Source organism: Pseudoduganella lutea (assembly GCF_004209755.1).
GTDB lineage: Bacteria > Pseudomonadota > Gammaproteobacteria > Burkholderiales > Burkholderiaceae_D > Rugamonas > Rugamonas lutea.
On sequence record NZ_CP035913.1, the window covers coordinates 5679566 to 5794908 of the forward strand.

A 115343-nucleotide genomic window follows, 5' to 3' on the forward strand; every position below is an offset into this window, starting at 1 on the left:
GTTCGCCAACCTGGCGCCCTACAACTACAGTTCCGGGCAGGAGGTCGTGCAGTTCCCGTGCCAGCAGAACTTCCTGATCCTCACCACGGACGGCTACTGGAACGGCAGCTCCACCGGCAACGTGGTCAACAACGACAACGGCGAAAACCCGTCGCGTTTCTGTACCTGGGGGCGCGGCTGCGTGGACACGCGCAGCCAGTCGCAGCCCTCGATTTCCGACGTGGCGCTGCACTGGTACAACGGCGGCTCGTCCACCACCACCGTCTCGCTGCGCCCCGACCTCGAGCCGGACATGACGCGGCCCGGCCAGGTGCCGGCCGCCGAGGGCGAGAACACGCACCTGCACATGAACACCTACACGCTGGGCCTGGGCATGGATGGCGTGATGACCTATGAACCGAACTACGACACCGCGCCCAAGGCCGGTGGCGATTTCTACAACCTGATCACGCGCGTGCAGACCGGCTGCCCGTGGAACGGCGGCGGCGCCTACGTGTGGCCGAACCCGGACGTGACGAATGCCGGCAACACCGTGCAGGAGCGCGTGGACGACCTGTGGCACGCGGCCATCAACGGCCATGGCAAGTACTTCAGCGCCAACGAGCCGCGCGAAGTCGTCGAAGGCCTGTCGTCCGCGCTGGCGAACATGCAGATTACGCTGGGCGCCGCGTCGGCCGCCGCCACGTCCACGCCGAACATTTCGCTGCAGGACAACGACATCTTCTCCGACACGTTCACCACCGTGAAGTGGCATGGCGAGCTGTCGGACCGCAAGATCGACCCCACCACCGGCATCGTCAGCGCCAACACGGTATGGACCACCAACGATACCGTCGGCGAAAAGGTGGCCGCGGCCACCGATACGCGCACCATCTACATGCCGGGTGCAGGCGCGCTCAAGCCGTTCCGCTACGACGGCATGACGGCGCAGGAAAAGGCGTGGTTCAACGGGCAGTGCCCGAACCTGCCGCAGTGCACGCTGCTGTCGCTGCCCGACCGTGCGATCGTCAACAGCGGCGACAACATGGTGAACTGGCTGCGTGGCCAGCAGCAGCATGGCAACGACCGCATCTTCCGCGCCTATTCGATGAGCGGCGATACGCCATCGATCCCGATCGTGCTGGGCGACATCGCGTCGTCGAAACCGGCCTACGTGCGCGACCCGCGCAAGGCCTATACCGCCAGCGGCTATTCCGCCTTCCGCGATGCGCAGACGGCGGCGCGGCAGGTGGCCACAGTGTTCACGGCGGCGAACGACGGCATGCTGCACGCATTCAGTGCCGCCGACGGCGAGGAACTGTGGGCCTACGTGCCCCGCATCACGATGAAGAAGCTGCCGGCGCTGTCATCCACCACCTATGCGACGAATCACCAGTTCACCACCGACGGATCGCCCGAAGTGGCCGACGTGGTCATCAACGGCGCATGGCGCACCGTGCTGGTGGCCGGCCTGAACGCGGGCGGGCGCGGCTACTATGCGCTGGACATTACCGATCCGCGCCAGCCCAGGCAGCTGTGGGAGCTGTGCGCCGATGCGGACGTGTGCGCGAACGCCGTGCCGAACATGGGCCTGTCGTTCGGCAACCCGCAGTTCGGCACGTGGAAGGATGGCTCGGGCGCCGATCGGTGGGTGGTGTTCCTCACGTCCGGCTACAACAATGTGCCGGGCGTGGATGGCATCGATACGGGCGACGGCAAGGGCTACCTGTTCATCGTCGACATCGCCACCGGCGCCGTGCTGAAGACGGTGAGCACGAACAGCGGCGACATCGCCACGCCATCGGGCCTGGCCAAGATCACGGCCATCACCGCCGATCCGAACGGCGACCCGCTCGTCACCTACATCTATGGCGGCGACAACGATGGCCGCATGTGGCGCTTCGACCTCACCGCCACGGACGGCAGCGTGGGCGTGCTGAAGCTGGGCGACGCCGGCGCGGGCCAGCCCATCACGACGCGGCCCGACGTGACGCTGTGCGCCATCGAGAACAGCACGGACCCGCAGCGCGTGGTGCTCTTCGGCACCGGCCGCCTGCTCGACGTGCCGGATACCACGAACGCGGACGTGCAGAGCCTGTATGCCGTGAAGGACACCGGGGTCGCCGTCAACGTGCGCGGCAACGCCATGGAGCAGCAGACGCTGGTCACGGCGGGCACCGGCACCAACACCGGCTCCTACCAGATCACCGAGACCGCGGCCGACCTGCAACAGAAGAGCGGCTGGTTCTTCGACTGGCGGCTCAACGCGGGCGAGCGCATGAACATCGATCCGAAGATCGTCAGCGGCGTGGCCAACGTGGTGACGAACCTGCCCACGTCGTCGTCCTCGTGTTCCGTTGGCGGCACCAGCAATGCCTATGCGGTGGACGTCTGCCGCGGCGTCGGCGTCAACGGGCTCATCGTTGGCGGCACGCTGTCGAACACGTCGGCCGCCGTCGGTTTCATCATCGTGCGGCTGCCGAGCGGCCAGCTGAAGATGATCGCCACCACCGCCAAGGGCGAAACGCTGACCCGGCCGATCGTCGAGCTCGACGGCGAAGGCGCCCACCCGGTCGGCTGGCGCCGCGTGAAAGGGGAATAACCCCCGGCAAAACTGGGGACGTACCCTGGTTTAGAGGAAATTTCCTGGAAACAGGGGTACGTCCCCGGTTTGTGTGTGTGGCAAATGCCCGGAGGGGGACAAAAAACGGTAAAATCCACGGTTTTCCGTCGAGCCGAACCGTTGGTCGCCACCATGTCCGAAGAATCCCAAGTCAACAATCCCGCCATCGAGGCCACCACCGAACAGGAAGCCGCCAGCGCCAAGCCTGCGGCACTGATCGCGCGCGAAGTGCAGCGCCGCCGCACGTTCGGCATCATCTCCCACCCCGATGCGGGTAAAACCACGCTGACCGAGAAGCTGCTGCTGTTCTCGGGCGCGATCCAGATGGCCGGTACCGTCAAGGCCCGCAAGAGCGCGCGCCACGCCACGTCGGACTGGATGGAGATCGAAAAGCAGCGCGGCATTTCCGTAGCCTCGTCGGTGATGCAGTTCGAATTCCGCGACCACATCATCAACCTGCTCGACACCCCGGGCCACCAGGACTTTTCGGAAGACACGTACCGCGTGCTGACGGCGGTCGACTCGGCGCTGATGGTGATCGACGCGGCCAAGGGCGTGGAGGCGCAGACCATCAAGCTGCTCGACGTCTGCCGCATGCGCAATACGCCGATCGTCACGTTCATGAACAAGATGGACCGCGAAACGCGCGATCCGCTCGAACTGCTCGATGAACTGGAATCGGTGCTGAAGATCCAGTGCGCGCCGGTGACATGGCCGATCGGCATGGGCAAGAACTTCCGCGGCGTGTACCACCTGCTGCGCGATGAAGTGCTGCTGTTCCGCGCCGGTTCGGAAAGCGCCAACCAGACCGTCGAAGTCATCAAGGGCATCGACAATCCGAAGCTGCAGGAAATGTTCCCGCTCGAGATGGACCAGCTGAGGATGGAAGTGGAACTCGTGCACGGCGCCTCGCATCCGTTCGACCTGGAGCAGTTCCTGGCCGGTATCCAGACGCCCGTGTTCTTCGGTTCCGCGATCAACAACTTCGGCGTGCGCGAGATCCTGTCGGCGCTGGTCGACTGGGCGCCGCCGCCGCGCGAGCGCGATGCCACCGTGCGTTCCGTCGAACCGACCGAGCAGCCGTTCTCCGGCTTCGTGTTCAAGATCCAGGCCAATATGGACCCGGCGCACCGCGACCGCATCGCCTTCCTGCGCGTGTGCTCCGGCCGCTTCGAGCGGGGCATGAAAGTCAAGCACCTGCGCCTCGGGCGCGAAGTAAAAGTGTCGTCGGTGGTGACGTTCATGGCCTCGTCGCGCGAGCAGGTCGAGGAAGCATATGCCGGCGACATCATCGGCCTGCCGAACCACGGCAACATGCAGATCGGCGACAGTTTCTCGGAAGGCGAGATGCTTCAGTTCACCGGCATCCCGTACTTCGCGCCGGACTTCTTCCGCCAGGTGCGCATCCGCAATCCGCTGAAGATCAAGCAGCTGCACAAGGGCCTGCAGCAGCTGGGCGAAGAGGGCGCCGTGCAGGTGTTCAAGCCCGTGCAGGGCGGCGAGCTGGTGCTGGGCGCCGTCGGCGTGCTGCAGTTCGAAGTCGTTGCCAGCCGCCTGATGAACGAATACGGCGTCGACGCCGTGTTCGAGGGCACCAGCATCAGCAGCGCGCGCTGGGTCTCATCGGACGACAAGAAGGCGCTGGCCGACTTCGAAGCGGCCCTGGGCCACAACGTGGCCTACGATGCCGCCGGCAACCTGGCCTACCTGGCCACCTCCGGCGTCAACCTGCGCCTCACGCAGGAGCGCTGGCCGAAGCTGACGTTCCACGCCACCCGCGAGCACGCGACCAAGCTGTAACGCTCCGCTCCCCCAACGAAAAAACCGCGCCTCGTGCGCGGTTTTTCATTGGGTGCGAGAACGCGCGTAGTTCCCCAACATGCTTTCAGCCCGCGGTGCCCTGCCGCTTCACACCGTCGAGCACCCGTTCGATCATGCCGACCGCTGTGGCCACGCCATCTTCCCGCCGCATCATGGTAGCCGCAGCTACCGCGGCCACCGTCATGGCCGGGGTGGCGCGCGCCTGCCGGATCAGCCCCGCCAGTTTTTCGGGCGTGGCCTTGCGGCGGTGGACGGGCTTGCCCGCAATGCCCAGGCGCCGCAGTTCGCTGCCCCAATGCTGCTGCTCGCTGATGTGCGGCACCACAACGGAGGGCTTGCCGGCCAGCGTGGCCGACTGCGTGGTCCCGGCGCCGCCGTGGTGCAGCACCGCGAAGCAGCGGGGAAAGATCGCATGGTGCGGCGCCGCCTGCACATACAGCACCTCATTCGTCGACGCGAAGCCGCAGCCGCGCGCATCGGCGCTCTGGATGATCGCCCGGCATTCCGCCAGACGGGCCGCCTCCGTCAGCAGTTGCAGGGTCCGGGCCTGCCAGTCGACATCGGCCGGCATCCAGCTGCCCAATGTCATGTAGATGGGCGCTTCGCCGGCGGCGAGGAACGCGTCCAGGCCGGCCGGCAGCGCGCCTTCCACGGCGATGTTGGGCATGTCCAGGAAACCGCTCACCTGCACGGCCGCTGGCCAGTCGGGCTGGTGCTCGGCGATGACCGGGCTGACCGCCACCAGCGTCAGCAGGGGCGACAGCCACATCTCGTCGACCACGTCGTGCACCGGCGGCAAGCCCGCCCGGGCGCGCAGTGTGTTGATGTCCGGCTTCAGTGCGCGATTGATGGCCAGGCGCGTCAACCACCACAGCAGGCGGTTGCCCGTCTTGCCCATGCGCGGCACCGGCACCGGATGGCTCCAGGCACTGGGCACGCCGCCATGCGACAGCATCACGGCCACATAAGGCACGCCCGCGGCCTCTGCCGCCACCCGCAGCGGCGACACGAAGAAATGCCCGATCACCGCGTCGCACTCGGCGCACAGCCGCTGCGCGGCCGCGAACATCTGGTCTTCGACTGGGGCGAAGGCAACGCGCATGATCTTCGCCATCTGCCGCATCGGGTCGTTCGTCTCGAACACGGTGGCACCGACCGCCTCCGCAGCCTCCGGCCCGAGCACCGGCGATGCCACGACCCGGATGGTCAGGCCCGAGGGCGAGTCCAGGCGGCCATACGCGTCGCTGTCCACGCAGGTGATGACGAGCGTGACGTCATGCCCGGCGCGCTGCAGGCCTTCCGCCAGCGCCAGGAAAGGGCGCACGTCGCCATGGCTGCCCCAGGTTTGCAAGCCGATCCTCATCGATTTCCCTTCCGTCGAGACGCACTGCTTCCATGCTTTGCCGCCATTATGGCCGGGTTCGGGCCGCGCTGCACGTGGCGCTTGACATCGCCACGTGTGCTGTATACTGTATCAATCAACTAATACAGCTATACAGCTGTCGAGCTTCGACAGCCATCCAGCCATGACCGAACATACCGCACAGCTATTTGCCATCACCACCGGGTCGCCGGAGCCGATCTATCGCCAGCTCATCGAGCAGGTGAAACGCCTGGCCGCCGCCGGGGTGCTGGCGCCGGGCGACACGCTGCCATCGGTGCGCGACGTGGCCGGCGCGCTGGCCGTCAACCCCATGACGGTGTCCAAGGCCTACAACCTGCTGGAAATGGATGGCGCGCTGGAGCGCATCCGCGGGCAGGGCATGCAGGTGGCGCAGCGCAAGGCCGGTGGGCGCAGGGAGCGCGAGGCGCTGCTGCGGCCGGCACTGGAGCGCGCGGCGCGCGAAGCACGTCAGCTGGAGCTGGACGATCACACGATTCTCGAACTGTTCAAACAAGTCCTGAAGGAAGCGAAATGAACACATCCGTGGTGGCATTGAAGGGAGTAACGCGATCGTTCGGCGGCCGTTCCGTGCTGCGCGGCGTCGACTGGCGGATCGGTCGCGGCGAGGTGGTCGGCCTGCTGGGCCGCAATGGCGCCGGCAAGTCGACGCTGATCGAATGCATGCTGGGGCTGCGCGAAACGGATGCCGGCATCGGCGGTGGCAACGGCGAAAACAGCATCACGCTGTTCGGCGAACCGGCCGGCGACCTGTCGGCGGCGGCGCGGGCGCGCATCGGCTACGTGCCGCAAAGGTCCGACCTGTTCGAGTGGCTCACGCCCGACCAGCTGTTGGCCTACTTCCGCACGCTGTACCCGCGCTGGAACGACTACAAGGTGGAAAACCTGCTGGCGCGCTGGGGCTTCGACCCGGCCACGCGCGGGCAGCGCATCGGCAGGCTGTCCGCAGGCCAGCAGCAGCGCCTGTCGATCATTCGCGCCCTGGCGCCGGAGCCCGACCTGCTGGTGCTCGATGAACCCGTCGCCAGCCTCGACCCCGTCGGCCGCCGCGACTTCCTGCGCGAACTGGTCGACGACGTGATCGAGCGCGGCACCACGGTACTGTTCTCGACACACATCCTGTCCGACCTGGAGCGGATCGCCGTGGACGTGGCGTTCCTGAAGGACGGGCGCATCGCGCTGCAGGCGCCGCTCGACGAGCTGCTCGAGGGGACCCGCCGCGTCAGTGGCGATGCGCGCGCGCTGGCCACCTTGCAGCTCGACCAGGAACTGGGCCGCGTGCGGCATGACAACGGCGCGTTCAGCATCGTGGCGCGGCTGTCCGCGCAGGAATCCGTACGGCTGCTGGCGTCGCCCGGCGTGCGGCTGGATCCGGTATCGCTGGAAGACCTGTTCGAAGAGGTGACGCGATGAATGCCTGGCGCCAGCTGTTGCTGCAAGTCGTGCTGCGCTACCGCGCGCAGGGCAGCCTGTGGATCACGTGGAGCCTGCTGGGGGCGTCGGTGCTGCCGCTGGTGGCCGTGCTGGCCGGCTGGGCGCCGCGGGTCGTTGGCGCGACGGCCGCCGGTGCGGCACTGTCGATCGCCGTCGTGATGTGGTGGGCCATGTACCTGCAGACGGCGATGCGGATGAACACGCCCGCGGCCGCATGCCTGGTGCCGGGCATGCGCCGCCACCTGCTGGCCCTGACCGCGGTGCTGTGGCTGGCCGCCAGCCTGGCGCCGGCCCTGCTGTTCGGCATCGCCACCGGCTATCCCGGCTACATGCTGCTGGCCTGCGCCGCCGCGCTGCAGTACATCGCGCTGTGCTGCCGTTATCCATGGCTGGGATTCCTGTCGTCGTTTGCCTGGCTGGCGACGCGGTTGCCGTGGCCTTCCGCCGGCACGGTGGAAACGGTGCTGTCGGTGAACGAGGCCGCTATCACGGTGACTGGCCTGCTGGCGCTTGCCGCACCAGGCTTCCTGGTGCTGCGCCTGCTGTTTCCCAGGGGTGGCGATGCGCATTTCCGGATCGCAGCATGCCTGGCGTGCGTGACCGGCAAGCGCAAGGCCGGCCAGCCCGGAGGGGTGGTCGGCGGCCTGTTCCGCGTGCTGGACAGTTTTTATCATGCGCGGCTGCGCTCACCGGGCCGGCCCGCCACGCGGCTGCTCGATGCCTTGGGCGGCCGTGCCCACTGGAGCCGCCCCGTGGTGATCATCGCAGTGCTCACCGCCGGAACGCTGGCCTGGCGTGTCCTGGCGGGTGGCGGCTCGATGCGCCCGTTCATCCCATTGCTGCTCGTGGCAATGCTGCTGACGGTCATGAGCCACGTCGACGGCTTGCTGGGCGCCCTCAGGAAAACGCAGGGTGAACAGGGTGTCCTGCGCCTTGCACCGGCCGCGCCGCCCACGCGCGACCTGAACCGGCAACTGGCGCTGGCACTGCTGCGCCGCTTCGGTGTCGTCTGCGCCTTCTACATTGCCTGCAGCGGCGCCGTGGTGCTGTCGACGGATGCTTCCTGGCCCGCGTGGCTGTGCTGCACGGTCGTGGCCCTGGCCTTCACGCCGCTGCTGCTGCGCGACCATGCGCGCCGGCCCGGCTGGAAGTGGGCGCAATTCGCGGCGGGGCTGCTGATGCTGCTGATGGCGCCGTTGAGCGGCATGGCGGAATACGGGGCCATCCCGCCGGCACTGGTGGTCGCCGGCAGCGCCGCACTGCTGGCCGGCACCGCCATCGCGCTGGTGCTGCGCTGGCGTGGCGCGCTGGCCGCGGCGCCGGCCTTCCCGGCCGGGCGCCTGGCCGATTGATCACTTGGCGGGTGTCGCCAATGGCTGCCCCTTCTCGACGACGTACACGCCGACCAGCTTCGTCGTGGTGCTGCCGGGGTTGCGCGCATCGTGCACCGTGCCGGCGGGGATGATGATGGCTTCGCCGGCCTTGACGCGCCGTGGCGGCGCGCCATCGATCAGCAGCTCGCCTTCGCCATTGAGGAAGTAGGTGATTTCATCGCCGGGATGCGTGTGCCGGCCGGCGGTGGCACCCGGCGCCAGCTCCACATGCGCAACCACCGCCTCGCGGTTCGGCACCGATACATCGCCGCGGGCGATTACGGTGCGCTTGATGCCCGTCGGCTGGGCCAGGGCGGCGGTGCAGGGCAGGGCAAGCAATACAGCAGAAGCAGCGGCCATCATGGCCGCGACATGGCATCTCATCGTTTCCTCCGTCGTGGTGTCGGCGCACGGGTGTGCAGCACGATGGTACGCCCGGCCGCGCCGCCACTCAACCGGCGCGGGCGATGACTGTGGCGGGACGGAAAAAAAGCCGGGCCACGCCCGGCTTTCGTCCTGCCCTCAGCCCTTGGCCCCGGGGCCGTTGGGCTCTTCCGGGGTCAGCATGGCGGTCGGCACGGCAGGCGTGGCCGCCACGGGGTCGGCCGGCGGCGCGAGGTCGGTTTCCTTGTCGTTGCTGGTAATTTTCTTGGCCGGTTCCGTCTTGTCCCGTACCTGCCTGTTCTTTTCAGTCATGCTGTTGCTCCTGTCTTGGTGGATAAAGTGAAAGGTGACGGAGGTAGCCAGGGTCGCGGAACCCCATGTTCGACAACCGCTGCCGTTCCGCGCGCACCGCGTCGCCGTCGCCCATGCAGTCATGCGCCTGCACCAGCGCGGCGAGGACGAAGTACTCCATGTCCGCCTGGCGCATCGGCGCCAGGGTCGAAGCGGCTTCCCGGCAGGCCGCCGCCGATGCCTCGCTTTGCCGGTGGTGCTTCAGGATATCGCCATGCACCAGCAATGCGTCGGCAAGATGAAGGCGCAGCGACATGTCCTTGCCGCCGGGCGCGGCGCCGGAACGCAGCCTGGCGAGTGCGGGCTCGAGCACCCGTGCCGCCCTGTCGATGTGCCGCATGCGCACCAGGATATCGGCGAGCTGGATGTCCAGTTGCACGCTCAGGCGCCTGAGTTCAGCATGTGCCGGATCGGCCGTGGCGAGACGGTGCACCACCTCGCTCGATTGCTCGAGCTGCGCAAGTGCCATGACCGGCGTGGTGAACGATGCCAGGTAAGCGGATTTGGCACTGATCACCTGCAGGAAGCGCTGCCATTCCAGGTTGCTGGGATCGGTCGCTGCGAACGCCGCCATCATCCGGTGCGCTTCGCGCCACCGCTCCTGGGCGGTCCGGCGTCCCAGCGCCTGCTCCATCTCGGCAATGTGGGACACGGCGGAAGCGAGTCGCACGCCCCATGCCGCATGGGTTCGATGGCGTTCCAGCACGGGCTGGATCAGCTGGCGTTCCGCTTCGTACAGCGCGAGCGCTTCCGCCAGCGCGCCGCGGGCCGCGCTGGCATTGGCCAGCCAGGAGTACGTGCCGGCAAGGCTCATCACCACGTCATCGTCGCCCGGCTGCATGCCGATGACGGCGCGTTTCAGCCGGATCGATTCCCTGAACGCCGCGCTGGCGGCCGTGAAGTCGCGCATGCCGATCCTGACACTGCCGATATTGTGGTGCGCATAGGACAGCTCGAGCAGGCTCTCCGCATCGTCCGGTGCCAGCGCCACCATCTTCCGGCTCAGTGCCAGGTAGTGCTGCATATGCTCCAGGGCGGCAGGCCATTCGTCCCGGTTGCGATGGATCTTGCCGAGCCAGAACGCCACGGCCCCCTGGGCCTTCAGGGCCGCCCTGTCGTGCGGCGCACGCCGGATCTGTTCCGCCAGCGTGGCCTGCGCGGTCAGCAAGGCGGCGCGTGCGGTATCGGGCCTGCCCCGGGCAATATCGATTTCGGCGATGACCTGGAGCGCCTTGGCACGCTGCAATGCCGCCTGCGGATTGCCATCGTCGGCTGCGTCGGCAAGGTAGGCCATGGCGCGCTTGCTGACATCGTCCAGCAATTCCAGGCGCCCCAGCGGGCGCAGCTTGTCGGCGAAATCGCCGAGCATGAAGCCCAGCAGCGCTTCGGCGTCCGCGCGCCGGCGTTCGGCATCGTGCTGCGCGGCGCGGGCGGCCAGCCCGAGCAGGGCTGCCAGCAGCGCCAGCATCGCTATCACGGCCACGACGGCGATGCGCATGCGTTCCGCCAGCTTTACACGGCGCTGCGATGCCCTGACAAATGCCGTTACCGGGACCGACAGCGCCATGGCGGTCGAGTCCAGCAAGGCGCTCGCCTGGTTGACCTGCAGGCCGGCCGGCAGCAGCAGGTCGCGGGGCCGGCCGGCCGCGTCCCAGCGCGCCGCCTGCGTCGCGACCCGGGTATGCACTTGCAGCGCTTGCCGGTGCGTGTCGATCCATTCCACGATGCGCGGCCAGCGACGCAACAGCGCCTCATGGGTAACGCCGAACCCGGGCACGCCGCCCACCAGTTCGCTGACGAACAGCCGGGCTTCGACCAGGGCGCGCACCAGTTCCCGTGCCGTCCCGGCTTGCAGGGCGGACCAGGGCGCGCGCCGTGCGGTGACTGACTGCTGCTCCTCGCCCACGCACACAAGCAGCGACAGCACCTGGGGCAGCGCAGCCTGCTGCGCCGGCGGCAAGGCCGCCACCAGCTGTTCGGCGCGCACGCCCAACGCGCCTTCGATGCCGCCCAGCTGGCGGAACACGTCGAAGCGGAGCAGCCCATCCTCGCCGCGCTGGCGATAGAGTTCGTCGAGGCAGTACTCCAGCAGTGGCAGCGCGTCGGGGCTGGCGCGGGCGGCGTCGCACAGCACGTCATCGAGGCTGGCGCCGCTGCCGGCATCGCGCTCGAACACGAGCCTGGCCGCGCGCGCCGGTTCGCGGATCATCTGCGCAATCGCTGCGCCGTCCGGGGGATCCACGTCGAAATGGCCGCCGCGCTTCTTCAACGACAGCATTTCCGGCACGGCCATCACGTCGGGGTAGAAATCGTTGCGGCAGGCCAGCACCACCAGCACTTTGGCGCGCGCCAGCCTGTCCAGCACATGAAAGAACGCGGCGCGCTCGGCATCGGTGGCGCCCGACCGGAACACCGCTTCGAGCCGGTCGACGAACACGGCAAGGCTTGCCGCACCGTTCGCGCCGGGTGGCGCGGCCAGGTGCGCGACGATTGCCGCGGGCTCGTCGCGCAAGCGCCGGCCCAGCGAAACGGCGTCGTGCCCCTCCAGCAGCGGGCAGTCATCCCGCTCCGCATCGAGCAGCACGGCGGCCAGTGCGCCCAGCAGGCCGCTGCCGCCCAGGTCCGCGCAATCCATGTGCAGCGTGCAGTCGAGGGCTACCAGTCCGCCGCCGGCCACCGCCAGTTGCGGCAGCAGGCCGGCCCGCACCAGTGACGTCTTGCCGGAACCGGAAGCCCCCAGCACCAGCGTCATCGCGCAGCCGCCGCTGACCTGGTCGAGGACCGTCTGGCGCAACCGCGTGGCTGTCTGCACGCGGCCGAAGAAGATCGCGGCATGCTGTTCCTCGAAAGCGGCCAGGCCCCGGAAGGGCGACCCCTGGTCCCAGCCACCGGTGGTTTCTTCTTCTTCCTCCACCTCGGCGATGGCCCGGTAGCCGCGCTTGCGCACCGTTTCGATATAGCGCGGGTCCGTGCTGGAGTCGCCCAGCGCCTTGCGCAACTGGGCGATTGCCTTGTGCACCGGGTTGTCGCCCAGCTCAGCCGTGCCCCAGCATTTTTCCAGCAGTTCCTCGGCCGGGATCACCGCGTGCGGATGGCGGCAAAGGTAGCGCAACACGTCCATCGCGCGCGGTTCCAGCGCCACCCGCGTGTCGCCCCTGCGCAGCGCATTGCCTGCCACTTCCACCTGCCAGCCGCCGAAGCGGAAGCCGCAGCGATCTGTCCGTTCGCCAGCCATAAAATTTTTTTTCTTTATGAATCAGTGACTTGACTGTTCCGGAAGGTTTCCGGAAGGCCCCGGAAGGGGCGCCTGCGTAAAGTTCGGTTAACTGATCAGCGTCAATCTTAACATTTCGGCAAATCAAACAGATGTCGCATCTTTATAACTTCACCGATCGCGACGCGTTCTCGCGGCATTACCTCAAACCGTTGCTGGTCGATGCCCTCGAGGTCCGGCTGGCGGCCAGGCCCGCGCCATTGCCGCTGCCGGCCGCGGCCATCGTGGAGGCGTCGGACAGCGAAACCGGGCACGTTGGCGAACCCCGGTTCGTTCGTACGAGCCAGGGCTGGACCTGGCGCGAGCATGCATTGCTGGCATGGCGGACGGCCGGCCCGATGGCGCACCGGCGGATCTCCGAGCAGGAACACCGGTACGACGTGATCGTGTCCCAGCAGCCGGACATGGCCGGCCGGCTTCGCCTGACCGTCGACCTGCACGCGCTGCGCAACCGTTATGAACGCGACACGGTGAGCCACGCGCTGGCGAGCGGCGCCACCCACGACCTGGGCACGGGCTGGGCGAGGCTGACGCTGCGCTGGTCGCTGCGCCTGCAACTGGTGCTGACCGCCGCCGGCCGGGCCAATGTCGTTACCCACGCCCGCCGGGTGGCGCCGCGCGCCGATGCGGGCCGCACCGGCCCCTACGTTTCGGGCGATCCGTTTTCCCGCCTGCTGGACGCACGCCGGATCGAGCGTGACTGGGAGCAGGGGAGCACGAGTCTCGGCGTGGTGAAGGATCAACTGGTGAGCCGCCTTGCCGCGGCCATCGAACCGCCTCTCTGGCACCGCGCGCCGTGCCATGTCCACGGGTAAGCGGCGATGGCGCATTTGACCATGCATCCCGGGGCGGGGCGGCGGCCCCTGCTCATCGTTCGCGATGGCAACCTGCCCCTGATCATCGGCGTGGATGGCGCCGGCCGCCCGCGCATGGCGCGGCACATGGGTGCCGGCGCCTGGTCCGATACCGATCTCTCGGCCGCGCTGCCCATCGCGCTGCCGGTGCGCTGCGCGGACGTGCGCCAGGCACCCGATGGCACGATCTGCATCGCGCTGGCGGTGCAGGAGGCGACCGGCGCCTGCACGCTGCTTGTCGCCACCTGGCTGCCGGCCGCGCAGGACGACCACGGCTGGCTGCATGCGATGCGGCGGCTGTCGGTCGTGGCGGGGCTGCCGACGGGCACGTGTATCACGCGGCTGTCGTTCGGGCCGCTGCAAGCGGGCGCGCCGCCGCTGCTGCTCGTGCATGCGGGGCAGTCCACATGGTATTGCAACGCCGCGGCACCACAGCCCGCGCTGCGCGCCCTTCACCTGCCGGAAGCGCACGCCCACGCGATCGGAAATTACCGGCAACCCGGCATCTGGGCGCTGCACCCCTATGGCAAGGGCAGCGCGCTCCGTTTCGCGCCGCTGTGCGATCCCTTCGGCTGGTACGTGGCGCTCGACTATCCGGACCTGCCGGCGCACACGAGCAGCGTGCTGCTGGCGCCGGGCGCGATGCCGAACGTGCCGGACCTGTACGCGGCGGGCGAGCGCATCGTCGTCTACCGCGGTGGCAATTCGCTGCCGCAGACCGTGGCCCGCGTGGCCGGCGCCCGCCTGGTCTCGAGCCACGTGCATGACGGCGCCGACTATCTCGCCTATGCGGATGCCGATGAAAACCTGTGGATGGTGCTGCGGCCGCATCGCGGCGCATGGGGCCCGCCGTTCCTGCTGACGCGCCGGCGTGCCGTGCTGGCCATTGCCGGCCAGTTCATCCATGCGGCGACGATCGAGGAGGGCAGGCTGGAAGTGCAGCGGTTCACGATGGATGGTTTGCTGTACAGCAGCGAGATCGCGACGGTGGACTGGCTGGCCCCATGAAAAAAACGCCGCCCGCCTTGCGGCGGACGGCGTTTTTGATGCGACCCGAAACGCTTATTCGTAGGCGCTGATCGGCGCGCACCCGCAGAACAGGTTGCGGTCGCCGTACACGTTGTCGGCGCGGCCGACCGGCGGCCAGTACTTCTGCTTGCGCAGCGATGGCAGCGGGTAGGCGGCCGCTTCGCGGCTGTACTGGCGGTCCCAGTTGTCGGCGATGAGCACCCCGGCCGTGTGCGGTGCGAACTTGAGCGGGTTGTTCGCCTTGTCGAATTCGCCGCTTTCCACCTTGGCGATCTCGCCGCGGATGGCGATCATCGCTTCGATGAAGCGGTCCAGTTCGGCCTTCGCTTCCGACTCGGTCGGCTCGATCATCAGCGTGCCCGGCACCGGGAAGCTCATCGTCGGCGCATGGAAGCCGAAGTCCATCAGGCGCTTGGCCACGTCCTCGTTGCTGATGCCGGTGGCATCCGTCAGCGGGCGCAGGTCGATGATGCATTCGTGCGCCACCAGGCCGTCATGGCCCGAATACAGCACCGGGTAGTGCGGCGCCAGGCGGCGCGCGATGTAGTTCGCGTTCAGGATTGCCGTTTCCGTTGCCGCCGTGAGGCCTTCGGCGCCCATCATCGCGATGTACATCCACGAGATCGGCAGGATCGATGCGGAACCGTAGGCGGCTGCCGACACGGCGCCGATGCCTTTTTCGTTGCGCTGGTAGCCGGTGGAACGCTGGTTCGGCAGGAATTCCGCCAGGTGCGCGCCCACGCCGATCGGGCCCACGCCCGGCCCGCCGCCGCCGTGCGGAATGCAGAAGGTCTTGTGCAGGTTCAGGTGCGACACGTCGCCACCGAACGCGCCCGGCGCGGCCACGCCGACCAGCGCATTCATGTTGGCGCCATCGATGTACACCTGGCCGCCGTGCGAGTGCACGATCTCGCACAGCTCCTTGATGCCTTCCTCGAACACGCCGTGCGTGGACGGGTAGGTCACCATCACGCAGGCCAGGTTCTTACTGTGCTGCTCGGCCTTGGCCTTCAGGTCGGCCAGGTCGACGTTGCCGTTCTCGTCACAGGCGGTGACGACCACGCGCATGTCGACCATGCTGGCCGATGCCGGGTTGGTGCCGTGTGCCGACGAGGGGATCAGGCAGATGTTGCGATGGCCTTCGCCGCGCGACTGGTGGTATTTCTGGATCACCAGCAGGCCGGCATACTCGCCCTGCGAACCGGCGTTCGGCTGCAGCGACACGGCGGCATAGCCAGTCACGGCGCACAGCATCTCTTCCAGCTGGCCGATCATTTCACGGTAGCCCACGGTCTGGTCTTCCGGCGCGAACGGGTGGATGTTCGAGAACTCGGGCCAGGTGACCGGGATCATCTCGCTCGTGGCGTTCAGCTTCATCGTGCACGAACCCAGCGGGATCATCGTGCGGTCGAGAGCGAGATCCTTGTCAGCCAGCGAGCGCAGGTAGCGCAGCATCTCGGTTTCGCTGTGGTAGCGGTTGAAGACCGGGTGCGTGAGGTAATCGCTCGAACGTGCCAGTTCGGCGGGGAACGCATCTTCGCTGTCGCCTTCGATGGTGGCGAAATCCGGTGCCGCCGGCGAATCCTGTACCCCACTGGCGAACACGGACCACAGCGCGGCCAGCGTGCCGCGGTCGGCCGTTTCATCCAGCGATACGCCCACATGGTGCGCATCGATGCGGCGCAGGTTGATGCCATTGGCGACGGCCGCTTCGTGCAGCGCTTCGGCGCGGTCGGTGGCGATCGTCAGCGTGTCGAAGAACGTGCGGTTCGTGACCTTGTAGCCCAGCGTGCGCAGGCTGTCGGCCAGGATGCCGGTGTAGCGGTGCACGCGGGTGGCGATCTGCGCCAGGCCTTGCGGGCCATGGTAGACGGCATACATCGAGGCGATCACGGCCAGCAGCACCTGTGCGGTGCAGATGTTCGACGTGGCCTTTTCTCGGCGGATGTGCTGCTCGCGGGTCTGCAGCGCCAGGCGGTATGCCATATTGCCTTGCTGGTCGACGGTGACGCCCACCAGGCGGCCCGGCATGGAGCGCTTGTATTCGTCGCGCGTGGCCATGTAGCCGGCGTGCGGGCCGCCGAAGCCCAGCGGCACGCCGAAGCGCTGGCTGTTGCCGACGACGACATCCGCGCCCCATTCGCCCGGCGGCGTGAGCAGCGTGAGCGCCAGCAGGTCGGCCGCCACGACGATCATCGCGCCGGTAGCTTTCACTTTCTCGACGTCGGCGCGGTAGTCGCGCACGGAACCGTCGACACCCGGGTATTGCAGCAGCACGCCGAACGCGTCCGTCACGCCGGCCAGTTCGGCCGGGTCGAACGTGCGCACCTCGATGCCCAGCGGCTCGGCGCGCGTGGCGATCACTTCGAGCGTTTGCGGTAGCACGTCATTGGCCACGTAGAACGCTTTCGATTTCGATTTGCCGACTCGCTGGAGCAGCGTCATCGCCTCGGCGGCCGACGTGCCTTCGTCCAGCATCGATGCGTTGGCGATGCCCATGCCGGTCAGGTCGGTGATCGCTTGCTGGAAGTTCAGGATCGCTTCCAGGCGGCCCTGCGAGATCTCCGGCTGGTACGGGGTGTAGGCCGTGTACCACGCCGGGTTTTCAAAGATGTTGCGCAGTACCACGCCCGGCGTGAACGTGCCGTAGTAGCCCTGGCCGATCAGCGATTTCACGACCTTGTTCTTGCCGGCGATGGCCTTCAGCTTCGCCAGCGCGGCCTGTTCCGGCAGCGGCTCGGCGAACTGGCCGAGGGGCAGGGGCGCGCGGTTGCGGATATTTTCCGGAACGATCGCATCGATCAGCGCGGCGCGGGTTGCATAGCCGAGCGTGTCGAGCATCTGCTGCTGTTCGGTGGCGTCCGGGCCGATGTGGCGGGCGATGAAGGCGTCGCGGGCTTCGAGTGTGGTCAGGCTGGTACGGGTCATGAAGGATCTCTTGGGCCAGGTAAAAGGGGGCCAGTGCGGGGCCGGCATGCCGGCCCCGGGTCGTGCGCGATTTAGGAGGCGGTGTTCTTGCCGTAGGTGTCGGCGTCCAGCAGGGCGTCGATGGCGCTGGCGTCGGCCGGTTTCATCTTGAACAGCCATGCGTCATACGCGTTGGCATTGATCGATTCCGGCGAGCCCGCAACCGCGTCGTTGACGGCGGTGATTTCGCCCGACACTGGAGCATAGATGTCGGAGGCGGCTTTCACGGATTCCACCACGGCGGCGTCGTCGCCTGCCGTGTAGCTGTTGCCGACCTTCGGCAGCTCGACGAACACGATGTCGCCCAGCGCGTCCTGCGCGAATTCCGTGATGCCGACGGTGATGGTGCCGTCGTCTTCCTTGCGGATCCACTCGTGGGACTCGGTGTACTTCAGCTCTGCGGGGATGTTGCTCATGTGTGCTCCAGATTGGTTGTGTTGTTGGGGTCAGGCGGCGAGGATTTTACCGTTCCGGACGAAAGGCAGCTTGACGACGGAAGCGGCGAGCTTCTTGTCGCGGATTTCCACGTGCACGGTATCTCCCACCTGCACGCCCATCGGCACGCGCGCCAGCGCGATCGCCTGCTGCATTGTGGGGCTGAAGGTGCCGGACGTGATCTCGCCGGTGGCGCCGTCCGCGGCGATGACTTTCTGGTGGGCGCGCAGCACGCCGCCCTTTTCGCGCAGGATCAGGCCCACGAACTGGGCGTTCTGCCCCTTGGCCTGGAGGGCGGCCTTGCCGACGAAATCGCGTTCGGACACCAGGTCGATCGTCCATGCCAGGCCCGCATCCAGCGGGTTCACGGTATCGTCCATGTCCTGGCCATACAGGTTCATGCCGGCTTCCAGGCGCAGCGTGTCGCGCGCACCGAGGCCGGCCGGCTTCACGCCGGCGGCGGCCAGCGCATTCCACAGCGCCCTGGCCTGCGTGGCGGCCACGCCGATTTCAAAGCCGTCTTCGCCCGTGTAACCGGTGCGCGCCACCATGGCTTCGCCGAACGCGGTGTCCTTGACGATGGCCACGTTGAACGGTTTCATGTCGGCCGTGGCGTCCTTCGCTTGCGGGATCAGTTCCCACACCTTGGCGCGGGCGTTCGGGCCCTGCACGGCGATCAGAGCCATCGCATTCTCACCGCCATCCCTGCGCTGGGTAATGGTGACGCCGGCATTCCACTCGTCGCTCTTCGCCTGCATCCACGCCACGTCCTTTTCGGCGGTGCCGGCGTTCACGACGAGGCGGAACCAGTTTTCGGTGAAGAAGTAGACGATCAGGTCGTCGATCACGCCGCCTTTGGGGTTCAGCATGCACGAGTACAGTGCCTTGCCGGACACCTGCAGCTTGTCGACGTTGTTCGCCAGCAGCCGGCGCAGGAAGCCGCGTACGTCGCTGCCTTCGATGTCGACGACGCACATGTGCGCCACGTCGAACATGCCGGCGTCGCTGCGCACGGCATGGTGTTCCTCGATCTGCGAACCGTAGTTGACGGGCATGTCCCAGCCGCCGAAATCGACCATGCGGGCGCCAAGGGCGCGGTGGGCTGCGTTGAGTGGAGTGGCTTTGAGCGTCATGGGGCCTCGGACTTCGGTTGGGGTTAACAGCACAACAGCCACGCATTACTGCACGCATAGGCACGGAAGAAGCGGACAGCACTTTTCCACTGTTGTTCGTTACCCCTCTGTCCTCGGTACCTGAGAGATAGCGGTTCGATGGTTCGACTCCGCACGCCCCTTCGGTGGGCAAGCTTACCGGTTACCGTATAAGCGTGCCGCTCTCCAGAGTTTTGGCCGCCGTTGGCGGCCCCTGACCGGTCCTTGTTGCCTGAGAGTTTTTGGGTGATGCCCCTTCGGCGGCAGCGTTGCGCTGCGCTCTCCCGGTCGAGGATCGGGACTATAAGTTAAGTACAAGGGGGTGTCAATGTGGCGGGGGGAGGGGCGCGGCATTTGCCGGCGGGCAAAGCGTTTTCCGCTGCCGCTTTCCATGTCGTCATCGTGGCAGGCCGGCGCGATGCATGGCACTCTTGATCCAATGCAATCTTGAGCGGCACGACGGCCATCCGACTCACACCGCGAAATTGCCCGCCTCGATCGGCGCCGCCTGCGGCATGTCGAACCGGATGCGGATGTCCTCGATGGCCTCGTCCAGCGCGACCAGGAACACGGCCATCGCGGCGCTGCTGCTGTAGCCGGTGCGCTGGTACAGGCAGGAATGCAGCAGGGCGCCGGCGTCCAGCAGCGGTATCCAGGCCAGCGTGTTCGCGGCGACGGCTTGCGCCACGTTATCGGGGATCAGGAAGGAAACCGCCTGGCCCCGTTCCACCAGCGTGCGCGCCATCGCCACCGAGCTTGTTTCCACCACCGGCCGGGCCGCGCCATGCAGGCGCGGCTCGATCTGGCGGGCCATGCTGGAGAGTTCCATGTCCTGCGCCATCAGCACTAACGGGTATTCCAGGCAGTCGCGCAGCCGCACACTCCGGCCCGATCGCGCCAGCGGGTGGTCCGGCGCTGTCACGGCGCCCAGTCGCTGTGGCCAGGCCCGCACTTCCTCGATGCCCGGCGGCGGCAGGCTGCGGCGCAGGCAATACGCCACATCCACTTCGCCATTCGCCACCCAGTGCAACAGCGTGGCGCCATTGCCCGAGCGGACGTTGTAGGTGACGCCGGGATGGCTGTCCATCAGGCGGCCGATTACTTGCGGGAGCAGGTGCTCCGCGGAAGAGTGCGAGACCCCCAGGTTGACGTGCCCGCGGCGCAGGTCGCGCAGTTCTTCGACCTGCGCGAGCGCGTTGTCGAAATCGCGCTGGCCGCGGCGCACGGCACCGAGCATGAGTTCACCGGCGATCGTCAACTGCATGCCGCGCGGCAGGCGGTCGAACAGCGGCGTGCCCACCGTCTTTTCCAGATTCAGGATCTGCTGGTTCACCGCCGCCGCGGTCAGGTGCAGCGTTTCCGCTGCCTTGCGCACCGAGCCGCGGCGGGCAACTTCGTCGAAACAGCGGAATGCTTGGGAGATCGCCGGCATGAGTGTAAAGAAATAGTTGACGGTCCATCTCGAATTATCAGCTATTCCGTACGTATTGTCATCTCTACAATCCTTTCATTCGCCGGGACAACCGGGTCCGACAGGGAGGGAATGTGAGCGTATTGCATAAGGGAGTCGCCGCGGCATGGGCCTTGATGGCCTTGCCGGCCGTGGCACAGTCGCAGGTCAGCGTGTTCGGCCTGGTCGATGCGGGCGTGGCCGTGAACAAGCTGGCGGGCAGCGGCGCCCGCAAGCTGTATGTGACGAGCGGTTCGATGACCACGTCGCAATTCGGCGTGCGCGGCACCGAGGACCTGGGTGGCGGCGCGAAAGCCTATTTCGAGATCAGCTCGTTCTTCAGCATGAAGAATGGCTCGATCATCGGCGGCACGAACCAGCAGAACCTGTTCGGCCGCAGCGCCTTCGTGGGCATTTCCTCGCCCGGGCTGGGCGCCATCGATATCGGCCGGGGTAACAATCCATCCTTCCTGCCCACGCTGCAGTTCAACGCGTTCGGCAATTCCGGTGGCTGGGGCCCGCTGTGGCACGCCACGTATTTCAACTTCACGCAGTACCCGTCGTTTGCCGGCGTCGATGGCCTGATCCACGACACCGCGTGGGATGGCCAGGTGCACTACACGTCGCCGAAACTGGCCGGCGCCACCGTCAACCTGCACTACGCACCGGGCGAAATCGCCGGCCGGCGCGGCGTCGCCAACTGGGGCGCGAACGTGCTGTTCCACCGCGGCCCGCTGGGGCTGGCCGCGTATTACCAGAACACCGAGGTGCAAAGTTCCGGTGGCGCCACGGCGGACTGGTACAGCAAGCCCTTCGAGGCGAACGGCGTGCTGGTACCGGCCAACGCTTCCACAAAAAGTTACTTTGCCGGCGCCAGCTATGACTTCGGCGTGCTGAAGGCATTCGCCACGTGGCAGCGCAGCCGGCAGGAAATCTCGCGGATTCATGCCCGTACGGCGCAGGCCAGCGTGGCGATCCCCGCCGGCGGTGGCCGGATCCTGGCTGAGTATGCGCGCACCCGTTATGCCGGCCCCTCGTCACCGGTTTCATCCACTTCACCCGCTTCACGCACTGAAACGCTGCTGCAGGAAGCGGTGATCGGCTACGACTACCACCTGTCGCGCCGTACCGACGTCTATGCGAACTATCTTCGCAGCAGGAATTCCCAAGCCCGCCCGGACGGCTACACGGCCGGCGTCGGCATCCGCCATCAATTCTGAACTGGAGCACCACAATGAAAACAACCGTCGATCAAATCACCCAGCGCCGCCGCGGCGTCGGCCTCATCGCCCACGATCCCGCGCTCAGCGCCGGCGGCTACACGCTGATCGCGCCGCAGACGGCGGACGGCAACGTCTACCTGGTCGATATCGAGGGCAACGTCGCGCACCAGTGGAAGCTGCCCGTGCGACCGGGCCGCGCCGCGGTGATCCTGCCGAACGGCAACCTGGGCTACAACGGCAACCACGCGCATTCGCCGGACCGCTACGGTCCCTGGTCGCTGTGGCATGGCGGCGATTTCTATGAAGTGACGCCGGCCGGCGACGTGGTCTGGCGCTACGAGGACGACAGCCACCACCACGATGCGCGCTGGCTGGCCAATGGCCACCTGCTGTATGCGGGCTGCGCGCCGCTGCCGCCGGCGTTCGCGAAACGCATCCCGGGCGGCACCGCCAAGCATGCGGACGAAGTCACGTATGGCGACGTGATCCGCGAAGTGAACCGCGCCGGCGACATCGTGTGGGAATGGAAGGCCTGGGAACACCTGGAACCGGAAGCGTTCCCGATCGCCGCGGGCTTCGGGCGCAACCACTGGCCGTTGGTGAATGGCCTGGACGTGACGGCGGAGGGCCTCGTGCTCATGAGCCTGCGCACGACCAGCGGCATCATCGGCGTGGACCGGGCCAGCGGCAATGTGAAACTGCATATACCGCCGGGCGTGGTATCGCACCAGCACGCGCCGGTGGCACTGGACAACGGCAATATCCTCACGTTCGACAACGGCAACTTCCGCGAGGGCCAGCACGTGGTGTTTTCACGCGTGCTGGAAATCGATCCGCACACGAATGCCGTCGCCTGGTCGTACCAGGATGAACTGGTGAACGCGTTCTACACGGCCTACATGGGCAGCGCCCAGCGCCTGCCGAACGGGAACACGCACGTGACGGAATCGGCTACGGGGAGGCTGTTCGAAGTCACGCCGGAAGGCGAAGTGGTGTGGGAGTACATCATTCCGTGGTTCGCGGAATATCCGGACGAAGCGGCGCGCAGCTACGTGCCGGGCCGCCAGAACAGCGTGTTCCAGACATTCCGCTACAGCCGCGAACAGCTGCCGTGGCTGGAGGATTGAACATGCATGGCGCCCTGAAGAGTTGCCTTGCCAGCGCCTTGCTCGCGCTTGGCACCGCGGGCCATGCGGCCGGCGCGGAACCCGCGCCGGTACGTATCCTGATGAACTGGTTTGCCCAGCCCGACCAGGCGGGCTATTGGCAGGCGCAGCAGGACAAGCTGGGCCGCGATGCGGGCATCGCGATCGCCGTCCAGCAGGGTGGCCCGCGCGTCCAGACGATCCCGCAGGTCGCATCGGGCCAGGCCGAATTCGGCATCGCCAATGCGGACGATTTATTGCTGGCCCGCGCCAAGGGTGCGCCAGTGCGCGCCGTGCTGGCCCACCTCGATTACGTGCCCTACACGCTGGTGTATCACCGCAACCCGGCGGTGAAGTCGATCGGTGACCTGCGCGACCGCACCTTTGCCGTCAACCTGGGCAGTGCGTACTGGGAATGGGTGCGCCACCACTACCGGCTCGATGGTGCGCGCACGATTCCCGTCAGCGGCGACCTGGGGCTGTTCCGCAACGATCCGGCGATGGTGCAGCAAGGGTATTCGCTGTACCTGCCGGCCCGCATGCAAGGGGCCGGCCTGGCCGTCGGTCAGTTCACGCTGGCGTCGCTGGGCTACCGTTCCTACGGCGTGCTGTTCACGACGGACGAGATGATCCGCACCAGGCCCGCACTCGTGCGCGCCACGGTGGCCGCGTTGCGGCAAGGCTGGCGCAACTACGCGGCCAACCCGGCCGCGCTGCGCCCGCTGCTGACCGCCATGAATGGGCAGATTTCGCCTGCGCTGTACGACTCGTCCAGCCGCGAACTGATCGACACGCAACTGGCCCGCGACCCGGCCCGCTTCGGCTGCATGAGCGCGGCGCGCTGGCGCGAGCTGGCGGCACAGCTGCGGTCCGTGAAATTCCTGCCGGCCGCCTTCGACGAAAAAACCGCGTTCGACGGCACGCTCGTCCCGGGTTGCGGCACATGAGTGGGCAACTGACTAGGCCAATGAGCGACGGGGCGGGCATCACGCTCGATGGCGTGACGAAGCGCTACGACAATGGCTTGCTGGCGCTGGAAGCCGTCGACCTGGCACTGCCGGCCGGCTCGTTCACGTCGATCGTCGGCCCCTCCGGCTGCGGCAAGTCCACGCTGCTGCGCATCATCGCCGGCATGGTCGAGCCCAGTGAAGGGCAGTGCCGGCGCGGCACCGGCATGCCGGCGTTCGTGTTCCAGGAACCGGCGCTGCTGCCGTGGCGCACGGTCGACGGCAATGTGCGCCTGCTGATGGAGCTCGAGCGCTGGAAGCCGCCAGAGCAGGATGCACGCGCCACCGAAGTGTTGCGGCAGGTCGGCCTGGCCGACTTCGGCCATGCGTATCCGCACGAACTGTCCGGCGGCATGCGCATGCGGCTCTCGCTGGCCCGTGCGCTGGCCTTGCGCCCCGACCTGCTGCTGCTGGACGAGCCACTGGCCGCCGTCGACGAGCTGACGCGCGACCTGCTGCAGGAGCAGTTGTCGCAGCTGTGGCGGCAGGCCGGCTGTACCGGCGTGCTGGTCACGCACAACGTGCAGGAAGCACTGTTCCTGTCGCAGCGTGTCGTCGTGATGGCGCCGCGGCCGGGCCGCGTCGTGCAGGTGTTCGACGTGCCGTTCCCGTTCCCGCGCGCGCCCGAGTTGCGCGCCAGCCCGGCATTCGCCGCGCTGTCAGGACAGGTCAGCGCGACACTGCGCGCCTCCACCACTATTTGAAGCACAGGAAATCATGGCTGAACGTTCTCTCTCGCTGCAACGGATGGCGGCGCAGGCACTGCCCGCGCCGGCGCTGGCACTGGTGGTGCTGGCCGCCTGGCAGGCACTGTGCATGACCGTCTACCAGGGCAAGGGCTACCTGCTGCCATCGCCGCTGGAGGTGGCGTCGGCCGCGTCGGACCATGCCGGCCTGCTGGCCGCTGCGGCGCTCACCACGCTGCGCGAAGCGGTGCTCGGCTATGCGCTGGCCGCGCTCTTCGGCATCGCGCTGGCCGCGGCGATGAGCCAGGCGCGCCTGCTGGAACGGTGCCTGTATCCCTACGCCGTACTGCTGCAGACCGTGCCCGTGGTGGCGGTGGCGCCGCTGATCGTGCTGTGGAGCGGCTACAACGAGCGCTCCGTGGTGCTGATCGCGCTGATCATGGCGCTGTTCCCGATCGTGAACAACACGCTGCTCGGCCTGCGGTCGACGCCCCGCCAGCTGCTCGAACTGTTCGCGCTGCACCGAGTGGGGCGCTGGCGCACGTTCATCCGCCTGCGCCTGCCAGCAGCGCTGCCCCACGTGATGGCCGGGCTGCGCATCTCAGCGGGCTTGTCCGTGATCGGCGCCATCGTCGGCGAATTCATCATCGGGGCCGGGAACTCGGCCGGCGGCCTCGGCGTGCAGATCGTCTTTGCGCAGGGGCGGATGGACACGGCCTTGCTGTTTGCCGAGGTGATCGCGGCAACGGTGCTGGGGTTTGGATTATTTGCCGCCGCGAGCGGGGCAGGGCGGGTGCTGTTGCGCAGGTGGCATGAGTCTGCGCATTGATTGCCCCTCCCAGGCCTTGCGCTATCGCAGAGCTATGTGACTAGCGGAAACATCCAGCCACACCGCCCGCGCCCGGTCGTGCGGCCCCAAAACGGTGCCCGCGCTAGAATGGCGAACACCGTTCTTTGAGGGTAAAAAAACATGAGCGAGGATAAGCAAAAACTCGATGGCGCCGCCTGGTTTACGTTGTCGGGCGATGTCAACAGCGATATGGTGCACCGTGTGTTCGAAGCGGTGGCGGACATGACGGAAGATGGCGTGGAGACGGCCCATATCCTGCTGCAGTCGAATGGCGGCTATGTCAGCGATGGCCTGTGTCTTTACAACTACCTGTCGAACCTGCCGATCAGGATCGTGATGTACAACGGTGGCGCAGTGGCGTCGATCGCGGTGATCCTGTTCCTGTCGGGCCAGGAGCGCTACGCCAGCGAAACAGGGCGGTTCATGGTGCACAAGTCGCATGCCAGCGCGCCTTCCGGCGCCCGGCCGGATGCGCTGCGCATCATCGTCGAGGGCCTGCAGGCCGACGATGCGCGCACTGAATCGATTCTGCGCCAGCACGTGCAGCTGAGCGACGAGCACTGGCTCGTGCATGCCCATGCCGACCTGCACCTGACTGCACACGACGCGGCGAAGGTGGGGCTCGTCAATGAAGTGCGTAACTTCCGGCCGCCCAAAGGCAAGCGCGTGACCAACATCTAGCGTCCTGACTCAGCCCATCGGGCCGCCAGCCATCGCATAGCCGGGAACTGATAAGAAAAAAGCTTGGAACGGCGCTACCTTTCCAAGCTTTTCTCATGGTGAGGCATCCTGTTGGCGATGCCCGGTGCCCGCCTTGCGGCAGGGATTACTTCTTCGAGCCGGACTTCTTGTTGTCGTTCTTGTGGCTTTGACGGCCGGCCTCGGCGTGCTGCTCCGGCGTGCCGCCCTGGGTGCCGCCCGACTTGGAACCCTGGTTGCCGGACTGCTTGGAGCCGCTGGACGAAGAACCCTGCTTGTTGCCACCACTTTTCTGATTCGAAGCCATTTTGCTTTCCTTTCAATGGAGAGGGGAACACGGGCCGGAGCGGTCATCGCAAAACCTTTTGCATTGCGTGCACCTTGGTTTCCAATGCGTTTCCGGTTGTGAAATGATGCGTTTTTGATCAGCCCCCGGATATCGGAGTTTACCGTTAGCCCCTGTAGGACAAGCGCTTGCAGCGCGAGCATAAAGCTCATCAATACAAGGACTTGCGAGCTCTGCCGTAAGCCGCGATGCGCAAATCCGACGGTCTGTCCTGGATGTCATTGCCGCGTGGAAAGTTTGTGGCACAATGGCGGCTTCGATCCCATTGCCTCGTTATGCTTACTCCCGACCATTCCACGATGCCACCGCGGGCCGTCAGCCCGCGGCACGCCGTGCTGGAGGAGCTGGTCGCAATCGCGCTTCGGCAGGTGGGCGCCGGGTTCGCGGCGTTCAAGACAGAACTGGCGGCGCGCCTGATGGCATCGGCCGCCCGGCCAGGGTCGGGATCGGGTGACTGCATGCGTGCCGCCAGCCTGCTGATCGAGCGTCACCAGGCGCTGCTGCCCCTCGTGACGGGGTCGCTCGAACGGGCGCTGCGCGAAGAACTCGCCAGCCTGGCGCCGCGGCCGCATGGCGCTGGCCAGCCGCTGGCGCTCGTTCCCTATGACGAGATGGACCAGCGTGTCACGCTTGGCGCCATTGCCCGGCCTTTCGATACCGCGCATGCCGATGCGCTCGCGATACTCGCTGCACGCCTGGCGTGCCTGTTCGACCGCCGTGCCTTGCGCGCCAATCCGTTCCGGCCGGCGGTGTTTGTCGCGGCGCTGGGTCAGGCGTGGACCGGATTCGATGGCGAGGCGGGCAGCGCCGCCGTGCTGGCGCTTGTGCAGGCGGGCTGCTTCCATGACCTGGCCGGCATCTACGCCGCCCTCAACGCCGCGCTGGAGCGCCATGGCGTAGTGCCTGCGCAGGGCGGCCGGGAGCGGGCGCACGATGGCCGGCGCGAAGCATTGCTGGCCAGCCGCTTACGGGAAGTCCTTGCGCTGCCTGACGAGGGCGCGGTGGCTGGCGGCCTTGCGGATGCGCACACGGGCACGGTCAGCCCGCGTGTGCTGGAGTGGCTGGCGGGCCTGCCCGGGGCCGATGGCGCGCCCCGCGTGGCGCTTCCATCGCTCAAGCATGCTGCGCCGCGCGGCATGCTGTCGCGTGCCGACGAGGGGGCGATCGACCTGCTGGGCGCCGTATTCGACGGTGTCTCGGCCGATGCCGCCATCGCCACGGACAGCCGCGAGCTGATGCAGTTGCTGCAGCTGCCCATGCTGAAGGCGGCCCTGGCCGACAAGGCATTCTTCTTCCATGCCGACCATCCCGCGCGCAGGTTGCTGGAGATGCTGTCGCGGATGGGGTGGGAGCGCACGCTGCGCGGCGAAGACCGGCGCGACGACCGCCGGTTCCAGGCCATGCGCAGCAGCGTCGACCGCGCCACGCACGGAGACGATGAAACCACGGCGGCATTCGCCCAGGCCGTGCGCGAACTGGAGGCGGCGCTGAAGGTGGAGGAAGCCGAAGCCGCCGCCGCGATTGCCGGGCCGGTGGCCGCGGCGCTGAAGCAGGAGCGGGCGGCCGCGGCCCGCCGCGCGGCGCGCGATGCGGTGGCGCTGCGGGTCGGCACCGGCGAAGTCGTGGCCGTGGTCGAAACCTTCCTGGAAAACAAATGGGCCGATGTGCTGACGGTGGCCTATGGCGTGGAAGACGACAAGCCGGGCGCCGTGCGCCACGCCACGCAGGCGATGGACGACCTGCTGTGGAGCGTGCTGCCGAAACAGGGCGCGGACGAACGCAAGGCGCTGATCGCCAGGCTCCCGGGCCTGCTGTCCACGCTGAACCGGTGGCTGGACGTCGTCCGGTGGCAGGGTGACGACCGGCTGCGCTTCTTTGCCGAACTGGCCGACTGCCATGCGTCGATCGTGCGCGCGCCGCTGGACATGGCGCCCGAGCGGCGCATCGAGCTCGCGGTGCAGGCCACGCAGTTGGCCGCCGAGCGCCGCGTTGCCCGGGAGACGGAGGCGGCGCGCCCGGCGCAGCCTGCACAGTCGGCACCGGAAGACGAACTCGCCAGCCTGGCGCGCGGCACGTGGTTCGACTTTACGCAGGAAGGCGGCTCGCGCAAGGTGAAGCTGGCCTGGATCAGCCCCTGCGCACGCTGTACATCTTCTCCAATGGTGCGCGTGAAGAAGCGTTCTCGCTGCCGGCGCAGGCGCTGGTCGAACAACTGCGCGCGGGCACCGCAACCATGTTGCAGGCCGAGGGGGTTGTCGTGCGCGCACTGACGCGGGCGCTCGTCGTCAACGATCCTGCCCAGGAACAGGTCGCCTGAGCGGTACCCGCTGTCCATCGATGCGCCCGTCTCTTAAGAGGACGTTAATTAACTGTCATTACCGTATCGAGTCTGGTGCAGGACGGCGCTTTGCCGTTATAATTGCCACAAGGAAATTTTGACACTCCAGCCCGGCGGCATGGGCCACATAAGGATACGAACGGATGATGATGTTGTTCTGGATGGCGCTGTCGGCGCTGGGTGGCATGAGTGTGACGGGTCCGCTGGGCATCGCCGTGGCCGTGTGGCTGCTGGCCGGGCGCACGTGGCGCCTGTCGCTGTCATGGTGCCTGCTGTTCGGCATCGGCATGCTGCTCGTCGTCGCCACCAAGGTCGCATGGTATGGCTGGGGTATTGGTATCCCCGAGTGGAAATTCGCCGGGCTGTCCGGCCACGCGATGCGCGCCTGCGCCGTCTATCCGGTGGTGTTCTACCTGATGTTCCTGAAGGCGCGGCCGACCGTCCGGCATGCAGCCATGGGCGCTGGCACGCTGCTGGCCGTGCTGGTCAGCGTTTCCCGGTTGCCGGTGCAGGCCCACTCGCTGTCAGAAGTCGTGCTGGGCGGCGCGGTGGGGCTGGCCGTGGCTGCGGCCTTCGTCATGGTGGCGCGCAGCGAGCGGCCGGTGATCGTCGGCCGCGTGCTGGTGGCGCTGTGCGTGCCGCTGGTGCTCGTGATGCCGTTCACGAAACAGGTGCCGGCCGAGCAGTGGGTGCGGCAGGTGGCCATGCACCTGTCCGGCAAGGAGCCGGCCAAGCGCACGTGGAAACTGGCCCCGGAGCACAAGCAGGTGCACAAGGCGGCCCTGGCGATCTGACGTCGGCCCGGCCCCGGCCGCGAGCGCAATAGTGCGATTTTGTCCAGACCCGTTGCGCGCGATGGTATGATAACCATCTTTGCAACCAGCCTGCCGGGCCAAGAACAGTCGGGCAAAATCATTTTCCTACGTGCGTCTATCATCCATAAAATTGTCGGGATTTAAGTCGTTCGTCGATCCCACCAATTTCCAGGTGCCGGGGCAGCTGGTAGGCGTGGTGGGGCCGAACGGCTGCGGCAAGTCGAACATCATCGATGCGGTGCGCTGGGTGCTCGGCGAGTCCAAGGCGTCCGAGCTGCGCGGCGAGTCGATGCAGGATGTTATCTTCAACGGCTCCACGCACCGCAAGCCAGCCGGGCGCGCCTCGGTCGAGCTGGTGTTCGACAACCACGAAGGCAAGGCATCCGGCCAATGGGGCCAGTATGCCGAAATCGCCGTCAAGCGCACGCTGACCCGCGACGGCACTTCCACCTATTACATCAACGGCCAGCCGGTGCGCCGGCGCGACATCCAGGATATCTTCCTCGGCACCGGCCTCGGGCCGCGCGCCTACGCGATCATCGGCCAGGGCATGATCGCCCGCATCATCGAATCGCGGCCGGAAGAACTGCGCGTGTTCCTCGAGGAAGCCGCCGGCGTGTCGAAGTACAAGGAGCGCCGGCGCGAAACGGAAAACCGGCTGCACGACACGCGCGACAACCTGCTGCGCGTGGAAGACATCCTGCGCGAGCTGACGGGCAACCTGGAAAAGCTCGAAGGCCAGGCGGCCATCGCCACGCGTTTCCACCAGTTGCAGGCGGAGCAGGACGAGAAGCAGAAGCTGCTCTGGCTGCTGCGCCGCAACGAGGCGCAGGCCGAGCAGGCACGCTGGTTTGCCGAGATGCTGCAGGCACAGACCGACCTGGAACGCGATACGGCGCAGTTGCGCAACGTGGAGCTGACCCTGGAGCAGATGCGGCAGGCCCACTTCGCCGTGGGCGACCGCCTGCACACTGCCCAGGGCGCCCTGTACCAGACCAATACCGAGATCGGCAGCCTGGAAGCGCAGATCAAGTTCGTCGTCGAATCGCGCACGCGGCTGCAGCAGCAGATCGCCACGCTGACGGCGCAGCGCGACGGGTGGCAGCAGCAGGCCGAGGAATACCGCGGCCAGGTCGAGGAAGCCGAATTCAACGTCGAGGAACTGGCGGCAAAGGTCGAGGAATCGCGCATGCTGGCCGAGCAGAAGGCCGACATGCTGCCGCTGCTGGAAGCCGAGTGGCGCGCAGGGCAGGAAAAAGCCACCGAATCGCGCGCCGGCATCATGCAGTTGCAGCAGCGGCTGGAGCTGGAATCGGCGCAGCAGAGGAACGCCTCGAATATCCTCCTTGGGCTGGCCACGCGGCGCGAGCGCCTGCAGCAGGAAAAGAACGCCCTGGCAATCCCTGATGCGTCGCACCTGGAAAACCTGCGCTGGCAGCTCGAGGAAAAACAGCAGGTGCTGGAAGAAACGGCCATGCAGCTCGAGGAAGCGCAGGCGCAGCAGCCGCGCCTCGAAGAAGAACGCCGCGCCGCGCAGGCCGCCGTGCAGACCGAAACCGCCACCAGCGCGCAGCTGGAAGCGCGCCTGAACGCGCTGCGCCAGTTGCAGGAGCGCGTGCAAACCCAGGGCAAGGTCACGCCCTGGCTGCAAAAGCACGGGCTCGACGAGCTGCCGCGCCTGTGGCAGCAGCTGTCCATCGAAACGGGCTGGGAAGCGGCCGTGGAATCGGTGCTGCGCGAGCGCGCCGGCGCGCTGCAGGTCTCGAACCTGGACTGGGCGAAGCATTTCATCGGCGATGCGCCGCCGGCCAAGCTGGCCCTGTTCGCACCCATGACCACGGCACCGGCCGCACCGGTCCCGGTGGGCTTCAAGCCGCTGCTCGACCTGCTGAAACTGAACGACCCGGGCCTGCGTGGCGTGCTGCAGGACTGGCTGCACAATGTGTTCGTGGCCGAGGATACGGCGCAGGCGTTTTCCAACCGCGCCCACCTGCCTGCCGGCGCGTGCTTCGTCACGCGCCAGGGCCACATGGTCACGCAGTCGAGCGTGCGCTTCCACGCCGCCGATTCCGAGCAGGAGGGCATGCTGGGGCGCCAGCAGGAAATCGACAACATCGGCAAGCAGCTGCGCGCGCAGGCCATGCTGGCCGACGAGGCGCGCGCCCGGTCCGTGCGCGCCGAGGCGGCCGTCTCGCAACATGCGCGCCTGATGGCCGAGCTGCGCCAGAAAAACGCCGCGCTGACCACGTCCGTCCATGCCTTGCAGCTGGAGGTGCTGAAACTGTCGGAAACCGAGGCGCGCTTTGCCCAGCGCAGCACGCAGATCGGTGCCGACCTCGCCGAGATTGCCGCGCAGGAAGCGGAGCAGATGGGCGCGAAGCTCGAGTCGGAAGAGAAGTTCGAGCAGCTCGACATGGAACTGGCCGAACTGCAGGGCGCGCACGAGGAAGGGCAGGAAGGCTTCCAGCGCATCGAGGCGCGGCTGGCCGATGCCCGCGAGGCGCTGCGCGACCTGGAGCGGCGTGCGCAGGAAACGGCATTTGCCGAAAAATCCGCGTGCCACCGCATCGAGGAGCTGCGGCGCAACATCGCCACCGCGGCCACGCAGGCCGCGCAGGTGGCCGAGAGCCTGCGCGCCGGCGAACTCGAACTGGCCAGCCTGGAAGCGGGCACCGCGCACGAAGGCTTGCAGGAATTGCTGGACCGCCGCACGGTCCAGGAGCGCGCGCTGTCCGATGCGCGCCATGAACTGGACCAGGTCGCCCAGCAGTTGCGCCATGCCGAGGAAGCGCGCATGACCGGCGAGCGGAGCCTGCAGCCGCAACGCGACCGCATCACGGAAATGCAGCTGAAGGAACAGGCTGCGCGCCTGAACCAGGAACAGTTTGCCCAGCAGCTGGCCGAAGTGCAGGCCGATGAAACCATGCTGGCCGCGAAGCTGCAGCCGGACATGAAGGCGCAATACCTGCAGGCCGAAGTGACACGGCTGACCAATGCGATCGCCGCGCTGGGCGCCGTCAACCTGGCCGCGCTCGACGAACTGGCGCAGGCTGCCGAACGAAAGAATTACCTGGATGCGCAGAACCGCGACCTGGTCGAAGCGATCGGCACGCTGGAAGACGCCATCCAGAAGATCGACAAGGAAACGCGTGACCTGTTGCAGGAAACGTTCGATCGCGTCAACGGGCACTTTTCGGAACTGTTCCCGATCCTGTTTGGCGGCGGACAGGCTAAACTGACCATGACGGGCGACGAGATCCTCGACTCCGGCGTGCAGGTGATGGCGCAACCGCCGGGCAAGAAGAACGCGACGATCCACCTGTTGTCGGGCGGCGAAAAGGCGCTGACGGCAACGGCCCTCGTGTTTTCCATGTTCCGGCTGAACCCGGCGCCGTTCTGCCTGCTCGACGAAGTCGATGCACCGCTGGACGACGCCAACACGGAACGTTTCTGCAGGATGGTGAAACGGATGTCCGAACAGACCCAATTCCTCTTCATCTCGCACAACAAGATTGCGATGGAGATGGCCACTCAACTGATCGGTGTGACGATGCAGGAGCAGGGCGTATCGCGCATCGTGGCGGTGGATATGGAAGCCGCCGCCAACTTCGCTACCGAGGCACAAGCAGCATGACAGATTTTCAGACCAGTTTGATCGCAGCTGCCGGCGTGTTCGTCGCCGGCGTATTCGTCTACAACAAGTGGCAGGAGCACAAGGCCAAGAAGAGCGTGGAACGCGCCTTCGCGTCCGAGCACGATGATGTGCTGATGCGTGCCGAGGAGCCGGGCTTCGACGCGACGCTCGACGAACCCGCCATCCACGTGCCCACCGACACTGCCACCGCACGCGCGGAACCGAGCTTCACGCTGGGCGACCTGCCGATGGTCGATGCCGGCTCCGGCGCCTATGGCAGGCCGCCCCACGAAGACACGGTGGCACCGAGCCTGGTGGCGGACGACGTGCAACACGCCGCACCAGCGCCCGCACCGGCCCCAGTGCCCCCGGCATCCACCGCCTCGGCTGACGAGCCGGTAACGCCGGCGGCGCCGGCAGCAGCGGCACCTGCCGTCGAGCCGGTGGCCGCACCTGCCGCCGCTGCGGCTTCCTCCGCGGCCGGCGTCGCCACCGCAGCGGCCGTCCCGGCTGCGAATCCCGCACCGGTTTCCGCTCCCGCTCCGGCTCCCGCGCCGGCCGTCCAGGCGCCGACGCCGATCCCGGCTGCGGCCGCGATGGCACCGTCCGAACAGGCCACGGCGCTCGTCGATCCACTGATCGACTGCCTGCTGCCGCTGGAAATGGCGGCGCCGATGCGTGGCGAGAAGCTGTTGCCGGCGCTGCAGAAGCTGCGCCTGGTGGGCAACAAGCCGGTGCACTACGTGGGCCTGGCGGTATCCGGCGAGTGGGAACCGATCCGGCACGGCATCGTCTACACGAAGCTGCAGGGCGGCGTGCAGCTGGCCAGTCGCACCACGGCATTGAACGAGCTTGAATACTCCGAGCTGGTGACGCGCCTGCGCACGGTGGCCGACGAGATCGGTGCCGAGCCGCAGATTCCGGACATGATGGAAGTGATGGCCGAAGCGCGCAACCTGCACCGCTTCGTGGCCGCGCACGATGCCCAGCTGGGCGTGAACCTGGCCGCCAACGGCGCGCCCTGGGATGTCACCACGCTGGTCGGCGCGCTGGAAAAGCAGGGCTTCGACCTGCGCCCCGATGGCCGCTTCGTGAAGGGTGACGGCGAGGGTGGCCAACTGTTCACGCTGTCCACCAACGTCACGCCGGCCGAGGAAACCACCGCGCGCCTGACACTGCTGCTGGACGTGCCATGCGTGGCCCCGGCCCGCGACGGCTTCGGCGCCATGATCGCCTGCGCCCGCTCCCTCGTGCAGCGCCTTGATGCGATCATCGTCGACGACTACAACCAGCCGCTCTCCGATGCGTCGATCGCCGAGATCGCCGGGCAGGTGAAGGAGTTCTATGCCGACATGGAGGTGTCCGACATCCCGGCCGGTTCCACGCGCGCGCTGCGCCTGTTCAACTGACTTGTACTGACATGAGCCAAGACTTGACCAGCCCCGCCGAGCGGGCCGCATGGCTGACGGCGGAGCTGAACCGGCACCTGCACGCCTATCACGTGCTCGACGCGCCCACGATTCCCGACGCCGAATACGACAAGCTGTTCGCCGAGCTGCAGCGGATCGAGCAGGATCACCCGGCGCTGGCGCTGCCCGATTCGCCCACGCAGCGCGTCGGCGCCCCGCCAGGCGAACAGTTCGCGGCCGTGACGCACGCGGTGCCGATGCTGTCGCTGAACAATGGCTTCACCGATGACGACATCGAGAACTTCGATCGCCGCGTGCGCGAAGGCCTCGATGCCCCGCGGGTGGACTATGCGGCCGAGCTGAAATTCGATGGCCTGGCCATCAATCTGCGCTACGAGAACGGCGTGTTCGTGCAGGCTGCCACGCGCGGCGACGGCTATACCGGCGAAGACGTGTCGGCGAACATCCGCACGATCAAGTCGATTCCCCTGCGCCTGCAAGGCAAGGACTTGCCCGAAGTGCTCGATGTGCGCGGCGAGGTGCTGATGTTCAAGGCCGACTTCGCGGCCATGAACGAGCGCCAGCGCGCGGCCGGGCAGAAGGAATTCGTCAATCCGCGCAATGCCGCCGCGGGGGCGCTGCGCCAGCTCGATTCACGCATCACGGCGCAGCGCAAGCTGCGCTTCTTCGCCTACGGCATCGGTGAGCTGGTGGGTGCGGACATGCCGGAAACCCATGCCGGCCTGCTGGACTGGTATGCGCAACTGGGCCTGCCGGTGAACCAGGAACGCGCCGTCGTGCAGGGCAAGGATGGCTTGCTGGCGTTCTATGAGCGCGTCGGCAAGGCCAGGCCCGCGATGGCCTACGAGATCGACGGCGTTGTCTACAAGGTGAACCGCGTGGAAGACCAGCGCGCGCTGGGCTTCCGTTCGCGCGCGCCGCGCTTCGCCCTGGCCCATAAATTCGCGGCCGAGGAAGCGCTGACCACCGTGCAGGCCATCGAGGTGCAGGTGGGCCGCACTGGCGCCATCACGCCGGTGGCCCGCCTGGTCCCCGTGTTCGTTGGCGGCGTCACCGTCACCAACGCCACGCTGCACAACGAGGATGAGGTGCGCCGCAAGGATGTGCGCGTGGGCGACACCGTCATCGTGCGGCGCGCCGGCGACGTGATCCCCGAGGTGCTGGCGGTGGTGCTGGACAAGCGCCCCATGCCCGAGCCGGCGGTGTACGTGCTGCCGAATACGTGCCCCGTGTGCGGCTCGCACGTGGTGCGCGAAGAAGGCGAGGCGGTCGCCCGCTGTTCCGGCGGCCTTACGTGCGCGGCGCAGCGCAAGGAAGCGATCCGCCACTTTGCCGGCCGCCGCATGATGGACATCGAAGGCCTGGGAGACCGCTACATCGACAGCCTCGTCGAGTGCAACCTGGTGCACGGGGTGGCCGACCTGTACCGGCTCACGCTGGACGACCTGCTGCGCATGAAGCTGGCCGCCGACGAGCGCGATGGCACCACCCCGGAAACCGTCAAGCAGGGCAAGGTCGCCACCAAGTGGGCGGACAACCTGCTGGCCGCGATCGAGGCCAGCAAGAAGCCGCCACTGGACCGGCTGCTGTTTGCGCTGGGCATCCGCCATGTGGGTGAATCCACCGGCAAGATCCTGGCCGACTGGCTCGGCAAGTTCGAACTCGTGCGCCGGGCGCCGGCCGCGCTGCTGCGCGTGCTGCCGGACATCGGCGGCACCGTGGCCGAATCCATCGCCGATTTCTTTGCCGAGGATAAGAACCAGCAAGCCATCGATGCCTTGCTGGCCGCCGGCGTCGCGCCGCGGGGCGAGCATGCGCCAAAAGCGCAGCTGCGCGAAAAGCTCGACGAGGTCACATTGCTCGCCGCGCTCGACATTCCGAAGCTCACCGAGCCGCGCGCCAGGCAGTTGCTGGCCGATGGCATGACGCTGGAAGGGCTGGCCTTCCTGAAGGTGTTCAACGTGTTCGGCCTGCCGGCCAACGTGGCATCGTCGCTGGAAGAGTGGATGGCCGTGCAGGCCAACCGCGACCGGCTGATGGCGTTGTCCGCGCTGCGCACCGAACTTCTCGCGCAGCTGCCGGAAACGGCCACCGCCGAGGAAGGCCCGATGAGCGGCAAGACGTTCGTGCTGACCGGCACGCTGCCCACGCTGTCGCGCGATGCCGCCGGCGCGCTGATCGAAGCGGCCGGCGGCAAGGTTTCCGGCTCCGTATCGAAGAAGACGTCATACGTGGTGGCCGGTGCCGATGCCGGCAGCAAGCTCGCGAAAGCCGAGGAACTCGGCGTCACGATCCTGGACGAGGCAGCCCTGCTGTCGCTGCTGGGCAAATAATTACTCCAAAACCGGTGACAGACACCGGTTTTTTGGGAATGTTTTGTTGCCCAAAACCGGGGTCAGACCCCGATTCTGGGCAACAGTTTCCACGGATCGGGGTCTGACCCCGGTTTCCGGAAATATTTGAACGAAAGAAGAACATGAACCAGATCCGCAAAGCCGTTTTCCCCGTCGCAGGCCTCGGCAGCCGCTTCCTTCCTGCCACCAAGGCGCAGCCGAAGGAGATGCTGCCGATCGTCGACAAGCCGCTGATCCAGTATGCGGTCGAGGAGGCGGTGGCGGCCGGCATCACGGATCTCGTGTTCATCACGGGGCGCAACAAGCGGGCGATCGAGGATCACTTCGACACGGCCTACGAGCTGGAAGCGGAACTGGAAGCGGCGCAGAAGCAGCATCTGCTGGACATGGTGCAGAACGTGATCCCGAAGAACGTCAACTGCATCTACATCCGCCAGTCGGCGCCGCTGGGACTGGGCCACGCGGTGCTGTGCGCGCGCCCGGTCGTCGGCAACGACCCGTTCGCCGTGCTGCTGGCCGACGACTTCATGGATACCCCGGAGGGCGTGCGTCCCGTGCTTGCACAGATGACCGAGCGCTACGAATTCGAGCGTGCCAGCCTGCTGGCCGTGCAGGAAGTGCCGCGAGAAAACACTCGCCAGTACGGCATCGTCAGCGCTTCGCCGTATCGCGAGCGCCTCGAACTGGTGTCGGGCATCGTCGAGAAGCCCGTACCGGAAAAGGCGCCGTCCACGCTGGCCGTGGTCGGCCGCTACGTGCTGTCGGCGCGCATCTTCGACTTCCTCGAGCAGGTGGGCAAGGGCGCCGGCGGCGAGATCCAGCTGACCGACGGCATCGCCGCGCTGCTGGAACACGAGCGCGTGCTGGCCTACCGCTACGAAGGCCAGCGCTACGACTGCGGCTCCAAGCTCGGTTACCTGAAAGCTACCGTGGCGATGGGCCTGAAGCACCCGGAAACGGGCGCCGCGTTCGCCGAATACGTGGCGCAGACGAAGGAAACGCTGTGACCGTGCGCGAGATCCTCCGGATGGGCGACCCGCGCCTGCTGCGGCAGGCCGACCCGGTGCGCGATTTCGATACCCCGGCGCTGCACGCGCTGATCGCCGACATGTTCGACACCATGCATGCCGCGAATGGCGCCGGCCTCGCCGCGCCGCAGATCGGCGTCAACCTGCAGGTGGTGATCTTCGGCTTCAAGTCGAACGTGCGCTACCCGAACGCGCCGCAGGTGCCGGAAACGGTGCTGATCAACCCGGTGCTTTCGCCGCTGTCGGAAGACAAGGAAGAAGGCTTCGAGGGCTGCCTTTCCGTGCCGGGCCTGCGCGGCAGCGTGCCACGCTATACGCGCCTGCATTACGAAGGCTTCGACCAGCACGGCAACCCGATCGTGCGCGACGCCGAAGGTTTCCATGCCCGCGTGGTGCAGCACGAGGTGGACCACCTGCACGGCATCCTGTATCCCGCGCGGATCGTCGATTTCTCGAAGTTCGGGTTTACCAGCGTGATGTTCCCGGAACTGGATCCGGATGACGACGATTGAGCAGGGGAGACTGGTGTAGCGAGGGAAAACCGGTGTCTGACACTATTTTCCGGGGAGGCTTCGGAAAATAGTGTCAGACACCTGATGCATCCGGCGCCAGGTGAGTGCCTGGTGTCGGACACTTTTTCCGGGCGCATCGTCCGGAAAAGGTGTCGGACACCGGTGTTCGCCAGCACGCAATCCGTGCCGGTAAGCACTGCATTTCGATATGCGCCAACGATCATTGGCGCGACAGTAAATCTGGCGTAATATCCCGGCCAGCATTCAATGCCCAGTCACGCACCCAACAACAATCCCGGATTACAAATCCGGGCCATCGGGAGAAACCAGGATGAGCCAACCCTCTTCGTCCAATCCACTTGAATTTTCGGCGCGGGGGATCATCCTCGGCATCCTCATCACGCTGGTCTTCACGGCCGCGCAAGTCTACCTCGGCCTCAAGGTGGGCCTCACGTTCGCCACGTCGATCCCCGCGGCCGTCATCTCGATGGCGCTGCTGTCCGCCTTCAAGGATGCGACGATCCAGGAAAACAATATCGTGCAGACGATCGCCTCGGCGGCCGGCACGCTGGCGTCGGTGATCTTCGTGCTGCCCGGCCTGCTCATGATCGGCTGGTGGGCGCAGATCCCGTTCTGGCCCGTGTTCGGCGCCTGCGCGATCGGCGGCATCCTGGGCGTGATGTACACGATTCCGCTGCGCCGCGCGCTGGTGTCGCAGTCGAAGTTGCCTTACCCGGAAGGCGTGGCCGCGGCCGAGGTGCTGAAGGTGGGCACGCAGTCGCGCGCCGGCGCGCAGGAAGGCAAGGCCGGCCTGAAGGCCGTGGTGCTGGGCACGCTGGCCTCGGCGTTCTTTGCCGCGCTGGCCGGCGCCAAGCTGGTATCCCACGAGGTGGCGCATTACTTCCGCTTCGGCAGCGGCAGCGGCGCCACCGGCCTGGGTGCATCGACGTCGCTGGCATTGATCGGTGCCGGGCACCTGATGGGCATCACGGTCGGCATCGCCATGCTGGTCGGCCTCGTCATCGCCTGGGGCATCCTGGTGCCGGTGCTGACGGCGGCCACGCCGATGGCCGCCGGTGCCTCGGTCGCCGACCATGCGCTCGGCGTGTGGAGCACGCAGGTGCGCATGATGGGCGCCGGCACGATCGGTGCCGCGGCGATCATCACGCTGGCCACGCTGGCCAAGCCCGTGCTGGGCGGCCTGAAGTCGGCGCTCGAAGCGTCGCGCGCGGCGAAGCACGGCGGCGCCGAAGTGCCGCGCGTGGAGCGCGACATGCCGATCTTCATCGTCGGCCTCGTCACGCTGATCTCGATGGTGCCGGCCGGCTGGCTGCTGTCGTCCTTCCTGGAAGGCGGCGTGCTGGCATCGATCGCCACGCCGCTGGTCGTCGTCGGCATCGGCTACATCCTCGTGGCCGGCCTGCTGGCGGCCGCCGTGTGCGGCTACATGGCGGGCCTGATCGGTTCGTCGAACTCGCCGGTGTCCGGCATTGCCATCCTCACGATCCTCGGCGCGGCCACCTCGGTGGGCTTCGTCGGCCGCGAAGTGCTGGGCCCCGATACCGCCCAGGCACTGATCGCGTTCGCACTGTTCGTCACCACCGTCGTGCTGGCGGTGGCCGTGATCGGCAACGACAACCTGCAGGACCTGAAGACGGGCCAGCTGGTCGGCGCCACGCCTTGGAAACAGCAGGTGGCGCTGATCATCGGCGTGTTCGCCGGCTCCTGCGTGGTGCCGCCGGTGCTCGGGCTGCTGAACGAAGCGTATGGTTTTGCCAGTGCGCCGAACCAGAACGCCATTTCAAGCCAGCCGCTGGCCGCGCCGCAGGCCACGCTGATCTCCACGCTGGCGCGTGGCGTGATCGGTGGCGACCTGCCGTGGCACCTGATCGGCTGGGGCGCCGTCATCGGCCTGGTGCTCGTGGCGATCGACTTCATGCTGAAGAAATCGAGCCACGGCAAGTACAGCCTGCCGCCGCTGGGCGTGGGCCTGGCCGTCTACCTGCCGTCGGCCGTGACCGCACCGGTCGTGGTCGGCGCCGTCGCCGGCTACTACTTTGAAAAATCGATGCGCGGCAAGACCTATGGCGAAGCCGCGTCGCGCGTGGGCGTTCTTGTCATGTCCGGCTTCATCGTCGGCGAGAGCCTGTTCAACGTGGCGCTGGCCGCGCTGATCGTGCTGTCCGGGGATGGCGAACCGCTGGCATTCGGTGCCGGTGTCGATGAATCCGTCGGCATGCTGATCGCGCTGGCCGTCGGTGCGGCGATCCTCGTCTCGCTGTACCGCTGGGCCGCCAATTCGGCGCGCAGGATCGAGCAATAAGAGTGAAGGCGGCGCGGCGTGGGGTCATCCCCGCGCCGGCACGCCTTTGTCGCACCCACATTTTGCAGGAGCGTACGTCGCATGAATGCCATCGCAGGACATCGGCTGGGGCAGGGAACCTGGTACATGGGCGAAAATGCCGCCGCCAGGAACGACGAGGTCCGCGCGCTGCAGCTGGGCATGGACCTCGGCATCACGCTGATCGACACCGCCGAGATGTATGGCGAAGGCGGTGCCGAAAAGGTGGTGGGCGCGGCGATCGCCGGCCGGCGCGATGAAGTCACCCTCGTCAGCAAGGTCTATCCGCACAATGCCGGCCGCGCCGATGTGCAGCGCGCGTGCGAGCGCAGCCTGGCACGCCTGGGCACCGACCGCATCGACCTGTACCTGCTGCACTGGCGCGGCGGCGTGCCGCTGGCCGAAACGCTGGAAGGATTCGAACGGCTGCGCGCGGCCGGCAAGATCCTCGCTTATGGCGTGAGCAATTTCGATACCGCCGACATGGACGAAGCGGCGCGCGTTCCGGGCGGCAGGGCGATCGCCGCCAATCAGGTGATGTACAACCTGCGCCGGCGCGGCATCGAGTTCGACCTGCTGCCGTGGTGCCGCGAGCGCACCGTTCCCCTGATGGCTTACTCCCCGCTGGAATCGGGCCGGCGCGAACAGCAGCGCCTCTTCGCCGATCCGTCCCTGCGGCAGGTCGCGGACCGGCACGGCGCGACGCCCGCGCAGGTCGCGCTGGCATGGCTGATGGCGCAGCAGGGTGTCATCGCCATCCCGAAAGCGGTGCAGCCCGAGCACGTGCGCGCCAACCGCGCCGCGCTCGATATCGTGCTGACGTCCGAAGACCTCGCGGTGCTGGACGCGGCATTCCCGCCACCGGCACGGAAGATGCCGCTGGACGTGCTCTGAATACCGGGAAGCGGCATCGCGCCGGCTAGGCGCTGCGAACGATCCGGTTGCGGCCGGATCTCTTTGCGGTGTAGAGCGCCGCATCGGCGGCGCCCAGCATCGCTTCGACGGGAATGGCTGGTTTGTCCCAGCATGCTACCCCGATGCTGACGGTGGAGTGCAGTGGCGCGTCGCCGCCCACCGCTACCGGGTGGGCGGCAAAGGCGTCGCAGATGCGCTGGGCGATCGCGCACGCGGCATCCGGGCTGCATCCGGGGAGTAACACGGCGAATTCCTCTCCACCCAGCCGGCCCAGCAGATCGCCCTTGCGCAGGTGCGACTGGGCGACGCCTGCAAAGCTGGTCAGGACGACGTCGCCCGCGGCATGACCGTGGTTGTCATTGACCGCCTTGAACAAATCGATATCCATCATCAGGACGGCCACTGGCTGGCGCTGCACCTTGGGCGTGGCCAGCACGGCTTCGGCACCGGTCATGAAACCGCCCCGGTTGAGCGCATGGGTCAGCGAGTCGTGGGAGGCGACATGCATCAGGCGGGCCAGCAGCGCATTGCGCGCCGCCATCACGCTCGCCACCGTCAATGGGGCCAGCGCCGTGAAGATCACGCCAACGCGTAGCGACATGACCGCCTCCTGGCTGTCGAAACTGGCGCCGATCAGCAAGGTGCCGTTGGAAATGGCGATCAGGGTCCACATCGAAAAGAACAGGGTGATGCAAGCCGTGGCGAACCGACCGTACGTTAGCGCGCACCAGAGCATGGCGGGAACCGGGTAGGGAATGACGCCCGGACCGCCAAGCTGCGTGCCCAGCCACAGGCTGGCGGCGAATGCGGCCAGCGGTGCGATTTCTTCCGCCCGCAGGCTGGGCCAGTCGGTGCGGCGCTTGTACCTGGCCAGCCCGCGCGACAGCGTGGGCATGGTCAGCATCACGGGCAGCATGGCGATGTAATTGACCAGTTCCGTGGAAAACCAGAAGGCGAAGCCGTGGGCCGGCGTGCCGCCATACAGCCGGGGATGGATAAAGAAGCCGGCCACGCCGGCGGCAGCCGCACCGCTGATAACCACCAGCACAAAGCGCACCATCGAGCTGGCATTCCGCAAGCCCCGGTGTGCCTCGCTCATGCGGGACAGCGCCAGATAACAGACTGACACGCCCATCAGGTTTGCCCAGATGAGCATGAGGGTCTTGGGCCAGCTTTGCAGCATTTCGGTGTCGCCCAGCACGTAGCCGATGATGGCGGCCGCCCAGTGCGCCAGTGTCGGGGGATGGGCGCGCCGGAGCAGCAGGCCGACCAGCACGGCGTTACTGGGCCAGAATGCCGACAGCGTGTCTGGCTGCGCCGTATAGATGCCGAAAATCGTGCAGGCGTAGACGATCACGCCGACCATCAGCGCGTCCTTCAGATCCATGCTGGCGATTGACTGGCCGACAAGGGCAGTCCGGTTGGTACTCATGCAGATCCCCTTCGATCACCGTGGCCGAGCCGGGGCTGGCGGGATCAGCGCCGCCCCACCGCCATCTTGTCGATAGCCTGCGAGACGGTCGCCTGCATCTGCGGCGACAGGTTGACGAAGCGGCAGCCGATCTGCACCTGTTCGCCCAGCAGGAAGGAGCGGAAACGGCGCGACAGGCGCACTTCGAGGTCGCAGATGACGACGGCGTCGCCGAGCTCCAGCCGCACACGCTGCAGCTTGCGGCCGATGTGCAGGCCGGGTGCATCGCGCGGGGCGCAGCGCATGCCGATGCCGCCGGCGGCCACGTCGTACAACTGCATTTCATAGGGCGTGCCGAACATCACGAACGATGCCGTGTAGTTGCCGACCACCGGTGTTTCCAGGCGCTTGGCGGCGCGCCGGTTCAGCACCAGGCACAGTTCGGGGAAGGGGATTGGTACGAGCGATGCGGTGCCCGGCACCGGCATCCATTCGGCCGTGAGGTCGAACTGGAAGCGCGCGGAGTCGAGGCGGCTGACGAAGGTGCAAGGGCCCTCCGGCAGCACGACGCCGTCGCTGAGGCGCAGCGTGATGACCGGATCGGTGGCGTCGATGGCATCGATGCGCGCCAGGATGGGCGTGCCCGCGCCGTTCGCGTAGATCGTCACGGGTTCGCCACGGTCGTACAGGTTTTGCAGCGCCGCGCGGATATCGGCCGCGTCGGTGATCTCGTGGGGCTGGGACGCCAGCGGAATGGGGTCGACAATGTCCGCCGCGCCCAGCCTGCGGCGACGCGGCGACATCCCGGCGGTGACGAGATCGCCCGCTGCCTCCGTCCTGAGGTAGGCGGTCACGCCGCCGGATGCGGGCGACGGCGGCGTGTCCAGCCGCCGTTGCGCGCTGGCGCGCTGGACGGTCGTGGATTGCAGCCAGGGCAGGTGATCGCGGAGGTTCTTGGGCAGGAAGGTCATGGCGGGACTCGGCAGTTTCAGTCTGCAAGGATATCAGCAAATCCTTTGATCGCAGTCAAGTTTATTGCCGTAGGGCTAGTCCAGGTCCTCGGTTTGTCGCTAAAAACGCTCATCCGGCGCGAGGTAGCGCCACTGGCCAACCGGCAGGTCACCCAGCTTGACCTTGCCGATGCGCACGCGCTTCAGGCCCACCACCTTCAGGCCGACCATATCGCACATGCGGCGAATCTGGCGCTTCTTGCCCTCGCGTAGCGTAAACGACAACTGGTCTTCGTTCTGCCAGCGCACCTTGGCGGGCAGCAGGGGCTTGCCGTCCATCCACAGGCCGTGGTTCAGCTTTTTCAGGTCCGCGTCGGGCAATTTTCCCGGCTTCGTGTATTCCACGCGCACCAGGTATTCCTTGTCGATGTCCGTGTCGTGGCCGATCAGGTGTTTCGCCACGCGGCCATCCTGCGTGAGCACGAGCAGGCCCACGGAATCGATGTCGAGCCGGCCGGCGGGCACGAGGCTGCGCAGCTGCGTGGGGTGGAACTGCTCGGGCGACGGGTCGTCGGGCCAGTGGTTTTCCGGCTTGATCAGCGCCACGGCGGGCGTGTAGCCATCCTCGGCCTGGCCGCTGACATAGCCCATCGGCTTGTTGATCAGGATCGTCACGCGCTTGCTCTGCTCGGCGGCGGCCTGCCGCTCGACGGTGACTTTCTGGCTCGGATAGACTTTCGTGCCCAGTTCGGACACCACATTGCCATCCACGCGCACCCACCCTTTGGCGATCCATTCATCGGCTTCGCGGCGCGAGCACAACCCCAGTTCGGACATGCGTTTCGATAAACGCAACAATTCTTCAGACATTACAGACTCAGACTTTCAAGGCTTCCAGTAAATCGGTTTCCAGCTGCAGTTGCGTGCGCGCGCTCGCCAGCGACTGGCCGTCGACGATGAACACGTCTTCCACGCGCTCGCCCAGGGTCATCACCTTGGCGGTGTGCAGGTTCACGCGGTATTTCGTCAGCACGTTGGCGATCGAGTACAGCAGGCCGGTGCGGTCGTTGGCCGTCACCGACAGCAGGTAGTACTGGCCGCGTTCGTCCGAACGCAGGTCCACGGTGGGCTGGATCGGGAACGTGCGCGACAGGCGCGACAGCCGGCCGCGCACGGGCGGCTGCATCGGCGCCTGCTTCTGCAGCAGGTCGCACAGTTCGTGCTCGATCAGGTTGATGATGTCGCGGTAGCTTTTTGCAAAGCTCTGCTCCGTCACCAGGAACGTGTCGAGCGCGTAGCCGTGCTTCGTGGTGTGGATCTTCGCATCCAGGATCGAGAAATTCTTGCGGTCGAAGTAGCCGCAGATGCGCGCGAACAGGTCGGGCTGGTCCTTGACGTACACGGCGATCTGCAGGCCTTCGCCGATCGGCGCCAGCCGGCATTTCACCACCGGCTTCTCGCTGTCCAGCCGGTCGTACAGGGCGCGTGTCTGCCAGGCGATGTCGGAGGCATCGTGGCGCAGGAAATACGCCATGTCGAGCTGCTTCCACAGCGCCTCGTGCGCCGATGGCGGCAGGCCATACAGCCGCAGCGTGGCCAGTGCTTCCTGCTGGCGGTTCTTCAGTTCGCGATCGGCCGAATGCGGTTCGCCGCCCAGCACCCGCAGCGTCATCTTGTACAGGTCTTCGAGCAGCTTGGCCTTCCAGGCATTCCACACCTTCGGGCTGGTGCCACGGATGTCGCACACCGTCAGCAGGTAAAGGCCGGTGAGGTGGCGTTCGTCGCGCACGGCCTTCGCGAACGCTTCGATCACGTCCGGGTCCGACAGGTCCTGCTTCTGCGCCACGGTCGACATCAGCAGGTGGTGCTCGACGAGGAACGCCACCAGCTCCGTCTCGTCGGCGCTCATGCCGTGCTCCTGGCAGAACTGCACGGCGTCGGCCACGCCCAGCTTTGAATGGTCGCCGCCGCGGCCCTTGGCGATGTCGTGGAACAGCGCGGCCACGTACAGCAGCCAGTGCTGCGGGTAGTTGGCCATCAGCTGGCTGCAGTACGGATATTCGTGCGCGTGTTCCGTCATCGTGAAGCGGCGCATATTGCGCACCACCATCAGGATGTGCTGGTCCACCGTGTACACGTGGAACAGGTCGTGCTGCATCTGCCCCACGATCTTGCGGAAGTTCGGCAGGTAGCGGCCCAGGATCGACAGTTCGTTCATGCGGCGCAGCGCATGGATGATGCCGGAAGGCGCCTGCAGGATGCGCAGGAAGTAGGCGCGGTTGACGGGATCGGCGCGGAACGCGGCGTCGATCTCGAAACGCTCGTGCCACAGCGCGCGCGTGGCGCGGGCCGTGATGCCTTTCAGCGCGGGCCGCTCCGTCATCAGCACGAACACTTCGAGGATCGCCGACGGCGTGCGCGCGAACACGTCGTCGCTGGCGATGTCGATGAAGCCATTGACTTCGTTGAAGCGCTCGTTGATCGGATGGGTGTCGCACCCTTGCGGGAACAGCATCGCCTCGATGTTCTGCAGCATGATGGTGTTCAGCTGCACCACGGCCTTGGCGGCCCAGTAGTAGCGCTGCATCAGGTATTCGCTGGCGCGGCGCATGTGCACGCCGCTGCCGGTGGTCTGCAGGCCCAGGCTTTCGGCGATCGCCGTCTGCACGTCGAACACCAGGCGGTCTTCGCGGCGGCCGGCGTGCAGGTGCAGGCGCACGCGGATATCCTTGAAGGCGCGCTCCTTTTCCATCAGCTGGCGCGCCTCGGTCTGCGTGATCAGGCCACGCGTGGCCAGCGTGCGCCACGAACTGGCCAGGCCCGCCGCCTTGGCCATCCACAGGATCACCTGCAGGTCGCGCAGGCCGCCGGGGCTTTCCTTGCAATTCGGTTCGAGCGAGAACGCGGTGTCTTCATACTTGGCGTGGCGCTGGCGCATCTCGGCGGTCTTCGCGTGGAAGAACGCCTGCGGGTCCATCGCCGCGTCGTAGGCGCGTTCCAGCTGCGCGAACAGTTCGGCGTTGCCGGTGACGAGCCGCGCTTCGAGCAGGCTCGTTTGCACCGTGATGTCGGCCTCGGATTCGGCCAGGCATTCCTCCACCGTGCGGATCGACGAGCCGATTTCCAGCCCCAGGTCCCACAGCAGCTGCACCAGTTCCTCAAGGCGGTGGCGGGTGTCCTCGTCCGGGCTCTGGCCCAGCAGGATCAGCACGTCCACGTCCGAATAGGGGAACAGCTCGCCGCGGCCATAGCCGCCCACGGCCACCAGGGCCGTCTGCGCCGGCAGGCCGGCCGCCTGCCACGCCTGCGTCAGCACGTCGTCCACGCTCTGGCGCAGGCTGCGCAGCAGCTTTTCCGGCTTGCCATCCTCGCGGAACGTGGCAATCACGACCTGGCGGTCGGACTTCAGCCGCAGCTTGAGGGAACTGCGCAGCTGTTCACGGGGATCGCTGTTCATCGCGATGGAGGACATGGGGTCAGGCCGCGGCGCTTGCCTGGGCGATGAAGGCCGGCGGCGGCGGCGAACCCGCCGACAGCGTCAACACCTCGTAGCCGGTTTCCGTCACGAGCACCATGTGTTCCCACTGGGCGGACAGGCTGCGGTCCTTCGTCTTGATCGTCCAGCCGTCGCCCATCTCGCGGATTTCCCGGCGGCCGGCATTGATCATCGGTTCGATCGTGAAGATCATGCCCGGCTTGAGCTCTTCGCCGGTGCCCGGCTTGCCGTAGTGGAGCACCTGCGGCTCTTCATGGAAGACCTTGCCGATGCCGTGGCCGCAGAACTCGCGCACCACGCTGTAGCCGGCCTTTTCGGCATGCTGCTGGATCGCGTGGCCGATGTCGCCGAAGTGGCCGCCCGGGCGCACCTGGGCGATGCCGAGCCACATGCATTCATAGGTGATCTCGGTGAGGCGTTTGGCCAGGATCGTCGGCGGGCCGATGTAGAACATGCGGCTGTTGTCGCCGTGGTAGCCATCCTTCGTGATGATCGTGATATCCAGGTTCACCACGTCGCCGTTCTTCAGCACCTTGTCGCCGGGGATGCCGTGGCAGATCACGTCGTTGACCGACGTGCAGATCGCCTTCGGATACGGCGGGTAGCCGGGTGGCTGGTAATTCAGCGGCGCCGGTACCGTGCCTTGCACGTTCGTCATGTATTCGTGGCACAGGCGGTCCAGCTCGCCCGTGGTGACACCGGGCTTGACGAACGGGGTGATGTAGTCGAGGACTTCGGCACCGAGGCGGCCGGCGAGGCGCATGCCTTCGATATCTTCGGGGGTCTTGATCGTGATGGCCATGTTTCTTGAGTATTTCGGGCGACAAACCACGATTATAGACGACGTAGCCCCCGAGAGTCGTTATCGCCGCTTCGTGCCGGCAGCCTTTGAGAGTCTGGTGTCGGACACCGGCTTCACGGTGTTGGACACCGGTTTTCGGTCGATCAGCCCCGCACTACCGAACCGAAGAACCGCACCATCTCCCGGCTCGCATCCGGCCCGGTCGGATCGGTATAGCTGCCACTGGCGCTCCCCCGGCCCAGGCATGGCCCGCGCCGTGCAGCTGCCAATGCTCGGCGAGCACGCGGCCATCCTTCGCCTTGTGGAGCGTGCGCGTGTACTTGCGCCCGCCGCTGGCCTTGGCCGACGCCACTTCCGGCATGCCCGCCTCATGCGCCACCAGGCCGTGCTGCAACACGTCGTTGCCGTTCTTCTGGTTCACGGTGTGATCCTTGTCGCCATGGAACACGATCACCGGCGGGCTGGCGACGGGCCGCGCATGGCCCTTGGCACCCTGCTGCATGGCCTGCAATGCCGAGGGGAGGTCGCTGGCACTGCCGATGGGCAGGCCGGAGTGGACGCCGACCGCGTTGAACAGTTCAGGGTACAGCGCACCCACCACGATCGCCATCGCGCCGCCGGCCGACAGCCCGGCAATGCTGACGCGCGCCGGGTCGACCGCGAAATCGGCTATCACCTGGCGGGCGATGCCGGCGATGATCGCCGGCTCGCCCCGGTCGCGCTGCTGGTCGGCCACGCTGAACCAGTTCCAGCATTTCGAGCTGTTGGCCTGCTGCGTCTGCCCGGGGTAGGCGACGAGGCAGCCGGTTTCTTCCGCGACCTGGTTCATCCGCGTGCCGGCGGCGAAATCGTCCGGGTCCTGCGTGCAGCCGTGCAGCATCACGACCAGCGGCACCGGCTGGTCCGCCTTGTAAGTGCTCGGCACATACAGCTTGTAGCCGCGCGTGCCTGCGCTGCACGTAAAACTGGCGCTGTCGAAGCGGGCGCCGTCCGGCAGCGGGGGAGGGGGCGTGCGCTTGCGGGCACCGGGCAGCTTGCCGTTCTTCAGTGCTTCTGGCAGGCCGTCGAGCAGGCCCTCGGGCAATCCGCCCTGGAAGCCACCCTTGAATTTTTCCTTGAAGCTGTCGGCAAGGCCTTCGGGCAGCGTGATGCCGGACTTCGCCAGTATGTCGGCCAGGCCGGACATGGCGGTGCCGGCATGCGGCGTCTCGCCCTGCTTTGTTTCCGGCTTTTCTCCCGGCGCGGCGTGCGGCGGCTGCGTGGGTTTCGGTGCAGCTTTGCGCGCACGGAAAGCGGGGCGTGCCGGCGCTTTTTCCGGCGGCGCGTTCAAGTCTTTCATCGTGGCGCCGGCGCCCGGCGCCGTAAAGGAGGCATCGGCGCGAGGCGCCGTGTGGATGCCATTGTCGGTGGCATCCGTTTCGGGCGCGGTGTCACCGGCCAGGGCGCGCTGGATCGCGGCTGTGGCGGCCATCGGGCCGTCCTTCATCAACTCTTGCGTGGCTGCCTGCAGGCGGGCCATCAGTGCGGAATCGAATTTCATATCGTGCCTTCCATGGGGTGAGGCGTGGATGAGTATTGCGTGGAGCAGCGGTGCTGCCCACATGTCCGGATGGCTGCCGGTCAGTTGATGCGCCCTGCCAGTGCCGCCTTCACGGCGGGGCTGGCATGGAGCGCGCCCAGTACCGTGATCGAGCCGATCGTCGCCGCCGCCAGTTCAGCCGTTACGTCGGGCGCGATCGTTGCCAGCCCAAGCACGCGGATGTTGAGCATCTCGCCTGCGGTGCGGGCCGCTTCGAGGTCGGCGCTGGAAAACTGCTGCAATCCCAGCACGAACTGGTTGCGCTCGACCGTTTGTTTCACCACGTCCGCATGCTGATTCAGCTGGTTGCGGATCGCGGTTCGGATCAGGTCGGTGCGGTTGGCATAGAAACCCTGCTGTACGAGCAGGTCGATCTGGCCCAGGTCCACGGGGAACAGGTTGATCGTGATCTTTTCGGAATCGGCGGGGCGCAGCTTCAGGTCGGGCATGGTGTTTCCTCTTCAACCTTCCATTTGCCATCCAAGTGGATGGTATATGGATGATTCTAGACCGATTTCAAGGCATGTCACCGATTTATTTTCAAAACAGTTCGTTGGCGTTCCATGCGCCCGGCACGTGGCTGCGTGCTTTGCGTGGTGGACGCTCGCCTGCCTGCCGCTTATTGCGGGGCTTCCTGTCCATGGCGGGTTTTAGGGGCTTGCCTGGAACGGTCTTGGCTATAGCGCGCTTCGTCACTGGCAAGGCTTTCGACGCTTGCCGGCGCGCTGGATCGATGCGCACGGCGTCGAACATCGCGCCGCCCCATAACAGCACGAGCTGGCCCGGGTTGCGGATATACACGTCCGTACACCCGAGCTCGACCATGGTAACGGGCGTCGGCAAGTGCAGCCGCTGGGCGCTCGAGTGCAGCTTTTCCTGCATGTGCGGTTCCGGTATCACGCGCTCGGCCCAGAACTCCGGCTGGGAGCAAAGTTCCTCGCCCACGCGTACGGCCGTTTCGCTGATCGTCAGGAATTTGCCCAGCAACGTTTTTGTTTCCGCCGCATCGAGCGAGGCGATCGTTGCGAAGTCGAGCACGGACACCAGTTGCCATGTGCCGATGACGCTGCGGTCGCGGAACTCGTCGCGGGCGCTCGCGCTGGGGAGATGGGAAAAGAAGAAGGCAATCGCCAGCGTTGAAAGCCGCGCCAAGGGATGCCACCAGGGCGCCAGGGAATTGCGTGTCGTTCTGCTTGCCATGATTGCCTCAGGGAATTAGTCCTGATGAGCAACATAGCGAATCGGGTGGCGGCGGCTTTGAGGTGTGGCAAGAGGCGTGGCAAGGGGTGTGGCAAAAGCCTCGGGCCGCGCGGCAATGTGCGTCCCGGTAAGGCTGGACCGTCGGCAGGGTTTCGCCCACGGTCGTTGTCGGAGGGTCAGGCGCCCGGACGGTTTTCCTTCAGGTCCTCGGCTTCGAGCATGTATCCCTCGTCCGCCGCCAGTTGCGCATCGGGCGGCAGCTTTTCATGGGCCCGCGCCCGGTCCAGCAGCACGTGCACGGTCTCGATCTTGTGGCGGATCGCGTCGGCCAGCGATGCGAGCGTCAACTTCTCCGGCAGCATCAGCTCGCATGCCTCGGCTGCCTGCGCGGCCGGATGGTCGGGGGTGATGTCACCTTGCGCACCGGATTCGTCGCGCTCGATCAGTTGCAGCACGTTGCGCAGGCCTTGTTCCAGTTCTTCCAGTCGGCTTGATTCCATAATTTTTTCCTTGTTTCAGTCTCAATCGTGTTCTCAAGCATACGCCGGCAGGCCGCATCGCGACGCCCGATACCTGCGCAGGGATCTGCCACACATTGCCACAAGTTAGCATTCATGAAATAATATTGAATGATAACTATTCTCATTTGTGCCAATGGCCGACAATGCTCATCGAGAGAAAAACAATGACCCTGAAAAAGACGCCCGTCGCGATCGCCGCGATGCTGCTTGCCCATGCCGCCGCCGTTGCCGGCCCCGCCAATGAGCCGACGTTCGCGCCCGCCGAAGGGCAGCCAGCCATCGTCACCATCACCGGTGCCCGGGGCGAATCACCCGCCTACAACCCGCCCGCATCGACCAGCGCGATGAAGATCGAGGCGCCGCTGCGCGATATCCCGCAAACCGTGAACGTGATTCCGGAACAGCTGCTGCGCGACCAGGCGGTACTGTCGATGGAAGATGCCATGAAGTCCGTGCCGGGCGTGGGGCTGTCCCATGGCGATGGCCAGCGCGACCAGGTGACCTTGCGTGGCTTTTCCGCGATCTCCGACCAGTTCGTGGACGGTTTTCGCGACGATGCGCTGTACTTCCGCGACATGTCGAACGTGGAGCGCATCGAGGTGCTGAAGGGACCGGCGGCCGTGCTGTACGGCCGGGGTTCGTCCGGTGGCCTCATCAACCGCATCACGAAGCGCCCGGGCATCGACCGCAGCGAAGTGACGGTGCGCGTGGGCAGCCACAAGCAGCGGCGCGGCGAAGTGGACGTTGCCCGCACCCTGGGTAATACGGGGATGGCATTCCGCATCACCGGCGCCGTCGAGCGGGCGGACAGCTACCGCGACCAGCAATTCCTCGACCGCGACGCGATCGCGCCATCGCTGCTGGTGTCGCTGGGTGCTTCCACGAGCCTGCTGGTGCAGGCCGAGCACCTGTCCGACCGCCGTGTGACCGATTTTGGCATTCCTTCCTACCAGGGGCGCCCGGTGAGCGTGCCGGCCGGCACATACTATGGCGCCGCCAACGCGCGTGACGTCGATTTCTCGCAGGCCGAGGTGACCGCGGGCGGCTTCACCCTGGAGCACCGCCTCGGCGAGCGGATCGCCCTGCGCAACGCTTTCCGAAAATACGATTACACGCTGGCCCGGAACAACACGCTGGTCGGTGCCGTGAACGAGGCGGCGGGGACGGCTTCACTGAACCGCACGAACCTGCGCCGCGAGGAAGATGGCTGGTTCAACCAGACGGAGGTCACGCAGACGGCATCGCTGGCCGGCATGACGCACCGCCTGCTGTATGGGGTGGAAATCGGCAGGCAGGACAAGGACCAGGTGAACCGCTCGCAAAGCAATGTCGCCACCGTCGCGCTGTTCAATCCCGTGTCGCCTGTGCTGCCGCTGGCGCTGAACGTCGCGCCGGGCACCGATAACCGCGGCATCTTCACCACGCGAGCCGTCTATGTACAAGACCTGGTCGAGCTGTCGCCGGCATGGAAGGCGTTGGCCGGAGTGCGCTACGACCGCTTCGAGCAGGAAACGCGCGAACGCAGGGCGGGACAGGCCGACCTGCACCGCGTGGACGCTGGCTGGAGCCCGCGCGCAGGCCTCGTGTGGCAGCCGGGCGCGACGCAGTCGTACTACGCGTCGTTCAGCCGCTCGTTCCAGCCATCGGCCGAAAACTTCCCGCTGGCCGCGAACAATGCGCAGATCGCGCCCGAGAAAACCACGAACAGGGAAGTGGGCGGCAAGTTCGATCTGTTCGGCGGGGCGCTGTCCGCCACGGCTTCCCTGTTCCGGCTGGAGCGGACCAACGTCAAATACACGGACCCCGTCACCAACCTGCTGGTGCCGGTCGGCACACAGCGCTCCGACGGGCTGGAGCTGACGCTGGCCGGCCAGGTCGCGTCGGGCTGGCAGGTATGGTCCGGCTATTCGTTCCTGGATGCAAAGGTGATCTCGTCCCCGGCGCTGGACAACAGCGACAACGTCATCAAGCGGGTGCCCGTGCAGGGCAAGCGTGCCACGCTCACGCCGCGGCACAGCGCCAACCTGTGGATCGCGCGATCGTTCAATGCCGCGCTGCGCGGCGGCATCGGCCTTGTCGCGGTCGGCGAGCGGTTCGCCAATCCCGGCAACACGGTGGCATTGCCGGGGTATGCCACGGTGGATGCGATGGTGGGGTACCGGATCGCGTCGGTCGACCTGCAGCTCAACGTGACCAACCTGCTCGACCGGGGATATATCGTCTCGGGGCATGGCACCGCGCCGAACCTGAACATGCCCGGCGCGCCGCGCGGCGCGAGGTTGACGGCGCGGTACCGGTTTTAAGGATGCCTTGGCGGAGCACAGGAACATCGTTTGATTGTTTGCCTGTCTTCCGCTAAAATGCCGGGTTGCTCGGACTCGTTTCGAGCAATGTTGTAAAAACCTCACTTTTTAATAAACTCGAACCCGCTCTGCAAGGGTGCCCGCAAGGGTGACTGAGCTGGTTCCAGACCCAACCCTGGAGTAAAAAATGTCTGTAACGATGCGTGAAATGCTGGAAGCCGGCGTCCATTTCGGTCACCAAACCCGATTCTGGAACCCAAAGATGGCTCCGTTCATCTTCGGCCACCGCAACAAGATTCACATCATCAACCTGGAAAAGACCATGGAGCTGTACCAGGAGGCGATGAAGACGGTTCGCCAACTGTCGGCCAACCGTGGCACGATCCTGATGGTGGGCACCAAGCGCCAGGCGCGTGACATCGTCGCCGCTGAAGCCCAGCGCGCAGGTGTTCCTTACGTCGACCAGCGCTGGCTGGGCGGCATGCTGACCAACTTCAAGACCATCAAGACCTCGATCAAGCGCCTGAAGGACATGGAAGCGCAAGTGGCCGACGGTTCCGTGGAAAAGCTGACCAAGAAAGATGCGCTGCTGTTCAGCCGCGAAATGGAAAAGCTGCAGAAGTCCATCGGCGGTATCAAGGATATGGGCGGCGTGCCTGACGCGATCTTCGTGATCGACGTTGGCTACCACAAAGGTGCGATCACCGAAGCCCAGAAGCTGGGTATCCCGGTCATCGGCATCGTCGATACCAACCACTCGCCAGCCGGCGTGACCCACGTGATCCCGGGTAACGACGACTCGTCCAAGGCGATCAGCCTGTACGCCCGCGGCGTGGCCGATGCGATCCTGGAAGGCCGTGCCAACGCGTCGACCGAAGTGCTGGAGTCGATCAAGACGGCCGAAGGCGACGAGTTCGTGGAAGTGAACGAACAGGCTTGATGCCAGTGTCCGCCTCCGGCGGACATCAGCTTTACATAAAAGGCTGTTAAAAAGGGGTGGCTTCCAGCTCCCCTTTTTTTTAACAACGTGCCCGATGAGCAGGCTGCCATGAGGCGCCGCCGGGGCACCCCACCGAATACAGGAGAAAACATATGGCAGCGATTACCGCAGCAATGGTCGGCGAACTGCGCGCTAAGACCGACGCACCGATGATGGAATGCAAGAAGGCCCTGACCGAAGCGGCCGGCGACATGGACAAGGCAGAAGAGATCCTGCGCGTCAAACTGGGCGGCAAGGCTGCCAAGGCTTCCGCGCGCGTGACCGCCGAAGGCGTCGTCGCGGCATTCATCTCGGGCAACGTGGGCGCCCTGGTCGAAGTGAACTCCGAAACCGACTTCGTCGCCAAGAACGACGATTTCCTGTCGCTGGCAAGCACCGCCGCGCGCCTGGCCGCTGAAAAGAACCCGGCCGACGTGGCTGCCCTGCTGGCACTGCCGACCGAATCCGGCCAGACGCTGGAAGAAGTGCGTTCCGCCCTGGTTGGCAAGATCGGCGAAAACATGTCGATCCGTCGCTTCCAGCGCTTTGAAACGACCGGCAAGCTGGCTTCGTACCTGCACGGCACGAAGATCGGCGTGATCGTCGACTTCGAAGGCGCAGACGACCAGGTGGGCAAGGACGTGGCCATGCACATCGCCGCAATGAAGCCGGTGTCGCTGTCCGCCGACCAGGTGCCTGCCGAGATGATCGAGAAAGAGCGCTCGGTTGCCCAGGCCAAGGCCGACGAAGATGCAGCCCAGGCTGCCGCAGCCGGCAAGCCGGCCCAGTCGCCGGAAATCGTGGCCAAGCGCCTCGAAGGCTCCGTGCAGAAGTACCTGAAGGAAGTGTCGCTGCTGAACCAGGCATTCGTGAAGAACGACAAGCAGTCCGTCGAGCAGATGCTGAAGGCCGCCAACGCGTCCGTGAAAGGCTTCACCATGTACGTGGTGGGCGAAGGCATTGAAAAGAAAGTAGACGATTTCGCCGCAGAAGTGGCAGCCCAGATGGCTGCTTCCAAGGGAGCGTAATCATTAAACGGGCCGCAAGGCCCGTTTTTTTAGAGCTGCGGCTCTTGGGAAGCGCCCAATTAAAACGCATTGCCGACCGTCCCCGCGTGGGTTGCACGGTTGGAGCATCACCCCGGCGCGCAGGGCTTTGAAGCTATCATTGCGGCCGGAATGTCACTGAATACATTTACTTAGGAGCCCCAGCTCATGTCAAAACCAGCCTACAAGCGCGTCCTCCTCAAATTGTCCGGTGAGGCCCTGATGGGCGATGACCCCTATGGCATCAACCGCGCAACGATCGAGCGCATGGTCGCCGACGTGGCCGAGGTCGCGAAACTGGGCGTGGAACTGGCAGTCGTGATCGGCGGCGGCAACATCTTCCGTGGCGTGGCGCCAGGCGCCCAGGGCATGGACCGTGCCACCGCCGACTACATGGGCATGCTGGCCACCGTCATGAACGCGCTGGCCCTGGCCGACGCGATGCGCCACGTGGGCGTCGTCGCGCGCGTGATGTCGGCAATCGGCATCGAGCAGGTCGTCGAACCGTACGTGCGCCCGAAAGCGCTGCAGTACCTGGAAGAAGGCAAGGTCGTGATCTTCGCGGCCGGCACCGGCAATCCGTTCTTCACCACCGATACCGCCGCCGCACTGCGCGGTTCGGAAATGTCGGCCGAGATCGTGCTGAAGGCCACCAAGGTCGACGGCGTCTACAGCGCCGACCCGAAGAAGGACCCGGATGCCACGCTGTACAGCACCATCAGCTTCGACGAGGCAATTGCCAAGCAGCTGCAGGTGATGGACGCCACAGCCTTCGCGCTGTGCCGCGACCAGAAGCTGCCGATCAAGGTCTTCTCCATCACCAAGCCAGGCGCTATGATGCGCGTGATCATGGGCGAGGCAGAAGGTACGCTCGTTCACGTCTGATATACGAAACCCCAGAACAACAGGAGAGCAGCATGTCTACCGCTGACATCAAGAAGAACGCCCAGGACAAGATGGCGAAATCGCTGGAAACGCTGAGGGCCGACCTGGCCAAGGTGCGTACCGGCCGTGCCCACGTGGGCATCCTGGACCATGTAATGGTCGATTACTACGGCAACCCGACGGCGATCAACCAGGTGGCCAACCTGACGCTGATCGACGCGCGCACGATCGGCGTGACGCCGTTCGAAAAGAAAATGGGTACCACGATCGAAAAGGCCATCCGCGATGCCGACCTGGGCCTGAACCCGTCCGCCCAGGGCGACACGATCCGTGTGCCGACCCCGCCGCTGACCGAAGAGCGCCGCAAGGAAATGGTCAAGCTGTGCAAGAGCGAAGCCGAGGATGCCAAGATTGCCGTGCGTAACATCCGCCGCGACGCCAACGAGCAGCTGAAAAAGCTCGTGAAGGACAAGTCGATCTCCGAGGACGACGAACGCCGCGCGTCGGACGACGTGCAAAAGCTGACCGACAAGGCGATTGCCGACATCGACAAGATCGTCGCCGAGAAAGAAAAGGAAGTGCTGACGGTGTAAAGCCGAAAATGGCGCGAAGTCTTGGCGCCTGGGCCGATTCTCCCGTGGAATACGGCCCGCAGTGAGCCGGAGCCGCTCGAAACTCGTTATCGACCCAGCGGCAAAGGCTGGGGTCAGACCCGTCGGGTCTGACCCCGGATGTCGCTTCTGGGCTTGACTTGCCGAGCGTAGCCGGGAACAAGCGCCTATTATCAGGAAAATATTTCTTGAAAATAGGTGCCTGTCCCCGGTTTTTTTTGTACAGTTCATCTTTTGGCGTTAAAGCGTTACTAATGAGATATACGAGTTCGACGACCGCAGTGCCCAACGTGCCGAGTGTGCCGCGCCACGTGGCGATCATCATGGACGGCAACGGCCGCTGGGCCACCAAGCGTTTCCTGCCCCGCGTGGCGGGCCACGTCAAGGGCGTGGAAGCGGTGCGCACCGTCGTTGAAGCCTGCGTCAGCCGCGGCGTCGAATACCTCACCGTGTTTGCGTTCAGTTCCGAGAACTGGCGCCGGCCGGAAGAGGAAGTGTCCCTGCTGATGCGCCTGTTCGTCACCGCGCTCGAGCGCGAAGTGGCGAAGATGCACGCCAACGACATTCGCCTGAAAGTGGTCGGCGACCTGTCCCGTTTCGATGCCAAGCTGCGCGACATGATCGCTGCCGCCGAGCGCAAGACCGCCAACAACACCCGCCTCACCGTCACCGTGTGCGCCAACTATGGTGGCCGCTGGGATATCATGCAGGCAATCGGCAAGATGGTCTCGGCACATCCGGGCGCCACGGATTTCTCCGAAGCGCAGCTTGCGCCGCACCTGGCGATGGCCTATGCACCCGAGCCGGACCTGTTCATCCGCACCGGCGGCGAGGAGCGCATCTCGAATTTCCTGCTGTGGCAGCTCGCGTACACGGAACTGTATTTCACGGATACGTACTGGCCCGATTTCACCGCCGAGAAGCTGGACGAAGCCATTGCGTCCTACCAGCACCGCGAACGCCGCTTTGGCCGCACCGGTGAACAACTGAAAAAATAACAAACAAAAAAGCATGCTGAAGACCCGGATCATTACCGCCGTCATCCTGTTCGTCGTGCTGGTGGCCGTGCTGTTCTCCGGCTCGCTGCCGGCCGTGCAGGCCCTCGTCGCCATCGCGTTCGTCGCGGTCACGTGGGAAGCCTTCCGGCTGTTCAAGCTGCGCGCGCCGGTCGTCGTCGCCGTTTGCTGGACGGCCGCCTTCGTTTACACGTTCTTCTTCAACGCCGGCCTCGAGCAGGCGCGTTTCTGGCTGGCGCTGGGCGTCGCCATCTGGCTGCTGCGCTTCCTGCCCGCCCTGAAGGTGGGCCTGCCGCCGATGGAAGGCTTCGGCAATACGCTGCTGTCCATGGTGTACGCGGCCACGATCGTCTCGTGCTTCGTGGCGATCCTGGTGCTGTTCCAGCGTTCGCCGCTGTACCTGATCTCCGTGATGGCCCTCGTCTTCATCGCCGACATCGGCGCCTACTTCTCCGGCAAGGCATTCGGCAGGCGCAAGCTGGCGCCCTCGATCTCGCCCGGCAAGACGGTGGAAGGCGCGATCGGCGGCTGGATCGCCGTGCTTGTGCTGTCAGCGATCACGATCCTCGCCGCGCCGTACCAGCCATGGCTGCAGGATACCTTCGCCGTGCGCGTGCAGGCGGCACTGGGCTGGGGCATCGTCCTGGCCGCGCTCTCCGTCATCGTCGGCGGATCGATCGTCGGCGACCTGTTCGAATCCCAGTTGAAGCGGCGCTCCGGCTTCAAGGACAGCAGCAACCTGCTGCCCGGCCATGGCGGCGTGCTCGACCGTATCGATGCGCTCGTGCCCGTGCTGCCGATCGCGGCGCTCATCGGCGGCTGGCTCTAAAAGAAACGGCACCTGCCAGCCCATGAGGCCGGCAGGTGCCAGAGGAATTGACTATGCAAAGCATCACCATCCTTGGCGCCACCGGTTCCATCGGCGTCTCCACGCTCGACGTCATTGCCCGCCATCCCGACCGCTACACCGTCCATGCGCTGTCCGCCCACGGCCGCGTCGACGAACTCGCGGCACAGTGCCGGCAGTTCCGGCCGAAAGTGGCCGTCGTTGGCAGCGCTGAAGCGGCCGACCGGCTGGCCGCGCTGCTGCGCGCCATGCACCTCGACACGCAGGTGGCGTGGGGCGAGCAGGCGCTGTGCGATATCGCGTCAAGTGGCGAGGTCGATGCCGTGATGGCGGCGATCGTCGGCGCCGCCGGCCTGGCGCCCACGCTGGCCGCCGCGCGCGCCGGCAAGAAAGTCATGCTGGCCAACAAGGAAGCGCTGGTGATGTCCGGCCAGCTGTTCATGGATGCCGTCGAATCCAGTGGCGCGACGCTGCTGCCGATCGATTCCGAGCACAACGCCATCTTCCAGTGCCTGCCGTCGAGCTACTGCCGCGTGCCCGAGGCGGCCGGCGTCACGAAGATCCTGCTGACCGCCTCCGGCGGTCCGTTCCTCAAGCGCGCCGTCGAAACGCTCGACGCGGTCACGCCTGCCGAGGCCTGCAAGCACCCGAAATGGGTCATGGGCCGCAAGATTTCCGTCGATTCGGCGACGATGATGAACAAGGGCCTGGAAGTGATCGAGGCGCACTGGCTGTTCGGCGCCCCGGCGGCGCAGATCGAAGTCGTCATCCACCCGCAGTCGGTGATCCACTCGATGGTGTCGTATGCGGATGGTTCCGTGATCGCCGAACTGGGCAATCCGGACATGCGCACGCCGATCGCCAATGCGCTGGCCTACCCGGAGCGGATCGCCTCCGGCGTTGCCCAGCTCGACCTTACGCAGGTGGGCACGCTGCAGTTCGAAAAGCCCGACTTCAACCGTTTCCCCTGCCTGGCGCTGGCCTACGACGCGCTCGAAGCCGGCGGCACCGCCCCCGCGCTGCTGAACGCGGCCAACGAAGTGGCCGTGCAAGCCTTCCTCGACGAGCGCATCGGCTTCCGCCAGATCGACCGTGTGATCGCCGGCGTGATGGACTCGCTGCCGCACGGCCCCGCATCGTCGATCGAGGCCGTGATGGCACAGGATGCAATGGCCCGCGCCGCGGCCGAACGCGCCATCGCGGCGCTGGGCCATCCGCTGAAGGCGGCCAGCGCCTGACGACCATCCGATCCACGCGCCTCCCGGGAGCATCGCCATGAACCTGCTGCAGACGGTCGTCGCCTTCGTCATCGTGCTCGGCACGCTCGTGGTCATCCACGAACTGGGCCATTACCTGGTGGCGCGCTGGTGCGGCGTGAAGGTGCTGCGTTTTTCCGTGGGCATGGGCCGCGTGGTGTGGTCCCGCCGCGTGGGGCCCGACCAGACGGAATGGGCGGTCTCCGCGCTGCCGCTGGGCGGCTACGTGAAGATGCTCGACGCCCGCGACCAGGACGTGAAGGACATCGCCGAGGCGGACCTGCCGCGCGAGTTCACGCGCCAGAATGTGTGGAAGCGCATCGCCATCGTGGCCGCCGGGCCGATCGCGAACTTTCTGCTGGCGATCGTGCTGTTCGCCGGGCTCTACATGCACGGTATCGAAGAGCCGGCCACGCGCCTTGCCGCGCCGGCGGCGCAAACGCCCGCGTCCGTCGCGGGCCTGGACCGCGACGACATGGTGCGCGCCGTCAACGGCAATGCCGTCCAGGGCTGGTCCGAGCTGCGCTGGCAGCTGATCGAAGCCGTCGTCGCATCGAAGGATGGCGACGGGGTCAGCGTGGAAGTGGAGCGACCGGGGCGTGGCCGCTTCACGTTCACGCTGCCGGCCGCCGCGCTGCGCACGGTCGATCTCGATGGTGACGTGCCGGGCGCGCTGGGCTTCAACGTCTGGCTGCCCGCGCCCGTGCTGGGCAAGATCGATCCGCAGGGCGCGGGTGCCCGCGCCGGCCTGCGCACCGGCGACCAGGTGGTGGCGATGGATGGCACGCCGGTGGAGGACATCGCCACCTTCAGCGGCGCGATCCGCAAGGCCGCCGCACGCACCGTGCAGCTCGACGTGCGGCGCGACGGCGCCATGGTGCGCGTGCCCGTGGTGCCGGAAGCCGTTTCGGGTAAAGACGGTGTAACAGTCGGTAAGATCAAGGTCGAGCTGCTGGGCCGGCCGGATATGATCGTCGTGGCGGACGGCCCGTTCGGCGCCGTGGCCAAGGCCGTGCGCAAGGTGTGGGACACCAGCGTGCTGACGATGCGCATGATCGGCCGCATGATCACCGGCGAGGTCTCGTGGAAGAACGTGACCGGACCCATCACGATCGCCGACTACGCGGGGCAGACTTCGCGCATCGGCCTGGCGAGCTACCTGTCGTTCATGGCGGTCGTCAGCATCAGCCTGGGGGTGATGAATTTGCTCCCGATACCGGTTCTGGATGGCGGCCATTTGCTGTATTATTCGCTGGAAGTTTTGACTGGGCGCCCGGTGCCGGAGCGTTTTGGGGAGATTGCACAGCGTCTGGGTGTCGGGTTGTTGGTGACCTTGATGGCGCTCGCTGTATTCAACGATGTCGCGCGGTTGCTGTAACCCGCCCGCCGCGTGCAGTCTCGTATTTGGGAAGCTGGTTCGGAATGATTGCGGGCGAGGTGTCGAAAGGTGCTGTCCGGATTATCGCGAAGCGGCTTTCGAGTCTCTGATAATGCCAATGAAATTCATTTCTGACCGCTTTGCCTCGCCTTCATTTCGCCGCACGCTGATCGGCGCCGCCGTACTGGCTTTCTGCTCCGGCAGCGCCTTCGCAGTCCAACCCTTCGTCGTCAAGGATATCCGCGTCGAAGGCATCCAGCGCACCGAAGCGGGCACCGTGTTCAGCTACCTGCCGGTGCGCGTGGGCGAAACGTTCAGCGACGACAAATCCGTCACCACGATCAAGGCGCTGTACGCGACCGGCATCTTCAAGGACGTGCGGCTGGAAAAGGATGGCGACGTGCTCGTCGTGATCGTCGAGGAACGCCCGGCGATCGCCAAGGTCGATTTCACCGGTACCCAGGAATTCGAGAAGGACATGCTCGTCACCGCGCTGAAGGACATCGGCGTGGGCGATGCCAAGACCTTCGACAAGGCGACCGTGGACCGCGCCGAGCAGGAACTGAAGCGCCAGTACCTGTCGCGCGGCCTGTATGGCGTGAAGGTCACCACCACCGTCACGCCGATGGAGCGCAACCGCGTGTCCATCATGTTCAACGTCGACGAGGGCGAGATCGCCCGCATCAAGCAGATCAACATCGTTGGCAACAAGGTCTTCTCCGACAAGGAGCTGCGCAAGGAGCTGTCGCTGAACACGTCCAGCTGGTTCAGCTGGTACACGAAGGCCGACCAGTACTCCAAGACGAAGCTGACCGGCGACCTGGAATCGCTGAAGTCGTTCTACCTCGACCGCGGCTACGTGGAGATGAACGTCGATTCCACGCAGGTGTCGATCACGCCGGACAAGAAGGACATCTACCTCACCATCAACATCACCGAAGGCGAGCAATACACCGTTTCGGACATCAAGTTCGAAGGCGAGATGTACGGCCGCGAGGAAGAGCTGCGCTCGCTGGTGCTGCTGAAGAAGGGCGAAACCTATTCCGGCGCGCGCCTGACCGCCACCAACAAGCTGATCACCGACCGGCTGGGCAACTTCGGCTTTGCGTTCGCCAACGTGAACGCGAACCCGGAAGTGGACCGCGAAAAGCGCGAAGTCGCCTTCACGTTCATGATCGACCCGGGCAAGCGCGCCTACGTGCGCCACATGAACATCCAGGGCAACACCACCACGCGCGACGAGGTGATCCGCCGCGAATTCCGCCAGTTCGAATCGAGCTGGTATGACTCGAACAAGGTCAAGCTGTCGCGCGACCGTGTCGATCGCCTGGGCTACTTCAAGGACGTGACGGTCGATACGCCGGAAGCGCAGGGCACGTCCGACCAGGTCGACGTGAACCTGACGGTGGTGGAAAAGCCGACCGGTAACTTCCAGATCGGCGGCGCGTTCTCGCAGGCCGAGAAATTCAGCCTGTCGGCGTCGATCCAGCAGGCCAACTTCGCCGGTTCGGGCAACACGGTGGGCTTGGAACTGAACACCAGCAAGTACAGCCGCACGATCGCGTTCTCGCAGACGAACCCGTACTACACGGACGACGGCGTATCGCAGAGCTACGAGCTGTACCTGCGCACGTTCGATCCGCCGGCCGTCAATACGGGTATGTACTCGATCAAGCAGACCGGCGGGCGCGTCAGCTGGGGCGTGCCGTTCTCCGAAGTCGATACCGTGTTCTTCGGCATCGGCCTGGAGCGCGCCACGATCAAGACGGACGTGACCAGCCCGAACTACTTCAAGCAATACGTGCGCGACCTGGGCGGCCCGGCCAGCGGCGAAGGCGAAGTGTCGTCGAACTCCGTGCCGCTGACGGTGGCGTGGGGCCGCGACAGCCGCGACAGCGCGGTCACGCCAACGATCGGCCGCTACCAGCGCGCCAACCTGGAAATCGACCTGATCGGCGATTCCAAATACTTCCGCGCCGTGTACGAACAGCAGTGGTACCGCCCGATCACGTCGTGGGCCACGCTGGCGCTGAAGGGCGAGTTCGACTTCGGTCACGGCATCGGCGACAAGCCCTACCCGGTGTTCAAGAACTTCTACGCGGGCGGCATCGGTTCCGTGCGCGGCTACTACAGCTCGTCACTCGGTTACCTCGATACGAACGGCGATGCGCTGGGCGGCGCTTCGCGCCTGATCGGTAATGCAGAGCTGCAATTCCCGTTCCCGGGCAGGGCAAGGACCGCAGCCTGCGCTGGTTCGCCTTCTTCGATGGCGGCCAGGTCTACCAGGAAGGGGACAAGATGCGCCTGTCCGAGCTGCGCTTCTCGACCGGCCTTGGCGTGAGCTGGATTTCCCCGGTAGGCCCGTTGAAGTTGAGTTATGCTAAGCCTATTAATCCGATCACCGGCGACCGCCTGGAACGTTTCCAGTTCCAGATGGGCACCGGCTTCTGATGCCGGCACAGGCGGCGAACGGGCAATAAGTAGAGGAGAATCATGTTGAAGACTGCATCTGCCACGCTTGGCAAGCTGTTCGCCGTCATGGCGCTGGGCTGGCTCGCGCTGGGCACTGCGTATGCGCAGTCGGCGCAGGCCTCGCGGATCGCATGGCTCAGCCCTGAGCGCATCTATAACGAGTCCAAGCTGGCCAAGCTGGCGGGCGACAAGCTGAAGGAAGAGTTCTCGCCGCGCGAAAAGGCCATGAACGAACTGGGCGCGCGACTCAAGGCCGCCACCGAGAAATACACGAAGGACGAGGCCACGCTGGGCGAGGTGGACCGCGCCAGGCGCCAGCGCGAGGTGGTGGAACTGGACAAGGACTTCCAGCGCCGCCAGCGCGAGTTCCGCGAGGATCTCTCGCAGCGCACCAACGAGGAGCGCGCGGCGATCGCCGAGAAGGCCACGCGCATCATCAAGCAGCTCGCGCTGACCGAAGGCTTCGACATCGTGCTGCAGGATGCCGTCTGGGCCAATCCACGCATCGACATCACCGACAAGGTGCTGGCCGCGCTGGACAAGTAAATCCCGGAAACGCCGGCCAACCTGCCCATTGCGGCAGGCTGGCCGGCTTTTCCACTTTTGATTGGATAGTTCATGGGCATTCGACTGGGAGACCTGGTCGAGCGCTTCGGCGGAGAGTTGACCGGCGACCCGAACCTGCAGGTGGTGGGGATCGCGCCGTTGACGGACGCCGGCGTTTCACACATCAGTTTCCTCTCCAACAGCAAGTTCCGCGCGCAGGCCGGACAGAGCCGCGCCGCGGCGCTGATCCTGTCGCCGAACGATGACCCGCTCGTCGCGCAGACCTATGCCGGGGCGCGCATCGTCACGAAGAACCCCTACGCGTACTTTGCCCGCGCCGCGCAGTATTTCGAATCGCTGACGGCGCACGTGCCGGCGCCGGGCGTCCACCCCACGGCGTACGTGGACCCGACCGCGCAGGTCGACGCCACGGCCCATGTCGGGCCGCACGCCACCATCGAGGCGGGCGCGATCGTCAAGGCGCGCGCGGTGATCGATGCCGGCTGCTTCATCGGCCGCGAGGCGGTGGTGGGCGAGGATACCCATTTCTTTGCCAATGTCACGTTCCACGCGCGCTGCGTGATCGGCGCGCGCGGCATCCTGCACTCGGGCGCCGTGATCGGCACCGACGGCTTCGGCTTCGCCAACGAGGGCGGCGTCTACATCAAGATCCCGCAGGTGGGCCGCGTGGTGATCGGCGACGACGTCGACATCGGCGCCAACACCACGGTCGACCGCGGCGCGCTGGCCGACACGGTGATCGAGGATGGCGTGAAGCTCGACAACCAGATCCAGATCGGCCACAACTGCCACATCGGCGCGCACACGGCCATGGCCGGCTGCGTGGGCGTGGCCGGCAGCGCCCGGATCGGCAAGTACTGCACGTTCGGCGGCGCGGCGATGGTGCTCGGCCACCTGACGATCGCCGACCACGTGCACGTGTCGTCGGCCAGCATGGTGTCGCGCTCCATTGTGGAGCCCGGCCACTACACCGGCTTCTACCCGCTGGCGAAAAACAGCGAATGGGAAAAATCCGCAGCCATCGTGCGGAACCTGGGTGCGATGCGCGAAAAGATCCGCGCACTCGAGAAATCGATCAAGAAAATCAATAATCAAGCCACTGAGCAAGAAGACGAATCATGACCACTGCTGAAAACAAGACCCTCTGCATCAACCAGATCAAGGAACTGCTGCCGCACCGCTACCCGCTGCTGCTGGTGGACCGCGTGCTGACCTGGGAAGCGAACAAGACGATCACGGCCATCAAGAACGTGACCGTCAACGAAGAATTCTTCAATGGCCACTTCCCGCACAAGCCGGTGATGCCGGGCGTGCTCATGATCGAAGCGATGGCGCAGACCGCGGCCATCCTGTCGTTCCTGACGATGGGCATCAAGCCGGACGAGAATTCGGTCGTCTACTTCGTGGGCATCGACAACGCGCGCTTCAAGCGCCCGGTGGGCCCCGGCGACCAGCTGAAGATGGATGTGGAGATCGTGCGCGTGTCGCGCGGCATCTGGAAATACAAGGCGGTAGGCAGCGTGGATGGCCAGACCGCGGTCGAGGCGGACCTGATGTGCACCATCCGTAACACCGCCGAAGCAGCATAAATACCGGAGGCAGAATGGCAACCATTCATCCTACAGCGATCGTCGATCCGAAGGCACAGCTGGGCGAAGGCGTGGAAATCGGCGCCTATTCGCTCGTCGGGCCCGACGTCGTCATCGGCGACCGCACCTGGGTCGGCCCGCACGTGGTGATCGAAGGCCATACGACGATCGGCAGCGACAATAAATTCTTCCAGTTCTCGTCGATCGGCGCGCCGCCGCAGGACAAGAAATGGCATGGTGAACCCACGCGCCTCGAAGTGGGCGACCGGAACACGATCCGCGAATTCTGCACGTTCAACCTGGGCACCGTGCAGGACAAGGGCGTGACGAAGCTGGGCAACGACAACTGGATCTCGGCCTACGTGCACCTGGCGCACGACTGCGTGGTGGGCAACAACACCATCTTCTCGAACAACGCGCAAATGGCGGGGCACGTGGAGATCGGTGACTGGGTCATCATGAGCGGCTACGCCAACGTGCACCAGTTCTGCAAGATCGGCGCGCATGCCTTCGTGGGCATGAGCACGAGCCTCACGCAGGACGTGCCGCCGTTCGTGCTGCTGAACGGGAACCCGGCGCAGGCGCACGGCATCAACATCGAGGGCCTGAAACGCCGCGGTTTCACGCGCGAGCAGATCAACGCGCTGCGCGCCGCGTACAAGACGCTGTACCGCTCCGGCCTCACGCTGGAGGAAGCCAAGGCGGCGTTGCTGGAGCAGGAGCAGAACACGCCCGATGCAGCCGAACACCTGCGCGCGTTCCGCACCTTCCTCGATACCGCATCCCGTGGCATCGTCCGCTGATCCGCGGCCGGGCGCGATGGGTGGCGTGGGCGGCACCAGCGTGGCCATCGTCGCCGGCGAACCGTCCGGCGACATGCTGGCCGCGCGCCTGCTGGCCGGCCTGCGGCCGCACCTGCCCGATGCCCGCTTCCACGGCATCGGCGGGCCGGCGATGATGGCCCAGGGTTTCCAGTCCGACGTGCCGCTCGAGACGATGACGGTGCGCGGCCTGTTCGAGATCATTCCCCGCTACCGCGAACTGAAACGCATCCAGCGCACGCTGCGCGACCGGCTGCTGGCCGAGCGCCCGGCCGTGTTCATCGGCGCCGACTACCCGGGCTTCAACCTGGGCCTGGAAGGCGAACTAAAAGCGGCCGGCATCCCGACCATGCACTATATCGGGCCGCAGATCTGGGCGTGGCGCGGCGGGCGTATCAAGAAGATCATCAAGAACGTCTCGCACATGCTGGTGATCTTCCCGTTCGAGGAAGAGATCTACCGCAAGGCCGGCGTGCCGGTCACCTACGTGGGGCATCCGCTGGCGGAACTGATTCCGCTGGAGCCGGACGTGACGGCGGCGCGCCGCCACCTCGGCCTGGCCGACGATGCAAAGGTCGTCGCCATCATGCCGGGCAGCCGGATGGGTGAACTGAAGTACAACACCACGGCCTTCATCGGCGCCGCCAAGCTGCTGCGACAACGCGAGCCGGCGCTGCATTTCGTGGTGCCGATGGCGGGCGACAAGCAGAAGGCGTATTTCACGCAACTGGTCGCGCAGGCTGGCCTGCAGGACGTGCCGCTGCAACTGCTCGATGGCGAAAGCCATGCCGCCATCTGCGCGGCCGATGCGGTGATGGTGGCCTCCGGTACCGCTTCGCTGGAAGTGGCGCTGTACAAGAAGCCGATGGTCATCGCGTATAAAATGATGCGGGCTTCCTGGGAAATCATGCGGCACATGGGCTACCAGCCATGGATCGGCTTGCCAAACATCCTGGCGCGCGAATTCCTCGTGCCCGAATTGTTGCAGCACCATGCCAGCCCCGAGGCGCTGGCCGAACACATGTGGAAGCAATTGACGGACGCGCCGCACCGTGCGAACCTGATCCGTCGCTTCACGGATATGCACCACAGCCTGCTGCGCAACTCCGCCGAGGAGAGCGCCGCGGCCGTATTGAAAGTCATGGGGAAACACAAGTGAACACCAAGCAGAGCGGCCTGTTCGACGACCTGCCTTATTCGCTCGATGAAATCATCTGCGGCGTCGACGAGGCGGGCCGCGGCCCGCTGGCCGGGCCCGTGTACGCGGCTGCGGTGATCCTGCACCGCGAGCGGCCGATCGCCGGCCTGCGCGATTCGAAGAAGCTGACCGAGGCACGCCGCGAGGAGCTGGCGCCGCTGATCAAGCGCGACTGCATCGCGTGGGCGATCGCCAAGGCATCCGAAGCGGAGATCGACAAGCTGAACATCCTGCAGGCGTCGCTGCTGGCGATGAAGCGGGCCGTGCATGCGCTCGAGACCATCCCCACGCTCGCCCTCATCGATGGCAACAAGTGCCCCGTGATGAAGATCCAGACGATCGCCATCGTCGATGGCGACGACAAGATCGAATCGATTTCCGCCGCGTCGATCCTGGCGAAGACGGCCCGCGACGACGCGCTGCGCAAGCTGCACAGGAAGTATCCGCAATATGGCTTCGACCAGCACAAGGGCTACGGCACCGCGCAGCACCTGGAAGCCCTGAAACTGCACGGCGTGACACCCGTGCACCGGCGCTCGTTCGCCCCCGTGCGCGAGCTGCTGGAGCTGGCGTTTTGAAAACGATCACTTCGCGCGACAACGCGCAATACAAGGAACTGAAGCACCTGGCCACCAGCGCGCACGCGCTGCGCAAGGCTGGCCGCACGCTGCTCGATGGCGTGCACCTGTGCGAGACGTGGCTGCAGCTGCGCGGCCAGCCGGAGCAGTGCATCGTCAGCGACAGCGGCTTGCGCCATCCCGAAGTGGTGGCGCTGGTCGCGAAGCTGGAGGCGGCGCATGGCCGGGTGCTGCAATTGCCCGATGCCCTGTACGAGCCGCTGTCGCAGGTGGAGCATGGCGTGGGCATCCTATTCCTCGTTGAGATGCCGCGGCAGGCCATGCCGGCCGCGCTGGCCGCCAATGCCGTGCTGCTCGACAATGTGCAGGACCCCGGCAATGTGGGCTCGATCCTGCGCAGCGCCGCGGCGGCCGGCATCCGTGAAATCTATTGCAGCCCCGGTACGGCGTTCTGCTGGTCGCCGAAAGTGCTGCGCGCCGCGATGGGTGCGCACTTCGTTCTCGATATCCACGAGAATGTGCCATTGGCGCCGCTGATGGCCGCCGCCCGGATCGCCACGCTGGCCACCAGCGGCTACGCCAAGCGCCAGCTGTACGACATGGACCTGCGCCAGCCGGTGGCCTGGGTATTCGGCCACGAAGGGCAGGGCGTGTCGGACGAGCTGCTGTCGCTGGCAAGGCACCAGGTCGTCATCCCGCACCTGGGGCAGGTGGAATCGCTGAACGTGGCCGCGTGCGCGGCCGTGTGCTTCTTCGAACAGGTCAGGCAAGGCCAGGCGCGAGCCGGCTGACACGGAGGTTTCATGGAGATCGCTGCATTGCAGTTCCTGGTGGCCGAAAGCGAACCGGTGCAACGCGAGCTGCTGGCCGGCCTGTTGCGCAGCGCGGGCGCGCGGCACATCCATGTCGCGCCGGATGGGCATGCGGCTTTGCGCATGCTGCAGGGCACCGCCGCCGGTATCGACACGCAGGCGAACAAGACGCAAGGGATCGATACCCATGCCATCGACATCGTCGTCCTCGACCTGTCGCTGGCCGGCATGGACGGCCTGGAGCTGATCCGGCGCCTGGCCGAAGGCGGGTGCCGCGCCGGGCTGATCGTCGTCGGTGCGCAAAGCGGCGACATTCTCTTTTCCGTCGAAACCATGGCGCTGGCGTATGGTGTCGACCTGCTGGGCGCCGTTGCCCGCCCGATATCGGCCCACCGGCTCGAGGCGCTGGTGGCCAACTACACGCGGCCAGCCGATCTCGCCGCGCCAACGGTCGCCCCGTCGTTCACCTTCGGCGAAGTGGGCAAGGGCTTGCAGGCGCGCGAGTTCGATCCGTTCTTCCAGCCGAAGATCGAACTGGAAACGGGGCAGGTGAAAGGCCTGGAAATGTTCGCTCGCTGGCGCCACCCGCAGCACGGCGTGCTGGGCCCGGCCGCCTTCATGCCGGCACTGGAAGAAGCCGGCCGCATCGATTTCCTCGACTGGAGCATGATCGAGAAATCGGTGGCCGCGTGCCGCACGCTGCACGACCAGGGCATCCCGATCTCGTGCTCCGTCAACGTGGACCCGGGCACGCTGTCGCATCCGCACTTCATCGGCCAGATCGGCGCCTGCCTGGAACGGCACCGCATCCTGCCCGGCTACCTCACGTTCGAGATCACGGAATCGTCGGTGCTGCAAACCGACCCGCATTTCCTGGAACGCCTGCTGCGGCTGCGCATGCTGGGCTTCGGCCTGGCCATCGACGACTACGGCACCGGGCGCTCGAACCTGCAACTGCTGGCATCGATCCCGTTCTCCGAACTGAAGATCGACCGCAGCTTCGTCGACGGCGCATCGCGCAAGCGGGCCATCGGCACCGTGCTGAAATCCTGCCTGGGCCTCGCCCGCAGCCTCGACCGCATGTCCTGCGCCGTCGGCGTCGAAACCAAGCAGGACTGGGATTTCCTGCAAGGCCTGGGCTGCACCTATGCCCAGGGCTACTACATCGCCAGCCCGATGCCGGTCGACGAGGTCCCGAAGTGGCTCGTTGAGTGGCGGCAGTTCTTCTAATTTTTTCACGCAGTACGTCTGGTATTGCGCACCTCACAACTGACACCAGCCGAGAAATCCCACTGCTCAGCAAGCATGTTGCAGAAATAACTGGAATTAGCTAAGAGCGAGTTCCCGGCCACGTCTTTTCACGCTAGTAGATGAAATCAGCTAGTGAGCATATTCGCTCCGCAGCCTATTATTATTAATCGCGAGCCTGATAAAACTGCTTGGATGCTTCCGCAGTTAGTCTGTCAAAAATACTTTTTTGGTACGCTCCCTTTGCAAATGCTATTCTGTTTGAGCTATGAATTGCACCGGATATGTCTTCAACAAACAATATTGCATGAACGCTTTGTCCCCAATGTGTTGAGATCGATTGTCGATCTTCTGGAAGGAAACTTTCTAATGGTTCCGAGCTGAAGCTGGCAATTCTGGTGCCATTCGGTGCGATCTCGGCATTCTCCTTTGCATCCTTAAGACTAAGTCGAATATCGACGTAATTGCCTCGGCCTATGTACACTCGGCACAGTGCTGATTGCCTGATTGAGATGCTTTTTCGGCCAGCGTTTGTAAATACCGCACTTATCTGAAACGTGGATTTTTGAGCTTCGAAGTCTTTCTTGGCTTGTTCTAGCTTTTGTTCTGCAGCAGGAAGCTTGCTTTCTAGCTCGACATTTCTTTTTGCTGCGGCCTCATTTGCCGCCCTTGCCTCCTCAATGAGACTGGCGATCGCACTCGTGCGCCCCTCTACAGTATCAAGCGGACCGAGTTCCATGTGCTGATTGATGCGTGCGCTGAATCTATTTAAAACCGTTGATGTTGTGTTAGCAGCAGTTAGATTCTCGAGTTCTTTAATTGCTTCATTGCGCTCTTCAATTTTTTCTGGCAGAGATTTTCGCTCTTGCTTCAATGCTGACAATGCTAAGTCAGCAGCTTTGCTGTAACTAACGGTAGAATTACTTCTATTATTCTGCGCGGGTGAGAGAGATTGAAATAAAAGTTCTTGGGATAAAAATCGATTCTGACGAACTGCCAATATTTTCAGCTCCTCGTCTTCTAGCGGTAACTGAACGTCTGATGCAACAGAGCGATCGATCGCATAAATTTCCACCGCAAGTTGTGGTGTGTCAAGCCAGTAGGTCTGCCAAATCGGTATGCCGATTGCTATGGCTGTGCCAGTTACTAAGCCTAAAAGGGCTACTATTTCTCCATGCGCCTTTAGCCATACTTGAATTTTTCTGAATATGTCTATAGTCATATATCCATCCCGTCCGGAAATACATACGTCACACCACCCGGCGTGAAATCTAGTGCCTCGCGACTTCGCAATAAGCGGCTGCGGTTGGGGCTATGCGTTCTCAGAATTGCAAATATTAAGTATGCGCCTGAGGCTGACTACAGGGAGAGCCGGGGGCGATTTTTTTTGTAGTTGTGTGAAAATCGATACAACGGATCTCTGCAAGAAAATTTACGCTACGCCTTGAGAGCTAACCACCGTCTTAGATCAGTAAAGAAAAATTCTGTGGTGGCAAGCCGGGCTCTCTGACGCGAGATGTTATCGCACAGGTAGAGTAATGAGTGCATTGTACGAAGTAGGCGAATAGCTTTGAAAAAGCTACAACACAGGCCACCACGAAAGCGAGTGCCTGAGCTGTTTTTTATAAGCAACTTTTCTTATATCTATCAAGGGGTGAAGCCATCTGCACGCGCTTTCGATGCGATACAGGTGAGGCGAGTGCGCTAGTTTCGCCTGCTAACGGCAAAGCTCGGTTTTTCGGCGACCTGGCCAAGATGAGAAGCTGGTCCTACGCGCGGTGTGGTTCCGAAGCGTTATCCTGCACAGGCGAGAAAGCCTCAGTGCAAAAAGAAAACACGCTGTTGGGTTAGCGTGCGCACAAATTGGTGCATGGTCCTGTGTTGGATCAGTGCAATGCCTCAAGCCCAACTGCAGTGTTTAGAGTTAAGGCGGCGGTATATGATCTTGCGCCCTTATAATTCCGCCGCACATCCTGAAAGCATTAGGTATCATTGTTGAATGCAAACTTCCTCCAATGCACTCTGCAGGATGCACTAGCTTTCAAAGAATGATTCAAGCGGCGCACTTCTCCAGCGCCGTGAGGAGCTCTCCCTCCGCCACCCGCACCATCTGCAGCGGGTGCCCGAACGCGATGCCCTCGGCCCGCAGCCGCTGCAGCAGCGCCACGTTGATGGCCTGCTGCCGGTCCATATACACCGTGTAGTCCGGTGTCGTTACGTAGAACACCACTTCGAAATCCAGCGACGACGGGCTGTAGGCTTTGAAGTGGGCGCGGTCGAAGCGCACGTCCGGCAGCGCCTCGACGATGTCGCGCACGATGGCGGGGATCGCGAGCACCTGTTCGGCGGTGGTGTCGTAGCCGGCGCCGAAGCCGAACACCACGCGCCGCTGTTCCATGTGCTGGTAGTTGCGGATGCGGCTCTTGAGCAGGTCGGTGTTCGAGAATACGATCTGCTCGCCGCCCAGGCTGCGCAGGCGCGTGGTCTTCAGGCCCACGTATTCCACGGTGCCGAGCATGTCGTTGACGATGATGAAGTCGCCCACGACGAACGGCTTGTCCAGCACGATCGACAGCGACGAGAACAGGTCGCCCAGGATGTTCTGCGTGGCCAGCGCCACGGCGATACCGCCGATGCCGAGACTGGCGACCAGCGTGGTGATGTTGACGCCGAAGTTATCGAGGATCATCAGCACGATCACGAGCCACAGCACCGTGCGCAGCACGAAGCCCATCGCCGCCGTGGATGTGGTGCTCGCCGCATCCTGCGCGCTGCGCCGCGCCCCATAGTGCTCGAGCCAGTTGCGGATGCCCACGTCACCCCAGCGCGCCACCTGGAGCAGCAGCACGACGATGGCCGCATGCGCGAGTAGCATCGTCAGTTTCGGTGACAGCGCCAGCCACTGCGAGCCCGCATAGATGCCCATGACCAGCATGAACAGCTTGGTCGTGGCGGCCAGCACGGTCACCGCCACGTCATCGAGGAACGTTTCGGTGCGCACCGCCATGCGGCGCAGCCGGTGCAGCACCATCGCGTTGACCGCATACAGCACGGCGGCCACCGTGACGGCGATGCCCACCGCGACCACCCAGGCGGTAACGTCGTTGCCGAGAAGCGTGTAGTGGAAGCCGGTCATCGGCCAGGCCTCACGCCGCTTCCCGTTCGTCGTCCAGCCCGGTGTTCATGACGGCCGCCAGGAAATCGTCGCCCCAGCGCGTCACGTCGTGCTCGGTGGCGATCATCGCCATGCGCGCCGTGCGGTAGGAGCGTTCTTCCTCGCCCATCGTCAGCGCCTGGTGCAGCGTGGCCGTCATCGCATTGGCGTCGTACGGGTTGGTCAGCAGCGCGCCATGCAGTTCGACCGCGGCGCCGGCGAACTCGGAGAGAATCAGCACGCCCGATTTGCCGGCCGCCTTGCGGGCCGCCACGTATTCCTTGGCCACCAGGTTCAGACCATCGCGCAGCGGCGTTATCCAGGCCACACCGCAGGCGGCGTAATGGGCGATCACTTCATCGAACGGCAGCGAGCGGTAGAAGTAGCGCACCGGCACCCAGTCCAGCGTGGAGAAGCGGCCATTGATGCGGCCGACGGTGCGATCCACTTCCAGGCGCAGGCTGTCGTAGATTTCCATGCCCTTTGCCGCCGGCGTGATGATGTTCAGCAGCTGCACCTTGCCGATGTGCTCGGGGTGCTGTTCCAGCAGCCGCTCGAAGGCCTGCAGCTTTTCCAGCGAGCCTTTGACGTAGTCGAGCCGTTCGATCGAGACGATGCCCGTCACGCCACCGAGGTAGTCTTCGATGGCCGCCGTCATCGAGGCCACTTCCGGGCGGGCGACGAGCCCTTCGATCAGCGCCACGTCCGTGCCCACCGGGTGCGCGCCCAGGGTGACGGTGCGCCCGCCGGCTTCGATCGACGTCGTCATCGTGTCCACGCCAAGCGCGCAGCCGTAGGTAAGGAAGCGGGGCGCGCACGGCACCGCCGCGCCCATTTCCACCGGCGCGAACGAGCGCACCGCGTCGACGAAGTTTTCCACGTAGCGGGGAATGTGGAAACCCACGTAGTCGCACTGCAGCAGGCTGCCGATGATGTCGCGGCGCCATGGCAGGATGTTGAACACGTCGCTGGAAGGGAAGGCCGTGTGGTGGAAGAAGGCGATGCGCAGGTCCGGACGCAGCGGGCGCAGGAAGGCCGGGACCATCCACAGGTTGTAGTCGTGCACCCAGACCACGGCGCCTTCGGCCGCCTCGCGGGCGGTCTGCTCGGCGAACAGGCGGTTCACTTCCAGGAATCGTTCCCAGTGGGTGGCATTGAACTCGGCCTTGTCGGGGAACGAGAAGATGATCGGCCAGAACGCCTCTTTCGAGAACTTCTTGTAGAACAGGTCCACGTCCTCGGCGGTCAGTGGAATGCGCGCGGCGCGCAGGCGCGGGTAGGCCACGGCGTCGACCGCCACGTGGGTCTCGAAACCTTGCGGCGCGCGGCTGTCCTGCTGCGACCATGCCACCCACGAACCCTTGCGGCTGCCCGCGAAGAAGCGCAGCAGCGTGGGGATGATGCCGTTCGGGCTTTTCGGCCGGCGGCGCAGGGCGATGCCATCCTCGACGATCTCGTCGAACGGCAGGCGGTGGTAGACCATCACCAGGTCGGCATCGCCATGCGTGCCGGCCAATGACGAGGCCAACGGCGCGGCCGATGGTGAACGCGGCAGCGCGCCATGGTGGGCCAGCCCTTCCAGGATGCCGTCGCAGCCTTCGCCGGTGGCGATGTACACGCTGGCGCGGCGGCGCAGCTTCTGCACCAGCGCCGGCTCGGCCGCGCCGACGACGATGCCGGGCATGCCGGTCTCGAACATCGAAAGGTCGTTGAGCGTATCGCCGGCCACCACGATCGACGACGGCGCGATGCCGATCGCCTGCGCGAGGCCCAGCAGCGCCGGGCCCTTGCCCACGCCGCGCGGCAGCACGTCGAGATAGCAGCCGGCCGACATCAGCAGGTCGCAGTCCAGTGCCTCCACGGCGGCGCGCAACGCCGGCGTCACGTCCGCCTCGCTGGCCACGAACGAGCAGCGCCGCTCCTGTGGCACGCTCTGGCGGCGCAGGCGCGGAAACTCGGCCAGCGCCTTCAATACGGCCTGCGATCCGGGCCAGCGCGCGGCGATTTCCTGCTGCAGGTTCCCCACCGGCTGCAGGTCGTGTCCGTGCACGATGGTGGCGCCCACGTCGGCGATGATGTAGTCGGGCATCGGGATCGTCGGGTCGGACAGCAGCGGCAGGATCGATTCGAGGCCGCGACCGGTCACGAAGGCCAGCCTTGCATTGCGCGGCACGGCGGTGAACAGCTCGCGCACGCGGCGGCGCGCTTCGGCCGAGCCGGCGAGCAGGGTTCCGTCGAGGTCGGTGGCAAGCAGGAAATTGCCGGGGGTGATCGTTGAAACAACTGGCGAGGTAGTGGAAGACGATGTACTACAGGACTGCAGGAATGCCATGGCGATTCATCCTTGATTAGCGATGCGTCGGGCGCTTAGCAGGTGCGCCAAACTGGTTTGAGCGTTCACCGGGAGCAGGCTCCCGGCCACGGTCACGGCGGACCGTTTACGCGGACGGATGCATGGGCGGCTGGCTGCCAGCCCATGCGGGAGGGAGAAAAAACGGCGTCAGTGTACTACATTTATGGCAGCATATTTGGGCAAATGTAATTCGTGCGCGTCAGGGTTGCTGCGGCCGTGGCAGCGGGGCCGGCTGGCGGCGCTCCTGGCGGGCCGGATCGATGCGTGCTGCCGCGCCCTCGTAGCTTTCGTTGGCGGCCTCGCCACGCAGCACTTCCGGGTTCGACAGCTTCACGGTCTGCGTGGGATACGCGAACTCGATGCCGGCCTGGTTGAAGCGTTTGAACAGCTCGAAGTTGATGGCCTGCTGGATATCCATGAAGAGGCCATAATCGGGTGTCTTCACCGTGTACACCACTTCGAAATCCAGCGACGAGGCGCCGAAGGCCTTGAAGTGCGCGCGGTCGAAGTTCACCTGCTGCTGCGCCGACACGATCTCCTTCAGGATGCCCGGGATGCTTTCCAGCTGTTCCTCGGTCACGTCATACGTGACACCGACGGGAAAGACCACGCGGCGCGTTTCCATGCGGCGCACGTTGTGGATGCGGCTTTTCAGCAGGTCGCTGTTCGAGAACACGATTTCCTCGCCGTTCAGGCTGCGGATGCGCGTGGTCTTCAGGCCCACGTACTGCACGGTGCCGGCAAGGTCGTCGACGGTGATGAAGTCGCCCACCACGAACGGCTTGTCGAGCAGGATCGACAGCGACGAGAACAGGTCGCCGAGGATATTCTGCACGGCCAGCGCCACGGCGATGCCGCCGATACCGAGGCTGGCAACCAGCGTGGTGATGTTGACGCCGAAGTTATCGAGGATCATCAGCACGATGACGGCCCACAGCGCGGCACGCACGACGAACGTGAGCGCCGCGGTGGAGGTGGTCGCGGCCACGTCGGTCGCACCGCGCTTCTTGCGGTAGAAATCGATCCAGCCGCGCGCACCCACGTCCAGCCAGCGGGCGATCTGCAGCAGCAGGATCGCCACGGCCAGGTTGCGCAGCAGCGTTTCGGCCTTTTCCGACAGCAGCAGCCACTGGGTGCCGGCATAGATGCCCATCGCCACAATGAACACCGTGCTCGTGGTCTTCAGCACGCGCACGGCCATGTCATCGACGTGCGTGGCGGTGTGTTCGGCGAAGGCGCCGACGCGGCGCACGAGGAAACGGTTCACGCCGTACAGTGCCATGCTGACGGCGGCGGCGATGCCGATGGCGACCATCCAGGTGGTCAGGTCATTACCCAGCAAAACATAGTCCATGTCTTCTCCTTGTCAGACGGGATGGATGGCAGGGCGGGGCCTGCGCTTGGAAGCACCGCGCCGCGTGGCGGCCGGTGCGAGGAGAAGACGGGCACGCGATGGCATACGGGCGCCCGCCCTTTTGAAGAGTGGATGTTACCGTTGCTTGCCGGCCAGGTCGGTTAGCGCGCGCACATTCAGTTGATGAAGGAAAGCGGGGCAACGAGGGGGCAATGAGGGGGGCAATCGCGGCCAGCTTGTCCGGATTGCGGATCGCATAGATCGCCACGATCCTGCCGTCGTCGATGATGAAGGCCTGGGCCGATTCCACGATGCCGCCGACATAGCGCACGATGCCCGGCTCGCCGTTGACGCGCGCCATCCGGTACGTGACGCGGCCCGGGTTCGCATGCTCGACGGACCAGTAGACCCCGGCGATCCGCGCCGCGCCCACCAGGATCTTGCCGAACGACGGCACCTTGCCGCCGCCATCGGAGACGAGACGCACATCGTCGGCAAGGAAAGTCTTCATGGCCGCACGGTCGTTGCTGGCGGCCGCCCGCATGAAGTTCGCCAGCAGGTCGCGGTGGGCGTCCTTCGAGACCGCGAAACGCGGCTGCTCCTGCTGCACTCGGGCCTGCGCGCGCGAGACGAGCTGCCGGCACGCCGCCTCGCTCTTGCCCAGCGTGGCGGCGATATCGGCGTAGTCCTGGTCGAATACCTGCCGCATCAGGAAGGCGGCACGCTCCTCGGGGCAAGGCGTTCCAGCACCCACAGCATGGCCACCGACACGTCGCTTGCCAGCTCGGCCACCGTTTCTGGCGTGCGCTCGTCCAGTTCCACCAGCGGCTCCGGCAGCCACCAGCCCACATAGGCCTCGCGTTCCGCCTTGCGGCTGCGCAGCCGGTCGATCGACAGGCGCGTGGTGACCGTCACCAGCCATGCCTCGGGCGACTGCACCGCGTCGCGCTCGCTGGCGGCCCAGCGCAGCCAGGCATCCTGCACCACGTCCTCGGCATCGGCGCGGGTGCCGAGCATGCGGTAGGCGATCGAGAACAGGCGGGGGCGCAGCGTGTCAAATGGGGCGTTGGTCTGGTCGTTCATGGCATGAATATCGATGGGTCGTCTCCACCAGACGCGCGGGCGCGCCGCGTTGTGACAGCTTTCCGGAGGCAAAGGTGTGGCAGCGAAGTTTTTTCTTGTCTACATTGTCACCCCGGCGGAGTTTACCAACTTTCAACCCCCTACCAGGAGAGTCTTTCGATGGATCCGAACGACGAACGCATGCAACAGAACACCATGGAACAGGACATCAAGCCATCGCGGCGCCGCTTCGTCGGCGCGGTGGCGACCACCATCGCCGCGGCTGGCGCCGCGGTCACCGCCGGGGGCGCGCAGGCGCAGCAGGGCACGGCCGGGCAGGGCAGTGGCGCCCAGCGCCACCCGCGCTATCCGAAACCACCGTTCCCGCGCCAGCAGCAGGAGTGGCCGGCACTGGCCGGCAAGATGACGCCGCGGCCCGACCATGGCGAGAAGACGTACAAGGGCAGCGGCCGGCTGGCGGGCCGCAAGGCGCTGATCACCGGCGGCGACTCCGGCATGGGCCGTGCCGCTGCAATCGCGTATGCCCGCGAAGGCGCCGACGTGGCGATCAGCTACCTGCCGTTCGAGGAGCCCGATGCGCAGGAAGTGAAGGCGTTGATCGAGAAGGCGGGCCGCAAGGCCGTGCTGCTGCCCGGCGACATCCGCGACGAAGCCTTCTGCAAGAAGCTCGTCGACAGCGCCGCCCAGCAGCTGGGCGGCCTCGATATCGTGGTCAGCAATGCGGCCCGGCAGCAATCCATCGACTCGATTCTCGACCTGAGCACCGAGCAGTTCGACTGGACAATGAAGACGAACCTGTACGCCAATTTCTGGATCTGCAAGGCCGCCGTGCCGCACATGAAGGACGGCGGCGCGATCATCGTCACCGCATCGGTGCAGGCCTACGACCCGTCGCCGAATCTGCTCGACTATGCGCAGACGAAGGCGGCACAGGTGGCATTCGTGAAATCGCTGGCCAAGCAGCTTGCCGAGAAAAACATCCGTGTCAACGCCGTGGCGCCGGGCCCCATATGGACGCCACTGCAGGTGTGCGGCGGCCAGCCGCCCGAAGCCCTGGAAAACTTCGGCGGCGACACGCCGATGAAGCGCCCGGGCCAGCCTGCCGAGCTGGCGCTGGCCTACGTGACGCTGGCATCCGACGACTCCAGCTATACCACCGGTCACGTGTATGGCGTTGCCGGGGCAGCGGCCAGCCTTGAAGGAGGCGGGAGCGGCAGCGGTCAGATATCGTGGCTGTTGTGGGTGTTGTGAATTGGCAAATTGCTTTGGCAAATCGCGTCGATGCGGATAGCGCTACCGATGCGCCAATGACATAATTGCATGCCCATAACATAACAAACCGTCACACAACATGTCCAAACTGCTCGCTCTCATCGCCGCCGCATCTTCACGGTGCTGCCGGACCTGGAAGGCAAGATCCTGAACCTCGACAACCTGGCATTGGCCGTGTCGCCCGTGCCGGAGCCTTCGCAACTGGCGATGCTGGCTGGTGGCATGCTGCTGCTGGACGCGACGCTGCGCCGCCGCGGCTGATCGTTCCCGCCTCCGCCGGCGCTGCCGTCAATATTCCCGGCGATTCGGCTTGATTTCCTGGAGGATCGTCGTGGAGATTTCCTCGATCGACTTGGTGGTGGAGGACAGCCAGCGGATGCCTTCGCGCTTCATCATGCTTTCCGCTTCATTGACCTCATAGCGGCAGTTCTCGATCGATGCGTACTTGCTGCCGGCACGGCGCTCGTTGCGGATTTCCGTGAGCCGCTCCGGCGTGATCGTCAGGCCGAAGATCTTCGGCTTGTAGGCATACAGCGCCGACGGCAGCTTGCCGCGTTCGAAATCGTCCGGGATCAGCGGATAGTTCGCGGCCTTGATCCCGTATTGCATGGCCAGGTACAGCGATGTCGGCGTCTTGCCCGAGCGGGAAACGCCGACCAGGATCACGTCCGCCTCGGCCAGGTTCTTGTGCGACTGGCCGTCGTCGTGCGCCAGCGAGAAGTTGATCGCCTCGATGCGGTTGCGGTACTCCTCGCTGTCCACGATGTTGTGCGAGCGGCCGATCGTGTGCGTCGATTTCATGCCCAGCTCTTCCTCCAGCGGGGCCACGAAACTCTGGAACAGATCCATGTGCAGGCCGCTGCATTGCCGGATCACCGACGACAGTTCGGCCTGCACGAGCGTGCTGAAAATGATCGGGCGCTGGCCGTCGGCGATGGCCGCCTCGTTGATCTTGCGGGCCGCCGCATGGGCCTTGTCGACCGTGTCGATGAAGGGCAGGCGGATCTGCCGGAAGCGCATCTCGAACTGCGTCAGCACGGAATGGCCGAAGGTTTCTGCGGTGATGCCGGTACCGTCGGAGACGAAAAACACAGTGCGGGCGGAGGTCGGGCGTTGTTCGGATGTCATGGAAATAGCTTTTGATTGTGAACTGTCAATTTTCGCCACAGGCTGTAAAATGGCCGGCAACGGTCAGATTGTGCTGTACGACGCCAAGAATAACAACAACATGTCGGCAGCCGCGCGGCAAGCCTGCAATGAGACCAACAGATTCCCATCATCAGTAAGGTGTCACCATGACAAACTTGTCCAACGCAGCACTGAGTATCCCCGACCAGGCGCTGAACGAAACCACCTATGTGGCCTCGTTCGAGAACCTGCGGATGACCGACGTGGAATCCGTCGGCGGTAAGAACGCTTCGCTCGGCGAAATGATCAGCCAGCTCGCCGGCGCCGGCGTGAGGGTGCCCGGTGGTTTCGCTACCACGGCCCAGGCATTCCGCGACTTCCTCTCCCACAGCATCGACGGCGGCGCGCCGCTGGCCGACCGCATCGCCAGCCGCCTGTCCGACCTGAACGTGGACGACGTGCGTTCGCTGGCGCAGGCCGGCGCCGAGATCCGCCAGTGGATTGTCGACACGCCGTTCCAGCCGCGCCTGGAGCAGGAAATCCGCGCGTTCTACGACAACCTGGTGGCCGGTTCGGAAACCGAAGTGTCGTTCGCCGTGCGTTCCTCCGCCACCGCCGAAGACTTGCCGGACGCGTCGTTCGCGGGCCAGCAGGAGTCGTTCCTGAACGTGGTCGGCATCGACAACGTGCTCGACGCGATGAAGCACGTGTTCGCATCGCTGTACAACGACCGCGCCATTTCCTATCGCGTGCACAAGGGCTTCACGCATGCCGAGGTAGCGCTGTCAGCGGGCGTGCAGCGCATGGTGCGCTCCGATACGGGCGCGGCGGGCGTGATGTTCACGATCGATACCGAATCCGGTTTCAAGGACGTGGTGTTCATCACGTCGAGCTATGGCCTGGGCGAGACCGTGGTGCAGGGCGCCGTAAACCCTGATGAATTCTACGTGCACAAGCCGATGCTGGAACAGGGCAAGTCGCCCGTCATCCGCCGCAATATCGGCTCGAAGCTGATCAAGATGGAGTTCACGAACGAAGCCCGCGCCGGCCGTTCCGTGAAGACCGTTGACGTGCCGATCGAGCTGCGCAACCGCTACTCGCTGACGGACACCGAAGTGGTGGAACTGGCGAAGTATGCCGTGATCATCGAGAACCACTATGGCCGCCCGATGGACATCGAGTGGGGCAAGGACGGCCGCGACGGCAAGTTGTACATCCTGCAGGCGCGCCCGGAAACGGTGAAGTCGCAGCAGAAGTCCACCGATGCGCAGCAGCGCTTCAAGCTGAAGTCGACCGGCACCGTGCTGACGTCCGGCCGCGCGATCGGCCAGAAGATCGGTGCCGGCCCGGTGCGCGTGATCAGCGACCCGTCCGAGATGGAACGCGTGCAGCCCGGCGACGTGCTGGTGGCCGACATGACCGACCCGAACTGGGAGCCGGTGATGAAGCGCGCATCGGCGATCGTGACGAACCGCGGTGGCCGCACCTGCCACGCGGCGATCATCGCCCGCGAACTGGGCGTGCCTGCCGTTGTCGGCTGCGGCGATGCGACCGAGCTGCTGAAGGATGGCACGTTCGTGACCGTGTCCTGCGCCGAAGGCGACGAAGGCAAGATCTACGACGGCCTGCTGGAAACGGAAATCTCGGAAGTCGCGCGCGGCGAGCTGCCCAAGCTGCCGGTCAAGATCATGCTGAACGTGGGTAACCCGCAGCTGGCCTTCGACTTCCAGCAGGTGCCGAATGCCGGCGTGGGCCTGGCACGCCTGGAGTTCATCATCAACAACAACATCGGTGTGCACCCGAAGGCGATCCTGGAATACCCGAACATCGACCCGGACCTGAAGAAGGCCGTGGAATCGGTGGCGCGCGGCCACGCTTCGCCGAAAGCGTTTTACGTGGACAAGCTGGCCGAAGGCGTGGCGACGATCGCCGCCGCGTTCTGGCCCAAGCCCGTCATCGTGCGCCTGTCGGACTTCAAGTCGAACGAGTACAAGAAGCTGATCGGCGGTTCTCGCTACGAGCCGGACGAGGAAAACCCGATGCTGGGCTTCCGCGGCGCTTCGCGCTACATCTCCGAGGATTTCGCCGAGTCGTTCACGATGGAATGCCTGGCCATGAAGCGCGTCCGTGAAGACATGGGCCTGACCAACGTGGAACTGATGGTGCCGTTCGTGCGCACGCTGGGCCAGGCGCAGAAGGTGGTCGAGCTGCTGGCGAAGAACGGCCTGAAGCGCGGCGAGAACGGCCTGCGCCTGATCATGATGTGCGAAGTGCCGTCGAACGCCGTGCTGGCCGACCAGTTCCTCGAACACTTCGACGGCTTCTCGATCGGTTCGAACGACCTCACGCAATTGACGCTTGGCCTGGACCGCGACTCCGGCATGGAACTGCTGGCCGCCGACTTCGACGAACGCGACCCGGCCGTGAAGGCCTTGCTGTCGATGGCCATCTCCGCCTGCAGGAAACAAGGCAAGTACATCGGCATCTGCGGCCAGGGGCCATCCGACCACCCGGACCTGGCCGAGTGGCTGATGGAGCAGGGCATCGAGTCGATGTCGCTGAACCCGGATTCGGTCATCGACACGTGGCAGAAGCTGGCCGCGCTGCAGAAGTAAAGCAGTCAAGGCGTCCGCGGCCTTCCCGAGGTCCGCGGCGCTTGCTGGCCCTGGTGTCGGACACCGGTCTTTCGGTGTCCGACACCGGTTTTCGCCACCGGTTTTCGCCACCATACTCGCTGTAACGTACGCACGAATACCGGTTTCGGACACCATAAACACGGTGTCCGAAACCCGGCGCGCAAGGTCTGCAGACCTACCCAACCGCCCCGAATTGCTCTATCGTTACGTCAACCCTCGCCGCTCTTTCCAGGGCCGCGAGGGTTTTACCTTTGAAGGAGGCAAACGCATGGCGGACTGGATCATGTGGCTCATCGTGGCAGGCGCGCTGGTGGCGCTGGAACTGTTCAGCGGCACCTTCTACCTGCTGATGCTTGCACTCGGCGCGCTGGCCGGCGCGCTCGTGGCGGCGCTGCATGTCGACGTGCCGGGGCAGATGCTCGCGGCCGCGCTGGTTGCCGTGATCGCCACGGTGCTGCTGCGCCGGCGCCGCCGCAACGAGCCGGCCAGGGTCGATGCCGCGCGCGACCCGAACGTGAACCTCGATATCGGCCAGCCCGTGCAGGTGCCCCACTGGAACGGCCACACGGCGCGCGTGATGTACCGCGGCGCGCTGTGGGACGTGGAGCTCGCGCCGGGCGCACCTGCCGAGGCGGGCACGTTCACGATCCGCGAAGTGCGCGGCAGCACGCTGATCGTCGGTACCTGACCCTTCACCCAACAGCAACAGGCAAGCATGGCGGACGCAAAGGAAATCCTGCTGACCTTCATCGCCGACGAGGACGCGGCCATGAAGGAGATCAGGCAGGGCGAGTACTACATCTATCACCACTACGAGATCGTCCGGCTGATCCCCCGCGCGGGCCGCCTGCTGGACGACGACGACCTGGTATCGTTCTATTTTCACCTGCTGCGCCATGGGATCGTGCCGGCCATCCGGCGCCAGGAGGATTACGAACTGCTGCGCGAGGCGTACGAGGCGCTGGCGCCCATGCTCGGCACCGACTCCACGCTGTGCGGCCTGGAACGCGCGGCGGGCCTGCTCCTGTTCGGCCACGACGGCGAGTGGGCGCTGGCCGCGCAGCCGCGGCATTCGCTCGACTTCTACAAGTACTACCGCAAGGTATGGGCGCACGTGAATGCCTATGTGTCGGTGCCCACGATGCTGGACAAGAAGGCCCGCTTCCTGGCCTACACGGAAGATCCGCAGCTGTGCCTGCGCATCATCCATACCCTGCGTGCGCTGCGCTACTGCGTGGACGAACCCGAACCGTTCCTGGCGCTGTGGTTCTGGGGGCTCGTCTACATCGTCGTGCTGGAGCGCCAGGTGGCCGAAGCGGTGCTGGCCGACATGACAGGGCTGTTCGCCGGCACGTCGCAAGGGCGGCAGCGCCTGGAGATCCTGCGGCGCTATCTCGAGGCGGCGGGATCGGGCGACCTGGCCGGCAAGGTGGACGCGCTGCTGGCGGCGGCCAGGGTGGCCTGAATGCACAAGCCGTATTTCACAACCATACTCGGCACGAAGCCGTGATTTAGAAAAGGGATGACATGGAAATGACTTATGGCGGCGTGGCACTGGTGGTGCTGGTCGTGGCGCTGGTCTTTGTTTTCAAGACCATCAACGTGGTGCCGCAGCAGCACGCGTGGGTAGTCGAGCGCCTCGGCAAATACCATGCGACGCTGGCACCCGGCCTGAACATCGTGGTGCCGTTCGTCGACCGCATCGCCTACAAGCACGTGCTGAAGGAGATCCCGCTCGACGTGCCGTCGCAGGTGTGCATCACGAAGGACAACACGCAGCTGCAGGTGGACGGCATCCTGTATTTCCAGGTCACCGATCCGATGCGTGCATCGTATGGCGCGTCGAACTACGTGGCCGCGATCACCCAGCTGGCGCAGACCACGCTGCGTTCCGTGATCGGCCGCATGGAGCTCGACAAGACGTTCGAGGAGCGCGACCACATCAACACGACGGTCGTCAACGCGATCGACGAATCGGCCGCCAACTGGGGCGTGAAGGTGCTGCGCTACGAGATCAAGGACCTTACGCCGCCGGCCGACATCCTGCATGCGATGCAGGCGCAGATCACGGCCGAACGGGGCAAGCGGGCGTTGATCGCCGCCTCCGAAGGCCGCAAGCAGGAGCAGATCAATATCGCCACGGGTGAACGGGAAGCGTCCATCGCCCGCTCCGAAGGGGAAAAGCAGGCCGCCATCAACCGTGCGCAGGGCGAAGCCACGGCCATCGTCGCGATCGCGGAAGCCACGGCGTCGGCGCTGCGCCAGGTCGGCTCGGCGATCGAGCAGCCGGGCGGCGAGGAGGCGGTCAACCTGAAGGTGGCCGAACAGTACGTGGAGGCCTTCCGCGAACTGGCGAAGACCAATAATACGCTGATCGTGCCTGCCAACCTGGGCGATATGAGCAGCCTGATCGCCACGGCGATGCAGGTCGTCAAGACACAGAACACGGCGCGCGTGGTGCGCACGCCGTCATAACGGACTGGGAGCAAGCATGGGTACCTGGGCAGTGGGACCATTCGGCAACGACTTCGCGCTGGACTGGGCGGAAGACCTGCACGAATCGAACGACCTCTATTTCATCGGCGATACGCTGGACAACGTGCTGTCGCCGGACAACGGCGATATCCTGGAAGCGCCCTTTGGCGCGGAAGGCCTGGCCGCCGTGGAAACGCTGCTGCGCCTGGAAGGGCGCGGCGGCGTGGAGGATGACGACTCGGCCGCGATCGATGAGTGGGTCGGCGTCGTCAAGGCCAAGTACAAGCCGCGTACCGACCTGCTGGAGAAGGCCGGCCGCGTGCTCGACCTGGTGCTATCCGAGCGCTCGGAGTTGCGCCAGTTGTGGCAGGATAGCGAGCACTTCGATGCGTGGCTCGCCTCGGTGGAAGAACAGAAGGCGCGGCTGCAGGGCAAATAAGGAATTTCATGACGGGTGTGAAGAAGGCCCTGGCGGCAGCGATGCTGGCCATGGCGGCAGGTTCATCGGTGGCGGCGACGCCGGAACAGGAAACCCTCGATCGCCTGGCGCGCATGCGTGCCATGCCGGCACTGCCGGCAAGCGGGGCCGGCGAGCAGCAGACACAGGAGCAAGCCCGGCAGCGGCGCGAACTCGACGCGACGTGGCGCTGGTTCGGCAACAACAGCACGGCGGCGCTGCCCGTGCTGCGGCGCGAGCTGGCCGCGGAGCTGAAGAAGCCCAGGCCCAACCAGTTGCTGCTGCTCGACGTGGGCTATTTCCTGCGCGCGCGCGGCGAGCCGGCCGACCGCGCCCTGTCGATGGCGGCGCTGCTGGCCATCGATCCGCAAGGCGCCGCGGCCCAAGCGCAGAGCCAGCAGCTGTTCCGCTTCGTGCATGCCAGCGCGGCGGACCGCGATCCGCGCCTGCTCCCGCTGATCGACAAGGTCTTCCTGCGCGGCGACGTCACCGTGCTCGTTCCGCAGCATGGCTATACGGTCGACGCGACCTCCGTCTGCATCTACGTGTACGGGCAATACGGCGCGCTGGCGGAGCGGCACCTGCGCGGCCTGCTGAACGATCCCGCCGTCGTCAACCGCGTGCTGGAAGTGCTGATGTGGGTCGGTTCGCCGGACAGCGTGCCGGCCGTGGCCGCGCTGCTCGACAGCCCCGATGACGCGACGTTCGCGCGCGCCGTCACCTTCATGCTGCGCGCCGGCGGGCCGCAGGGCAGGGATGCGCTGCTGGCATTCGACGCCCGCAAGCTCGAGGGCAAGGCGCGCGACTTCTACCTGCAGACGCGGCCGCAATTGGACGCCATGCGATTCGACGCGCTGGTGCAGCAACTGTCCGACGCGCCGCCGTCCGCCAAGGCGGCCCCACCGCGCCGGCTGGACGAAGGGGCCACGCGCCAGGTGCTGGCCGCGCTCAACGCCGCCTACGGCAGCTACGAAGGCATCCAGCCGATCGAGCTGGCGCTGTCGGCCATGCCATCCGCGCAACTGGTCGACGAACTGCTGCGCCTGCGCGAGCGCAGCCTGCTGCGCATCTCCGGCGAAGCCCTGGCCGACATCGACACCACGAACACGCTGATCAACACGCTGCGTTATCGGGACAATCAGCGGAACAACTGAAAAGTTGCCAAAAATCGGGGACTGTCCCTAGTGCCGTTAAGTTAAGTCTGCCAGAAGTTGCAGATAGCAGCAGAGCAGCAGGGGTCTGTCCCCGCCAGTCGTTGGCACTATCCAAGTCGCTGGCGATGATCAAGGGGACTGACCCCGGTTTTCGCCGGCATTTCGACGGATTTTGCTGGAAAACCGGGGTCAGTCCCCTCGAAGCGCTGACAACTGGGGTAGCTGCAATGACTTACCGGGGACAGACCCCTGAAGCTCAGGCGTTCTTTCGACATCGAATTCCGTTAATCGAACGGGGCGGCAGGGACTGTCCCGGGTTTGTCCGGTGTTGTTTCCCGACCAGCCCAGCCGTGGCGATTCGTCACTTGGCATGGTGCGGGGCGCCCCCACATGCATGCTTTCAAAACCCGATGAAGCCATGAACGAACAGATCGACCAGCTGGCGGAATTCCTCGACCGTCACCGCAACGTGCTCGTGCTGACCGGCGCGGGCATGTCCACCGCATCGGGTATCCCGGGGTATCGCGACGAGGAAGGCGTGCGCCGCGGCAAGCCGCCTGTGCAGGGGCCGGAGTTCCGCGGCAGCGACGCGCTGCGCCGCCGCTACTGGGCGCGCAGCATGGTGGGTTGGCCGACCCTGGCGCGGGCCGAACCCAATGCCGGGCACCGGGCGCTGGCGCGGCTGGAAAGCGCCGGCCACATCGGGCAACTGATCACCCAGAACGTCGACGGCCTGCACCAGCGCGCCGGCAGCGCGCGCATGATCGAACTGCACGGCAATATCCACACGGTGCGCTGCCTGGCCTGCGAGCGGCGCCAGCACCGGGCGGCGCTGCAGCAGCGCCTGCTGCGCGACAATCCGGCGCTGGGCGGCGTGCTGGCCCAGCCGCTGCCGGACGGCGATGCGCAGCTGGAGCCGGAAGCGCTGCATGAATTCATCGTGCCCGACTGCGAGCATTGCAGCGGCGTGCTGCAGCCGGACGTGGTCTTTTTCGGCGATAACATCCCGGCGGAGCGCACGCGCCAGGCCCTGCAATGGATGGACGAGGCTGACGCGCTGCTCGTCGTCGGCTCGTCGTTGATGGTGTTTTCGGGTTTTCGCTTCTGCAAGATCGCGGCGGCCGAGGGCAAGCCGATCGCCGCCGTCAACGCGGGCAAGACGCGCGCGGACGACCTGATCGGCCTGAAGGTGGCGTTGCCGGCGCAGGAGGTGCTGCCGGCGGTGGCGGGGCTGCTGGGCGCTACGTGAGGCCGTGCAGGCCCTACGTCAGGTCGTGCAAGCTCTTCTTCAACGCAGGGCCAACCGTAAAATCGCTGAACCGCACGTCCAGCCCGGCGCGCTGTGGCGTGCAGCACATGGGGCCGACAAGATAATGCCCGGACACCGGAAATGGCGCCAGCCGCAACAGCGGCCACGTGGTCCCGTCGGTCGAGTACTGCACGCGGATCGCGCCATCGTCGACGGTGATGCGCAGCCAGAACCCATCCGGCAGCGGCGGCGCCGGCATCGTTGCCCAGTCGGATTTTTCATCCGTCAGCACGGTGCTCAGCATCGGCTGGCCGTCCGAGAATTCGACGCCTGCCTTCAGCCAGCGATGCGCATCGATGCGCACCATCAGGCCCGCCTGGTCGTACAGCTCGGTGAAATCGGCCCGGATCCTTGCCTGGGCGGTAAAACCGCCGGAGACGGGCTGGCCGAAGAAATGGCCGTTGTCGCGAATGAAGCCGTAGCTCGTGATGCGCCAGAAGTCGGTCTGGTCACTGGTCACGGCATGCAGCGTGCCGCCTTCGATGCGGTGGAAGGGCGGCTCGTTCAGCCAGGTGCAGCGGTCGAACATGGCGTGCTTTCGTGGTCGAAAGCGCCACTATAGCCGGGCCGGCAAGGCCTTGTCAGCGTTGCAGCAGCATCGAGCGCACGATGCCTTCCTTGGCCAGCACATAGTCGTGACCGGCCAGCACGAAGTTGGTCTGCGGTTGCACGACCTTCACGTTGATGAACACCATATCGCTCGTTTCCGCATAGGACCCCACCACCACGGCCTGCGCATTGTGGGTCTGCGCCACGTCGCCGATCTCGCGCGTGAGCATCAGTTCACCCTGGTTGCGCTTCAGGTAGACGGAGGTGCGCAGTTTCATTTCCAGCATCTTGAGGCTGCCCTGCGCCATGCGCGTGGACACCTGCTCGGAGATGAGACGGCCCAGCGTGGACGTCTGGTCCAGCGCATCGATGTTGACGATGGTGGCCATGATCAGCGGCTTGTCCGCCGCCAGCTTGCCGTTGAGCTGGGCCAGCAGCGCATCCGCTGCCTTGTAGTTGGCGTTGACGAACTGGTTCGACGACAGCGTGGCGTAGTTCGCCTCTTCCTTCGCAGGCGCGCCCGCGCAGCCGGCCAGCAACATGGTGGCAAAAGCGGTGGCAATGGCGGTGGCTAGGGTTGCCGACCGGGCCAGGGCGGCGGCGCGCATCAGCGGCCTCCCTGCACTTGGAATACCTTGGTCAATTGCGTGTCCTCCTTGATGCCATACAGCGCCCGGTCGGTATCGGCCACGTAATAGGCCGACGTGCTACGGGCATGGTAGCGGAACTGGTCGCCGACGGACAGCGTGACGATGAGTTCCGTCTTCGGCGTTGGGCCATTGGCGAACTGGCTGTGGAACCAGTGCGAGGCATCGCCTGCGCCGGCCAGCGCGACCGCGCCGACCGTCGGATTGATGTCGGACAGCACCCACGCGCCGTTGGTCAGCGCCGTGAGCGCGCCGGTATAGCGGTACTGCGGGCGGTTCGGCGTGAACGTGACGGCCTGGATGTCCAGCTCCACCTTCCACGCGCCGGCCGGCGTGCGCGACACCACGAAGCCATCCTTGACCAGCGACGTGATGAGCTGGTTCGTCACCGCGCGCTTGAAGGGCGATGCTTCCTTGTCCTCGACGACATGGAACGGGCGCTGCGGATGCTTTTTCATTTCCGCGACGACGCGCTGCTCGAGGTGGTCGGCGATCGCGTTCCAGTGCGACGCGGCCTGCAGCTTTTCCTGGCGCGCGGTCGGGAAATTCGTCGCCAGCGGGGCAGGGGAGTAGGGAACGGCGCAGCCTGCCAGGGCGGCAGCGAGGGCGAAGGGAATGGCGACTTTGGCAATCATGGGGCAACCCGGAGTAATTAGCCGGAAAAGTGTAGCACGCACCCATTGCTCAGTGGAAACGTCGCGCGTGGTGCCGTGGCTCCAGCGCGACGTCGTTTTGACAACGTGTCAGCGCCGGTTCTGCTTCATCGCCGCCTGCACTTCGCGCTTGGCGTCGTGATCCTTCTCGGAGGCGCGCTTGTCGTGCTGCTTCTTGCCCTTGGCCAGGCCGATCTCGCACTTGATGCGGCCGCCCTTGAAATGCAGGTTCAGCGGCACGAGCGTGTAGCCCGAGCGCTCCACTTTACCGATCAGCTTGTCGATTTCCTGGCGGTGCAGCAAGAGCTTGCGGGTACGCACCGCTTGCGGGTGGATGTGGGTGGACGCGGTGGGCAGTGCGCTGATGTGCGCGCCAAACAGGTACAGTTCGTTGTCGCGGATCGTCACGTACGCTTCCTTGATCTGTACGCGGGCATCGCGGATTGCCTTCACTTCCCAGCCCTCGAGCGCGATGCCCGCTTCATAGCGGTCTTCGATAAAATAGTCGTGGAAGGCTTTGCGGTTATCAGCGATGGTCATGTGAATTTCTTATGGAACGTGCCACTTGCGCGGGTCGGTTAAACTACGGTCTTCATTCGCGCCGGGGCGCGATTTGTCCAACATGATATCAAACGGTTAAATAAATGGCGGTAGTGCACAAATCGGTATTCCTTGGATACAGCGCGCAGCAGATGTTCGACCTGGTGGACCGGGTAGAGGATTATCCCAAATTCCTGCCATGGTGTGGCGGCGTGGAAGTGCGGGAACGGGGCGAGAACTCGGTGGTGGCGTCGGTGGGCATCAATTTCCATGGCGTCAAGCAAAGCTTCACCACGTCGAACACGAACACGCCGCCCACGGCCATCAAGATGAACCTGGTGGACGGCCCGTTCAAGACGCTGCACGGCACGTGGACGTTCAAGCCGCTGCGCGAGGATGCCTGCAAGGTGGAACTGGACCTGCAGTACGAATTTTCCAGCCGCCTGCTGGAGCAGGTGATCGGCCCCGTGTTCGGCATGATCGCCAACAGCATGGTCGATTCGTTCTGCAAACGCGCCGAAACCGTTTATGGGTGAAACGATGGCCGAGCGCATCAAGGTGTCGCTGAGTTATGCGCCGGTGCCGCGGTTCGATGCGAATGCCCCGTCGGACGCGATCGCGCAGCCGATCCTGCGCGCACTCGATGTCGAGGCCGGCACGACGATCGGCCAGGCCATCGAACAATCCGGCATCCTGCAGGAGGCGCCGGAAATCAATCTCGTTACGATGCCAGTGGGAATCTACGGCAAGAAGAAAACGCTCGATACCGTGCTGCAGCCGCGCGATCGCATCGAGATCTACCGGCCGCTGATCGCCGATCCAAAGGATGCACGGCGGCGCCGCGCGAAAAAAGCGTCATAGGTCCAGCATGTGCGGCGCGATGCCCAGCGCCCCGGCGATGCGTTCGCGGGTGGTGCGGCGTGGCCGCAAACCCGCTTCCTGCTGCGCGTAGGCCGGCTGGCTGATGCCGATACGCGTGGCCACTTCCAGCTGCGTCAGGCCCAGGTATTCGCGCCACGCGCGCGCCGCCGTCCAGGCGTTTTCAGCGATCATGCCCACCACCTGGTGCGGCACGTCGGTGTCCTTATGGCGCGACTGCGTTTGCATGTAGGTAGCGTAGGGGATGACGACATACACGGGCTCCCCATTGGGCCCGTTGATGATCTGCACATTCGAGAAAGCATTCATGGTTCGCTCGCTGGTCGGTTCAGCGCTGGTCGGTCAGCGCTGGTTCAAGGATAAGGCTTGCGTAGTTTGGCTTATATTCTTGAGGCGACCGCAGCTATGGGGGCGAGGCTTGCGCGTGGTCAAACATCATTGCACAAGGTGTTACTTGCCATCCGCGGGTACTTGTCATGCGCGGCTACTTGCACTGCGCGGCAAGCGTGTCACGGTTGCGCTGTATCTGTTCGGCTTTTTGCGCATCGTCCAGGAATGCCGGTTCGCCATCCTTGCCGGTGGTGGCGATGCGGATGCCCGATTCCAGCACGCGCAGGTTCGTTCGCGCGTTGTCGCACGTGACCGCCGCAGCAGCCTTGGCCTGCGTTTTCACGCCGGCTTCCTGCGCCTGCCGGGCCGCCTCGGCACGCCGTTCCTCGAACCGGGCATTGCGTTCCGCCGTGGAGGGCACGGCTTTCGCCGGCGGCGCAGGCGCGGCGGGTGCCGGCTCAGCCAGTTCCCGGCGCAAGTCGGGCAGTTGGCCGCGCGGCGCCTTCAGGATGCGCGAGGGCGGCACCGATGCCGGCGGCGGCTGGTCCGAGAAATGCCGCCCGCCTTTGGCATCCTTCCATTCCCACTGCGCATGGGCCGCCGCGCAGCAGGTGAGCAGCAGTGCAGCAGAAATCCTATGGCATTGTTTCATGAGCGTTATCCCAGAGTTTATTTCCTTGCGGAATCACCGAGATTTGACCGCGATTACCGTCCGGCTGTCAATCGCAAACCCACTATCTTTTCCATAATGCAAGGACTTAGTGCGCGAACTTCTGTATAATTCACTTTTGCGCCGATAGGAAAACTACCATGCGTCTTCTTCAAAAAGCACTCACGTTCGATGACGTGCTCCTCGTTCCCGCGTACTCGAACGTTCTGCCTGCCAACACGTCGCTTCGCACTAAGCTCACCCGCAATATCTCGCTGAACATCCCGCTGCTGTCGGCCGCGATGGATACCGTCACCGAAGGCCGCCTGGCGATCGCCATGGCGCAGGAAGGCGGCATCGGCATCATCCACAAGAACCTGCGCCCGGCCGACCAGGCCCGCGAGGTGTCGAAGGTGAAGCGTTTCGAAGCGGGCGTGCTGCGCGACCCGATCACGATTCCGCCGGACATGAAGATCCGCGACGTGATCAAGCTGACCGAACAGCATGGCATCAGCGGCTTCCCGGTGGTGGAAGGCGCGCAAGTGGTGGGCATCATCACCAACCGCGACCTGCGGTTCGAAGAAGAGCTGGATGCGGAAGTGCGCGCCAAGATGACGCCCCGCGAAAAGCTGGTGACCGTCAGCGAAACGGCCGACACGGCCGAAGCCAAGCGCCTGATGAACAAGCACCGCCTGGAGCGCGTGATCGTCGTCAACGAAGCGTTCGAGCTGCGCGGCCTGATCACGGTAAAGGATATCCAGAAGTCCACGGAACACCCGAACGCCTCGAAAGACCAGCACGGCAAGCTGCTGGTGGGCGCGGCCGTGGGCGTGGGCGCGAAGGACGAGGAACGCATCGACCTGCTGGTGGCAGCCGGCGTCGACGTGCTGGTGGTGGATACGGCGCACGGCCACTCACAGGGCATCCTGGACCGCGTAAAGTACATCAAGACGAAGTATCCGCACGTGGACGTCATCGGCGGCAACATCGCCACGGCGGCCGCGGCCAAGGCGCTCGTCGAATACGGCGCGGATGCAGTGAAGGTCGGCATCGGCCCCGGCTCCATCTGCACCACCCGTATCGTGGCCGGCGTGGGCGTGCCGCAGATCACCGCGATCTCGAACGTGGCGCAGGCGCTGGAAGGCACGGGCGTGCCTTGCATCGCCGACGGCGGCATCCGCTTCTCCGGCGACATCTCGAAAGCGCTGGCAGCCGGCGCATCGACCGTGATGATGGGCTCCATGTTCGCCGGCACCGAGGAAGCGCCGGGCGAAGTGATCCTGTTCCAGGGCCGTTCGTACAAGTCGTACCGCGGCATGGGCTCGCTGGGCGCGATGGCCGAAGGTTCCGCGGACCGCTACTTCCAGGAAGCCTCCGCCAAGGCCGACAAGTTTGTCCCCGAAGGCATCGAAGGCCGCGTGGCCTACAAGGGCTCGGTACTGGCGATCATCTTCCAGCTCGTGGGCGGCGTGCGCCAGTCGATGGGCTACTGCGGCTGTGCCACGATCGACGAACTGCGCGAGAAAGCGGAATTCGTCGAGATTACGTCCGCCGGCATGCGCGAATCGCACGTGCACGACGTGCAGATCACCAAGGAAGCGCCGAACTACCGTTCGGAATAAGCGTTCCTTCGACGCCGGCCGGTTGAACGACCTGCCGGCGTTTCTCTTTATTGTCCCGGTTTCCAAGCACACAAGCCAACTACATGCACTCCAAGATCCTCATCATCGATTTCGGCTCCCAGGTGACCCAGCTGATCGCACGCCGCGTGCGCGACGCGGGCGTGTTTTCCGAAGTCTACCCGTACGACGTGTCGGAAGAATTCGTCCGCAACTACGGCGCCTCCGGCGTGATCCTCTCCGGCAGCCACAACTCCACGCTGGAAGGCGATTCGCCACGCGCGCCGCAAGCCGTGTTCGAACTGGGCGTGCCGGTGCTGGGCATCTGCTACGGCATGCAGACGATGGCCGCGCAACTGGGCGGTAAGGTCGAAAACGGCCTGGTGCGCGAATTCGGCTACGCCGAAGTGCGCGCCCGCGGCCATACGAGCCTGCTGAACGGCATCAACGACTTCGTCACGCACGAAGGCCACGGCATGCTGAAGGTGTGGATGAGCCACGGCGACAAGGTGCTCGACATGCCGGCCGGCTTCAAGCTGATGGCATCGACGGAAAGCTGCCCGATCGCCGGCATGGCCGACGAGGAGCGCAAGTTCTACGCCGTGCAATGGCACCCGGAAGTGACGCACACCGTGCAGGGCAAGGCCATGCTGGGCCGCTTCGTGCACGAGATCTGCGGCTGCAAGTCCGACTGGAACATGCCCGACTACATCACCGAAGCGGTGGAAAAGATCCGCGCGCAGGTGGGCACCGATGAAGTGATCCTGGGCCTGTCCGGCGGTGTCGATTCCTCGGTGGCCGCCGCGCTGATCCACCGCGCCATCGGCGACCAGCTGACCTGCGTGTTCGTCGACCATGGCCTGCTGCGCCTGAACGAAGGCGAAATGGTGATGGACATGTTCGCCAAGAACCTGGGTGTGAAAGTCATCCGCATCGACGCCGTCGACCAGTTCATGGGTCACCTTGCAGGCGTGACCGACCCGGAGCAGAAGCGCAAAATCATCGGCCGCGAATTCGTCGAAGTGTTCAACGCCGAATCCGCGAAACTGACGAACGCGAAATGGCTGGCGCAGGGCACGATCTACCCGGACGTCATCGAATCGGCCGGCAAAGGCAAGAAAGGCCAGACGATCAAGAGCCACCACAACGTGGGCGGCCTGCCGGAACACATGAAGCTGCAGCTGCTGGAACCGCTGCGCGAACTGTTCAAGGACGAAGTGCGCAAGCTGGGCGTGGCGCTCGGCCTGCCGTACGAAATGGTCTACCGCCACCCGTTCCCGGGCCCGGGCCTGGGCGTGCGCATCCTCGGCGAAGTGAAGAAGGAATACGCCGACCTGCTGCGCCGCGCCGATGCGATCTTCATCGAGGAATTGCGCAACACGCCGTATGAAGCGGTCGTGGTGCCCGGCTTCGACCAGGATGGCGCACCGCGCAACTGGTACGAAGCCACGTCGCAGGCGTTTGCCGTGTTCCTGCCGGTGAAGTCGGTGGGCGTGATGGGCGATGGCCGCACGTATGATTACGTGGTGGCGCTGCGTGCCGTGCAGACGCAGGACTTCATGACGGCGCATTGGGCGCACCTGCCGCATGAGTTGCTGGGGCGGGTGTCGAATCGCATCATCAATGAGGTGCGGGGTCTCAATCGTGTCGTGTATGACATTTCCGGGAAGCCGCCGGCGACCATTGAGTGGGAATGATCAGGCTGCTTGAAAGCTCAAGCATTATCAAGCAGTGCAGTTAAATTAAGCCCCTGATTTCAGGGGCTTTTTTATGCCCAAGTTTGCCAGGACTGGCAAAAACTCGCAGCCCCGAGCAGATCCGTTTGATGGCAATCACGCTGGTATCGGATTTCCGCGGGGCGTGCAGTGCGATCACGCCGTTGCGGTAGCCGGAAATGCTGCGTCGGCAGTGTCGCCGACGCAGCAAAACGCCGGCGACCTGCTAGACGATCATGCAATCAGGGGACTTATTTTCCCGACAAGCGATCCAGGCTAGCAGCGTTCAGCTTATTGACGTCAAATCTCCTGGCGAATCCGTCCAGCATTCCGCTGTCGGTAAATTGCCAGACAAGGTGCTCATGCTGCCTGACGGACTGCGGCGCTTTGTTTTTTATGCTGAGGGCGCGATAGTCTGCAATCCAGTGGGGATGCGCTTTCAACGCCAGGTTTTCCTTGACTCGTGCGTTCCACCACGAGGCCGCAGTATAAATGATGGGTGTCCGGCCGGTTGCGGCCTTCACCTCCGCGGTAAAGTCGGAAACCACTTTAACGATCTGGTCGGGCGTCAGCGTTTCCCATCGGTCGACCTGTTTACCGCCCTGTTTCACGAAATCCCATTCAAGATCGACGACTGGCGCAAGATCCTCGGGCATGAGCCCTCCCGCGGCTTCCAGAACAGCCAGGTATGCTTTTGCCTGATCCTTTCCGGGTTTGTCCGCCGTCAGGAAATGATACGCCCCACGCCGGATATTGGAGCCCGTACTCTTCCAGTTGGCAGCGAATCTGGGGTCTCGAAATCGATCTCCTTGGCTTGCTTTCATATAGGCGAACTTGACTCCGCTTTTTTCCATCGCCTGCCAGTCCACGACACCATTGTGATGGGAAACGTCAATCCCATATATTCCATCATCCGCATCCTTCGGAAAAATGAACATGCGACGGACATTCTTGTCAGCAGATGGTCCGAATTTGAGTACCTCGAAACTTGCGAGATCGGAGCGGGACATATCGTTGCTCAGGTCGATCCACTCAATTTGCGTAGATTCCGGGTTAGATGCAGGTGGTTTCGCACTGATTGGCGCGGCAAACAATGCAAGTACGGTGCAAACGGCTGATAATAAAGCGGATCGCATTTTTATTTCCATTGTGTAATAAAAGTTAAGAATCGGCAGTGTCAGTTGGCGACAACATCAGGCCTCGTAGCTTGGGGTATTTACGCCTAAAGCCTATTCCTGACTTCGAAAGAAGGATAGCATCGGTTGTGGTGAAGCTGATACTTCTTGTGGCATTTTTACCTCCGGGAGTCGTTCATGTTCTTCAGGTCGCTGGGAGTTGCAGTTATCAGGACGGCATTGTTAATTGGGTCAGCACAATGTGGCATGGCAGTGGCACAGCAAAAGGCGGTCGAGATCGCCGAACCGAAGCGTTTTGCACTTGTGATCGGAAATGCCAAGTACGGTCACCGGGCGGGCAACCTAACCCGCTTGGGTTCACCGTGCGCCGACGACGAGAACTCCGAGAGCGATGCCAAGGCGGTAGCAGAGGCATTCGCGGATGCAAAATGGGAAGTCGAGAAACTCTGCAATCTCGAGACGGCTGAGTTGCGAACGAAAATAAACGATTTCAATGATCGTGTCCTCGAAGTGCCCCGCGCCCTTGGTGTCATCTATTTCTCCGGACACGGTGCCCACGTTGCCGGCATGAATTATATTTTTGGCGTGGATGCGGAGTTTAAGCCAGAGGTAGAGTATTCGAAGTACAAGCAGCACCCGCACGCGAGATTGTTCGGCAAAGCTGCTGTCGCGCTGGATGATGCAATGAGCCAGCTAAGGCATTTGTGGGGCAAGGCGGTCGTCGTCGTCGTTGATGCGTGTCGCGACAATCCGATCGTCGATGAATTTCGCACGAAAAAAGTAGTGACTGCGCAGTATCCCGTTGCGGCGACGCAACTCCCAAATGTCGTGTTTGCGTTTGCTACGGCCGCTGGCGAAGTAGCGCCTGACGGGGGACCTGGCAACGTGTCACGCTACGCACGGTTTTTTGCCGAAGAGATCCGGCGCAGCGGTTCTGTGAGCACCAACGTAGAAATCGAGCACCTGTTGAGCGCAACGCGCACAAAAGTAATCAAGGACAGTGCCCACCGACAGATCCCTTCAAAGATCGGGGATCTACAAAGGCCGCCCGTATTCTGCATGAAGGGCTGCCCAAGCCTGATGGAAGAGTGGGAGACCCTTGGCGGGCTGTTCGGACTAACTTCCGTGGCCGATGAATTTATAAAGCCTGCAATGCTGGCGCAAACGGGAGGCGTGGCGCTGCGTCCCGCCCGGAATGGCTATGTCGCGCCGCGAATGCAAACCACCGGGCACAGGAGCGGTAGTCGCACTGGAAATGCGCGCCTGTTCTTCACGTCCCAAGCTACAAATAGAGTCGAACCTCAAGCACCTGATGACGAGTCGGCCGATCCCGGCTTACGGCAATTGAAAGTTGATATTCTCTATTGCAGCGGCGATGCGCTCATTGAAGAACGCAGAGCTAGGGCTTCTCAACTCCAGCAATATCTGGAAGGCTTGACGGGGGAACGCTCGCCTGTGCGTGGGTTCGAGATCGGTGCAACCAGGATACTCCCGCTCCCGCCAAACATAAATCAGCGCGTATATAAAACAAGCGATTCCGCTGTTGTGTACAGCAAGAACAATCCTGCCGCCTTTGCCTGGGCCGATCACATTCGGGTTAAGACAAGGCCTGTTCTCCGGATGGCGCCGCAAGCCGGCTCGTCGTCGGAATTCCTGACAGTGTTGATTTGCGACGGTGTGGACCTGACATCGAAGCAGACGGTCGTCTATTTGCACGTCGGCAATGATGATCATAGAAGGAACGCGCAAGCCTTGCTGGGTGATCTGCAAACGGCCGTACCGGAGGCAAACGTTATTCGTGGTATCGAGATTGTCAAATCGCTTCCGAAAAAATCTGACCTGCGCTATTTTTTCCCGGAACAGAAAGAGTTTGCAGTTCACCTGGCGGGCGCCGCATCAGAGGTTTTCGGCACGGCTGTCACGCCAAGATTAATCCGCGGCTATGAAAACAGGCTGAAGGGCACGGCTGTGATGGAAATCTGGCTGGCGGAAACGCCGAAACGAGCTAGCGAGTGACGAATTTTCACTGCTTGCTGGCGCCATTTGCAGTATTGACGGATAGCGCAGGTTTTGCAGAGTTCGCTTTTGAAGCTGTCGTTACCGAATGGCGCGATTCCGTCAGGCGCCCACATCAGTGCGCCTCGGAGGAATCATGCGTATCCCGTCAGTCCTGCTTGCCGTCATGTTAGGGGCGGGCCCGCCCTTGTCGCTTGCGCAAATCTGTGGGAACGCGAAACAAGGCGAGCGAACCTGGCTCCACAAGGACGCCATTTTATTCAAAAACGCAGTGCTACATGTCGATGCGGACGGAGCACCGAATTCCTACCTGCTCGATGGTAATGGGCTTTCCTACACGTGCGACGGCGTGGTAGCCATTGAAAATGGAAAGAAGGTCACTCCGAAGTCCGACCCGAAGCGCTGGCAGGAAAAATGTCGGGCGGCCTGGAAAAACGCGAAGGCGACGGGCGACTATCGTGGAGTTTCAATATTTGGTTTTGAGACGAACGAGAAAAACGTGCCGTTGGTGCAATCCAAAGATGACCCATTGCCGGGAAAGGCCTACATCAGCACCACCTCATACCCCGTTCCGGGCCAGCCCAAGGGTACCCAGCGCCGTTATGTAGACGCGACAAAGATTCCGTACATCGTGCTTCCACCAAGCTTCAGGGAAACCCATAAGATCAAGCGCGGCACCTTGGCAGTCGTCTATCGCCCGAAGACCGGCCGTCATGCATTCGCCGTGTACGGCGACAGCGGTTCCTTGGGCGAAGCTTCGGTCAAGTTGCATCAGGATCTCGGCAGTGATCCAATGATTGTGCGTGACGGGGTAGCGCGGGCGAAAGCGGGCATCGGCGACGCGAGCCTGATTGCAGTTTTCCCGAACGCGGTTGCTAGCCCTGAAACGAACACTGAGGCTTGGTATGCAAGCATCCAGCAAGAAGGAGCCACTGCGCTTGAATCATTCGGTGGACTGGAAGTGTTGAAAAGCTGTGCCAGATAAGGTCGTCTGCCGGCACGCGTTTATCTGGCGAGCGCTTCTATTTGGGGGCGATAGCATCCGTCTCTGGCGTAATAAAACTGAACCGTACCGGCTGTTGTAGAGGCCGGTTTGCTTGGGTCTGGCCGGCAGCAGATCGTTCGCGATACCATGAACGTAGGGCTCAACGGCGGGGATCACGGTTGCGGTGGGGTTAAATCAAGGTAATGCCCGTTGTTGCCAAGTTAAGGATCGATGACTTGGGCATGGTATCGTGAATGGTACTGGGCCAAAGGAGCCATTAAAATGCAAAGCCAATGCAACGGCTTAGCTCATACACTGATCATCGAGTGGGAATGATGGGATAGCCTGAAAGCTCAGGCATTACTGAATAGTGCAATCCAACTAGCCCCTGTTTCCAGGGGCTTTTTATTACTGGGCGCGAGACGGAACTGGCGGCTTCAAGCTAGCTTGCGTGTGCTGCAGTTTGTGCTAGAGAGATAAGTTTTTCAGGGAATAAGTCCTGAACGTACAATCCAGTTATTCGACTAGCATTTTGGCTTGTACTATGTGGACGCGCGCATCAGCAATCTTCTGCCTTTTTCTCTGCACATCCCTGGTCTTTGCGAAGGATACCGCCTCGGCGGGTTCTGACGCTGCCATACGCAAACGCCTGATCAAGGAATCCATCGCCTCCTATCCCGGTAGCTGCGCTTGTCCCTACAACATGGCCCGAAATGGCAGTTCATGTGGTCGTCGGAGCGCGTGGAGCCGGCAGGGCGGCTATGGGCCATTGTGCTTTGAGCAGGATGTCAGCAAAGAGATGATCGAGGAATGGCGCAAGGCTCATGCGGCGTCGCTGGACTCTGCAAACGAAGGACGGGCCACCCGTGCCGAATTGGGTGACGAGCGGTCGCAGCATTGATTTGACATAGCGTGAACGACCTTCCCGCAGGCTTACAAAGCCCGACACAATCTTTTACTACTCTAGCCGTCGCCAGCTGTCGCCGGCGTTTTCGCTACTGCGAAAGCCCGGCGCAATGACGATGGGCGACCTGGTGCTGCACATGCTTCCACATAAAGGTTTGGTTCGCAACCGGTCGGCAATGATGCGCCACTGTGCGCTGGCCGCTGCCGCTGTTTCTTGCACGAAGATCGTGTCGATCATGGCGAGTACGGCTTGTCGCTGGCCCTTTCCAGCATGGGCCAGGGCATTGCGGATGAAGTGAACGCGGCAGCGCTGCGTCACTCGGCCGACGTATCGTTTGTATCGATAGCTTCCATTTAACCTTTCGATTTTACAAAGGCAGCAGTCCGTAGCGATACTGCAGCGAGATCGGCTGGCAACTGGCCGCTCTCATGACAACGATACGGAGACTCGATTGACATTCACCGGAAAGGCGGCACCCCGTGCCGCAATGAGGGCACGCGCCCTCGTCATCGCTTGGCAACGTGGCATAAGGATTACGGATCGCGGCATTGCCGTTTCAAACGATTACAGGCGCAGCAACCCGCGGGTGACATATTCTGCCGACATTTGCATCGGTGGCCGCAGTGCGCCGGCACTTCGATCCATCGCGCAGCACAACGATAACGCCGATATGCTGCAGCGGCAGGTCGCTCCTGTCGCAAGTGGGGCATAGATGGACATACAACACGGTAGCGGCGGCACCTATCGAACGCTGGTGGACGAGAGCCCTCTGTCCGGCCTGCAGTGGGCGGTCTTCGTGCTCTGTTTCCTGATCATGTTCCTGGACGGACTGGACACGGTGCTGATCGGATTTCTCGCACCCTACATCGGCGCGGAATGGAAGCTGGCCAAAGGCGCGTTGACCCCTGTATTCACGGCAGGTGTCGTGGGGCTGATGATCGCTGGATGCATGGCGGGAATCCTGGCCGACCGGGTGGGCCGGCGCCCATTGTTGCTGGCGGCTGTGGCGGTATTCGGTGTGGCCAACCTGGCAACGGCCTACTGTGCGTCGCTGGAAGCGCTGGTGGTCCTGCGCTTCGTAACGGGTCTGGGGCTCGGCGCGGCGATGCCCTGCGCAGTGACGCTGGTCTCCGAATACGCGCCGGCCCGGCGGCGCGCGTTCGTCATCACTTCGATGTACTGCGGCTACACGCTTGGCGGCGCTGCCGTCGGCTGGCTCACGCCCATCGTCGCTCAGCAGCATGGCTGGCGGGCGATGTTCGTCGTCGGGGCGGTACTGCCACTGGCTTTGCTTCCATGGCTGTTCTGGCGGCTTCCTGAATCGATCGGCTTTCTTGCTGAACGTCGGCGTGACCGCGGCGCGGTCGCGGCCCTGCTGTCGCGCATCGTCGGGCGGCAGGTGGAATTGCCGGCGTTGCCGGAGCAGCAGAAAGTGGAAGGGAATCCTCTGGCAATTATCCTGTCACCTGCCTTCCGAATGAGGACCGGCCTGCTTTGGCTCGCCAATGGCGCAGGGTTGCTGATGACGTTCACGCTGATTAACTGGCTGCCGAGTTTTCTCACCTTCAAGCACGTGCCTGCCCAGACCGCGTCGCTCAGCGGCGCGAGCCTGCAGGCGGGCGGAGCGATCGGCGCACTGCTCATCGGCTGGCTCATGGATCGGTTCGGCAGCAGGAAAGTGGTCGTCGGCACCTACCTCGGCGCGGCAGTGGCGTCGTTGCTGTGGATCGCCGTACTGGATCGTAGCAGTGCTGCGTTATTGCTGATGGGGTTTGTGGCGGGGGTACTGGTCATGGGCGGGCAGACCGGTTTCCAGGTGCTCGCGACATCGGTCTATCCGGTTGCGGCACGTGCCACGGGACTGAGCTGGATGCAGAGCGTCGGCCGCCTCGGGGGCATCCTCGGCATCCAGTTGGCTGGCATGGGCATCGCCAGTGACGTCGACCCCATTTCGCTGCTGCAGGCACTGGCCATTCCAGCGCTGGTTGCCGCCGTTGCCGCCGCTTTTCTGCATGTGACTCCTCGCCATGTACCCGGGAATGCCGCGGTGCTGAAAGGCGGCTGACGCCGCACGCTAACAAAAAACAAAACAACGAGACAGGCAGGAACAAATGAAGTCGAAGTTCTGGATCATGGCTGCGGCCATGGGAATGGGTGTGCCGCTGAGCGTGATGGCACAGTCCGTAACGCTGTATGGCGTGCTCGATACTGGTGTCGAATACGTGAATCACGTGGGCCCGTCCGGCAAGAGCCTGACGCGCGTGCCGACGATCACCGGCACCTTTCCGTCGCGGTGGGGAATCCGCGGAAGCGAAGATCTTGGCAATGGCTTGAAGACGCTGTTTGTACTGGAGTCGGGCATCGGCATGGATACCGGGGCGCTGAACCAGGGCGGGCGGCTGTTCGGTCTGCAGGCATGGGTAGGGCTGGGCGGTACTTGGGGCCAGGTCAGCCTGGGGCGCCAACTGACGATGCTGCTCTGGGCCTTGCAGGATACCGATGTCATGGGGCCGAATATCTACGGTATCGGCGCGTTCGATAATTACCTGCCGAATGCACGTGTCGACAATGCATTGGCATACAAGGGCAGTTTCAGCGGCGTCACCGTGGGAGCGACGTACAGCTTGGGGCGCGATACCGTCAATGCCGGCCCAAGTCCATCCGGCATGAACTGTGGTGGCGAAACGCCATCAAGCAGCCGGACTTGCCGTGCATGGTCGGCGCTGCTGGCATACCAGGCGACGCAATGGGGTGTCAACGCCGCGGTCGATACAACTCGCGGCGGCCCTGGCGCCTTTGGCGGGCTTGTGCGGGCCGACCAGGTGGACCAGCGGATCACGGCCGGCGGCTACGTGCGTCTGCCGAACGCCAAGCTTGCGGTGAATTGGATTCGTCGGAATAACGATGCCATTCCAACGCCCAGGAGCGACGTGCTGGCAGCCGGGCTCTCGTACGACGTGGTACCAGGCTTTAACGTTGCCGGGCAGCTTTCATGGCTGCGCTACCGAGGAAGTGCGAACAAGGCCGCGCTATTGGCGCTGCGCGGTACATACGCATTGAGCAAGCGCACCATGGTGTATGCCACGAGCGGATTCATCGATAACGACGGCCAACTGGCTTTGTCTGTAAGCGGCGGTGCGCCTGGTTCGAATACTGTCGCTGGTGGTACCCAGTTCGGCACGATGGCAGGCATCAGGCACGCGTTCTAACGCTGCACCGTGGAACGTCCGCGCTGTCATCTGGATTCAAACTTCGAATAAACATTATTCGAAAGACAGGAAAATTTGTAGTCCACTTTACGGCTAAAGTTCCCTCATAACCGATTCTTTCAAAAGGAGACACCGTGGCAGAAAATCGTGGCGTTGTATACATGGGACCTGGCAAGGTCGAGATCCAGAGTATCCCGTTCCCAAAGCTGGAAGATCCACGCGGACGCAAGATCGAGCACGCCGTGATCCTTCGAGTGGTATCGACCAATATTTGCGGCTCTGACCAGCACATGGTGCGCGGCCGCACCACCGCTGCAGTGGGGCTGGTTCTTGGCCACGAGATCACCGGCGAAGTGATCGAAGTAGGCCGCGACGTCGAGACGTTGAGCAAGGGCGATCTGGTATCGGTGCCCTTCAATGTCGCGTGTGGCCGCTGCAGGACCTGCAAGGAGCAGCACACGGGCGTCTGCCTGAGTGTCAATCCTTCGCGCGCCGGCGGCGCTTACGGTTACGTGGACATGAGTGGCTGGATTGGCGGTCAGGCGGAATTCGTCATGGTCCCCTATGCGGATTTCAACCTCCTGAAATTCCCCGACCGTGATCGTGCAATGGCCAAGATCCGGGATCTGACCTGCTTGTCCGATATTCTGCCAACTGGCTACCACGGTGCGGTCACCGCAGGCGTGCGGCCGGGGGCAACCGTCTACATCGCAGGTGCGGGTCCGGTCGGTATGGCTGCCGCCGCGTCTGCCCGACTTCTAGGTGGGGCCGTGACCATCGTCGGCGACGTGAATCCCGTGCGCCTGGCGCATGCCAGGGCAGTGGGTTTCGAAACAATTGATTTGTCTCAGGACGCCTCGCTTTCGGACCAGATAGCCCAGATCCTGGGCACGCCGGAGGTCGATTGTGCGGTCGATTGCGTGGGGTTCGAAGCGCGCGGACATGGGCATGCCGGGGCGAGTCATGAGGCGCCGGCCACCGTTTTGAACTCGCTGATGGAAATCACCCGTGCCGCCGGCAAGATCGGCATCCCCGGGCTGTACGTAACGGACGATCCTGGTGCTGTCGATCCTGCGGCCAAGCGCGGCAGCCTGTCAATTCGCTTTGGCCTTGGCTGGGCCAAGTCGCACAGTTTCCATACAGGGCAAACGCCGGTGATGAAATACAACCGCGATCTGATGCAGGCTATTCTGTGGGACCGTATCAACGTTGCAGAGGTGGTCAATGTGCAGGTGATCAGCCTGGATGGCGCGCCAAGTGGTTACGGCGAATTCGACGCTGGGGTGCCAAAAAAGTTCGTCATTGATCCACACAACATGCTCGCGGCAGCCTGAGTATTTCCGATGGTGTCCGGACGGTAGGACCGCCTGTTCCACTATGGATTTAACGACTTGGCAACACCCCATTGATAGTCGAGTGGGAATGATGGGATAGCCTGGATGCTCAGGCATTGACAGGCAGTTCATCAAGACCAAGCCCCTGATTTCAGGGGCTTTTTTTATGCCCGTGCTCGGTAGATTTGGCAGTAACCTGCAGCCCCCAGCAGCAACGATTGATGGGCATCACGCTGGTATCGGATCTTTGAAACATTGCCAGCGAGCACGCAGTACCATCAGCGAGTACCGAACTGAACAAGGGACAATGGTATTTATTCATCGGTAAGTCGCTGATTTTATTGATCAAATTAGTCCACGTGATGGTACCGGAACTTTGATGATATCGGAACGCACAAATACAAGTGTTTCGAGCATTTTCGATATCGGTGCAATGTCTGTAACCCTCTGATCTCATTGGCCTTTGTCGTGTTCTGATGGTACTGGAAAGAGGGCGTAATGCTGACTGATGCAAAGCTGCGCAACCTGACGCCTGCGGATCGGGCTTACAAAGTGGCGGACCGTGATGGCATGTATGTCGTGGTGAGTCCGAGCGGGGGTGTTTCGTTCCGCTACAACTACCGGATCAACGGGCGCCAGGAAACGCTCGTCCTGGGTAGCTACGGTCCGGATGGACTTACATTGGCAGGTGCGAGAGAGCAACTGATGAAGGCGCGGAAGCAAGTAGCGGAAGGCATTTCGCCCGCGCGGATAAAAGCTGAAACGATCGGCTTTCGAAAAGACCGGTTGCGATTCGGCGAGTGGGCGGAGGAATGGCTTGAGAAGTACAAGATGGCGGAGTCTACGCAAGACGCTCGCCGTTTCGTCTTCGAGCACGACCTGCGCAAGCCGTTCGGCGCGCTTCTGCTGCACGAGATCACGGAACAGGGGTTACGGCAGCTGTGCGATCGCATCGTTGCCCGTGGCGCGCCGGCTGTTGCGGTGCATGCTCGGGAGATCGTCATGCTGGTGTTCCGCTATGCGGCCCAGCGCGGCGAGAAGCACCCGAATCCGACTGATGGCGTGCCGCCAGCATCGATCGCCAAGTTCGAGCCGCGCGACCGAACGCTGACGACGCACGAGATCAAGCAGTTATATCGCTACCTGGACCGGATGCAGTGCGCGCCAACGATCCGCATTGCTGCGCGCATGCTCCTGCTGACGATGGTGCGCAAGTCGGAGCTGACGGATGCGACGTGGTCCGAGATCGATTTCGCCAATCGTGTCTGGACTATCCCCGGGGTGCGGATGAAGCGGCGCAATCCACATAATGTCTACTTGTCGAACCAGGTACTCGACATGATGATTGCTCTGAAGACGTGTGCGGCCGGGTCGCGTTACTTGCTGCCATCGCGCTATGACCCGGACAAGCCGATGGCCGGCGCGACCTTGAATCTGGTGCTGCGGTCAGTCGTCGAGGCAGCGAAAGCGGATGGGGTGACGATGACCGATTTTTCGCCGCACGATTTGCGGCGCACCGGGTCGACGCTGCTGCACGAAGCGGGCTTCAACAGCGACTGGATCGAGAAGTGCCTGGCGCACGAGCAGAAGGGCGTGCGGGCGGTCTATAACAAGGCCGAGTATGCGGAGCAGCGGCGGAACATGATGCAGCAGTGGGCCGATATGATCGACCAGTGGGTTGCCGCGACGGAGTAGGTTGCTCGGTCAGAGCGCTGGTTCCCGCGATCGTTGACCCGGCGCGGGTTGGGGCAGGGCTGCCTGGCGCTGGCGGGCGATCCAGTCATCGACTTCCTGCAAGTCCCAGCCGACCATGCGCGTTGTGATGGAAAAGCGCTGCGGAAATTCGCCGCGCTTTTCCATTTCAGAAATGGTGCGGTCGCTCATCGGGACTTTGCGCAGCAGCTGCCTGCGATTGATGATGACGCGGCCAGGAACCTTCAGATCCTGCTCGGTGAGGGGGCGGGTTTTCATGGTGTGCTAGCTCCGGTGACTGTCCTTCGATCGTAGAGCACGTGCCCGACGTAGCGAAGGCAATCGGCATCGGTCCAGATGTAAATCAAGCACAGCCAGGAAACTTCTCGATTGATTCTGATCTGGATTGAATCCAGCCCGGTTCGGTAACGTCCAGCAGTGTGCGGCACTGTTCAAAGCCGTGGGTGGCGCTCATCCAGCGGAACTCACACGCCGCCGCATGGTCAACCCGCATGGTCAACCCGCATGGACAGCCCGGGAGGTGACATGATTGAGCGTAGACGGATATCCGTGCAGGCCGCGGAAGCGGTGGCCGAGGTGCTGCTGGCAGACGCGATGCGGGAACGAAGAGAGAGGCTTGCCACGATCGCTGAAATCAGGCGCTGGTTGACGCCACGATGGTATTGGCCTTAGTGGTACGGTTCGCCAGTCTTAAGGCCGGGAGAGGCCATGTTTCATGCGAGGGCCACGTTGAGCGGAGACGCCATGCATGTGGCGTCCGCGTTGCCGTCAATATGATCTGCGAGCTTGCATGGTGATCCCATGCATTGCACTTCCTGGCCGCAGGGACCTGGCGAAGGCTGCTTCGGGAACGATTGACATCAATGGGATCGGTGGCATGATGCGTCGCCGAATGCCCACGGCTCAGGTGATGGGCATTTTCCTGGGATTTATTCCGGTGTCGATACCTCGTTATGTTCGTCGACTTTGATATCAGGTGATCAGGATTGCTCGACGCACTGGTAGCCGGTAGGCGTGTGCAGGGCTTCTGCGTATTCAGATGCTTTCCTGGCGCCGGATTCAGCTTATTCGCGTTGTCGCCCCGCGCTGCGCATGCTGCTGCACTTGCGGAAAGGTGGAACGAACGCTCTTCGCCGGTGAGCTGAAATAGCTATTCTGAGGGAATCGTCTTGATCAGGTTCGCTCCGAATTCTCCGACGATTACAAGCGAACGATTTTTCAATGGAAGAGACCTTTTCCTCTATTGCGAGCGATATTCCCTCTGCGGGATTTCCGAGCATTGCTACGCGTTAACCCGGCTAGGACGCAGGCTGATTGTTGTCGTTCTGTGGTCGTGCTGTCGCCACGCTGTGACCTTTCGTAGTCGGGGTGTGGCCGCATTTGTGGTCGTCCCGTGGACGGTTTGTGGTCATCAGCGGTCACTTCCGTGGCCGTCATTGCATCGAGGCACTGAAAACTATGCCCGTACGCATCAATTTCCCAAGCCAGATTGCTCAACGGTATTCGCGGGGAGGCCCCGCGACCCCGAGGGCGGTCTCACACACCACGCAACCTACGGTTGCGCACTGGCGCCATGTGGCGCCGCATGAATCCGTCTTACGCTGGGGGGAGGCCTTGATTTGCCATGCTGTTTTGATTGAGCTGAAAGCAGACTGATCTACTGCGATTGCGCTTCACTGGTACCTGAACTGGCTTGATAACTGCTAATTGAGTCCTGTCTATGTCTGGCTGAACATGCTAGCTTACTGGCTACTAAAGACATCAAGAACCACTTACCTTGTTTTATCTACTAAATTGTGAAGGGGCTGGTGAGACACTAATCGCACTGCCAAAAATACGAGGATGAGCGCTTCCTTATCCTCTTTCGCCCCGTTTGCCATACTTTGCCCACCGGACTCTGTACCCTTGACGCCACCCGTAAGTACTCGCGTCCAAGTGTTACCGTTCGACGCGCTCAGCTAGGAGAATTTTGAGCGTCTCTGCCACCGGTTAACCCTACTGGAGGGTGATGTCGAACTTGCGTACGCTACGGGCGTCAGGGCGACGCTCAAGAAGGTATCGATATTTTCGCGCGTAGGGCCGATGGCCGTTATCATTGCCTTCAGGCCAAGCGTCATCGCAACTTCAGTGCGACGAAGTTGCGTGATGCAATCGATCTTTTCCTTACCGGGAGCTGGGCTTCACGGGCTGCCCACTTTACAATTGCTGTCCAGGCATCGCTTCGTTCTGTTGAGGTACAGGAAGAAATCGAACTTCAGGTAGCAAGACTTTCTTGTCGTGACATAGCATTTGATGCACTCGACGGAGAGGACTTGACTGAACGCTTGCGCGCTCAGCCGATCCTAGTGGACGATTTTTTGGTCGCGCTTGGGTTACTGCGCTACTCGGACAAGAAGTCGCTGACGGCCTAGGTACTCGTCTAGACGGTAGCGCATTTGCGCGCGTTCGCTCGCAACTCGCTCGCGTCTATGAGGCCCAGTTCCAGTTCGTCGATCCCGGCAGCTTCATATCGATCGGCGACGAGGACAACAAGCCTGCATTAACTTTACTAGAGCGATTTCATAAGCCCGAGATATTGGTGCGTGAAAGCTCTCGGTCCCTTGATCGTGTCGACATCGTAGGGGGCGATCGCACTGAAATCGGTGGCACTGCTATTAGGACACCTATCGCGGCTCCGGACAGCACTAGGGCGAGCGAAACGGTCGTTAACAGTCGAATGCGGCGTCTTTCGCTTGTCGAATGGCTCGGCGACGGCGAGCGTCTGGCGCTGCTCGGCGATGCCGGCTGCGGTAAGAGCACGCTGTTGCGCGTCATTGCCCTTGACTTGCTCTATAGGCACGCGCACTTTCCTGAGGTCGGTAGCCGCTGGGGACAGCACTTCCCAGTGTATATTCCCTTCGCCCGGTGGTCCTCTCACGTGGCTCGCGACGGCAACCCAATCTGCATCAAGGAGATCGTCCGGCGGTCGCTCGAACAGCTTTTAACCAGTTCTATTGTAGATCTCCTTGATCGCGCGATCGACGATCAGCGTGTCTTACTACTCATTGACGGACTCGACGAGTGGAGCAGTGAGCAAGCCGCCCGAGTAACACTTAGCGCGCTCGTCGTTACCGTGGAGGCACATGACGTTCCTGTGATCGTCCCCGGTCGGCCTCGGGGCCTGAGCCGAATCGGTGCACTTCCTGCAGGCTGGAAGCGCGGGACAATAGCTCCTCTGGCTGCTGTCCAGCAGGCGTCAATCACAGGAGGGTGGTTCGGGCGCTATGCTTCATCTGCGGTTGACGATGCTGATGTGTCCGAAACCAAACTGCGGACGAGCCGATTCATGGCCGAATTGGCGCGCGACGCCAACCTTGGAACACTCGCCACAGTCCCATTGTTATTGATTGGCCTCGTGACCCTTGCTCTTCGGGGCCAGATCCTCCCGCGGGTGGACTCCAGCGTCTCTCAACTGGCGGGGAATGGCATCTATTTCCTGAGCTTGAAAGGAACGTCGATGGTTCGCTATGTGGAATTGTCGACGGATCATCAATTTTTCATGCGATGTGCGAACGAGCGGTATCGCGAGATCGTCGTGGATCAGGTTGCTACAAGCGGGGCACTCCTGCAAGTTCACGGTAAGGTCTGCTTGGCGTTTGAGCTTAAACGTTTTTAGTTGTAATTTTTGTCTGCTAGTAAGCGGCAGTGCTGGAAAATGCGAAACCGAATTGGTTACTCAATGGTTGAAGTTGCATAGCATTGATCATGAATTGCTGGCGTGCAGTTAGATTTAGACCAGCGTGCCATGCCAAGAGGAAGGTCACGCTGGCGCTGTTCAGATTAATTCGATTTCAGTTAAAAATACTTGGCTATGTCTGGCTAAGCTTTTTCGAGATTGATTTAGCCATATACAACACCGCTAAGCTAAGTAGGTTGCGCAATACTAGGTGTGATCAAAGAATTATTTTGGTCAGCCTAACTGCACATCATCTGGCCATTGGAACTTGCTCTTAACGATTTTCCTTCAGGGCATGAGTAACATGCGTTTAAATCGTCACTCCATTTTTTTCCTTCCCCACAGCTGTAGCATTGGCCACCTCGTTCGACGCACTCTCCTCCCCAGCGACATGCTAACGCTCCGTCTCGCTTAACGCATCCATAAGAGGGTTTTTCAACGACGCTTGGGGTTTCAGTCATAGGGGAAAACTCTACAAAAGCGATCGCCGATAGAGAAGTTAATAAAGAATACAAAAACAAGAGCTTTGTTTTTATTGACCAAATTTTGAGTTTTGTCATTTTAGTTTCCTCTAGGTTGCTAAGTCGTCATTATTTAATGTTTTACCACCAAGTTGCGCCTGGCAACTTCCTTGCCGCAAGGCGGGCAATCTTTGAGTCATCTTCCGAGATCGATGTTGAATTTGATATGTCGCCGGGTTCCATTAGGCCGCTGGTCCATTTGACCGAAACTTTCTCAATTATTTCTGGGATAGTACAAGGCCTTGCCGGTGCTTTGCCGTTAGGATGCCCTTCTCCTAATAGTAAATGACCGATTTCATGGGCCAGTGTGCGGCCAATATCTTTGGAGCCTAAAGTCTTGGACATGTATACTTGATTGAATTCCTTTTCTGCCTGTGATTGAGTTAAGTTCTTCGCAAAAAAGATGCCTATCGTTTCAGGAGTTTTCTTCAACGTCATAAGTTTTTTTCTCTGCGCATATCCAGGCTCGTCGAATCTTTGCACGCATCCCAGATGGGTTTCTATAGTTTTCTTTTTTCCTAGAATATTTTCAGTTTCAAGAGAGTTAAATTTTCGAATATTCATTACTAACTTTATACCTGCAGAGAGCCAAATCTTCTCAGCTGCTTGGATGTGTTCAATCGCATTGAAAGCAAGTGGAGCCTCATCGAATATCATCACATTAACTGGAAGATGAACCAAACGCGGAATGATATTTTCCGAAGTAGGGGTCCATTCTTTTCCGGAAGTGAAATATTTTATGTTAAATGACGATCCCGGAGGGGAAATTAGAGTTATAAATATTGGCTTAGAATTATATGGAAATTCAAAAATAGCAGATTGACCATCTGTTAAGCCACCTATGTCGTTGCAAAGATACGGAAACTTCCCAGTATAACTCGATAATACTGTAAATATAGAGGTCTTATGTTTTGCCTCAACAATGACAGCTATATTTTTTGCATCTATTTTGATTTCTTTTTTTGCGCTTCCAATGGCGGTTTTAGGGACGATAAAGTCATCTGCTTTAAATAGCTCAAGATCTTTAGGTATTTTATCTATTTTGGGGCAAGTGTTGAACCCTAAAGCACAAAGAGGCGCAAATAGTGTGCTGATAAAAAAAAGAAACTTTTTCATATCTTTTGTCAACTTGGAAAAGTAGAGGTTGTGCACTTATCATAGGCATATCGAAGTAAAAAGGAATGATCGGAGAGAAATAGCGTTAAATTGTTGGAATTATGCTACACAGCAGTTAAAGGCTGGCTTTATCTTAGGATATATACTGTAGAGATTGCAACTCTAGCAACACTGACATTAGTTTGGATTTGGTTAACAAAAATTTCCAAATTGATTTAATTTTGAAGTTAATTTTTAGTTCATCTATGATATTTTTGCGCGACTGCGATTTTAGGCATTGAGCAAATATGATACGAGTAGTGATTTTAAGAAATCTTTTTCTCTGAAAATAGGTTGCTTGATAGGTTTCGCGTAGGCACAATGCCGCGTTAAACCTTCTCCGCATTGCGCAAAAAGCCCACTTTCGGGTTTCAAGGAAATTGAGAATCGCCGCTGCACCTTTTAGATCAGATTCTGGCGTACAGGCGCGGGATTGCCCAGCGCACGAATACTGTGGCGCATCGCTAAGGGAATGATAGTTGGTCGATTCCCAAGATTTTATAGATAGATATCGATCGCGCACCTCCCGCGGACTAGAAGCGAAATTTACGACCAGCTAGTGCGAGTTTAGCTTGAGGTGCATCCCGTCAGCCGCGGGACAGCCTCAGGCGATACTCAACCGCGGTTTTGTCATGCAACCGATCCTGATCAAAGACGCGCGGCAATCGCCCGGCTGGCATTCGCTGTTCGTGAGCAGACCGGAGGCGCTGGCATGCCATTAGTAGGGGCGCGTAATATCTTACGAATCTATCTTGCTTCTCCCCAGGGGTTCGAGCTTGCGGACACAGACGCGGCAGCCATAGCAAGTGAGATCCTTTCAATCAATGCCGAGACTCAAGGGCTTATCGTTGAGAAGGCGCCAGGTGGGGTTGGTTTCGTCCACGCGAGCTTCGAAGAGTTTCTGAGCGCGGAGCATATTGGTAGCTGGCCGTTTAGTGAGATCGAATTATTTGTACTCAAAAATGCAGGCGACGGGAAGTGGCGAAATGTCATTACTAACCTTCTCAGCTGCATTCAACGGCGCGACGAGTTCGCTCGTCTCGTCTCGATCATGGAAATTCCTGATACGGACGAACTTGCACGCTTCAACCGCCAAGTTTTGCTAGGCGATATTGCGTTTGGCACAGCAGCACGTGCACCTACGACCGTTAGACGATTGGCGCTCGCGACAATGGATCGGGTCGAAACTGAGGACTGGCTTCCCGCCCGCCGTGAGGCGTTGGCCTCAGTTCTCAAAAGGGGTAGCAGATCCCATACTCAAGGCCGAGGTGGAACAGCGAC

General features: G+C 63.7%; 93 protein-coding genes, 3 pseudogenes and 2 riboswitches (2 of these 98 running past the window's edge). Of the genes and pseudogenes, 62 read left to right on the top strand and 34 right to left on the bottom strand.

Features of this window, described 5'->3' with window-relative positions:
- Both EWM63_RS24175 and EWM63_RS24180 read left to right on the top strand, forming a co-directional pair.
- A protein-coding gene (locus tag EWM63_RS24175; RefSeq protein ID WP_229487483.1) for a pilus assembly protein crosses the window boundary here: on the top strand, positions 1–2581 show its 3' portion. The gene continues 2033 nt to the left of window position 1, outside the view; the window shows 2581 of its 4614 coding nt (coding positions 2034–4614); its start codon lies beyond the left edge, outside the window; the stop codon is at positions 2579–2581.
- A gap of 153 nt (positions 2582–2734) precedes the next feature.
- Positions 2735–4402: a peptide chain release factor 3 gene (locus tag EWM63_RS24180; RefSeq protein ID WP_130188806.1), complete on the top strand. Its 1668-nt coding sequence runs from the start codon at positions 2735–2737 to the stop codon at positions 4400–4402.
- Positions 4403–4487: 85 nt separating this feature from the next.
- Here the strand turns inward: EWM63_RS24180 and EWM63_RS24185 are convergent, their stop codons facing one another.
- A complete protein-coding gene (locus EWM63_RS24185) occupies positions 4488–5786 on the bottom strand; it encodes a glycosyltransferase (RefSeq protein ID WP_130188807.1) in 1299 nt (432 codons plus the stop codon).
- 163 nt (positions 5787–5949) lie between these two features.
- Between EWM63_RS24185 and EWM63_RS24190 the strand changes: the two genes are divergently transcribed.
- Genes EWM63_RS24190 through EWM63_RS24200 form a run of 3 tightly spaced genes read left to right on the top strand, consistent with a single transcriptional unit; the run spans position 5950 to position 8611 of the window.
- Positions 5950–6342 carry a GntR family transcriptional regulator gene (locus tag EWM63_RS24190; protein ID WP_130188808.1) on the top strand — a complete coding sequence of 131 codons (393 nt, stop codon included), beginning with the start codon at positions 5950–5952 and terminating at the stop codon, positions 6340–6342.
- Positions 6339–7238: an ABC transporter ATP-binding protein gene (locus EWM63_RS24195; RefSeq protein WP_130188809.1), complete on the top strand. Its 900-nt coding sequence runs from the start codon at positions 6339–6341 to the stop codon at positions 7236–7238. Before EWM63_RS24190 ends, EWM63_RS24195 begins: the two co-directional genes overlap by 4 nt.
- Positions 7235–8611: a hypothetical protein gene (locus EWM63_RS24200; RefSeq protein ID WP_130188810.1), complete on the top strand. Its 1377-nt coding sequence runs from the start codon at positions 7235–7237 to the stop codon at positions 8609–8611. The genes EWM63_RS24195 and EWM63_RS24200 overlap by 4 nt, the downstream gene beginning before the upstream one ends.
- On the opposite strand, the gene EWM63_RS24205 is transcribed toward EWM63_RS24200, so the two are convergent.
- The 3 genes from EWM63_RS24205 to EWM63_RS24210 all read right to left on the bottom strand — a co-directional run bounded on the left by EWM63_RS24205 (position 8612) and on the right by EWM63_RS24210 (position 12602).
- The gene (locus tag EWM63_RS24205) at positions 8612–9016 is read right to left on the bottom strand and encodes a cupin domain-containing protein (RefSeq protein WP_229487484.1); all 405 of its coding nucleotides are present in this window, start codon (positions 9014–9016) and stop codon (positions 8612–8614) included.
- 138 nt (positions 9017–9154) lie between these two features.
- Positions 9155–9328: a hypothetical protein gene (locus EWM63_RS31865; protein WP_165390902.1), complete on the bottom strand. Its 174-nt coding sequence runs from the start codon at positions 9326–9328 to the stop codon at positions 9155–9157.
- Positions 9321–12602: an nSTAND1 domain-containing NTPase gene (locus EWM63_RS24210; protein ID WP_130188811.1), complete on the bottom strand. Its 3282-nt coding sequence runs from the start codon at positions 12600–12602 to the stop codon at positions 9321–9323. Before EWM63_RS24210 ends, EWM63_RS31865 begins: the two co-directional genes overlap by 8 nt.
- A gap of 131 nt (positions 12603–12733) precedes the next feature.
- Between EWM63_RS24210 and EWM63_RS24215 the strand changes: the two genes are divergently transcribed.
- Positions 12734–13456 (top strand): hypothetical protein, encoded by a 723-nt coding sequence (locus EWM63_RS24215; protein WP_130188812.1) that lies wholly within the window; start codon positions 12734–12736, stop codon positions 13454–13456.
- Between the two features lie 6 nt (positions 13457–13462).
- On the top strand, positions 13463–14503 hold the full coding sequence (locus EWM63_RS24220; protein WP_130188813.1) for a hypothetical protein: 1041 nt from the start codon (positions 13463–13465) through the stop codon (positions 14501–14503).
- 54 nt (positions 14504–14557) lie between these two features.
- Here EWM63_RS24220 and gcvP read toward each other — a convergent pair whose 3' ends face one another.
- From gcvP to EWM63_RS24240, 4 genes are all read right to left on the bottom strand, one after another.
- Positions 14558–17452 carry an aminomethyl-transferring glycine dehydrogenase gene (gene gcvP / locus EWM63_RS24225; RefSeq protein WP_130188814.1) on the bottom strand — a complete coding sequence of 965 codons (2895 nt, stop codon included), beginning with the start codon at positions 17450–17452 and terminating at the stop codon, positions 14558–14560.
- Between the two features lie 71 nt (positions 17453–17523).
- Positions 17524–17907 carry a glycine cleavage system protein GcvH gene (gene gcvH / locus EWM63_RS24230; RefSeq protein ID WP_130188815.1) on the bottom strand — a complete coding sequence of 128 codons (384 nt, stop codon included), beginning with the start codon at positions 17905–17907 and terminating at the stop codon, positions 17524–17526.
- 30 nt (positions 17908–17937) lie between these two features.
- Positions 17938–19059, bottom strand: a complete 1122-nt coding sequence (gcvT, locus tag EWM63_RS24235; protein ID WP_130188816.1) for a glycine cleavage system aminomethyltransferase GcvT — start codon at positions 19057–19059, stop codon at positions 17938–17940.
- A gap of 97 nt (positions 19060–19156) precedes the next feature.
- A riboswitch (glycine riboswitch) is annotated at positions 19157–19277 on the bottom strand.
- Positions 19278–19286: 9 nt separating this feature from the next.
- Positions 19287–19374, bottom strand: a riboswitch (glycine riboswitch).
- A gap of 175 nt (positions 19375–19549) precedes the next feature.
- Complete coding sequence (locus EWM63_RS24240; RefSeq protein ID WP_130188817.1) at positions 19550–20509, bottom strand: LysR family transcriptional regulator; 960 nt, start codon at positions 20507–20509, stop codon at positions 19550–19552.
- Between the two features lie 113 nt (positions 20510–20622).
- On the opposite strand from EWM63_RS24240, the gene EWM63_RS24245 reads away from it, so the two are divergent.
- From EWM63_RS24245 to EWM63_RS24270, 6 genes are all read left to right on the top strand, one after another.
- Positions 20623–21747: a porin gene (locus EWM63_RS24245; RefSeq protein ID WP_130188818.1), complete on the top strand. Its 1125-nt coding sequence runs from the start codon at positions 20623–20625 to the stop codon at positions 21745–21747.
- 14 nt (positions 21748–21761) lie between these two features.
- On the top strand, positions 21762–22877 hold the full coding sequence (locus EWM63_RS24250) for an aryl-sulfate sulfotransferase (protein ID WP_130188819.1): 1116 nt from the start codon (positions 21762–21764) through the stop codon (positions 22875–22877).
- 2 nt (positions 22878–22879) lie between these two features.
- The gene (locus tag EWM63_RS24255; RefSeq protein ID WP_130188820.1) at positions 22880–23842 is read left to right on the top strand and encodes an ABC transporter substrate-binding protein; all 963 of its coding nucleotides are present in this window, start codon (positions 22880–22882) and stop codon (positions 23840–23842) included.
- Between the two features lie 20 nt (positions 23843–23862).
- Positions 23863–24606 carry an ABC transporter ATP-binding protein gene (locus EWM63_RS24260; protein ID WP_130188821.1) on the top strand — a complete coding sequence of 248 codons (744 nt, stop codon included), beginning with the start codon at positions 23863–23865 and terminating at the stop codon, positions 24604–24606.
- 13 nt (positions 24607–24619) lie between these two features.
- Positions 24620–25417: an ABC transporter permease gene (locus EWM63_RS24265; protein ID WP_229487485.1), complete on the top strand. Its 798-nt coding sequence runs from the start codon at positions 24620–24622 to the stop codon at positions 25415–25417.
- A 141-nt stretch (positions 25418–25558) separates the two neighbouring features.
- Positions 25559–26119, top strand: a complete 561-nt coding sequence (locus EWM63_RS24270) for an ATP-dependent Clp protease proteolytic subunit (RefSeq protein ID WP_130188822.1) — start codon at positions 25559–25561, stop codon at positions 26117–26119.
- 145 nt (positions 26120–26264) lie between these two features.
- On the opposite strand, the gene EWM63_RS24275 is transcribed toward EWM63_RS24270, so the two are convergent.
- A complete protein-coding gene (locus EWM63_RS24275) occupies positions 26265–26444 on the bottom strand; it encodes a hypothetical protein (RefSeq protein WP_130188823.1) in 180 nt (59 codons plus the stop codon).
- Between the two features lie 338 nt (positions 26445–26782).
- On the opposite strand from EWM63_RS24275, the gene EWM63_RS24280 reads away from it, so the two are divergent.
- From EWM63_RS24280 to EWM63_RS24320, 9 genes are all read left to right on the top strand, one after another.
- Positions 26783–28753, top strand: coding sequence for a DUF1631 family protein (locus EWM63_RS24280; RefSeq protein WP_229487486.1), 1971 nt, complete (start codon positions 26783–26785; stop codon positions 28751–28753).
- A gap of 211 nt (positions 28754–28964) precedes the next feature.
- Entirely contained in the window at positions 28965–29615 is a 651-nt protein-coding gene (locus tag EWM63_RS24285; protein WP_229487487.1) for a phosphatase PAP2 family protein, read from the top strand.
- Between the two features lie 130 nt (positions 29616–29745).
- Positions 29746–33270 carry a chromosome segregation protein SMC gene (gene smc, locus EWM63_RS24290; protein ID WP_130188824.1) on the top strand — a complete coding sequence of 1175 codons (3525 nt, stop codon included), beginning with the start codon at positions 29746–29748 and terminating at the stop codon, positions 33268–33270.
- Entirely contained in the window at positions 33267–34679 is a 1413-nt protein-coding gene (locus EWM63_RS24295; protein WP_130188825.1) for a cell division protein ZipA C-terminal FtsZ-binding domain-containing protein, read from the top strand. The genes smc and EWM63_RS24295 overlap by 4 nt, the downstream gene beginning before the upstream one ends.
- A gap of 11 nt (positions 34680–34690) precedes the next feature.
- Positions 34691–37033 (top strand): NAD-dependent DNA ligase LigA, encoded by a 2343-nt coding sequence (gene ligA / locus EWM63_RS24300; RefSeq protein ID WP_130188826.1) that lies wholly within the window; start codon positions 34691–34693, stop codon positions 37031–37033.
- Positions 37034–37176: 143 nt separating this feature from the next.
- Positions 37177–38061 carry a UTP--glucose-1-phosphate uridylyltransferase GalU gene (gene galU / locus EWM63_RS24305; protein ID WP_130188827.1) on the top strand — a complete coding sequence of 295 codons (885 nt, stop codon included), beginning with the start codon at positions 37177–37179 and terminating at the stop codon, positions 38059–38061.
- Positions 38058–38594 (top strand): peptide deformylase, encoded by a 537-nt coding sequence (gene def / locus EWM63_RS24310; RefSeq protein ID WP_130188828.1) that lies wholly within the window; start codon positions 38058–38060, stop codon positions 38592–38594. Before galU ends, def begins: the two co-directional genes overlap by 4 nt.
- A gap of 331 nt (positions 38595–38925) precedes the next feature.
- A complete protein-coding gene (locus EWM63_RS24315) occupies positions 38926–40917 on the top strand; it encodes an OPT family oligopeptide transporter (RefSeq protein ID WP_130188829.1) in 1992 nt (663 codons plus the stop codon).
- 81 nt (positions 40918–40998) lie between these two features.
- Positions 40999–41829, top strand: a complete 831-nt coding sequence (locus EWM63_RS24320; RefSeq protein ID WP_130188830.1) for an aldo/keto reductase — start codon at positions 40999–41001, stop codon at positions 41827–41829.
- A gap of 25 nt (positions 41830–41854) precedes the next feature.
- Here EWM63_RS24320 and EWM63_RS24325 read toward each other — a convergent pair whose 3' ends face one another.
- From EWM63_RS24325 to EWM63_RS24365, 9 genes are all read right to left on the bottom strand, one after another.
- Complete coding sequence (locus tag EWM63_RS24325; RefSeq protein WP_130188831.1) at positions 41855–43282, bottom strand: GGDEF domain-containing protein; 1428 nt, start codon at positions 43280–43282, stop codon at positions 41855–41857.
- Positions 43283–43326: 44 nt separating this feature from the next.
- The gene (locus EWM63_RS24330) at positions 43327–44232 is read right to left on the bottom strand and encodes a flagellar brake protein (RefSeq protein WP_229487488.1); all 906 of its coding nucleotides are present in this window, start codon (positions 44230–44232) and stop codon (positions 43327–43329) included.
- 99 nt (positions 44233–44331) lie between these two features.
- Positions 44332–45081, bottom strand: coding sequence for a pseudouridine synthase (locus tag EWM63_RS24335; protein WP_207221143.1), 750 nt, complete (start codon positions 45079–45081; stop codon positions 44332–44334).
- A gap of 7 nt (positions 45082–45088) precedes the next feature.
- Positions 45089–47683: a [protein-PII] uridylyltransferase gene (locus EWM63_RS24340; RefSeq protein WP_130188832.1), complete on the bottom strand. Its 2595-nt coding sequence runs from the start codon at positions 47681–47683 to the stop codon at positions 45089–45091.
- 4 nt (positions 47684–47687) lie between these two features.
- The gene (map, locus tag EWM63_RS24345) at positions 47688–48539 is read right to left on the bottom strand and encodes a type I methionyl aminopeptidase (protein WP_259772492.1); all 852 of its coding nucleotides are present in this window, start codon (positions 48537–48539) and stop codon (positions 47688–47690) included.
- Positions 48540–48663: 124 nt separating this feature from the next.
- Entirely contained in the window at positions 48664–50049 is a 1386-nt protein-coding gene (locus tag EWM63_RS24350; RefSeq protein ID WP_229487489.1) for an extracellular catalytic domain type 1 short-chain-length polyhydroxyalkanoate depolymerase, read from the bottom strand.
- 80 nt (positions 50050–50129) lie between these two features.
- On the bottom strand, positions 50130–50537 hold the full coding sequence (locus EWM63_RS24355) for a ribbon-helix-helix domain-containing protein (RefSeq protein WP_130188834.1): 408 nt from the start codon (positions 50535–50537) through the stop codon (positions 50130–50132).
- A 91-nt stretch (positions 50538–50628) separates the two neighbouring features.
- Complete coding sequence (locus EWM63_RS24360; RefSeq protein ID WP_130188835.1) at positions 50629–51288, bottom strand: hypothetical protein; 660 nt, start codon at positions 51286–51288, stop codon at positions 50629–50631.
- Between the two features lie 176 nt (positions 51289–51464).
- A complete protein-coding gene (locus EWM63_RS24365) occupies positions 51465–51788 on the bottom strand; it encodes a hypothetical protein (protein ID WP_130188836.1) in 324 nt (107 codons plus the stop codon).
- A gap of 185 nt (positions 51789–51973) precedes the next feature.
- Between EWM63_RS24365 and EWM63_RS24370 the strand changes: the two genes are divergently transcribed.
- From EWM63_RS24370 to EWM63_RS24450, 18 genes and pseudogenes are all read left to right on the top strand, one after another.
- Positions 51974–54112 (top strand): TonB-dependent receptor, encoded by a 2139-nt coding sequence (locus tag EWM63_RS24370; protein ID WP_130188837.1) that lies wholly within the window; start codon positions 51974–51976, stop codon positions 54110–54112.
- A 187-nt stretch (positions 54113–54299) separates the two neighbouring features.
- Positions 54300–55052, top strand: coding sequence for a 30S ribosomal protein S2 (gene rpsB / locus EWM63_RS24375; RefSeq protein WP_130188838.1), 753 nt, complete (start codon positions 54300–54302; stop codon positions 55050–55052).
- A gap of 152 nt (positions 55053–55204) precedes the next feature.
- Entirely contained in the window at positions 55205–56119 is a 915-nt protein-coding gene (gene tsf, locus EWM63_RS24380) for a translation elongation factor Ts (protein ID WP_130188839.1), read from the top strand.
- A 186-nt stretch (positions 56120–56305) separates the two neighbouring features.
- The gene (gene pyrH / locus EWM63_RS24385; protein ID WP_130188840.1) at positions 56306–57022 is read left to right on the top strand and encodes a UMP kinase; all 717 of its coding nucleotides are present in this window, start codon (positions 56306–56308) and stop codon (positions 57020–57022) included.
- A 32-nt stretch (positions 57023–57054) separates the two neighbouring features.
- Positions 57055–57615 carry a ribosome recycling factor gene (gene frr, locus EWM63_RS24390; RefSeq protein ID WP_130188841.1) on the top strand — a complete coding sequence of 187 codons (561 nt, stop codon included), beginning with the start codon at positions 57055–57057 and terminating at the stop codon, positions 57613–57615.
- Between the two features lie 272 nt (positions 57616–57887).
- A complete protein-coding gene (uppS, locus tag EWM63_RS24395; RefSeq protein ID WP_130188842.1) occupies positions 57888–58631 on the top strand; it encodes a polyprenyl diphosphate synthase in 744 nt (247 codons plus the stop codon).
- 13 nt (positions 58632–58644) lie between these two features.
- Positions 58645–59478 carry a phosphatidate cytidylyltransferase gene (locus EWM63_RS24400; RefSeq protein WP_130188843.1) on the top strand — a complete coding sequence of 278 codons (834 nt, stop codon included), beginning with the start codon at positions 58645–58647 and terminating at the stop codon, positions 59476–59478.
- Positions 59479–59531: 53 nt separating this feature from the next.
- Complete coding sequence (ispC, locus tag EWM63_RS24405) at positions 59532–60734, top strand: 1-deoxy-D-xylulose-5-phosphate reductoisomerase (protein WP_130188844.1); 1203 nt, start codon at positions 59532–59534, stop codon at positions 60732–60734.
- Between the two features lie 37 nt (positions 60735–60771).
- Positions 60772–62130: an RIP metalloprotease RseP gene (rseP, locus tag EWM63_RS24410; RefSeq protein ID WP_130188845.1), complete on the top strand. Its 1359-nt coding sequence runs from the start codon at positions 60772–60774 to the stop codon at positions 62128–62130.
- A 118-nt stretch (positions 62131–62248) separates the two neighbouring features.
- A pseudogene (bamA, locus tag EWM63_RS24415) lies at positions 62249–64581 on the top strand (outer membrane protein assembly factor BamA).
- A 45-nt stretch (positions 64582–64626) separates the two neighbouring features.
- Positions 64627–65148 (top strand): OmpH/Skp family outer membrane protein, encoded by a 522-nt coding sequence (locus EWM63_RS24420; RefSeq protein ID WP_229487983.1) that lies wholly within the window; start codon positions 64627–64629, stop codon positions 65146–65148.
- A gap of 72 nt (positions 65149–65220) precedes the next feature.
- A complete protein-coding gene (gene lpxD, locus EWM63_RS24425) occupies positions 65221–66291 on the top strand; it encodes a UDP-3-O-(3-hydroxymyristoyl)glucosamine N-acyltransferase (RefSeq protein WP_130188846.1) in 1071 nt (356 codons plus the stop codon).
- Positions 66288–66758: a 3-hydroxyacyl-ACP dehydratase FabZ gene (fabZ, locus tag EWM63_RS24430; protein WP_130188847.1), complete on the top strand. Its 471-nt coding sequence runs from the start codon at positions 66288–66290 to the stop codon at positions 66756–66758. The genes lpxD and fabZ overlap by 4 nt, the downstream gene beginning before the upstream one ends.
- A 14-nt stretch (positions 66759–66772) precedes the next feature.
- Positions 66773–67561: an acyl-ACP--UDP-N-acetylglucosamine O-acyltransferase gene (gene lpxA, locus EWM63_RS24435; protein WP_130188848.1), complete on the top strand. Its 789-nt coding sequence runs from the start codon at positions 66773–66775 to the stop codon at positions 67559–67561.
- A 16-nt stretch (positions 67562–67577) separates the two neighbouring features.
- Positions 67578–68738: a lipid-A-disaccharide synthase gene (gene lpxB / locus EWM63_RS32550; RefSeq protein ID WP_229487985.1), complete on the top strand. Its 1161-nt coding sequence runs from the start codon at positions 67578–67580 to the stop codon at positions 68736–68738.
- Entirely contained in the window at positions 68735–69355 is a 621-nt protein-coding gene (gene rnhB, locus EWM63_RS24440; RefSeq protein ID WP_229487490.1) for a ribonuclease HII, read from the top strand. Before lpxB ends, rnhB begins: the two co-directional genes overlap by 4 nt.
- Positions 69352–70146: a TrmH family RNA methyltransferase gene (locus EWM63_RS24445; RefSeq protein ID WP_130188850.1), complete on the top strand. Its 795-nt coding sequence runs from the start codon at positions 69352–69354 to the stop codon at positions 70144–70146. Before rnhB ends, EWM63_RS24445 begins: the two co-directional genes overlap by 4 nt.
- 12 nt (positions 70147–70158) lie before the next feature.
- The gene (locus tag EWM63_RS24450; RefSeq protein WP_130188851.1) at positions 70159–71397 is read left to right on the top strand and encodes an EAL domain-containing response regulator; all 1239 of its coding nucleotides are present in this window, start codon (positions 70159–70161) and stop codon (positions 71395–71397) included.
- Positions 71398–71581: 184 nt separating this feature from the next.
- On the opposite strand, the gene EWM63_RS24455 is transcribed toward EWM63_RS24450, so the two are convergent.
- The 5 genes and pseudogenes from EWM63_RS24455 to EWM63_RS24475 all read right to left on the bottom strand — a co-directional run.
- A complete protein-coding gene (locus tag EWM63_RS24455; protein ID WP_130188852.1) occupies positions 71582–72637 on the bottom strand; it encodes a hypothetical protein in 1056 nt (351 codons plus the stop codon).
- 831 nt (positions 72638–73468) lie between these two features.
- Positions 73469–74551 (bottom strand): mechanosensitive ion channel family protein, encoded by a 1083-nt coding sequence (locus EWM63_RS24460; RefSeq protein ID WP_130188853.1) that lies wholly within the window; start codon positions 74549–74551, stop codon positions 73469–73471.
- 10 nt (positions 74552–74561) lie between these two features.
- A complete protein-coding gene (gene ggpS / locus EWM63_RS24465) occupies positions 74562–76901 on the bottom strand; it encodes a glucosylglycerol-phosphate synthase (protein ID WP_130188854.1) in 2340 nt (779 codons plus the stop codon).
- A 220-nt stretch (positions 76902–77121) separates the two neighbouring features.
- On the bottom strand, positions 77122–78276 hold the full coding sequence (locus EWM63_RS24470; protein ID WP_130188855.1) for a mechanosensitive ion channel family protein: 1155 nt from the start codon (positions 78274–78276) through the stop codon (positions 77122–77124).
- Positions 78277–78499: 223 nt separating this feature from the next.
- Positions 78500–79359 (bottom strand): annotated as a pseudogene (locus tag EWM63_RS24475) (RNA polymerase sigma-70 factor); the annotation flags it as partial.
- Between the two features lie 195 nt (positions 79360–79554).
- On the opposite strand from EWM63_RS24475, the gene EWM63_RS24480 reads away from it, so the two are divergent.
- Positions 79555–80610, top strand: a complete 1056-nt coding sequence (locus EWM63_RS24480; protein ID WP_130190596.1) for an SDR family oxidoreductase — start codon at positions 79555–79557, stop codon at positions 80608–80610.
- Positions 80611–80751: 141 nt separating this feature from the next.
- Positions 80752–80892 carry a PEP-CTERM sorting domain-containing protein gene (locus EWM63_RS24485; RefSeq protein WP_165390903.1) on the top strand — a complete coding sequence of 47 codons (141 nt, stop codon included), beginning with the start codon at positions 80752–80754 and terminating at the stop codon, positions 80890–80892.
- A gap of 27 nt (positions 80893–80919) precedes the next feature.
- Here the strand turns inward: EWM63_RS24485 and ppsR are convergent, their stop codons facing one another.
- Positions 80920–81759 (bottom strand): posphoenolpyruvate synthetase regulatory kinase/phosphorylase PpsR, encoded by an 840-nt coding sequence (gene ppsR / locus EWM63_RS24490; protein ID WP_130188857.1) that lies wholly within the window; start codon positions 81757–81759, stop codon positions 80920–80922.
- Between the two features lie 167 nt (positions 81760–81926).
- On the opposite strand from ppsR, the gene ppsA reads away from it, so the two are divergent.
- The 7 genes from ppsA to EWM63_RS24525 all read left to right on the top strand — a co-directional run bounded on the left by ppsA (position 81927) and on the right by EWM63_RS24525 (position 89730).
- Positions 81927–84374, top strand: coding sequence for a phosphoenolpyruvate synthase (gene ppsA, locus EWM63_RS24495; protein WP_130188858.1), 2448 nt, complete (start codon positions 81927–81929; stop codon positions 84372–84374).
- Positions 84375–84663: 289 nt separating this feature from the next.
- A complete protein-coding gene (locus tag EWM63_RS24500; RefSeq protein WP_130188859.1) occupies positions 84664–85083 on the top strand; it encodes an NfeD family protein in 420 nt (139 codons plus the stop codon).
- 27 nt (positions 85084–85110) lie between these two features.
- Positions 85111–85860 carry a hypothetical protein gene (locus EWM63_RS24505; RefSeq protein ID WP_130188860.1) on the top strand — a complete coding sequence of 250 codons (750 nt, stop codon included), beginning with the start codon at positions 85111–85113 and terminating at the stop codon, positions 85858–85860.
- A 62-nt stretch (positions 85861–85922) separates the two neighbouring features.
- Entirely contained in the window at positions 85923–86870 is a 948-nt protein-coding gene (locus tag EWM63_RS24510) for an SPFH domain-containing protein (RefSeq protein ID WP_130188861.1), read from the top strand.
- Between the two features lie 16 nt (positions 86871–86886).
- On the top strand, positions 86887–87309 hold the full coding sequence (locus EWM63_RS24515; RefSeq protein ID WP_130188862.1) for a DUF4259 domain-containing protein: 423 nt from the start codon (positions 86887–86889) through the stop codon (positions 87307–87309).
- Positions 87310–87317: 8 nt separating this feature from the next.
- Entirely contained in the window at positions 87318–88481 is a 1164-nt protein-coding gene (locus EWM63_RS24520) for a hypothetical protein (protein ID WP_130188863.1), read from the top strand.
- A 418-nt stretch (positions 88482–88899) separates the two neighbouring features.
- Positions 88900–89730 carry an NAD-dependent protein deacetylase gene (locus tag EWM63_RS24525; protein ID WP_229487492.1) on the top strand — a complete coding sequence of 277 codons (831 nt, stop codon included), beginning with the start codon at positions 88900–88902 and terminating at the stop codon, positions 89728–89730.
- A 13-nt stretch (positions 89731–89743) separates the two neighbouring features.
- Here the strand turns inward: EWM63_RS24525 and EWM63_RS24530 are convergent, their stop codons facing one another.
- From EWM63_RS24530 to smpB, 4 genes are all read right to left on the bottom strand, one after another.
- The gene (locus EWM63_RS24530; protein ID WP_130188865.1) at positions 89744–90319 is read right to left on the bottom strand and encodes a DUF1349 domain-containing protein; all 576 of its coding nucleotides are present in this window, start codon (positions 90317–90319) and stop codon (positions 89744–89746) included.
- Positions 90320–90371: 52 nt separating this feature from the next.
- Positions 90372–90881, bottom strand: a complete 510-nt coding sequence (locus EWM63_RS24535; protein WP_207221361.1) for a FlgO family outer membrane protein — start codon at positions 90879–90881, stop codon at positions 90372–90374.
- A 65-nt stretch (positions 90882–90946) separates the two neighbouring features.
- Positions 90947–91621 carry a class III extradiol ring-cleavage dioxygenase family protein gene (locus EWM63_RS24540; protein WP_130188866.1) on the bottom strand — a complete coding sequence of 225 codons (675 nt, stop codon included), beginning with the start codon at positions 91619–91621 and terminating at the stop codon, positions 90947–90949.
- 108 nt (positions 91622–91729) lie between these two features.
- Positions 91730–92179, bottom strand: a complete 450-nt coding sequence (smpB, locus tag EWM63_RS24545; protein ID WP_130188867.1) for an SsrA-binding protein SmpB — start codon at positions 92177–92179, stop codon at positions 91730–91732.
- Between the two features lie 104 nt (positions 92180–92283).
- On the opposite strand from smpB, the gene EWM63_RS24550 reads away from it, so the two are divergent.
- Positions 92284–92715, top strand: coding sequence for a type II toxin-antitoxin system RatA family toxin (locus EWM63_RS24550; RefSeq protein ID WP_130188868.1), 432 nt, complete (start codon positions 92284–92286; stop codon positions 92713–92715).
- Positions 92708–93040 (top strand): RnfH family protein, encoded by a 333-nt coding sequence (locus EWM63_RS24555; protein ID WP_229487494.1) that lies wholly within the window; start codon positions 92708–92710, stop codon positions 93038–93040. Before EWM63_RS24550 ends, EWM63_RS24555 begins: the two co-directional genes overlap by 8 nt.
- On the opposite strand, the gene EWM63_RS24560 is transcribed toward EWM63_RS24555, so the two are convergent.
- Together EWM63_RS24560 and EWM63_RS24565 are read right to left on the bottom strand one after the other, a co-directional pair.
- Positions 93035–93367 (bottom strand): helix-turn-helix domain-containing protein, encoded by a 333-nt coding sequence (locus EWM63_RS24560; protein ID WP_130188869.1) that lies wholly within the window; start codon positions 93365–93367, stop codon positions 93035–93037. The genes EWM63_RS24555 and EWM63_RS24560 overlap by 6 nt on opposite strands.
- A gap of 175 nt (positions 93368–93542) precedes the next feature.
- On the bottom strand, positions 93543–94040 hold the full coding sequence (locus tag EWM63_RS24565) for a DUF4124 domain-containing protein (RefSeq protein ID WP_130188870.1): 498 nt from the start codon (positions 94038–94040) through the stop codon (positions 93543–93545).
- Positions 94041–94198: 158 nt separating this feature from the next.
- Here EWM63_RS24565 and guaB point away from each other — a divergent pair, with 158 nt between their 5' ends.
- Both guaB and guaA read left to right on the top strand, forming a co-directional pair.
- Entirely contained in the window at positions 94199–95659 is a 1461-nt protein-coding gene (guaB, locus tag EWM63_RS24570; RefSeq protein WP_130188871.1) for an IMP dehydrogenase, read from the top strand.
- Positions 95660–95742: 83 nt separating this feature from the next.
- The gene (gene guaA / locus EWM63_RS24575; RefSeq protein ID WP_130188872.1) at positions 95743–97353 is read left to right on the top strand and encodes a glutamine-hydrolyzing GMP synthase; all 1611 of its coding nucleotides are present in this window, start codon (positions 95743–95745) and stop codon (positions 97351–97353) included.
- Positions 97354–97622: 269 nt separating this feature from the next.
- Here guaA and EWM63_RS24580 read toward each other — a convergent pair whose 3' ends face one another.
- Positions 97623–98507: a glycoside hydrolase family 25 protein gene (locus EWM63_RS24580; RefSeq protein WP_165390904.1), complete on the bottom strand. Its 885-nt coding sequence runs from the start codon at positions 98505–98507 to the stop codon at positions 97623–97625.
- Between the two features lie 177 nt (positions 98508–98684).
- On the opposite strand from EWM63_RS24580, the gene EWM63_RS24585 reads away from it, so the two are divergent.
- The 3 genes from EWM63_RS24585 to EWM63_RS24595 all read left to right on the top strand — a co-directional run bounded on the left by EWM63_RS24585 (position 98685) and on the right by EWM63_RS24595 (position 102409).
- Positions 98685–100523: a caspase family protein gene (locus tag EWM63_RS24585; RefSeq protein ID WP_130188874.1), complete on the top strand. Its 1839-nt coding sequence runs from the start codon at positions 98685–98687 to the stop codon at positions 100521–100523.
- Between the two features lie 136 nt (positions 100524–100659).
- Positions 100660–101508: a glycoside hydrolase family 75 protein gene (locus tag EWM63_RS24590; RefSeq protein WP_165390905.1), complete on the top strand. Its 849-nt coding sequence runs from the start codon at positions 100660–100662 to the stop codon at positions 101506–101508.
- A gap of 544 nt (positions 101509–102052) precedes the next feature.
- On the top strand, positions 102053–102409 hold the full coding sequence (locus tag EWM63_RS24595) for a hypothetical protein (protein WP_207221144.1): 357 nt from the start codon (positions 102053–102055) through the stop codon (positions 102407–102409).
- 159 nt (positions 102410–102568) lie between these two features.
- Here the strand turns inward: EWM63_RS24595 and EWM63_RS24600 are convergent.
- A pseudogene (locus tag EWM63_RS24600) lies at positions 102569–102727 on the bottom strand (transposase); the annotation flags it as partial.
- 400 nt (positions 102728–103127) lie between these two features.
- On the opposite strand from EWM63_RS24600, the gene EWM63_RS24605 reads away from it, so the two are divergent.
- The 4 genes from EWM63_RS24605 to EWM63_RS24620 all read left to right on the top strand — a co-directional run bounded on the left by EWM63_RS24605 (position 103128) and on the right by EWM63_RS24620 (position 108653).
- Positions 103128–104480 carry an MFS transporter gene (locus tag EWM63_RS24605; protein ID WP_130188876.1) on the top strand — a complete coding sequence of 451 codons (1353 nt, stop codon included), beginning with the start codon at positions 103128–103130 and terminating at the stop codon, positions 104478–104480.
- Between the two features lie 46 nt (positions 104481–104526).
- Entirely contained in the window at positions 104527–105624 is a 1098-nt protein-coding gene (locus tag EWM63_RS24610) for a porin (RefSeq protein WP_130188877.1), read from the top strand.
- A 134-nt stretch (positions 105625–105758) separates the two neighbouring features.
- Positions 105759–106958, top strand: coding sequence for a formaldehyde dehydrogenase, glutathione-independent (gene fdhA / locus EWM63_RS24615; RefSeq protein ID WP_130188878.1), 1200 nt, complete (start codon positions 105759–105761; stop codon positions 106956–106958).
- 498 nt (positions 106959–107456) lie between these two features.
- Positions 107457–108653 (top strand): tyrosine-type recombinase/integrase, encoded by a 1197-nt coding sequence (locus tag EWM63_RS24620; protein WP_130188879.1) that lies wholly within the window; start codon positions 107457–107459, stop codon positions 108651–108653.
- Between the two features lie 9 nt (positions 108654–108662).
- On the opposite strand, the gene EWM63_RS24625 is transcribed toward EWM63_RS24620, so the two are convergent.
- Positions 108663–108929 carry a helix-turn-helix transcriptional regulator gene (locus EWM63_RS24625; RefSeq protein ID WP_165390906.1) on the bottom strand — a complete coding sequence of 89 codons (267 nt, stop codon included), beginning with the start codon at positions 108927–108929 and terminating at the stop codon, positions 108663–108665.
- Positions 108930–111387: 2458 nt separating this feature from the next.
- On the opposite strand from EWM63_RS24625, the gene EWM63_RS24635 reads away from it, so the two are divergent.
- Positions 111388–112326: an NACHT domain-containing protein gene (locus tag EWM63_RS24635; RefSeq protein WP_130188880.1), complete on the top strand. Its 939-nt coding sequence runs from the start codon at positions 111388–111390 to the stop codon at positions 112324–112326.
- Between the two features lie 662 nt (positions 112327–112988).
- Here EWM63_RS24635 and EWM63_RS24640 read toward each other — a convergent pair.
- Positions 112989–114023 (bottom strand): hypothetical protein, encoded by a 1035-nt coding sequence (locus EWM63_RS24640; protein WP_130188881.1) that lies wholly within the window; start codon positions 114021–114023, stop codon positions 112989–112991.
- A 751-nt stretch (positions 114024–114774) separates the two neighbouring features.
- Here EWM63_RS24640 and EWM63_RS24645 point away from each other — a divergent pair.
- A protein-coding gene (locus EWM63_RS24645; protein ID WP_130188882.1) for a hypothetical protein crosses the window boundary here: on the top strand, positions 114775–115343 show its 5' portion. It continues 79 nt past the right edge of the window; only the first 569 of its 648 coding nucleotides appear in the window; its start codon is at positions 114775–114777; the stop codon falls past the right edge of the window.

Coding starts and splice junctions, on each gene's coding strand:
- EWM63_RS24180 (WP_130188806.1), top strand. CDS start 2,735: ATGTCCGAAGAATCCCAAGTCAACAATCCCGCCATCGAGGCCACCACC.
- EWM63_RS24185 (WP_130188807.1), bottom strand. CDS start 5,786: ATGAGGATCGGCTTGCAAACCTGGGGCAGCCATGGCGACGTGCGCCCT.
- EWM63_RS24190 (WP_130188808.1), top strand. CDS start 5,950: ATGACCGAACATACCGCACAGCTATTTGCCATCACCACCGGGTCGCCG.
- EWM63_RS24195 (WP_130188809.1), top strand. CDS start 6,339: ATGAACACATCCGTGGTGGCATTGAAGGGAGTAACGCGATCGTTCGGC.
- EWM63_RS24200 (WP_130188810.1), top strand. CDS start 7,235: ATGAATGCCTGGCGCCAGCTGTTGCTGCAAGTCGTGCTGCGCTACCGC.
- EWM63_RS24205 (WP_229487484.1), bottom strand. CDS start 9,016: ATGAGATGCCATGTCGCGGCCATGATGGCCGCTGCTTCTGCTGTATTG.
- EWM63_RS31865 (WP_165390902.1), bottom strand. CDS start 9,328: ATGACTGAAAAGAACAGGCAGGTACGGGACAAGACGGAACCGGCCAAG.
- EWM63_RS24210 (WP_130188811.1), bottom strand. CDS start 12,602: ATGGCTGGCGAACGGACAGATCGCTGCGGCTTCCGCTTCGGCGGCTGG.
- EWM63_RS24215 (WP_130188812.1), top strand. CDS start 12,734: ATGTCGCATCTTTATAACTTCACCGATCGCGACGCGTTCTCGCGGCAT.
- EWM63_RS24220 (WP_130188813.1), top strand. CDS start 13,463: ATGGCGCATTTGACCATGCATCCCGGGGCGGGGCGGCGGCCCCTGCTC.
- gcvP (WP_130188814.1), bottom strand. CDS start 17,452: ATGACCCGTACCAGCCTGACCACACTCGAAGCCCGCGACGCCTTCATC.
- gcvH (WP_130188815.1), bottom strand. CDS start 17,907: ATGAGCAACATCCCCGCAGAGCTGAAGTACACCGAGTCCCACGAGTGG.
- gcvT (WP_130188816.1), bottom strand. CDS start 19,059: ATGACGCTCAAAGCCACTCCACTCAACGCAGCCCACCGCGCCCTTGGC.
- EWM63_RS24240 (WP_130188817.1), bottom strand. CDS start 20,509: ATGCCGGCGATCTCCCAAGCATTCCGCTGTTTCGACGAAGTTGCCCGC.
- EWM63_RS24250 (WP_130188819.1), top strand. CDS start 21,762: ATGAAAACAACCGTCGATCAAATCACCCAGCGCCGCCGCGGCGTCGGC.
- EWM63_RS24255 (WP_130188820.1), top strand. CDS start 22,880: ATGCATGGCGCCCTGAAGAGTTGCCTTGCCAGCGCCTTGCTCGCGCTT.
- EWM63_RS24260 (WP_130188821.1), top strand. CDS start 23,863: ATGAGCGACGGGGCGGGCATCACGCTCGATGGCGTGACGAAGCGCTAC.
- EWM63_RS24265 (WP_229487485.1), top strand. CDS start 24,620: ATGGCTGAACGTTCTCTCTCGCTGCAACGGATGGCGGCGCAGGCACTG.
- EWM63_RS24270 (WP_130188822.1), top strand. CDS start 25,559: ATGAGCGAGGATAAGCAAAAACTCGATGGCGCCGCCTGGTTTACGTTG.
- EWM63_RS24275 (WP_130188823.1), bottom strand. CDS start 26,444: ATGGCTTCGAATCAGAAAAGTGGTGGCAACAAGCAGGGTTCTTCGTCC.
- EWM63_RS24280 (WP_229487486.1), top strand. CDS start 26,783: ATGCCACCGCGGGCCGTCAGCCCGCGGCACGCCGTGCTGGAGGAGCTG.
- EWM63_RS24285 (WP_229487487.1), top strand. CDS start 28,965: ATGATGATGTTGTTCTGGATGGCGCTGTCGGCGCTGGGTGGCATGAGT.
- EWM63_RS24295 (WP_130188825.1), top strand. CDS start 33,267: ATGACAGATTTTCAGACCAGTTTGATCGCAGCTGCCGGCGTGTTCGTC.
- ligA (WP_130188826.1), top strand. CDS start 34,691: ATGAGCCAAGACTTGACCAGCCCCGCCGAGCGGGCCGCATGGCTGACG.
- galU (WP_130188827.1), top strand. CDS start 37,177: ATGAACCAGATCCGCAAAGCCGTTTTCCCCGTCGCAGGCCTCGGCAGC.
- EWM63_RS24315 (WP_130188829.1), top strand. CDS start 38,926: ATGAGCCAACCCTCTTCGTCCAATCCACTTGAATTTTCGGCGCGGGGG.
- EWM63_RS24320 (WP_130188830.1), top strand. CDS start 40,999: ATGAATGCCATCGCAGGACATCGGCTGGGGCAGGGAACCTGGTACATG.
- EWM63_RS24325 (WP_130188831.1), bottom strand. CDS start 43,282: ATGAGTACCAACCGGACTGCCCTTGTCGGCCAGTCAATCGCCAGCATG.
- EWM63_RS24330 (WP_229487488.1), bottom strand. CDS start 44,232: ATGACCTTCCTGCCCAAGAACCTCCGCGATCACCTGCCCTGGCTGCAA.
- EWM63_RS24335 (WP_207221143.1), bottom strand. CDS start 45,081: ATGTCTGAAGAATTGTTGCGTTTATCGAAACGCATGTCCGAACTGGGG.
- EWM63_RS24340 (WP_130188832.1), bottom strand. CDS start 47,683: ATGTCCTCCATCGCGATGAACAGCGATCCCCGTGAACAGCTGCGCAGT.
- EWM63_RS24350 (WP_229487489.1), bottom strand. CDS start 50,049: ATGAAATTCGATTCCGCACTGATGGCCCGCCTGCAGGCAGCCACGCAA.
- EWM63_RS24355 (WP_130188834.1), bottom strand. CDS start 50,537: ATGCCCGACCTGAAGCTGCGCCCCGCCGATTCCGAAAAGATCACGATC.
- EWM63_RS24360 (WP_130188835.1), bottom strand. CDS start 51,288: ATGGCAAGCAGAACGACACGCAATTCCCTGGCGCCCTGGTGGCATCCC.
- EWM63_RS24365 (WP_130188836.1), bottom strand. CDS start 51,788: ATGGAATCAAGCCGACTGGAAGAACTGGAACAAGGCCTGCGCAACGTG.
- EWM63_RS24370 (WP_130188837.1), top strand. CDS start 51,974: ATGACCCTGAAAAAGACGCCCGTCGCGATCGCCGCGATGCTGCTTGCC.
- rpsB (WP_130188838.1), top strand. CDS start 54,300: ATGTCTGTAACGATGCGTGAAATGCTGGAAGCCGGCGTCCATTTCGGT.
- tsf (WP_130188839.1), top strand. CDS start 55,205: ATGGCAGCGATTACCGCAGCAATGGTCGGCGAACTGCGCGCTAAGACC.
- pyrH (WP_130188840.1), top strand. CDS start 56,306: ATGTCAAAACCAGCCTACAAGCGCGTCCTCCTCAAATTGTCCGGTGAG.
- frr (WP_130188841.1), top strand. CDS start 57,055: ATGTCTACCGCTGACATCAAGAAGAACGCCCAGGACAAGATGGCGAAA.
- uppS (WP_130188842.1), top strand. CDS start 57,888: ATGAGATATACGAGTTCGACGACCGCAGTGCCCAACGTGCCGAGTGTG.
- EWM63_RS24400 (WP_130188843.1), top strand. CDS start 58,645: ATGCTGAAGACCCGGATCATTACCGCCGTCATCCTGTTCGTCGTGCTG.
- ispC (WP_130188844.1), top strand. CDS start 59,532: ATGCAAAGCATCACCATCCTTGGCGCCACCGGTTCCATCGGCGTCTCC.
- rseP (WP_130188845.1), top strand. CDS start 60,772: ATGAACCTGCTGCAGACGGTCGTCGCCTTCGTCATCGTGCTCGGCACG.
- lpxD (WP_130188846.1), top strand. CDS start 65,221: ATGGGCATTCGACTGGGAGACCTGGTCGAGCGCTTCGGCGGAGAGTTG.
- fabZ (WP_130188847.1), top strand. CDS start 66,288: ATGACCACTGCTGAAAACAAGACCCTCTGCATCAACCAGATCAAGGAA.
- lpxA (WP_130188848.1), top strand. CDS start 66,773: ATGGCAACCATTCATCCTACAGCGATCGTCGATCCGAAGGCACAGCTG.
- lpxB (WP_229487985.1), top strand. CDS start 67,578: ATGGGTGGCGTGGGCGGCACCAGCGTGGCCATCGTCGCCGGCGAACCG.
- EWM63_RS24450 (WP_130188851.1), top strand. CDS start 70,159: ATGGAGATCGCTGCATTGCAGTTCCTGGTGGCCGAAAGCGAACCGGTG.
- EWM63_RS24455 (WP_130188852.1), bottom strand. CDS start 72,637: ATGACTATAGACATATTCAGAAAAATTCAAGTATGGCTAAAGGCGCAT.
- EWM63_RS24460 (WP_130188853.1), bottom strand. CDS start 74,551: ATGACCGGCTTCCACTACACGCTTCTCGGCAACGACGTTACCGCCTGG.
- ggpS (WP_130188854.1), bottom strand. CDS start 76,901: ATGGCATTCCTGCAGTCCTGTAGTACATCGTCTTCCACTACCTCGCCA.
- EWM63_RS24470 (WP_130188855.1), bottom strand. CDS start 78,276: ATGGACTATGTTTTGCTGGGTAATGACCTGACCACCTGGATGGTCGCC.
- EWM63_RS24480 (WP_130190596.1), top strand. CDS start 79,555: ATGGAACAGGACATCAAGCCATCGCGGCGCCGCTTCGTCGGCGCGGTG.
- ppsR (WP_130188857.1), bottom strand. CDS start 81,759: ATGACATCCGAACAACGCCCGACCTCCGCCCGCACTGTGTTTTTCGTC.
- ppsA (WP_130188858.1), top strand. CDS start 81,927: ATGACAAACTTGTCCAACGCAGCACTGAGTATCCCCGACCAGGCGCTG.
- EWM63_RS24500 (WP_130188859.1), top strand. CDS start 84,664: ATGGCGGACTGGATCATGTGGCTCATCGTGGCAGGCGCGCTGGTGGCG.
- EWM63_RS24505 (WP_130188860.1), top strand. CDS start 85,111: ATGGCGGACGCAAAGGAAATCCTGCTGACCTTCATCGCCGACGAGGAC.
- EWM63_RS24510 (WP_130188861.1), top strand. CDS start 85,923: ATGGAAATGACTTATGGCGGCGTGGCACTGGTGGTGCTGGTCGTGGCG.
- EWM63_RS24515 (WP_130188862.1), top strand. CDS start 86,887: ATGGGTACCTGGGCAGTGGGACCATTCGGCAACGACTTCGCGCTGGAC.
- EWM63_RS24520 (WP_130188863.1), top strand. CDS start 87,318: ATGACGGGTGTGAAGAAGGCCCTGGCGGCAGCGATGCTGGCCATGGCG.
- EWM63_RS24525 (WP_229487492.1), top strand. CDS start 88,900: ATGAACGAACAGATCGACCAGCTGGCGGAATTCCTCGACCGTCACCGC.
- EWM63_RS24530 (WP_130188865.1), bottom strand. CDS start 90,319: ATGTTCGACCGCTGCACCTGGCTGAACGAGCCGCCCTTCCACCGCATC.
- EWM63_RS24535 (WP_207221361.1), bottom strand. CDS start 90,881: ATGTTGCTGGCCGGCTGCGCGGGCGCGCCTGCGAAGGAAGAGGCGAAC.
- EWM63_RS24540 (WP_130188866.1), bottom strand. CDS start 91,621: ATGATTGCCAAAGTCGCCATTCCCTTCGCCCTCGCTGCCGCCCTGGCA.
- smpB (WP_130188867.1), bottom strand. CDS start 92,179: ATGACCATCGCTGATAACCGCAAAGCCTTCCACGACTATTTTATCGAA.
- EWM63_RS24550 (WP_130188868.1), top strand. CDS start 92,284: ATGGCGGTAGTGCACAAATCGGTATTCCTTGGATACAGCGCGCAGCAG.
- EWM63_RS24555 (WP_229487494.1), top strand. CDS start 92,708: ATGGGTGAAACGATGGCCGAGCGCATCAAGGTGTCGCTGAGTTATGCG.
- EWM63_RS24560 (WP_130188869.1), bottom strand. CDS start 93,367: ATGAATGCTTTCTCGAATGTGCAGATCATCAACGGGCCCAATGGGGAG.
- EWM63_RS24565 (WP_130188870.1), bottom strand. CDS start 94,040: ATGAAACAATGCCATAGGATTTCTGCTGCACTGCTGCTCACCTGCTGC.
- guaB (WP_130188871.1), top strand. CDS start 94,199: ATGCGTCTTCTTCAAAAAGCACTCACGTTCGATGACGTGCTCCTCGTT.
- guaA (WP_130188872.1), top strand. CDS start 95,743: ATGCACTCCAAGATCCTCATCATCGATTTCGGCTCCCAGGTGACCCAG.
- EWM63_RS24580 (WP_165390904.1), bottom strand. CDS start 98,507: ATGCGATCCGCTTTATTATCAGCCGTTTGCACCGTACTTGCATTGTTT.
- EWM63_RS24585 (WP_130188874.1), top strand. CDS start 98,685: ATGTTCTTCAGGTCGCTGGGAGTTGCAGTTATCAGGACGGCATTGTTA.
- EWM63_RS24590 (WP_165390905.1), top strand. CDS start 100,660: ATGCGTATCCCGTCAGTCCTGCTTGCCGTCATGTTAGGGGCGGGCCCG.
- EWM63_RS24595 (WP_207221144.1), top strand. CDS start 102,053: ATGTGGACGCGCGCATCAGCAATCTTCTGCCTTTTTCTCTGCACATCC.
- EWM63_RS24605 (WP_130188876.1), top strand. CDS start 103,128: ATGGACATACAACACGGTAGCGGCGGCACCTATCGAACGCTGGTGGAC.
- EWM63_RS24610 (WP_130188877.1), top strand. CDS start 104,527: ATGAAGTCGAAGTTCTGGATCATGGCTGCGGCCATGGGAATGGGTGTG.
- EWM63_RS24620 (WP_130188879.1), top strand. CDS start 107,457: ATGCTGACTGATGCAAAGCTGCGCAACCTGACGCCTGCGGATCGGGCT.
- EWM63_RS24625 (WP_165390906.1), bottom strand. CDS start 108,929: ATGAAAACCCGCCCCCTCACCGAGCAGGATCTGAAGGTTCCTGGCCGC.
- EWM63_RS24635 (WP_130188880.1), top strand. CDS start 111,388: ATGCGGCGTCTTTCGCTTGTCGAATGGCTCGGCGACGGCGAGCGTCTG.
- EWM63_RS24640 (WP_130188881.1), bottom strand. CDS start 114,023: ATGAAAAAGTTTCTTTTTTTTATCAGCACACTATTTGCGCCTCTTTGT.